103 protein-coding genes, 14 tRNA genes, 3 rRNA genes, 3 pseudogenes, 1 riboswitch and 1 other annotated feature (2 of these 125 running past the window's edge) are annotated in these 114,233 nt (G+C 51.0%); of the genes and pseudogenes, 23 read left to right on the top strand and 100 right to left on the bottom strand.

All coding sequences use genetic code 11. The features are described 5' to 3' along the window. Positions 1–318, top strand: partial view of an alpha/beta hydrolase family protein gene (locus ACZ5N7_RS16425; RefSeq protein WP_464655683.1) — the 3' portion only. The gene continues 579 nt to the left of window position 1, outside the view; the window shows 318 of its 897 coding nt (coding positions 580–897); its start codon lies off the left edge, out of view; the stop codon is at positions 316–318. Positions 319–373: 55 nt separating this feature from the next. Here the strand turns inward: ACZ5N7_RS16425 and ACZ5N7_RS16420 are convergent, their stop codons facing one another. The 14 genes and pseudogenes from ACZ5N7_RS16420 to ACZ5N7_RS16355 all read right to left on the bottom strand — a co-directional run bounded on the left by ACZ5N7_RS16420 (position 374) and on the right by ACZ5N7_RS16355 (position 14,254). Then, the gene (locus ACZ5N7_RS16420; protein WP_464655681.1) at positions 374–841 is read right to left on the bottom strand and encodes an HAD family hydrolase; all 468 of its coding nucleotides are present in this window, start codon (positions 839–841) and stop codon (positions 374–376) included. A gap of 11 nt (positions 842–852) precedes the next feature. Next, on the bottom strand, positions 853–1,518 hold the full coding sequence (locus tag ACZ5N7_RS16415; RefSeq protein ID WP_464655679.1) for a bifunctional 2-keto-4-hydroxyglutarate aldolase/2-keto-3-deoxy-6-phosphogluconate aldolase: 666 nt from the start codon (positions 1,516–1,518) through the stop codon (positions 853–855). A 20-nt stretch (positions 1,519–1,538) separates the two neighbouring features. After that, a complete protein-coding gene (locus ACZ5N7_RS16410) occupies positions 1,539–2,510 on the bottom strand; it encodes a sugar kinase (RefSeq protein WP_464655677.1) in 972 nt (323 codons plus the stop codon). Positions 2,511–2,650: 140 nt separating this feature from the next. Continuing rightward, a pseudogene (locus tag ACZ5N7_RS16405) lies at positions 2,651–2,824 on the bottom strand (biotin synthase BioB); the annotation flags it as partial. Positions 2,825–3,105: 281 nt separating this feature from the next. Next, on the bottom strand, positions 3,106–3,696 hold the full coding sequence (locus tag ACZ5N7_RS16400) for a Na-translocating system protein MpsC family protein (protein ID WP_464655675.1): 591 nt from the start codon (positions 3,694–3,696) through the stop codon (positions 3,106–3,108). Positions 3,697–4,042: 346 nt separating this feature from the next. Beyond that, on the bottom strand, positions 4,043–4,237 hold the full coding sequence (locus ACZ5N7_RS16395; RefSeq protein WP_464659380.1) for a hypothetical protein: 195 nt from the start codon (positions 4,235–4,237) through the stop codon (positions 4,043–4,045). A gap of 131 nt (positions 4,238–4,368) precedes the next feature. Beyond that, positions 4,369–5,331, bottom strand: a complete 963-nt coding sequence (locus ACZ5N7_RS16390; protein WP_464655673.1) for an ABC transporter permease — start codon at positions 5,329–5,331, stop codon at positions 4,369–4,371. Continuing rightward, on the bottom strand, positions 5,332–6,408 hold the full coding sequence (locus tag ACZ5N7_RS16385) for an ABC transporter permease (RefSeq protein WP_464655671.1): 1,077 nt from the start codon (positions 6,406–6,408) through the stop codon (positions 5,332–5,334). 5 nt (positions 6,409–6,413) lie between these two features. After that, positions 6,414–7,949: an ABC transporter ATP-binding protein gene (locus ACZ5N7_RS16380; protein ID WP_464655670.1), complete on the bottom strand. Its 1,536-nt coding sequence runs from the start codon at positions 7,947–7,949 to the stop codon at positions 6,414–6,416. A 119-nt stretch (positions 7,950–8,068) separates the two neighbouring features. Then, entirely contained in the window at positions 8,069–9,109 is a 1,041-nt protein-coding gene (locus ACZ5N7_RS16375; protein ID WP_464655668.1) for a BMP family lipoprotein, read from the bottom strand. Between the two features lie 1,076 nt (positions 9,110–10,185). Beyond that, positions 10,186–11,049, bottom strand: coding sequence for an inositol monophosphatase family protein (locus ACZ5N7_RS16370; RefSeq protein ID WP_464655666.1), 864 nt, complete (start codon positions 11,047–11,049; stop codon positions 10,186–10,188). A gap of 186 nt (positions 11,050–11,235) precedes the next feature. Continuing rightward, positions 11,236–12,003 carry an enoyl-ACP reductase FabI gene (fabI, locus tag ACZ5N7_RS16365; protein WP_464655664.1) on the bottom strand — a complete coding sequence of 256 codons (768 nt, stop codon included), beginning with the start codon at positions 12,001–12,003 and terminating at the stop codon, positions 11,236–11,238. Between the two features lie 162 nt (positions 12,004–12,165). Further along, positions 12,166–13,146 (bottom strand): UV DNA damage repair endonuclease UvsE, encoded by a 981-nt coding sequence (gene uvsE, locus ACZ5N7_RS16360; protein WP_464655662.1) that lies wholly within the window; start codon positions 13,144–13,146, stop codon positions 12,166–12,168. A gap of 85 nt (positions 13,147–13,231) precedes the next feature. Further along, positions 13,232–14,254 (bottom strand): amidase domain-containing protein, encoded by a 1,023-nt coding sequence (locus ACZ5N7_RS16355; RefSeq protein WP_464655661.1) that lies wholly within the window; start codon positions 14,252–14,254, stop codon positions 13,232–13,234. A gap of 242 nt (positions 14,255–14,496) precedes the next feature. Here ACZ5N7_RS16355 and acnA point away from each other — a divergent pair, with 242 nt between their 5' ends. Continuing rightward, positions 14,497–17,208 (top strand): aconitate hydratase AcnA, encoded by a 2,712-nt coding sequence (gene acnA / locus ACZ5N7_RS16350; protein WP_464655659.1) that lies wholly within the window; start codon positions 14,497–14,499, stop codon positions 17,206–17,208. A 116-nt stretch (positions 17,209–17,324) separates the two neighbouring features. Here acnA and ACZ5N7_RS16345 read toward each other — a convergent pair whose 3' ends face one another. From ACZ5N7_RS16345 to ACZ5N7_RS16335, 3 genes are read right to left on the bottom strand one after another with little or no spacing between them, the layout of a single operon-like run. Continuing rightward, positions 17,325–18,422 (bottom strand): citrate/2-methylcitrate synthase, encoded by a 1,098-nt coding sequence (locus tag ACZ5N7_RS16345; protein ID WP_464655657.1) that lies wholly within the window; start codon positions 18,420–18,422, stop codon positions 17,325–17,327. Positions 18,423–18,444: 22 nt separating this feature from the next. Beyond that, positions 18,445–18,672 (bottom strand): hypothetical protein, encoded by a 228-nt coding sequence (locus tag ACZ5N7_RS16340; RefSeq protein ID WP_464655655.1) that lies wholly within the window; start codon positions 18,670–18,672, stop codon positions 18,445–18,447. 37 nt (positions 18,673–18,709) lie between these two features. Then, on the bottom strand, positions 18,710–19,453 hold the full coding sequence (locus ACZ5N7_RS16335) for an IclR family transcriptional regulator (RefSeq protein WP_464655654.1): 744 nt from the start codon (positions 19,451–19,453) through the stop codon (positions 18,710–18,712). A 390-nt stretch (positions 19,454–19,843) separates the two neighbouring features. On the opposite strand from ACZ5N7_RS16335, the gene ACZ5N7_RS16330 reads away from it, so the two are divergent. Together ACZ5N7_RS16330 and ACZ5N7_RS16325 are read left to right on the top strand one after the other, a co-directional pair. Further along, positions 19,844–20,833, top strand: a complete 990-nt coding sequence (locus ACZ5N7_RS16330; RefSeq protein ID WP_464655652.1) for an alpha/beta hydrolase — start codon at positions 19,844–19,846, stop codon at positions 20,831–20,833. Between the two features lie 121 nt (positions 20,834–20,954). Continuing rightward, complete coding sequence (locus ACZ5N7_RS16325) at positions 20,955–22,274, top strand: Fe-Mn family superoxide dismutase (protein WP_464655651.1); 1,320 nt, start codon at positions 20,955–20,957, stop codon at positions 22,272–22,274. A gap of 75 nt (positions 22,275–22,349) precedes the next feature. Here ACZ5N7_RS16325 and folE read toward each other — a convergent pair whose 3' ends face one another. From folE to xylA, 8 genes are all read right to left on the bottom strand, one after another. Next, positions 22,350–22,940: a GTP cyclohydrolase I FolE gene (folE, locus tag ACZ5N7_RS16320; protein WP_464655650.1), complete on the bottom strand. Its 591-nt coding sequence runs from the start codon at positions 22,938–22,940 to the stop codon at positions 22,350–22,352. A 124-nt stretch (positions 22,941–23,064) separates the two neighbouring features. Continuing rightward, positions 23,065–23,274, bottom strand: a complete 210-nt coding sequence (locus tag ACZ5N7_RS16315) for a YneF family protein (RefSeq protein WP_464655648.1) — start codon at positions 23,272–23,274, stop codon at positions 23,065–23,067. Between the two features lie 87 nt (positions 23,275–23,361). Further along, positions 23,362–24,390 carry an HD-GYP domain-containing protein gene (locus tag ACZ5N7_RS16310; RefSeq protein WP_464655647.1) on the bottom strand — a complete coding sequence of 343 codons (1,029 nt, stop codon included), beginning with the start codon at positions 24,388–24,390 and terminating at the stop codon, positions 23,362–23,364. Positions 24,391–24,413: 23 nt separating this feature from the next. Continuing rightward, on the bottom strand, positions 24,414–24,971 hold the full coding sequence (locus ACZ5N7_RS16305) for a methylated-DNA--[protein]-cysteine S-methyltransferase (RefSeq protein ID WP_464655645.1): 558 nt from the start codon (positions 24,969–24,971) through the stop codon (positions 24,414–24,416). Positions 24,972–25,026: 55 nt separating this feature from the next. Then, positions 25,027–26,205: a tRNA epoxyqueuosine(34) reductase QueG gene (gene queG / locus ACZ5N7_RS16300; protein ID WP_464655643.1), complete on the bottom strand. Its 1,179-nt coding sequence runs from the start codon at positions 26,203–26,205 to the stop codon at positions 25,027–25,029. 66 nt (positions 26,206–26,271) lie between these two features. Beyond that, complete coding sequence (locus ACZ5N7_RS16295; protein ID WP_464655641.1) at positions 26,272–26,820, bottom strand: DUF402 domain-containing protein; 549 nt, start codon at positions 26,818–26,820, stop codon at positions 26,272–26,274. A 281-nt stretch (positions 26,821–27,101) separates the two neighbouring features. Continuing rightward, the gene (locus tag ACZ5N7_RS16290; RefSeq protein ID WP_464655639.1) at positions 27,102–27,524 is read right to left on the bottom strand and encodes a GNAT family N-acetyltransferase; all 423 of its coding nucleotides are present in this window, start codon (positions 27,522–27,524) and stop codon (positions 27,102–27,104) included. A 548-nt stretch (positions 27,525–28,072) separates the two neighbouring features. Beyond that, a complete protein-coding gene (xylA, locus tag ACZ5N7_RS16285) occupies positions 28,073–29,239 on the bottom strand; it encodes a xylose isomerase (RefSeq protein WP_464655638.1) in 1,167 nt (388 codons plus the stop codon). A 162-nt stretch (positions 29,240–29,401) separates the two neighbouring features. On the opposite strand from xylA, the gene ACZ5N7_RS16280 reads away from it, so the two are divergent. Further along, positions 29,402–29,593 carry a hypothetical protein gene (locus ACZ5N7_RS16280; RefSeq protein ID WP_464655636.1) on the top strand — a complete coding sequence of 64 codons (192 nt, stop codon included), beginning with the start codon at positions 29,402–29,404 and terminating at the stop codon, positions 29,591–29,593. Between the two features lie 71 nt (positions 29,594–29,664). Then, on the top strand, positions 29,665–30,279 hold the full coding sequence (locus ACZ5N7_RS16275; protein WP_464655635.1) for a superoxide dismutase: 615 nt from the start codon (positions 29,665–29,667) through the stop codon (positions 30,277–30,279). A gap of 107 nt (positions 30,280–30,386) precedes the next feature. Here ACZ5N7_RS16275 and mutY read toward each other — a convergent pair whose 3' ends face one another. Beyond that, positions 30,387–31,580, bottom strand: a complete 1,194-nt coding sequence (mutY, locus tag ACZ5N7_RS16270) for an A/G-specific adenine glycosylase (RefSeq protein ID WP_464655633.1) — start codon at positions 31,578–31,580, stop codon at positions 30,387–30,389. Between the two features lie 154 nt (positions 31,581–31,734). Between mutY and ACZ5N7_RS16265 the strand changes: the two genes are divergently transcribed. Both ACZ5N7_RS16265 and ACZ5N7_RS16260 read left to right on the top strand, forming a co-directional pair. Then, on the top strand, positions 31,735–32,295 hold the full coding sequence (locus ACZ5N7_RS16265; RefSeq protein ID WP_464655631.1) for a hypothetical protein: 561 nt from the start codon (positions 31,735–31,737) through the stop codon (positions 32,293–32,295). Positions 32,296–32,298: 3 nt separating this feature from the next. Continuing rightward, the gene (locus ACZ5N7_RS16260; RefSeq protein WP_464655630.1) at positions 32,299–32,661 is read left to right on the top strand and encodes a c-type cytochrome; all 363 of its coding nucleotides are present in this window, start codon (positions 32,299–32,301) and stop codon (positions 32,659–32,661) included. A gap of 78 nt (positions 32,662–32,739) precedes the next feature. Here ACZ5N7_RS16260 and acpS read toward each other — a convergent pair whose 3' ends face one another. The 4 genes from acpS to ACZ5N7_RS16240 all read right to left on the bottom strand — a co-directional run bounded on the left by acpS (position 32,740) and on the right by ACZ5N7_RS16240 (position 35,020). Next, complete coding sequence (acpS, locus tag ACZ5N7_RS16255) at positions 32,740–33,132, bottom strand: holo-ACP synthase (RefSeq protein WP_464655628.1); 393 nt, start codon at positions 33,130–33,132, stop codon at positions 32,740–32,742. Positions 33,133–33,157: 25 nt separating this feature from the next. Then, a complete protein-coding gene (nadE, locus tag ACZ5N7_RS16250; protein WP_464655626.1) occupies positions 33,158–33,967 on the bottom strand; it encodes an ammonia-dependent NAD(+) synthetase in 810 nt (269 codons plus the stop codon). Between the two features lie 163 nt (positions 33,968–34,130). Continuing rightward, entirely contained in the window at positions 34,131–34,562 is a 432-nt protein-coding gene (locus tag ACZ5N7_RS16245; protein ID WP_464655624.1) for a BrxA/BrxB family bacilliredoxin, read from the bottom strand. A gap of 80 nt (positions 34,563–34,642) precedes the next feature. Further along, positions 34,643–35,020, bottom strand: coding sequence for a DUF3905 domain-containing protein (locus tag ACZ5N7_RS16240; protein ID WP_464655622.1), 378 nt, complete (start codon positions 35,018–35,020; stop codon positions 34,643–34,645). A gap of 389 nt (positions 35,021–35,409) precedes the next feature. Here ACZ5N7_RS16240 and ACZ5N7_RS16235 point away from each other — a divergent pair, with 389 nt between their 5' ends. Further along, entirely contained in the window at positions 35,410–36,315 is a 906-nt protein-coding gene (locus tag ACZ5N7_RS16235; protein ID WP_464655620.1) for a hypothetical protein, read from the top strand. Positions 36,316–36,354: 39 nt separating this feature from the next. Then, entirely contained in the window at positions 36,355–37,626 is a 1,272-nt protein-coding gene (locus ACZ5N7_RS16230; protein WP_464655619.1) for a BaiN/RdsA family NAD(P)/FAD-dependent oxidoreductase, read from the top strand. 715 nt (positions 37,627–38,341) lie between these two features. On the opposite strand, the gene ACZ5N7_RS16225 is transcribed toward ACZ5N7_RS16230, so the two are convergent. Further along, positions 38,342–38,758, bottom strand: a complete 417-nt coding sequence (locus tag ACZ5N7_RS16225; RefSeq protein WP_464655617.1) for a cytochrome-c oxidase — start codon at positions 38,756–38,758, stop codon at positions 38,342–38,344. A gap of 181 nt (positions 38,759–38,939) precedes the next feature. Next, a complete protein-coding gene (locus ACZ5N7_RS16220) occupies positions 38,940–39,353 on the bottom strand; it encodes a hypothetical protein (protein WP_464655616.1) in 414 nt (137 codons plus the stop codon). 148 nt (positions 39,354–39,501) lie between these two features. Here ACZ5N7_RS16220 and ACZ5N7_RS16215 point away from each other — a divergent pair, with 148 nt between their 5' ends. Then, positions 39,502–40,461 (top strand): aldolase catalytic domain-containing protein, encoded by a 960-nt coding sequence (locus tag ACZ5N7_RS16215; protein ID WP_464655615.1) that lies wholly within the window; start codon positions 39,502–39,504, stop codon positions 40,459–40,461. A 59-nt stretch (positions 40,462–40,520) separates the two neighbouring features. Here the strand turns inward: ACZ5N7_RS16215 and melA are convergent, their stop codons facing one another. Continuing rightward, on the bottom strand, positions 40,521–41,903 hold the full coding sequence (gene melA, locus ACZ5N7_RS16210; RefSeq protein ID WP_464655613.1) for an alpha-galactosidase: 1,383 nt from the start codon (positions 41,901–41,903) through the stop codon (positions 40,521–40,523). Positions 41,904–42,037: 134 nt separating this feature from the next. Here melA and ACZ5N7_RS16205 point away from each other — a divergent pair, with 134 nt between their 5' ends. Then, complete coding sequence (locus tag ACZ5N7_RS16205) at positions 42,038–42,913, top strand: AraC family transcriptional regulator (RefSeq protein WP_464655612.1); 876 nt, start codon at positions 42,038–42,040, stop codon at positions 42,911–42,913. 79 nt (positions 42,914–42,992) lie between these two features. Here the strand turns inward: ACZ5N7_RS16205 and ACZ5N7_RS16200 are convergent, their stop codons facing one another. After that, entirely contained in the window at positions 42,993–43,427 is a 435-nt protein-coding gene (locus ACZ5N7_RS16200; protein ID WP_464655611.1) for a universal stress protein, read from the bottom strand. Positions 43,428–43,656: 229 nt separating this feature from the next. Here ACZ5N7_RS16200 and ACZ5N7_RS16195 point away from each other — a divergent pair, with 229 nt between their 5' ends. Continuing rightward, on the top strand, positions 43,657–45,006 hold the full coding sequence (locus ACZ5N7_RS16195) for a stalk domain-containing protein (protein WP_464655609.1): 1,350 nt from the start codon (positions 43,657–43,659) through the stop codon (positions 45,004–45,006). A 151-nt stretch (positions 45,007–45,157) separates the two neighbouring features. Here the strand turns inward: ACZ5N7_RS16195 and ACZ5N7_RS16190 are convergent, their stop codons facing one another. The 5 genes from ACZ5N7_RS16190 to fni all read right to left on the bottom strand — a co-directional run bounded on the left by ACZ5N7_RS16190 (position 45,158) and on the right by fni (position 51,372). Next, a complete protein-coding gene (locus tag ACZ5N7_RS16190; protein ID WP_464655608.1) occupies positions 45,158–45,364 on the bottom strand; it encodes a DUF1540 domain-containing protein in 207 nt (68 codons plus the stop codon). A 359-nt stretch (positions 45,365–45,723) separates the two neighbouring features. After that, the gene (locus ACZ5N7_RS16185) at positions 45,724–47,541 is read right to left on the bottom strand and encodes a carbon starvation CstA family protein (protein ID WP_464655606.1); all 1,818 of its coding nucleotides are present in this window, start codon (positions 47,539–47,541) and stop codon (positions 45,724–45,726) included. Positions 47,542–47,694: 153 nt separating this feature from the next. Beyond that, positions 47,695–48,450, bottom strand: a complete 756-nt coding sequence (locus ACZ5N7_RS16180) for a LytR/AlgR family response regulator transcription factor (protein WP_464655604.1) — start codon at positions 48,448–48,450, stop codon at positions 47,695–47,697. A gap of 3 nt (positions 48,451–48,453) precedes the next feature. After that, the gene (locus ACZ5N7_RS16175; protein ID WP_464655602.1) at positions 48,454–50,202 is read right to left on the bottom strand and encodes a LytS/YhcK type 5TM receptor domain-containing protein; all 1,749 of its coding nucleotides are present in this window, start codon (positions 50,200–50,202) and stop codon (positions 48,454–48,456) included. A 126-nt stretch (positions 50,203–50,328) separates the two neighbouring features. After that, positions 50,329–51,372 carry a type 2 isopentenyl-diphosphate Delta-isomerase gene (fni, locus tag ACZ5N7_RS16170; RefSeq protein ID WP_464655601.1) on the bottom strand — a complete coding sequence of 348 codons (1,044 nt, stop codon included), beginning with the start codon at positions 51,370–51,372 and terminating at the stop codon, positions 50,329–50,331. 127 nt (positions 51,373–51,499) lie between these two features. Here fni and ACZ5N7_RS16165 point away from each other — a divergent pair, with 127 nt between their 5' ends. Further along, entirely contained in the window at positions 51,500–51,790 is a 291-nt protein-coding gene (locus ACZ5N7_RS16165; protein WP_464655600.1) for an antibiotic biosynthesis monooxygenase family protein, read from the top strand. A gap of 228 nt (positions 51,791–52,018) precedes the next feature. On the opposite strand, the gene ACZ5N7_RS16160 is transcribed toward ACZ5N7_RS16165, so the two are convergent. The 9 genes from ACZ5N7_RS16160 to ACZ5N7_RS16120 form a co-directional block, all read right to left on the bottom strand. Next, positions 52,019–52,960 carry an EamA family transporter gene (locus tag ACZ5N7_RS16160; protein WP_464655598.1) on the bottom strand — a complete coding sequence of 314 codons (942 nt, stop codon included), beginning with the start codon at positions 52,958–52,960 and terminating at the stop codon, positions 52,019–52,021. Between the two features lie 151 nt (positions 52,961–53,111). Next, a riboswitch (purine riboswitch) is annotated at positions 53,112–53,209 on the bottom strand. Positions 53,210–53,972: 763 nt separating this feature from the next. Then, positions 53,973–54,638, bottom strand: a complete 666-nt coding sequence (locus tag ACZ5N7_RS16155; protein WP_464655596.1) for a DUF84 family protein — start codon at positions 54,636–54,638, stop codon at positions 53,973–53,975. 7 nt (positions 54,639–54,645) lie between these two features. Continuing rightward, positions 54,646–55,101, bottom strand: a complete 456-nt coding sequence (locus ACZ5N7_RS16150) for a DUF420 domain-containing protein (RefSeq protein WP_464655595.1) — start codon at positions 55,099–55,101, stop codon at positions 54,646–54,648. A gap of 65 nt (positions 55,102–55,166) precedes the next feature. Further along, complete coding sequence (locus tag ACZ5N7_RS16145; protein ID WP_464655594.1) at positions 55,167–56,054, bottom strand: cytochrome c oxidase assembly protein; 888 nt, start codon at positions 56,052–56,054, stop codon at positions 55,167–55,169. A gap of 67 nt (positions 56,055–56,121) precedes the next feature. After that, positions 56,122–56,433: a cytochrome C oxidase subunit IV family protein gene (locus ACZ5N7_RS16140; protein WP_464655593.1), complete on the bottom strand. Its 312-nt coding sequence runs from the start codon at positions 56,431–56,433 to the stop codon at positions 56,122–56,124. Position 56,434: 1 nt separating this feature from the next. Beyond that, positions 56,435–57,058, bottom strand: coding sequence for a cytochrome c oxidase subunit 3 (locus ACZ5N7_RS16135; protein WP_464655591.1), 624 nt, complete (start codon positions 57,056–57,058; stop codon positions 56,435–56,437). Beyond that, the gene (gene ctaD, locus ACZ5N7_RS16130; RefSeq protein WP_464655590.1) at positions 57,055–58,893 is read right to left on the bottom strand and encodes a cytochrome c oxidase subunit I; all 1,839 of its coding nucleotides are present in this window, start codon (positions 58,891–58,893) and stop codon (positions 57,055–57,057) included. Before ctaD ends, ACZ5N7_RS16135 begins: the two co-directional genes overlap by 4 nt. A gap of 121 nt (positions 58,894–59,014) precedes the next feature. Beyond that, entirely contained in the window at positions 59,015–60,034 is a 1,020-nt protein-coding gene (gene coxB, locus ACZ5N7_RS16125) for a cytochrome c oxidase subunit II (protein WP_464655589.1), read from the bottom strand. Positions 60,035–60,940: 906 nt separating this feature from the next. Further along, positions 60,941–61,690, bottom strand: a complete 750-nt coding sequence (locus tag ACZ5N7_RS16120) for a glycosyltransferase family 2 protein (RefSeq protein WP_464655588.1) — start codon at positions 61,688–61,690, stop codon at positions 60,941–60,943. Between the two features lie 153 nt (positions 61,691–61,843). On the opposite strand from ACZ5N7_RS16120, the gene ACZ5N7_RS16115 reads away from it, so the two are divergent. Beyond that, on the top strand, positions 61,844–63,244 hold the full coding sequence (locus ACZ5N7_RS16115; RefSeq protein WP_464655587.1) for a DEAD/DEAH box helicase: 1,401 nt from the start codon (positions 61,844–61,846) through the stop codon (positions 63,242–63,244). A 282-nt stretch (positions 63,245–63,526) separates the two neighbouring features. Next, complete coding sequence (locus ACZ5N7_RS16110; RefSeq protein ID WP_464655585.1) at positions 63,527–64,666, top strand: virulence factor; 1,140 nt, start codon at positions 63,527–63,529, stop codon at positions 64,664–64,666. A gap of 222 nt (positions 64,667–64,888) precedes the next feature. Here ACZ5N7_RS16110 and ACZ5N7_RS16105 read toward each other — a convergent pair whose 3' ends face one another. After that, positions 64,889–65,074, bottom strand: coding sequence for a hypothetical protein (locus ACZ5N7_RS16105; protein WP_464655584.1), 186 nt, complete (start codon positions 65,072–65,074; stop codon positions 64,889–64,891). A gap of 160 nt (positions 65,075–65,234) precedes the next feature. Next, the gene (locus ACZ5N7_RS16100; RefSeq protein WP_464655582.1) at positions 65,235–66,893 is read right to left on the bottom strand and encodes a glycerol-3-phosphate dehydrogenase/oxidase; all 1,659 of its coding nucleotides are present in this window, start codon (positions 66,891–66,893) and stop codon (positions 65,235–65,237) included. 153 nt (positions 66,894–67,046) lie between these two features. Between ACZ5N7_RS16100 and corA the strand changes: the two genes are divergently transcribed. Further along, positions 67,047–67,997, top strand: coding sequence for a magnesium/cobalt transporter CorA (gene corA, locus ACZ5N7_RS16095; RefSeq protein ID WP_464655581.1), 951 nt, complete (start codon positions 67,047–67,049; stop codon positions 67,995–67,997). Positions 67,998–68,039: 42 nt separating this feature from the next. Continuing rightward, positions 68,040–68,675: a DsbA family oxidoreductase gene (locus ACZ5N7_RS16090; protein ID WP_464655579.1), complete on the top strand. Its 636-nt coding sequence runs from the start codon at positions 68,040–68,042 to the stop codon at positions 68,673–68,675. A gap of 257 nt (positions 68,676–68,932) precedes the next feature. Here ACZ5N7_RS16090 and rnhA read toward each other — a convergent pair whose 3' ends face one another. Further along, positions 68,933–69,589, bottom strand: a complete 657-nt coding sequence (gene rnhA, locus ACZ5N7_RS16085) for a ribonuclease H (protein ID WP_464655577.1) — start codon at positions 69,587–69,589, stop codon at positions 68,933–68,935. A 145-nt stretch (positions 69,590–69,734) separates the two neighbouring features. Between rnhA and ACZ5N7_RS16080 the strand changes: the two genes are divergently transcribed. Then, complete coding sequence (locus ACZ5N7_RS16080) at positions 69,735–70,541, top strand: inositol monophosphatase family protein (RefSeq protein ID WP_464655575.1); 807 nt, start codon at positions 69,735–69,737, stop codon at positions 70,539–70,541. A gap of 12 nt (positions 70,542–70,553) precedes the next feature. Here the strand turns inward: ACZ5N7_RS16080 and ACZ5N7_RS16075 are convergent, their stop codons facing one another. Together ACZ5N7_RS16075 and ACZ5N7_RS16070 are read right to left on the bottom strand one after the other, a co-directional pair. Further along, complete coding sequence (locus tag ACZ5N7_RS16075) at positions 70,554–71,084, bottom strand: YfiT family bacillithiol transferase (RefSeq protein ID WP_464655574.1); 531 nt, start codon at positions 71,082–71,084, stop codon at positions 70,554–70,556. Between the two features lie 56 nt (positions 71,085–71,140). Then, positions 71,141–71,800, bottom strand: coding sequence for a YdeI/OmpD-associated family protein (locus tag ACZ5N7_RS16070; RefSeq protein ID WP_464655572.1), 660 nt, complete (start codon positions 71,798–71,800; stop codon positions 71,141–71,143). A gap of 280 nt (positions 71,801–72,080) precedes the next feature. Here ACZ5N7_RS16070 and ACZ5N7_RS16065 point away from each other — a divergent pair, with 280 nt between their 5' ends. Continuing rightward, positions 72,081–73,061 carry a hypothetical protein gene (locus ACZ5N7_RS16065; protein WP_464655571.1) on the top strand — a complete coding sequence of 327 codons (981 nt, stop codon included), beginning with the start codon at positions 72,081–72,083 and terminating at the stop codon, positions 73,059–73,061. A 102-nt stretch (positions 73,062–73,163) separates the two neighbouring features. Here the strand turns inward: ACZ5N7_RS16065 and ACZ5N7_RS16060 are convergent, their stop codons facing one another. Together ACZ5N7_RS16060 and cls are read right to left on the bottom strand one after the other, a co-directional pair. Next, entirely contained in the window at positions 73,164–73,664 is a 501-nt protein-coding gene (locus ACZ5N7_RS16060; RefSeq protein ID WP_464655569.1) for a CBO0543 family protein, read from the bottom strand. A gap of 93 nt (positions 73,665–73,757) precedes the next feature. After that, positions 73,758–75,215, bottom strand: a complete 1,458-nt coding sequence (cls, locus tag ACZ5N7_RS16055; RefSeq protein ID WP_464655567.1) for a cardiolipin synthase — start codon at positions 75,213–75,215, stop codon at positions 73,758–73,760. 167 nt (positions 75,216–75,382) lie between these two features. On the opposite strand from cls, the gene ACZ5N7_RS16050 reads away from it, so the two are divergent. Then, the gene (locus ACZ5N7_RS16050; protein WP_464655566.1) at positions 75,383–76,162 is read left to right on the top strand and encodes an endonuclease/exonuclease/phosphatase family protein; all 780 of its coding nucleotides are present in this window, start codon (positions 75,383–75,385) and stop codon (positions 76,160–76,162) included. A gap of 110 nt (positions 76,163–76,272) precedes the next feature. Here the strand turns inward: ACZ5N7_RS16050 and ACZ5N7_RS16045 are convergent, their stop codons facing one another. The 10 genes from ACZ5N7_RS16045 to ACZ5N7_RS16000 form a co-directional block, all read right to left on the bottom strand. Next, on the bottom strand, positions 76,273–77,130 hold the full coding sequence (locus ACZ5N7_RS16045) for a pirin family protein (RefSeq protein ID WP_464655564.1): 858 nt from the start codon (positions 77,128–77,130) through the stop codon (positions 76,273–76,275). A gap of 71 nt (positions 77,131–77,201) precedes the next feature. Further along, entirely contained in the window at positions 77,202–78,146 is a 945-nt protein-coding gene (locus ACZ5N7_RS16040) for an MTP-1 family protein (RefSeq protein ID WP_464655563.1), read from the bottom strand. A gap of 89 nt (positions 78,147–78,235) precedes the next feature. Continuing rightward, entirely contained in the window at positions 78,236–81,328 is a 3,093-nt protein-coding gene (gene ileS / locus ACZ5N7_RS16035) for an isoleucine--tRNA ligase (protein WP_464655561.1), read from the bottom strand. Positions 81,329–81,375: 47 nt separating this feature from the next. Continuing rightward, positions 81,376–81,631, bottom strand: a binding site (T-box leader). A gap of 104 nt (positions 81,632–81,735) precedes the next feature. Next, positions 81,736–82,953 carry a YeeE/YedE family protein gene (locus tag ACZ5N7_RS16030; protein ID WP_464655559.1) on the bottom strand — a complete coding sequence of 406 codons (1,218 nt, stop codon included), beginning with the start codon at positions 82,951–82,953 and terminating at the stop codon, positions 81,736–81,738. A gap of 473 nt (positions 82,954–83,426) precedes the next feature. Next, a complete protein-coding gene (locus ACZ5N7_RS16025; RefSeq protein ID WP_464655557.1) occupies positions 83,427–84,590 on the bottom strand; it encodes an MFS transporter in 1,164 nt (387 codons plus the stop codon). Between the two features lie 235 nt (positions 84,591–84,825). Beyond that, the gene (locus ACZ5N7_RS16020; RefSeq protein WP_464655555.1) at positions 84,826–85,539 is read right to left on the bottom strand and encodes a PspA/IM30 family protein; all 714 of its coding nucleotides are present in this window, start codon (positions 85,537–85,539) and stop codon (positions 84,826–84,828) included. A gap of 1 nt (position 85,540) precedes the next feature. Continuing rightward, entirely contained in the window at positions 85,541–85,978 is a 438-nt protein-coding gene (locus tag ACZ5N7_RS16015; protein ID WP_464655554.1) for a PspC domain-containing protein, read from the bottom strand. After that, positions 85,975–86,649: a PspA/IM30 family protein gene (locus ACZ5N7_RS16010; RefSeq protein WP_464655552.1), complete on the bottom strand. Its 675-nt coding sequence runs from the start codon at positions 86,647–86,649 to the stop codon at positions 85,975–85,977. Before ACZ5N7_RS16010 ends, ACZ5N7_RS16015 begins: the two co-directional genes overlap by 4 nt. Further along, positions 86,646–86,981, bottom strand: a complete 336-nt coding sequence (locus tag ACZ5N7_RS16005) for a LiaF transmembrane domain-containing protein (RefSeq protein WP_464655550.1) — start codon at positions 86,979–86,981, stop codon at positions 86,646–86,648. The genes ACZ5N7_RS16010 and ACZ5N7_RS16005 overlap by 4 nt, the downstream gene beginning before the upstream one ends. Before the next feature lie 342 nt (positions 86,982–87,323). After that, entirely contained in the window at positions 87,324–87,527 is a 204-nt protein-coding gene (locus ACZ5N7_RS16000) for a hypothetical protein (protein WP_464655548.1), read from the bottom strand. 469 nt (positions 87,528–87,996) lie between these two features. Between ACZ5N7_RS16000 and ACZ5N7_RS15995 the strand changes: the two genes are divergently transcribed. Continuing rightward, the gene (locus tag ACZ5N7_RS15995) at positions 87,997–88,338 is read left to right on the top strand and encodes a DUF2512 family protein (protein WP_464655546.1); all 342 of its coding nucleotides are present in this window, start codon (positions 87,997–87,999) and stop codon (positions 88,336–88,338) included. A gap of 154 nt (positions 88,339–88,492) precedes the next feature. On the opposite strand, the gene ACZ5N7_RS15990 is transcribed toward ACZ5N7_RS15995, so the two are convergent. The 6 genes from ACZ5N7_RS15990 to ACZ5N7_RS15965 all read right to left on the bottom strand — a co-directional run bounded on the left by ACZ5N7_RS15990 (position 88,493) and on the right by ACZ5N7_RS15965 (position 92,768). Next, on the bottom strand, positions 88,493–89,104 hold the full coding sequence (locus ACZ5N7_RS15990) for an alpha/beta hydrolase (RefSeq protein ID WP_464655544.1): 612 nt from the start codon (positions 89,102–89,104) through the stop codon (positions 88,493–88,495). After that, entirely contained in the window at positions 89,101–90,051 is a 951-nt protein-coding gene (locus ACZ5N7_RS15985; protein WP_464655542.1) for a ring-cleaving dioxygenase, read from the bottom strand. The genes ACZ5N7_RS15990 and ACZ5N7_RS15985 overlap by 4 nt, the downstream gene beginning before the upstream one ends. Positions 90,052–90,344: 293 nt before the next feature. Further along, positions 90,345–90,797, bottom strand: coding sequence for a MarR family winged helix-turn-helix transcriptional regulator (locus ACZ5N7_RS15980; RefSeq protein WP_464655541.1), 453 nt, complete (start codon positions 90,795–90,797; stop codon positions 90,345–90,347). Between the two features lie 669 nt (positions 90,798–91,466). Beyond that, positions 91,467–91,931, bottom strand: a complete 465-nt coding sequence (locus ACZ5N7_RS15975) for a phage tail protein (RefSeq protein WP_464655540.1) — start codon at positions 91,929–91,931, stop codon at positions 91,467–91,469. Between the two features lie 109 nt (positions 91,932–92,040). Beyond that, complete coding sequence (locus tag ACZ5N7_RS15970; RefSeq protein WP_464655538.1) at positions 92,041–92,442, bottom strand: SRPBCC family protein; 402 nt, start codon at positions 92,440–92,442, stop codon at positions 92,041–92,043. Continuing rightward, a complete protein-coding gene (locus ACZ5N7_RS15965) occupies positions 92,442–92,768 on the bottom strand; it encodes an ArsR/SmtB family transcription factor (RefSeq protein WP_464659311.1) in 327 nt (108 codons plus the stop codon). The genes ACZ5N7_RS15970 and ACZ5N7_RS15965 overlap by 1 nt, the downstream gene beginning before the upstream one ends. A gap of 295 nt (positions 92,769–93,063) precedes the next feature. On the opposite strand from ACZ5N7_RS15965, the pseudogene ACZ5N7_RS15960 reads away from it, so the two are divergent. Next, positions 93,064–93,507 (top strand): annotated as a pseudogene (locus ACZ5N7_RS15960) (IS110 family transposase); the annotation flags it as partial. A 153-nt stretch (positions 93,508–93,660) separates the two neighbouring features. Here the strand turns inward: ACZ5N7_RS15960 and ACZ5N7_RS15955 are convergent. The 29 genes and pseudogenes from ACZ5N7_RS15955 to rrf (ACZ5N7_RS15815) all read right to left on the bottom strand — a co-directional run. Continuing rightward, complete coding sequence (locus ACZ5N7_RS15955; RefSeq protein ID WP_464655536.1) at positions 93,661–93,945, bottom strand: hypothetical protein; 285 nt, start codon at positions 93,943–93,945, stop codon at positions 93,661–93,663. Between the two features lie 145 nt (positions 93,946–94,090). Further along, entirely contained in the window at positions 94,091–94,714 is a 624-nt protein-coding gene (locus ACZ5N7_RS15950) for a nucleotidyltransferase domain-containing protein (protein ID WP_464655535.1), read from the bottom strand. A gap of 182 nt (positions 94,715–94,896) precedes the next feature. Beyond that, positions 94,897–95,979: an ATP-binding protein gene (locus ACZ5N7_RS15945; protein ID WP_464655534.1), complete on the bottom strand. Its 1,083-nt coding sequence runs from the start codon at positions 95,977–95,979 to the stop codon at positions 94,897–94,899. Between the two features lie 316 nt (positions 95,980–96,295). Continuing rightward, complete coding sequence (locus tag ACZ5N7_RS15940; RefSeq protein WP_464655533.1) at positions 96,296–97,153, bottom strand: alpha/beta fold hydrolase; 858 nt, start codon at positions 97,151–97,153, stop codon at positions 96,296–96,298. Positions 97,154–97,811: 658 nt separating this feature from the next. Beyond that, a pseudogene (locus tag ACZ5N7_RS15935) lies at positions 97,812–98,105 on the bottom strand (IS1595 family transposase); the annotation flags it as partial. 616 nt (positions 98,106–98,721) lie between these two features. Next, positions 98,722–100,551: a glutamine--fructose-6-phosphate transaminase (isomerizing) gene (gene glmS / locus ACZ5N7_RS15930; RefSeq protein WP_464655532.1), complete on the bottom strand. Its 1,830-nt coding sequence runs from the start codon at positions 100,549–100,551 to the stop codon at positions 98,722–98,724. Positions 100,552–101,142: 591 nt separating this feature from the next. After that, on the bottom strand, positions 101,143–102,483 hold the full coding sequence (gene glmM, locus ACZ5N7_RS15925; RefSeq protein ID WP_464655530.1) for a phosphoglucosamine mutase: 1,341 nt from the start codon (positions 102,481–102,483) through the stop codon (positions 101,143–101,145). A 19-nt stretch (positions 102,484–102,502) separates the two neighbouring features. After that, positions 102,503–103,753, bottom strand: coding sequence for a CdaR family protein (locus tag ACZ5N7_RS15920; RefSeq protein WP_464655529.1), 1,251 nt, complete (start codon positions 103,751–103,753; stop codon positions 102,503–102,505). Beyond that, positions 103,746–104,561, bottom strand: a complete 816-nt coding sequence (gene cdaA, locus ACZ5N7_RS15915; protein ID WP_464655527.1) for a diadenylate cyclase CdaA — start codon at positions 104,559–104,561, stop codon at positions 103,746–103,748. The genes ACZ5N7_RS15920 and cdaA overlap by 8 nt, the downstream gene beginning before the upstream one ends. A 156-nt stretch (positions 104,562–104,717) precedes the next feature. After that, positions 104,718–105,320 carry a zf-HC2 domain-containing protein gene (locus ACZ5N7_RS15910; RefSeq protein WP_464655525.1) on the bottom strand — a complete coding sequence of 201 codons (603 nt, stop codon included), beginning with the start codon at positions 105,318–105,320 and terminating at the stop codon, positions 104,718–104,720. Positions 105,321–105,397: 77 nt separating this feature from the next. Further along, positions 105,398–105,982 carry an RNA polymerase sigma factor SigW gene (gene sigW, locus ACZ5N7_RS15905; RefSeq protein ID WP_464655523.1) on the bottom strand — a complete coding sequence of 195 codons (585 nt, stop codon included), beginning with the start codon at positions 105,980–105,982 and terminating at the stop codon, positions 105,398–105,400. A gap of 220 nt (positions 105,983–106,202) precedes the next feature. Continuing rightward, positions 106,203–108,992: a phosphoenolpyruvate carboxylase gene (gene ppc, locus ACZ5N7_RS15900; RefSeq protein WP_464655521.1), complete on the bottom strand. Its 2,790-nt coding sequence runs from the start codon at positions 108,990–108,992 to the stop codon at positions 106,203–106,205. Positions 108,993–109,214: 222 nt separating this feature from the next. Beyond that, positions 109,215–109,288: transfer RNA gene (locus tag ACZ5N7_RS15895), tRNA-Gly, on the bottom strand. A gap of 7 nt (positions 109,289–109,295) precedes the next feature. Next, positions 109,296–109,372 (bottom strand) — tRNA-Pro (locus tag ACZ5N7_RS15890). Positions 109,373–109,390: 18 nt separating this feature from the next. Beyond that, positions 109,391–109,467: transfer RNA gene (locus tag ACZ5N7_RS15885), tRNA-Arg, on the bottom strand. A 6-nt stretch (positions 109,468–109,473) separates the two neighbouring features. Further along, a tRNA-Gly gene (locus tag ACZ5N7_RS15880) sits at positions 109,474–109,548 on the bottom strand. A gap of 78 nt (positions 109,549–109,626) precedes the next feature. Further along, positions 109,627–109,709 (bottom strand) — tRNA-Leu (locus ACZ5N7_RS15875). A 24-nt stretch (positions 109,710–109,733) separates the two neighbouring features. Next, positions 109,734–109,806 (bottom strand) — tRNA-Lys (locus ACZ5N7_RS15870). A gap of 46 nt (positions 109,807–109,852) precedes the next feature. Continuing rightward, positions 109,853–109,924 (bottom strand) — tRNA-Gln (locus tag ACZ5N7_RS15865). A 7-nt stretch (positions 109,925–109,931) separates the two neighbouring features. Continuing rightward, positions 109,932–110,004, bottom strand: a tRNA-Thr gene (locus ACZ5N7_RS15860). 37 nt (positions 110,005–110,041) lie between these two features. Then, a tRNA-Val gene (locus ACZ5N7_RS15855) sits at positions 110,042–110,117 on the bottom strand. Positions 110,118–110,176: 59 nt separating this feature from the next. Further along, positions 110,177–110,248, bottom strand: a tRNA-Glu gene (locus ACZ5N7_RS15850). 9 nt (positions 110,249–110,257) lie between these two features. After that, a tRNA-Thr gene (locus ACZ5N7_RS15845) sits at positions 110,258–110,330 on the bottom strand. A 1-nt stretch (position 110,331) separates the two neighbouring features. Then, positions 110,332–110,407, bottom strand: a tRNA-Asn gene (locus tag ACZ5N7_RS15840). A 5-nt stretch (positions 110,408–110,412) separates the two neighbouring features. Further along, positions 110,413–110,529 (bottom strand): 5S ribosomal RNA (gene rrf, locus ACZ5N7_RS15835). A 134-nt stretch (positions 110,530–110,663) separates the two neighbouring features. Then, positions 110,664–113,589, bottom strand: a 23S ribosomal RNA gene (locus ACZ5N7_RS15830). Positions 113,590–113,848: 259 nt separating this feature from the next. Then, positions 113,849–113,924: transfer RNA gene (locus ACZ5N7_RS15825), tRNA-Ala, on the bottom strand. Between the two features lie 136 nt (positions 113,925–114,060). Then, a tRNA-Ile gene (locus tag ACZ5N7_RS15820) sits at positions 114,061–114,137 on the bottom strand. 45 nt (positions 114,138–114,182) lie between these two features. After that, positions 114,183–114,233: ribosomal RNA gene (rrf, locus tag ACZ5N7_RS15815) — 5S ribosomal RNA — on the bottom strand (it continues 66 nt past the right edge of the window).

Raw genomic sequence — 114,233 nt, 5'->3', positions numbered from 1 at the left:
GCACAGACTTATGCGGAACGGATCGACCTGCGCAGGATGCTCAAACGCGTCATTGGAGGCTCCCTGAGCAAAAAGCCTGATGCCTATGAATCGCGCTCCCCTGCTTCAATGGCCGCAAGGATACATTGTCCCACCCTGATTATGCATGGCACGCAGGATATTCAGGTCGATTTCAGCCATGGAGTGAACATGTATAACAAACTGCGGGAAGCAGGCGCAGAGGTTGAATTTCACAAATACGAGGGGTATGGGCATCACTTTCCGCCTGATGTTCATAGATTGGCGATCGAGCGGATGTTTCACTGGATAAACAATTAAACCCGTTTAACTAATACAGCCGCACATCTCGCGAAGTGCGGCTGTATTTGCGTATTTATTTTCTTAACGTCGGAATCAGCCTGTTGGTCTTTATGAGCAAATCCAACGCATCGTTGATATGTTTGGTAACAATGTCGCTGTTTTGAAGCGTTTTGGTATAGCATCCTTCATCTCCAATGACGGCGATAGCGAGTGCGGCTTTCGAGAACATCTCTTCATCGTTTCTTCCGTTGCCGACCGCCGCCGCGGCTCCGGGCAGATTCTCAATAAATTGAGCCTTTTCCTCCGCTTGCTGATGCTGTCCGATAATATGTACGGTTACCGGTAAATCTGAACATTCTTTTTGGACCGTTCCATTGGTGTCCGCAGTGATTACAAACAGCTGCAGGTTTTCACAAATTCGCATCAGGCGATCTTTAACGCCGTTGATCAGCTTGCCGTCTGTCGCAATCGTACCGTTAAAATCGAGCACCAGGGATTGAATCTCGAGCATTCCGGCTCCCGGGATATTGATTTGCAGCATTTTCTCCTCCATTAGCTCCGCTTCGCCGCTTTATAAACCTCGATATACTGAGCCGCCTTCTTGGCCACCAAGGAGTGGTCTCCCGTCTTCACAGCTTCGGCGGTCAAGTCCGAACCGATTCCTACGGCAACCGCCCCCGCTGCAATCCACTCTCCCAAGTTCCCCAGCGATACTCCGCCTGTCGGCATGATATTCGCTTGGGGAAACGGCCCCTTGATCGCTTTGATCACCGACGGCGAGTAGCTGCTGCCCGGGAACAGCTTCATTACATCCACACCCAGCTCCAGCGCGTGCTGAATCTCTTGCATGGTCATCACCCCGGTCATGACCGGAACGCGGTAACGGTTGCACAAAGCGACCGTAGCGGGATTCAACGCCGGACTTACCGCAAATTCAGCCCCGCTTAACATCGCCGCTCTGGCGGTTTCCGGATCCAGCACGGTACCTGCGCCGATGATGGCGAACCTGGAGTTGTCATCCGTGCCGCTGCTGAATTTCATGGCGAGCTTCTCTATCGCTTTTAAAGCAAAAGGCACCGTCATCGTAACCTCGATCACTTTAATGCCGCCTTCGATAGCCTGCTCCGCCATTTCCGCCACTTCCTCGGGAGTCTCGCCGCGAAGAACCGCCACAACGCCCTGTTCCACAATCTGTTGAACCAGCCTCAGCTTTTTCATGGCCAAATGTCACCTTTCGTCTAACGCTCCACATGAGCGGTTTCATTCAAAATATTTTCGACCTGCTCCCACACAGGAATCCCTTCCCAGTCGCCTTCCGTCTGGATGACCATCGATCCGACCAGGTTGCCGATCCGCACCGCCTCTGCGTAAGGCAGATCTTTCAAAACACCCGCGATAAAACCCGCGCAGAACCCGTCCCCGGCTCCTACGGTGTCTACAACCTGGTCTACTTTAAAATAGGGAATCGACCTAACTTTACCCTTCTCCACCAAATAAGTGGCCTCGTCCCCGCCTTTAACGACGCAAACCGCCGACAGCCGGCCCAAATGCCCCATGATCGTGTCAAAATCGTCCGTCCGGTACAGCAGCTTCAACTCTTCCAGGCCGGGCAGGAAGTAATCAGCTTCTTTGGATATCTCCAAAAGCACTTCCCGCGCCTCTTCGATCGTCCACAGCTTCAGCCGCAGGTTAGGGTCGAAGCATACTTTGACTCCATGCTTGTGCGCAAGGCGTATCGCCTCCATGACCGTCTCTCTGCAGGAAGCGCTTAAAGCGGGGGTAACGCCGGTCACGTGCAAAATTCTCGCTCTGCTAATATACTCCTCATCAAGGTGCTCAGGTTTCATCAGGCTTGCCGCCGAATTCTTGCGGTAGTAGTAGACCGAGGTCTTGCCCGCCACAACCTCCCTCATCATCAGGCCGGTAGAAGCTTCGGAAGTCCGCTCCGCGCGTGATACGTCCACGCCCTCTCCGCGGATTTTTTTCAGGATCATGCTGCCGAACGGGTCTTTGCCAAGGCGGCCGAACCAGCCCGAAGTATGACCCAACCTGGCCACCCCGATCGCCACGTTGCTTTCGGCTCCGCCAAACAGGTTCTGCAGCCTGGAGGAATATTCGATTGCCCGGTTCCCTTCAGGCCGCAGCAGGCCCATAGTTTCCCCAAAGGTAATAAATTCAGGTTGAAATTGCATCGGTTGAAATTGAGCCATCGTCTCGCCATCCATTCCGCCGTCCACGCACGTTTTTTATTGGGATCGCTTTCTTTTTTCCCGCTGCTTCTATTATAGTCAAAGTTCAGTTATGGCGCCATAACAGCTTTATCATCTATCGGCGTGCAGGCTGCGGCTTTTCACAAAGCGCACAGCTCAATCTCAAACCCGAGATCCTCAATCATCCGGTGGTCGGCGGACGCTTCCTGGCCTTCGGTAGTCAAGTAATCTCCGACATATATCGAATTCGCCGCGTACAGCGCAAAAGGCTGCAAAGAACGGAGATTCACTTCCCTGCCTCCCGCTTTTTCCACCGTGCTTACCCGGTCATCGTATGTATGTGTTGTTGGCCGCCAGCATATCCCAATTCACTCCGGTTTCAATCATTCCACTTACCTCCTCAAAAAATTGTCAACCCAATTATAACATAAATGGTTTACAATTCAGGTTAAACTATTGCTGCTGGATTTAGCCGGCTAGGCTGTCTCCTGTGGATGAAAAACGTACGTCAGCACACTCTTGTTCAAAATGAAATTCCAATCCAGATATATGCCTTTCATCTCACGCTTTAGCACATCGTCGACCGACCCTTCTTTCAGGAAAAGGGGTTTTTCAAGTGCTCGTTTTGCTTTGCGAATGTACCCTCGAACCCGAGCTTTACCAGTTCCTCTTCGAGTTTGATCAGCAGTCCTTCACGAACAACCACTAAATTATCCTCACCGATCCAAAATGAATAAATCGAGTCGGGCATCTTTTGCACATCGTAAGTGATTTTTCCGACCCGGTGGTGTACCTCATCTTTTTTATAGTAGTAGTCTTCGTTGTCGCGATAACGGCTGTTACTTGTCAAACCTGTGATGAGTCCCGAAAGGTTGCTGTCATCCCAATCATAATACAAACTGTCGATAACGATATCGGTGTTTTCTTGGATGAAGTGAATCAAATCCGGGCAAATGTATTCAACAATAAGTTCACGGGTCGTTCTCATTGCATCATTGTCATTTTGTTCGACTAAAGCTTTTATATCCGGACCGGTATGGCCTTGCAGGTGAATCATTACGCATCTTTCATCTAAATTTACCGTGACGTTATGCGGAGATTGTCTGAAATTTTCCAGAAAAAGCCGCTGCGTCTCGGCAATGATTTGTTCTTTAAGAGAGGGCTTCAGCATTTGACCACCTTCCATAAGAAAGACTTTTTAGTTATTAACCACTTTTTACAGTTTGAACCATATCCTGCCCGGTCGTGAAAAAAGCGCCCCCATCCGATTTGGACGAGAAGCGCTTGCCCGCGGTGCCACCCAATTTGAAAAACGCCAATGCAGGACGTTTATTCAACTTGGTTCCGCGAGAACGGAAGGTACCGGTTAACTTGGAGATGATCTTATTTCAATCATTCTTAGCGATTAAGAACCTGGTTGGATGCCCGTCATCCGCATGATCATGGTTTTATATTGTGGTAAATTATATCCTGAAAATGGTAACTGGTCAATTTAAAATTGTGCAGTGCGGCACCTTCAAAGATATCTTTTTCTATCCTCTGCCTCTGGTCAAAATGCACGGCACGCCTTTGCCTACCGCGCCCGGAACGGACATTTTCTCCAGGTAGCGCAGCCCTCGCGCACATTTTCGGCATTTCTCGCATACATCGGAAGTTACCGTTTTCATATTCATATTGGCCTGGCTTGCCGGGGTCGGCTGTTTCTTTTTGACTTTCTTGGGGGGCACGGGACTCACTCCTTCGAATCTGTTGTACTATCCTATGTGAAGAAGCCCCGGCCGGTATCCGCTCGCGCCTACAGGCAAAAGAAAAAAGAGGCTGCATCAACAGCCCCTCTGTCTTCCTTTTCTCAGCCCAATCACCGTTTGCCCGGATCGTAAGGCTCGCCCAAAGCCGATGGAGGATACGCCCGCCCTACTGCGCCGGCCAAGACAAGAATGGTCAGGACGTAAGGCAGCATGTAGATAAATTCCAGCGGTATATTCTTCGTAATTTCAAACTGCTGCACGATGTTCTTCAGCGCTTGAGAGAATCCGAAGAAGACAGCCGCACCGAGCGCTCCCACCGGATTCCATTTGCCGAAAATCATCGCCGCCAGCGCAATAAACCCCTGACCCGAAATCGTGTTGTGAGAGAAGTTGCTTGTCGTCGTCAATGTAATCGTGGCGCCGCCCAGGCCTGCAAGAGCGCCGCTGATCATCACGGCGATATAACGAATCCGGTTTACTTTAATTCCGACGGTGTCCGCTGCACCTGGATGCTCTCCTACGGAGCGGATCCGGAGACCGAAAGGCATTTTATACAGTACAAACCATGTGACAGCCACCAGAATAAACGCGATATAGGTTGTCGGATAGGCTGTGAAAATCCCGTACCCAAGACCAGGAATTTGGGACAACCCCGGGATGGCCACCTTGCCGAACACGGAATTCAGCGTCTCGGTCTGGCCGGAGCCGCTGAACATCAGCTTCACCATATACAGCGTCAAGCCTGCGGCAAGAAAGTTAATAACGACTCCGCTGATGACTTGGTCGGCTTTAAACGTAATGGTAGCCACCGCATGAATAAGAGCAAACACCAGCCCGGACGCTGCAGCGATAAGAAGCGCGATCCAGGGCGATAAGCCGTTTAACCCCGCCTGTTCCATATAGTAGCCTCCGACAGCGGAAGAAAACGCCCCGACGACCATAAGGCCTTCAAGCCCGATGTTGACGATCCCCGAACGCTCGGAATAAATGCCGCCGAGAGCGGTGAAGATCAAAGCGGTCGAGAAGACGAGTGTAATATTCAGCATCTGTCCCAGAATGGTAACAAGGTCCATCTACACCGCCTCCTCTTTTTTCCGTTTTCCCGTAAATGGCTTCAGAACCCAGCGGACGATCCCCGAAGCGGCGACAAAGAAAATGACCGAAGCGATCACCACGCGAATGACCTCGGGAGGAACATCGGCGCCAAAGCTCATCCCCGCCGAGCCGTAGGTTAGCCCTCCGAACAATATGGCGCCCAGCACGACTCCGAACGGTGTGTTGCCGCCCAACAGAGATACCGCTACCCCGTCAAATCCGTACCCCGGAGAAGCTGCCATGACCGTCTGGTAATGAAACACTCCCAGAACTTCGAATACTCCGGCAAGCCCGGAAAACACTCCCGCTATGAACATCGATTTAATGACGTTGCGGCCCACATTCATCCCCGCGTACTCCGCCGCGTCGGGATTGTGTCCTACCGCGCGCAGCTCGAAGCCCTGCCTGGTCTTCCATAGAAGCACGTACATGAACACCGCAGCCAGTACGGCGAGCAAGGTTCCCCAATGGACCCTGGCGTTGCCCAGCGCTTGCGATAGCCCGTTCAGCGTAATGGAGGCGGTCTCCTGGATCGGATACGACCGCTGCTGTCCCGGCTGGATCAGGAAATGGTTCACTATGTAGTTGCTGAAATATAAAGCGGTCCAATTCAGCATGATCGTCGTAATGACCTCGTTGACGCCGCGTTTCGCTTTTAAATAACCGGCAACAGCGCCGCACAGCCCGCCGAGCACCGCCCCGACAATAATCGCCAGCGGAGCGTGGATAAACCATGGCAGATGCAGCTTGACTCCGACTAGCGTAGCCCCGGTCATGCCAAGAAGAAACTGCCCTTCCGCACCGATATTGAACAGACCCGTCCGGAAGGCGAAAGCGACCGACAAGCCGGTTAAAATGAGCGGCGTGATTTCCCGTATCGTCTCCGCAAAATCATAAGGATTCCCGAATACTTTGCCCAGCAAAGAGGTATAAGCGACGATAGGGTTATAACCGCCGATCAGCATAACGACGGCCCCGAAAAGCAATCCGAGAATAATGGCCGCCACCGGAACCAGAACAGAATCCTTGTTGACCGTACTTATGATTTTATTCATCCGCCCTATTCCTCCTTCCTGTCCATCCGCTTGCTTCCCGCCATCATGAGCCCAAGCTCGTCATCATTTGTCGACTGGGGATCGACCACGCCTGCAATTTTGCCTTCATAAATCACCGCAATGCGATCGGACACGTTCAGGATTTCGTCGAGTTCAAAAGACATGAGCAGAATCGCCTTGCCCTTATCCCTCTGCTCGATCAGCCGCCGGTGGATGTATTCGATCGCTCCTACGTCGAGGCCTCTCGTAGGCTGGGCAGCGATCAGCAGGTCGGGGTCTTTGTCGATTTCACGCGCAATGATCGCCTTCTGCTGGTTGCCTCCGGACAAGGATCTCGCCTTCGTCCCTGTATCGGGCGTCCTGACGTCGAACTCCTTGATCAGCTTGTCCGCGTGGCGGTCGATCGCTTTGTAATCCAGGAACCCGCTTTTGCTGTATTCCTTATGGAAATACGTTTCCAGCACCATATTCTCTCTCATGCTGAAATCCAGTACCAAGCCGTGCTTCTGGCGGTCCTCCGGGATATGGGACAGACCCGCTTCCGAAATATAACGCGGCGTACGGTTCGTAATCTCTTTGCCGTTCAGCACAATCCGGCCGGTCTGCACCCGTCTCAGCCCGGTCAGCGATTCAATCAATTCGGTCTGACCGTTGCCGTCCACTCCGGCTATGCCGAGAATCTCCCCTGCACGGACATCGAAGGAGATGCCGTCCAAAGCCTTCAAACCGTTAGGATTCGAGACGACAACATCGTTCACCTCAAGGATCGTCTCTCCCGGCACGGCCTTCTTTTTCTCCGTCTTGAAGGAAACCTGGCGCCCTACCATCTTTTCGGCCAATTCCCGTTCGGTTGTGCCCGCCACGGTCAGCGTATCGATTACTTTACCCCGGCGAATCACCGTCACCGTGTCCGCAATGGACATAATTTCCTTCAGCTTATGGGTGATCAAAATAATGGATTTGCCCTCTTTCACAAGATTGCGCATGATTTGAATCAGTTCCTGGATTTCCTGGGGGGTAAGAACCGCCGTAGGCTCGTCAAAAATAAGAATGTCGGCCCCGCGGTACAGCGTTTTCAATATCTCCACCCGCTGCTGCATGCCAACGGAAATATGTTCGATTTTAGCGTTAGGGTCGACCTTCAATCCGTACTGCTCCGACAAAGCCTTGACCTCTTGAGAAGCTTTGCGGTAATTCAGCTGCAGGCCCATCTTCGGTTCCAGGCCAAGGATAATATTTTCCGTCACCGTAAACGGCTGAACCAGCTTGAAATGCTGATGCACCATCCCGATGCCCATTGATATCGCCATATTGGGCCCTTCCAGCCGCACAGGCTTGCCGTCGATCAGAATCTCGCCTTCGTCCGGCTGGTACAAACCGAACAAAATATTCATAAGCGTGGATTTCCCCGCCCCGTTTTCCCCCAGCAGTGCATGAATCTCGCCTTTTTTCAACTGCAGGCTTATGGAGTCATTCGCCACGATCCCCGGAAAACGTTTCGTAATATTCCGCAGCTCCACCACTGTTTTTGCTGAGTTCATTGAATCCTCCTGCAATGTAAGAATGGTTAATCCCATGAATATTTAGCTGTAGTCAAACAACAAGGCCAGTTTCATCGAACCAGCCTTGTTGTCGGAAGCTTGCTTTTCTTGTATTGACTTTACTGCACTGTAGGAACTTTAATGTCGCCTTTGATGATTTTGTCCTTATATTCGTCGACTTTCTTCAAAACGTCTGCAGGCACGTTCTTCTTGGAAGTGTCCGGAAGGCCGACGCCATTTTCTTTCAAACCAAGCACCGTGTTCTTGCCGCCCTGGAATTTGCCGTCGACCGCCTCTTTGGAAACCTTCACTACCGCTTCGTCAACGCGCTTCAGCATCGAGGTCAGAGTGACATCGTCGCCAAACTCAAGCGATTGGTCTTTATCTACGCCGATAACCCATACTTTTTTGCCCGACTTGACGCGGTCCTTAGCCTCGTTAAATACGCCGTTGCCGGTCGCTCCAGCCGCATGGAAGATGATGTCAGCTCCGCTGTTGTAGATCGTTGCCGCCGCCGCTTTACCCGCATCCGGCTTGTCGAATGCGCCTGTATAGTTGATGGTCACTTTGGCATTCGGATTCACCGCTTTTACGCCGGCCACAAACCCAAGCTCAAAACGCTTGATGACCGGGATATCCACACCGCCGACAAAACCGATCTGGTTGGTCTTCGTCGTCAATCCGGCCACTACCCCTACCAGGTATGACCCTTCGTTCTCGGCAAAAGTAACCGACTGCACGTTGGGAGCTTCCACTACGGCGTCGATAATAGCCAACTGGGCTTTCGGATTCTGCACAGCTACCGCTTTCATGGCGTCTCCCAGCAGGAAGCCGATCCCCCATGTCAGGGTGTAGTTATCTTTTATAAAAGTATTGAGGTTCGTCTGGTATTCGGAATCCTGCTTGCTCTGCAGGTACTTGATTTCGACCCCGTTCTCTTTTTTAAGCTTATTCAGGCCTTCCCAAGCGCTTTGGTTAAAAGATTTGTCCGTAACGCCGCCGGTGTCGGTTACCATTCCAATCTTTATCCCTGAAGCCTTCGGTGCGTTAGCGCCGTCTGAGCCCGCCGGTTGTTTATCCGCCGCTTTGCTTCCGCAGCCGGACAACACCAGAGAAAGTGCGATAATCGACGTTGCTGCCAAAGAGAACCATTTTTTCATTGGACTTTTCCCCTTATATAATTAATATTAGTAGACCGATCCCATTCTATACACAAACTGGAGAGCGTAACGGGTAAAACCAGCTCCACCGCCCAAATAATGGGTGTCTGTCAATGTTAAATTATATAACACTTTTTACAAATTGGAAATATTATGCCGGTCAAAAAAAAGGACCGTCCTGCGATATCTGTGGCTGCTGTCCGTATCGCGGGTCACCGTTGCTCCATTCGATTAGGTGGCTTAGTTGTATGCGACATAGCGGATTTTTGAGTCGTTGATATTCCTCCCTGTATCTATACAAGCTCACCTGATAACGCCCTTTCTGGGCTCTATTTCAGTGCAGTCCCCTTCCCTAGTGGCTCAAAAGCCTAAATAAAGCCCTCAATGTCCTCTATCGATCGCAATCTTCTCCTCACAATATGCGCTGGCCCTCGGCATGCAACTCCGGTAGTGTTGTCCTGCGGCATGCTGGATTACTTTGATTAACGGGATAATATGCTGATATTTGCTCTGTTTAATTGCTTTCCGGACCATATAACTGTAAAATTTCCCGTTAATTCAATCCATACCTGACAATTTTTAAAAAAACCGCTGAATTTGATGGATGTTTTCCAATTAGTTGCATCTCTCACGATATCAAAGTCAAATTAGGTGCAGGATAACCTGTTATTTTTCCCTGCGCGCGGTTCTGCCGATGCGTATTGCGGAGTTGCGCGGGGGTGGCCGCAAAGTTAAAGCAGCGCAATTATCCGCTGAAGCTCCAACGATCCTACACGATAAAACGCTTGGAGCCGCTTGGAGGCAGACAAGGTGATCTACCCGGATTGGAAAAGTAAGATTCGGAGTCCCACCCCCGCCGTGCAACGCAGCAGCGATCGCTGGGAGAGGCACACGTTGTCACGCAAAACAACCTCTCCCAGCGTATGAATGTATTTAAACCCACACTTATCCACAGCGGCCGAAACTCAATACTATACAAAAACAAAGAGCCCCTGACGAGGAGCCCTGCAGCTGTTCGAATTTTCAAATCTTTTCACCGGATGGAGATGCCCAGAGTTACAGGGTGCCGCGCCAACTCAAAAGCCGGTGCCCTGCGCCGCTCTCAAGGAAGCCTCGAGCTCTTCGTGAATGTAACCGTTAGTCGCCATTACATTTCTCACATCCAAAGTATAGGAACGTCCTGTCGTGTCCGTCACTCTTCCCCCGGACTCCTGGATCAGCAGCGAGCCTGCCGCTATGTCCCATACATTCAAGCCGATTTCCCAGAAGCCCGACAGCCTGCCCGCCGCCACATAGGCCATATGTAACGCAGCAGAGCCGGCTATTCTCAGGTTTCGGACCTGCGGGATCAGCTCCTGGACGCCTTTCATGTTGGCGGGCAGAGCTTTCTGTTGATCGGACGGGAACCCCGTAGCAACCAGGCTTTCAGACAATTCAGCTTCCTTGGAAACCTGCATCCTGATCCCTTTTACATAAGCGCCCTTTCCTTTCTCTGCGACAAAAAGCTCATCCCTGGAAGGGTCATACACTACGCCGACAATCACTTCGCCTTTATACGCCAGCGCAATCGAAACGCAGTAAAAAGGGAACCCATGCACATAGTTCGTCGTCCCGTCAATCGGGTCAACAATCCACAAATACTCCGCGTGCGACACGTCCTGAAGCGCCTTGCTCGATGCCGCCGGCCCCGGCTCCACGCCTTCCTCCCCCAAGAAGGAATGCCGGGGAAAATGCGTCAGGATCAATCCGCGGATCATCTTCTCCGAACCTTTGTCAATTTCCGTAACCAGATCGCTCGGCGAATATTTCAACAAAAGTTGGTTGTATGTACCCAGCTTGCTTTTTACCCATTCCCCAGCCTTTGCCGCGGCACTGATGGCTACCGCCGTAAAGCTTTTGCTGCCTATCACGATTGCTCTCTTCTCTTCTTGTTCAGCCATCTATATCCACTCTCTTCATCATACATTTAAGGAACCACCCTCAGTATAGTAAAAGATACGGTAGAAAAGCTAGGGGCGATTCACCCAAAAAAGTTAGGTTGAAGTGACAAATTTTCGGGCATGCGGCTTGCATTCGGCTGACAAGAATGATTCCGGAGCACAGCGATTTACCACCAATAAAGCGTTCTACCCGCCAATAATATGATAGCCGTTGTCCACATAGATCACTTCGCCGGTGATTCCCCTTGACCAAGAGGACATGAGGAACAACGCCGTATCCCCTACCTCGGACGCTTCCGTGGTCCTTCGCAGGGGAGCCTTCTCTTCCACAGTCCGCAGGATCGTGTTGAAATCCTTGATCCCTTTGGCCGCCAGTGTGCGGATCGGGCCCGCGGAAATGCCGTTCACTCTGATGTTGTACTGCCCGAGGTCTGCGGCCAAGTAGCGTATACTGGCTTCCAGGGCCGCTTTGGCCACTCCCATCACATTGTAATTTTTAAGCACGCGCTCGGCGCCGAGATAAGTCATCGTCATTATGCTTCCGCCTTCAGTCATCAGTGGATAGATGCGCTGTGCCACAGCCACCAGAGAATAGGCGCTAATCTCCTGGGCTAACGCGTAACCTGCCCGTGAGGTGCGCACATACAGCCCTTCCAGTTCCTCGCTTTTGGCGAAAGCGATGCTGTGCACTAACCCGTGCAGAACGCCGAACCTCTCTTTTAATGCAACCGCCAAAGTTTCGATTTCCTCATCCACAGTGACATTGCACGGCAAAAGAATGGAGTTCGGCAGCGTGTCCGCCAGCTTGCGGACCCTTTCCTCCACCCTCTCGCTCTCGTATGTAAAAGCGATCGTCGCCCCTTGGGAAGCGAGTGACTGGGCAATCGCCCAAGCGATGCTGCGGTCGTTGGCCACTCCCATAACCAATATGTTCTTGCCCTCCAGTAAATCCATCAGATACCAGTCTCCTCTCATAAAAGGGACTTTACGCGATCGGACTTTGTCCCGTTTGACTCAAAAGTACCTGATTTTTCTGATAATTACAAGTGGTTGAAGTCGTCCAGCAGCTTATTCGTCGTTCGAGCAGATATGTTTCATCTAATCCGCCATCCGCCATCAGGTAATCTCAACCGAAGCCTGAGTCAGCGGAACGACGCCCGGTTCATGCTCCCAATCGTTCATAAGGCGGAACAAAGCGCCGTCCTTCATTTTGGCCTCAATCATAATGTCCAGCCGCTCGGTCACCGGGGCAATCTCTCTCAGAAACGCCGTCAGCGCGCCTGTATTCACATAATCCGCATGGCTTCTGGGCTCGGACTCGCTTTTGGGGGAGGACGCGTGGATTTTCGGCGGCAGCGGACTGCCGTCTTCGCTCGTCTCGCCCTCCCAGGTGTCGAGAATGCGCGGCCACAGCTGAGCTGCACTTTCTCCCTCGTTATTGACCGCATGATGATGGATATCCAAAACCATCGGCACGCCTACAGCCTGGCTCACCGCCAGAGTTTCCGCCGCGGTGAAGGTTTTGTCGTCATTTTCCAGAGTAATGCGCCTCCGTATGGACTCGTCCAGCCCAGCAAAATTAGTTGCGAACCGGGCCGCCGCCGCTTCCTTGTTTCCATAGGAGCCCCCTATATGAATGTTGCACTTCGCTGCCCTGCCAAGGCCCATACTTTCCAGCATCCGGACATGGCGGTTGAGATCCTCGGCCGATTTTTGGCGGACGTCTTTGCGGTGAGTGCTGAGCACGGTAAAATGCTCCGGATGAAAGCCGGTACGCATGCCGTTTTCTTTTACAAAGCTGCCGATCTCCTCGAAAGAAGACTGCAAATTCGCAATGGGATCCCAGTCCCCGAGCATTTCATGGCCTATAAGTGGAATCAGCCTGGAAGAAAACCGGTACACCATAATATCCTGATATTTGTTATGCTTCAGCAGCCGCAGAGTGTTATGCAGGTTTTCCTCCGCGATCCTTTCCAGCTTACGCACAGCCGCTTCGCGGTCGGTCAGCTTGGAGAATTGGGCGACGGTCATCGTTTTGGAGGGGGATGCGTTCTTGACTTCCGTTGACATCGCGACATATCCTAGCCTAACAATCATCCTTAAGTTTCACTCCATCAAATTGGTAGTTTTTTTTACTATCCCCCATTTTCGGAAAAACTCCCCGGCCTGCTGGACAAGCCGATCAAAACTCATCCAATATATGAAAAAAGCGGTATACCGTTCTTTCCGTCCATGCCGGGGAGTCCCGATAATCCCAATAGCGGTAACGGCTGTTGGTCGTATGCGCATTCACAAGGGGCATGCCGTACGCGTCAAAACCGATCACGATCGTATTGTGCTGAAAACGCGAATCTCCGTCCCAATCGTAGCAGATCACGTCCCCGACCATCAGCTGCTCCGGCCTTTCCACAACGCACGCCTGCAGCGCCGTCCTCGAACGGCTCAAATGCACCTGCAGGCTGTGCGCCACCGCCCAGCTGTAGCTCCATAATTCCCTGCCGCCCGACTTTCCCTGGTACCACCAGCCAGACTCTCTCCTCCCGGTATAATGCATGGGCGCTCCTCCCGCAAAAAGGCACTGCGATACGAAATTCGTGCAGTCCACCTCAAACGCCAAATACTGGGGATTGTAGCTGTTCCACCATTTTTGCGCATATCGGCGTGCGGCTTCCCTGTCGTATCTTTTTCTTGCCGCATAGGTTTCTCCGGTGTTCAGGATTTGTCTATTAATGAAAGGAGCCGCTAACCCCTGGCTCTGGATCAGGTTCCTCTCCCCGACCGTGCCGTAATTCAGCGGCCAAAGACTCGGCTCCTCACCCGCGTGAGACTTCTCCTGGCCGACGCCTTCGATCCTTGCGATCTTCCACTGTCCTTCTTCTTCCACCAGGTCGATGCGCTCCTTCTCCACCCGTTCTTCGACAAAAGATTGCTCCAATTGCGTGTACTCCAGTTTCCGCTTGATCTCGATTTCCGCAGTGACAGAAAAGCCGGATTCGCTGATCGCGTTGAATTGAAGGCGAGTTTCCTGCTTTACAGGCGTAAGTTTGCGGGACTTGTACCCCGAAACGCTTCGCATCATTCTGTTTTTCAGCAGGGCCAGTGCTTGCTTATCCATAAAAGGATACAAATTCTGCCGCGCCGAAAAATTGGCCTCGTTATCGTTCTTGACGCTGACATAGCCGTAAACCGCTTTTTTCCAAGGCATAGACTAGAACTCCTTTCAACGCCTTATAATAATGACTGACCGACTATGGACATTCCCGCATTGTTCTCAAATATATGAAGCCGCAGGCCAAAAAATGTACGAAAAACATTCTTTACTGGACAGCCGGTAAGCGCTATACTATAAGTAGAGCAATTTTTGAAATCATGTTTCATATAGTGAAACCGAGTGTAAAAAATTACACGTTCACTAGCTGAAGACAGAATAAAAGGGAGGGTTTACTTTTGGCTGCACAAGACCAATATTCATGCCGCACAGAGCTTAAAGTGTGGGACAAATCTTACCAGTACTATGACCTTCACAAGCTGGAGGAGCACGGATTAGGCACTATCTCGAAACTGCCTTTTTCCATTAAGGTGCTTCTGGAAGCCGCTGTCCGCCAATTCGACGGCAGGGCGATTACAGAGGACCACGTGAAGCAGTTGACCGGTTGGGCGGACAGCCGCGACAACAATAAAGAAATTCCGTTCATTCCCGCGAGGATCGTCCTTCAGGACTTCACCGGCGTACCGGTCGTAGTCGACTTGGCGGCGATGAGGGCCACCACGCACAAGACGGGCGGAAATCCGGAGCGCATCAATCCTTTGGTGCCTGTAGACCTGGTTATTGACCACTCGGTTATGGTCGACGCATTCGGTACGAGAGATGCGCTCGAGAAAAATATGGATGTCGAATTCCAGCGCAACGAAGAGCGCTACCGTTTCCTTCGCTGGGCGCAAAACGCGTTCGACAACTTCCGTGCGGTTCCTCCCGCAACCGGGATCGTCCACCAGGTCAACCTGGAATACCTTGCTTCCGTAGCGGCTACCAGAACGGTAGACGGCGACCTCCAGGTATTCCCTGACTCGCTCGTAGGCACGGACTCCCATACCACAATGATCAACGGCCTCGGTATAGTAGGCTGGGGCGTCGGCGGTATCGAGGCGGAAGCCGGAATGCTTGGCCAGCCGCTTTACTTCGTAACTCCGGACGTCATCGGATTCAAATTGACGGGAAGCCTCCCAGAAGGCGCAACGGCAACGGACCTGGCGCTTACCGTCACGCAAATCCTGCGTAAAAAGGGCGTTGTAGGCAAGTTCGTTGAATTCTACGGCCCTGGACTAAGCAACATCTCATTGTCCGACCGTGCAACGGTAGCTAACATGGCCCCTGAGTATGGAGCTACGATGGGCTTCTTCCCAGTCGACAACGAAACTTTGCTGTACATGAAGAACACAGGCCGCTCCGACGAGCAGGTGGCGCTGGTTGAAGCTTACTACAAGGCCAACGGCATGTTCCGTACGGACGAAACCGAAGATCCTGTATTCACCGACAAAATCGAGCTTGACCTTTCCTCCGTCGTGCCAAGCTTGGCGGGACCTAAACGTCCTCAAGACCGCGTGGAATTGACAGCCATGAAAGATTCCTTTAACAGCATCCTCCGCACTCCGGTCGAGAACGGCGGATACGGCCTGAGCGAAGAAAAGATCAACGAAAAGGTGCAAGTGGATTTCCCGAACGGCCAAATCGAGAAAATGGGAACCGGAGCCGTCGTTATCGCAGCGATCACTTCCTGCACCAACACTTCGAACCCAAGCGTAATGCTGGGAGCGGGCCTGCTCGCCAAGAAGGCCGTGCAGCGCGGTCTGAGAAAGCCCGCTTATGTCAAGAGCTCTTTGACTCCGGGTTCTCAAGTGGTAACCGAGTATCTATATAAAGCCGGTTTGATGGACTCTCTGGAAGCTCTCGGATTCCACGTGGCCGGATACGGCTGCGCAACCTGTATCGGCAACAGCGGACCGCTGTCCGACGAAGTAAGCAAAGCCATTGCGGATAACGACATGACCGTTGCGGCCGTGCTGAGCGGCAATCGTAACTTCGAAGGCCGCGTGCATGCTCAGGTGAAGGCGAACTACCTGGCTTCCCCTCCGCTCGTTGTCGCTTACGCGCTGGCAGGCACCGTGAACATCGACTTGACTAAAGATCCAATCGGCTACGATCCTAACAACCAGCCGGTATATTTGAAGGATATCTGGCCTAGCAACCAGGAAATCCGCGACGCCGTCGCCTTCGCCATGAGCGCGGAAACCTACCGCGATAAATACTCGAACGTTTTCCGCGCCAACGAGCGTTGGAACGAAATCGACATTCCGGAAGGCGACCTGTACGAGTTCGACGAGAAATCGACTTACATTCAAGAGCCTCCGTTCTTTAATCATCTGGGGGCTGAAATCGACGACATCAAAGACATTAAGGGCGCAAAAGCGCTTGCACTGCTGGGCGATTCCGTAACTACGGACCATATCTCCCCTGCCGGCAACATCTCGCCGAAGAGCCCTGCAGGCATGTACCTCACCGAGCATGGCGTGAAGAGGGAAGACTTCAACTCCTACGGTTCCCGCCGCGGTAACCATGAAGTGATGATGCGCGGTACGTTCGCGAACATCCGGATCCGTAACCAGCTGGCACCGGGCACAGAAGGCGGAGTGACCACTTACCTCGGCACGGATGAAGTGATGTCGATTTACGACGCATCCATGAAATATCAAGCGAAGAAAACGCCTCTGGTCGTTATTGCCGGCAAGGAATACGGTACAGGAAGCTCCCGCGACTGGGCGGCGAAAGGAACCTTCCTCCTGGGTGTCAAAGCGGTTATTGCGGAAAGCTTCGAGCGTATTCACCGTTCCAACCTGGTGGGCATGGGTGTCCTTCCTCTTCAGTTCGCAGAAGGCACAGGCTGGTCAACACTGGGTCTGAACGGAAGAGAAACCTTCGATATCACCGGACTGAGCAACGATGTGCAGCCTGGACAGTCGGTTAAAGTAACGGCTACCCGTGAAGACGGGACCAGCTTTACTTTCGACACGACGCTTCGGCTGGACAGCACAGTCGATGTGGACTACTACCGCAACGGCGGTATCCTGCAGACTGTACTCCGCCAAATTATGGCTGAATAAGAATGCATACGTATTGCTGAATAAGAATACGAAAGAAGGCTGCACCCTTGAGGTGCAGCCTTCTTTCGTATGCCGGTTTTAGCCACTTGCGACCCTCCTTTTGGCCGTGGTGCCGGTCAAGCTGGTGAATTGGGCATTTTGCCGATATATTCGGAGTCCGGATAGATCAGCCGGCCCTTGGACGCTTCCATAATGTGGGCACACCATCCTGCTGTACGGGTCACTGCGAAACTCGGAGTAAACAGCTCTTCATGAAAATCGATAGCATTCATTACCGCCGCCGCATAAAATTCCACGTTCGTATACAGCTTTTGTCCGGGCTTATACTGCGCGAGCAGGCGAATGACCACTTCCTCCACATGGACCGCAAGCTCCAGCCAAGGATCGTTTGCCGACAGTTCAGCGGCCAGATCCCTTAAAGCGACCGCCCGGGGATCCTTCGTCTTATATACACGGTGTCCGAAGCCCATGATCCTGCCCCCGGACTCCAGCTGCTGCTTGACCCAAGACTCGGCCCTGTCTTTGGTACCGATCTCTCTCAGCATTTTCATCACCAGAGAAGGAGCGCCTCCGTGCAGCGGGCCTTTCAAGGCACCGATTGCCCCCGTGACGGAAGAGGCCATGTCGGACCGGGTAGAGGCGATGACTCGGGCTGCAAAAGTGGAGCTGTTCATGCCATGGTCCATCATCAGATTCAGGTAAACCTCTAAAGCTTTGACCTGCGCTTCCGGAGCTTCCGACCCTTTTAACATGTAAAGATAGTTTGCCGTATGCATCAGATCGGATCTTGGGCTGACGGGCGCTGTACCTTTCAGCTTATGATAGCGGTAAGCGATAATCGTCGGAAGCTTCATGGTGATAAAAGCCGCCTGGTCCAGCGTGGGAGGATACGACATCTCTCCTGATTCCAACGCGGACACGGCAGTCCTAAGTACCCCCATCATTCCCACAGAAGGAGGGATTGCGTCGATTACCCGCTTTATTTCACCGGTGACTTCCCTCAGCTCGGCCCACTGCGTAAAGCATGCTTCCCGCTCGTGCCCGTCCGGCAGTTCTCCGTGCCACAGCAAATACGCTAATTCTTCAAAATGACGCACCCGGGCCAAATCCTTCGCGAAATGGCCTCTGTAAATGAGGTGGCCGTTCTCTCCGTCGACAAAGCTGACTTCCGTCTGCGCTGCGATCACTTTTTCCAACCCAGGCGCGATAACCATATCATTTACTCCCTTTCTTCGTTCACCTTTTAAGCGGACTATGTGTATATCGGTATTGTACCAGTGCTAATGAAGGAGAAGCCGGTTCTGCAGGCCGTCCGGGGAGCATATCGTCAATGGCCTCCGCGCTTCCCGCCACGCGTACGCTGCTCCAGCCGGGACGCCCGGCCCCCCGATCGCGAACGGCGGGCAACCCGGCGTGACGCCGGTCCGGCTGAACGCCGTGGACGCTCGCCGGCATATAGCCCACCGACCAGCGCCCCCTCCCCGCGGTCTGACCGCCGCTGTCACTTCAACATGCCGCCCATATGTTTGGCGCTTTCAATAAGCGCGTCGGCATGCCGCAGCATTTCCTGCGAGGTCAGCCGGTTGGACGGCCCCGAAACCGCCAGAGCTGCGACCAGCTGATGAGAGCGGTTAAACACCGGGGCCGCAATGGCTGCCGCGCCCGGTTCCCTCTCCTCGATGGAAATCGCATAACCGAGCTTCCGGGTTTCCTCCAACTGGCTTATAAACTGCGGCCTGTCCAAACCCGCGGGCCAACCCGGATCGCTCATGATCAGCTGCCGGACCGAATCCTCCGCGAAAGCGACGAGCACCTTGCTCGACGCTCCAACATACAGGGGCAGCCTGACGCCGACCGGGGCCACCCTGCGGATCGGCTGGGTGCTCTGTACCGCCTGGATGCGGACCCGCTCTTTCCCGTCACGTACATACAGGGAGATGGTCTCGCCCAACTGGTCCCTAAGGCGTTCCATCTCCGGAAGGAGCAGGAGGGTCATATCATCGCTCTGGGACAGGTTCGCCGACAGCTCCCATATCCGCAGACCCAGCCGGTATCTCTCCGAAGAAGCATCCCGCGTAACAAAGCCTTTGCCTTCCAAGGAGGCAAGCAGCCTGTGCACCGTGCTTTTGTGCAGTGACACCTTGGTCGAAATTTCCGTCAAGCTGAGGTCCGACGCATCCGTAAAACAAAGCAGGATATCCAGCGCCCGTTCCACTGAGCGAACGGTTAATTTGGATTCTTCCATTGGCCCACCCCCGTTTATCTATTTTAAAGTCGCTTCTTCTCGTTCTCCAAAAGTTTCGCTGAATGAAACTGAGTTACATATAGTATAACTGAAAAACTATTTTTTCGTAAACAAACGCCCTCATATTACAAAACAATTACATTACCTTAACAATTCGGTACAGTTATTGACCGTGCAGGAAGTCCATCATACGATAGAACTATAAGGAACTAGAATCGCACCCGTAAACTATATGAAAGTAAGCGAGCAGATTGATAGCTTTACACGATAAGGCTTGCGGAACCCTTCCCTCCTTTTTAAGGTTCGGCCCACTCAAGCTGCAATAACATCTTTCATAGTCTCCCTGCTTCGCCATATTTTCACATGACTTCACTATCTGGAGGGATTCTTATGGATACTACTACTCTACAGACCGTCAATCTAACCGCCAGTGTGCCGGCTCCCTCAGCCATCCCCGCCGTCAAGAGGAAACGTTGGATTTGGCCTGCGCTGCTGTCCGTCGCACTTTTATTCTCCACCGTCATCCTGGCTTTTCACGCTTATATCGCATGGAACCTGGCAAGGCCCCATATCGATCCGCTTACATCCAATCCAATGAAGGCCGCCAATCTCCCGTATGAGAATGTGAGTTTTCCCAGCATCACCGGAGGAGAGCCGCTGCAAGGCTGGTATATACCGGGCAGCTCCAAGCAGACTGTCGTCTTCTCCCATGGATACGGCGGAAACCGCGAGGAGATTTGGGTGCCGATCTATGAGCTCGCCCATGAGCTCCACCGCCAGAATTACAACGTGCTGATGTTTGACTACGGCTATGTCCAGCCCGCTTCCAAACGGATCATGTCGGGAGGATTGCAGGAATCGAACGAGCTGCTCGGAGCCGTTGAATATATTAAGCAAAAAGGCGCCGACAAAATTTTCATCTGGGGATTCTCCATGGGCGCCGGCACTTCCCTGCAGGCTGCCTTGCGTTCCGACAAAATAGACGGCATGATCCTGGACAGCACATTCCTGCTTGAGCCGGACACTTTGTACCATAATATGAAACAGGTCGTCGACCTGCCTAAATACCCTTCACTGCCGCTTGTCCGCGTGTTCTTTCCGTTCCTCAACGGGGTCAGCCTGCAGCAGGTGCCGTACTTGAAAGTAAAAGAGAACAATTATTCGATGCCGATCTTCTTTATCCATGGCGAAAAGGATCTTCGTGCCCCTTATGCGATCATTAAGGACATCTCCGCCAACCAGAAGCAGAATCCCGATAATTTATGGCTTTTGCCTAACGACGGCCACGAAGAGATTTATAAAGCCCATAGAAAAGAATATTTGCAAAAAACAATGAATTTCCTAAACCAAATCACGTTCAAAAAAGGGCTGCAAATGTAGGGTACGGTTTTCCGCAGAATTCTATAAACATAGGCTGACTTCCGGATGAATAGATTTAAGTAAATCTTAATTCGTGCCTTTCCGCCCCAGGCGGCGCGTACGAACTCCGGGAGGAAAGCCTATGTTTTTTTACCGTGACGCCAGGTGGCTGCAACTATTGGAGGAAATCAGGTTCTGGAAGGAGCAGGAGAGAGAGCATTCGGTGTTGCTCAGAGAGTATATTCCTACTTTGGAATCGCAGTATGTACGTTTGTTAAAAGAATGGGAGCATGTCTTCGCCAAAACGGAAGCGGAAGCTAAAGCGCTCCTGTCCGCAGTGAAAAGGACGCCCGGACAAATCTCCCCGGCACAGCAGACGGCGGTTTACCGGTTATACCAGCGCTCCCAGGAGGAATCCCGCCTTTTTGTGCAGCAGTTGAATATCCTTTTGTCCCAAAGCAAAGCAGCCGGAAAGAATGCGGCGGCCAGAATTTTGACATTGCATATCATCAAGGAATCGGAATATTTTTTGCGGATTCTGGATCAATACCAGTCCCTCTTCCCTGCATCCGGCGGGGTCCATCCTCAGGCTTACTCTCACGGCGCCTCCGCTCAGGTCCCTGACACGCAATCCTATGCGGAAAGCCAAGAAGTCTTTCAAACGTTCCACCAGGAATCGCCTGATTCCTATGGAGAGCAAGCCCATATTTCCGCTTACGCTCCCTATCAAGACGAGTCGCAAGCCGCAGACCAAGAGGAAACACGTCAGGAGCCTGCCCAAGGATTGACCGCGACGAATGAGGGTACATGGTCGGACAGATTTCCGGACCATCGGGTCGTACCGGTCGGGGGCCACACACTGCCGCCCCTGCCCTATGCATATGATGCTCTGGAGCCCCATATAGACGCGGAAACGATGAGAGTGCACCACGATGTTCTGCACAAAAATTATGTCGATAATCTCAACAAAGCTGAAGTCAGCCTGGCCAAGGCCCGATCCTCCAACCAATTCGACCTCGTCAAACATTGGGAGGGTGAGCTTGCCTTCAATGGAGCGGGCCATTACCTGCACACGATTTTCTGGAATGTGATGAGCCCCTCCGGCGGAGGCAAAGCCACTGGCCCGATCGCCGCTGAGATCAACAGCTACTTCGGCAGCTTCGACGCCTTCAAGAAGCACTTCTCGGCTGCGGCGGAAAAAGTCCAGGGACCCGGGTGGGCCATGCTGGTGTGGAGCCCGCGCAGCCGGCATCTGGAAATTCTTCAAGTGGAGAAGCATCAGAACCTGTCACAGCAGGATATCATTCCGCTGCTTGTTCTGGATGTGTGGGAGCACTCCTATTACCTCAAATACCACAGCGACCGGAAAAAATATATCGCGGCCTGGTGGAATGTGGTCAACTGGACGCATGTCAACGAACGCTTCAGCACCGCCAAAAATGTCGAATGGGCTCCCTATTAAACTGCGGCAATTCGAAACTGCAAAAAAACCGGCGACTGGAGAAGAGGTTCTTCTCCAGTCGCCGGCTTACGCCTGCTATCCCTTAATCAGGGCAAGAAACTCCGCTCTCAGTGCGGCGTCCTTGCGGAAAAGCCCTCTCACCGCCGAGGTGACGGTTGCGCTGCCCGGCTTCTTCACACCTCGCGCGCACATGCATAAGTGCTCGCCTTCAACAACAACCATTACTCCCTGAGGCTTCAAAATCTCGTCCATAATATCGGCGATTTGGGAAGTGATTCTCTCCTGTACCTGCAGCTTGCGTGTCACCGCGTCTACAAGTCTGGCGAATTTACTTAATCCCGCGATTTTACCGCTGGGGATATAGCCTACATGCACTTTACCGAAGAAAGGCGCCATATGGTGTTCGCATTGGCTGTAATATACGATATCTTTGATAATGACCAGCTCTTCATGCTGTTCATCGAATGTAACGCCGAGGATTTCGCGGGGATCCACACTGTAACCTGCAAAAATCTCTTCATACATCCGGGTTACCCTGGCCGGGGTATCAAGCAGCCCTTCACGGTCCACATCTTCTCCGATGAGACGCAAAATTTCCCGGATGTGCCCTTCGATGAGCTCCCGGTTATCGGCTGCCATTTCGTTTTTATATTCTTTTGCAGGCATAACGACATTCCTCCCGTGAGATCCGCCTCCTTGATTCCCCTTAGCGGATCTTCTGTGATGTGAAAAAACTGACTTTACATGCCTTACCTTAACCGGCAGGCCGTGAAATCAGTTCTTCTTGTCCTTATTTGAATTTCTTGTTCTTCATCATCTGCTGGACTTTATTCATTTGCTGTTTATTCAAATTATATCCCATCTGTTTGGCCATCTTCTGCAGCATTTCCGGATTGCTCTGCATCTTCTCCATCTGCTTGCGCAAATAATAGACCCCGGCCGCAAATCCGCCCGCAAGACCGATCAGGAGAGTAACAATCGGAATAATATAATTCCACATGGAATGAACGCACCTCTTTATTTTTGATACTTTGAATAGATTCTATAATAGCATGTCCAGGCCGGTATATACAAACAGGAATATTCATTAATTCAAGACCGAATCGATAAAAACCGTCGTGTGTTTCGCAAGGTCCACTTCTTTAACTTCCAAACCGTTGTCATCCTGCTGGACCACTCGCACAACCGGCCTGCCGGGAAGGCCTCTATGCTGACCCACCACAACTCCACTTTCTTTAGTCGTCAGCTTCACGCTGGAGCCGGTTGGATAGATGGAAATGGTCCGCAAAAAGTGGATCACCACGTTATGGTCCAGCTTGGTTCCAGCCAAGGCCATGATTTTTTCGCACGCCTCATGCGGCTTCATCCGGTTCCCGTCCACCGTCTCGGAAAGCAGATTATCGTATACGTTGGCTGCGGCCGTAATTTTGGCGTACAGGTGAATAGCATCGCCGGACATCCCCCGGGGCAGGCCTTGACCGTCTACCGTCTCATGATGCTGAAAAGCGACATGGGCGATCAGCAGGCTGTATTCCCGCTTGTTCTTGATGATGTCAAAGCCCCTCCACGTGTGATGCAGCTTTATGTCCCCCGAATCGTCGTCAGCGCTCAGTTCCACCTTGCCGACATCGTGCAGCAGCGCGCCGATGGCCAGTTCTTTCAGCTGCGAAGGGGAAAGCCCCATGTTTATGCCGATCAGCACACTCATCATGCACACATTCAGGGAATGGACATACATCTCATTGTCTTTGGTCCTGATGTCGCTGAGCTGAAGCAGCACATCTTTATTTTTCATGATCTCATCGAGAAGCTGTTCGATCGTGATGGATATCGATTTGGTGTTGAATTCTTTGCCTGAGCGTATAGAATCGAAGGTCTCGCTCATCTTCTTCATGACATTCCGCTTTGTCTCTTCAGACACGACTTCCTCGATGACAACGTCTTCGAACATGGAATCTTTGATGTAGACCATCGTGACCCCGATCCTTTTGAGCGTTGTAATCATATAGACGGTCAGCTGTACGCCTTCCGAGAGAAGAACCGCGCCGCTGCTGGTAAAAATCGTCTTACCGAGATATTGGCCGGGCTCTACCGCTTCAATATTCGTATATTTCATGCCGAACACTCCATATCAAGTTATTAAAGCCGAGCCTGCCGCTCGGGCGTTGTGGCGGAAACGCCCCAGCCCTCCAATTCAAGAAGAAACTGCTTGATCGGCAGTCCCCCTCCGTATCCGGTCATGCTGCCGTCTGCTCCAATCACTCTATGGCAGGGAATGAGAATCGGTATCGGGTTGCGGTTATTCGCCCCTCCCACGGCCCTCACTGCCTTCGGTGCTTCGATCGCCGTTCCTACCTCCTTATAGCTGCGGACCGCTCCATAAGGAATTTCGCTCAAAGCCTGCCATACCTTTTTCTGAAATGGTGTCCCTTCAGGATGAAGCGGGAGATCGAACCGCCGCCTCGACCTTGCAAAATACTCGTCCAACTGCCGCACCGCCCGGTTAAGACAAAGGTTATCCTCCGTACGGATCCACAATCCCGTGCCAAACCGCTTGCGGGACCAATTCTCCAGTTGACCGCGATGCTCCTGAAACCTGCCGAAATCCAGGCTGCAAATGCCTTTCGAAACTGCCGACAAAGTCAAGGCCCCGATCGGTGACTCCAATTCGGTGTACTCCAAATGATCGATTGCCATAAAATTCCCAACTCCATTCCAGAGCTTCACCGGACTACTTCCATTATGACTGCTTTTAGGGCAATTTTCCAGGCTGAACAGCGCTTGCTCTCGCCTTGTTTATCTCTTCTAGAACGGCTTCTTCCTTCTCTGAGGCAGCAGCTCTGTCAATCGCCTGCAGCGCGTCCTCCCCACCGATTTTGCCCAGCGCCCAAGCGGCGGTGCCGCGAATTTCAGGCCTCGGATCGCTGCACAGCAGTTCTGCAAGAACGGGCACAGCGCTTCGATCCTTGAAATTGCCCAGAGCGATGATTGCGTTGCGCTGAATCGGCTTCTTGCCTCTCCACAGGGCGGCGCTGTCACCGTAGCGCTCCTTGAACTCTTTGTTGCCCATCGTCAGCAGCGGTGCGAGCAGCGGCTTCACCTTCTCCGGGTCCGGCTGCAGCTCCGGCTGGTGGGTCCAGTTCCTGCCTTTATTTTTGGGGCAGACGACCTGGCAAGTATCGCATCCGTACAATCGGTTGCCGATCTTGGCCTTCATCTCGTCGTCGATGAACCCCTTGGTCTGCGTTACGAAAGAAACGCATCTGCCGGCATTGAGCTGGCCCGACCCTACGAGGGCCCCGGTGGGACAAGCGTCGATGCACAGAGTGCAGTCGCCGCAGTCCTCCAGCACCGGCTCATCCGGCGGGAGAGGAATATTGGTGATAGTCTCGCCGAGAAACACCCACGATCCCCATTCCGGTGTAATCACGGCGCAATTTTTGCCTACCCAGCCGATTCCCGAACGCTCCGCCACAGCCCTGTCCACGAGCGCCCCGGTATCCACCATGCTCTCCATCCTTGCGTCCGGCACCCTCTCGCGCAGGAATGCCTCCAGCCTCGAAAGCCGCTCCCTCAGCACATGGTGATAGTCCTTGCCCCACGCCGAACGGGAGATGATGCCCCGATAGGCTCCGGTCTCCGAGCGGGGCGGATTCGCTATTTTGGAAGGATAGGCAATGGCGATGGAAATAATGGAGCTGGGCTTATCAAAGCTCAGCTCGGGATCGACCCTTTTGTCCAGGTCCGGCTCCTCAAAGCCCGATTCGTATCCACGCTCCCTATGCTGTATCAAAATATTTTTCAGTTCGAGAAAAGGGTCCGCGGTGGTAATGCCGATTTTGTCTATACCGAGTCCCGGCGCGGCCTTCTTCAGTTCCTCTTTCAGCTTGAGCCAATCCGCTTTCGATCCTGATGCGACACTGAGGGACATTAGATCACCTCCCGTCCTTTCCAAGCTCGCTTCCGTCTCCAGTAATATTCACCTAAGTGGTTCGCATCATAAGCCGCAGCTGTTTTTCCACAGCCCGTAATAATTCATCACCGTCTCGTCATGGAATGGGGGCTGGCCCGAACGGATCATGGCGAGCAGCGATTGAAGCCCTTCATTGACTTTGGCAATGACCATCGGTGAATAATGGTAATTGATCTTGTGCATCTCAAACTCCTCTTGATCCACCACATGCGCTTCCCCCGACGGAAGCACGATGACATCCAGGTCGTAATCTATATAAGTAAGGACATTTCCGCTTTCGTAGGGCGGAGACGCTATATTGCAGTAATATCGGATACCCGATTCTTCAATCAGGGCGACCACGTTAAACCAATGCTTGGGAATGAAAAAAGAGACCCCCGGAACCCGGCTGATCCATTCCTTGCCGTCGGATTCGCGGATGCGGGTCTGGCAGTTGACGAACACTTTGATCCCCCGCTCCTGATGCGCAGGGTGCAGAGCCGCCTCAGGAACTCTCCAGTTTTCCATCCAAATACGGTGGATATGCCCGTCATGCTTGAAGCTTTTTATTAACCAAGATTGAACGGATTGCATGAACTCAAGCCTTTCTTACACTGTTTAAGGTCCCGCATAGTGCGTCGCATTCGGATTTGAACCTTTACGTCACTCTGTGGGCGATTTTGTTGTTTAGGGGCCCCCACATAGTACGCGGAATCAGCTCCGACGCTTTATGTCACTTTGTGGGACGATCCGTTTATCCCTTCATTATAGGGAACGCCGAAACAAAAGAAAAGCATATCTTCCCTCCCGCCAAGGAAGGCAAATATGCCCAACTAACCCGCCTGCAGACGGTGAGATTGCCAGCCTGCAACCAACTAACCGTTCACTATGCTCAGCCGGTGGGTGGTTCTGGAAAAATGGACCGGCGAATAGCCAGCCGATTCGTACACCGGCAGGACCAATTCGTTATGCGCATCCACTGAAACCTGGATCCGCTTGACTCCCCGCTGGAGAAAGCGCTGCTTCAACGCAGTAATAAGAGCTTTGCCGATTCCTTTGCGCTGGTATTCCGATGCGACGGCAATCCGGTAGTAGTAGCCGGTATTGTGATCGATGGTACCGATGATGATCCCTACGACCCGGTCATTCTCAATGGCGATCAACACCATTTCACTGTCCCATGAAAGCTGTCTTGCGAAAGCCTCCATCGTTATTTCGTAGCAAACCTCAGTCAACACTTCTTCCAAGATGCTAGTGACAGAAACGTAGTCAGACAACTGAAAGGAACGAACATACATGGCGACTTCTCCCTATTGTAGCAGATTGATAGAATCACAGGCGAGACACTTCCACGAAGGCTGCGCTCAGGCGCAAAGCGTACTGCCGCTGTAGCCGATGGAAAACGTATCATTCCGCCCGGAGGCTGGATGACACGCCGTTATCTTTGAACGTGGCGTATGCAAATTATCTTTTTTACAATTTTACAACAAAAAAGGACGAAATCCTACTCTATTTTTAAGGAAAAGCAAGATTTTTCAGGCAAAATGGTAGAAAACAAGTGAAAGCGCTTAAAATTAAGCGTTTTCAAATGAATTAAATAGTTAGGTCAGATCACCTGACGTATAGAGCCGCAACACCGTGCCGGGAGTTGGTGGTGGGCTGGTGTGACGCTTGGAAAAGCGTTCTGCTATTGCCGCCACCCGTTGACCCACCTCGTTCCACTGCTCCCAAGCCGCCCGCCAGATAACGCAATAGCTGTCTGTACCTTGGCAATCCACCGGTAAAGCAAAAAAGGCCTTTCTCACGGCTGTACAGCCGCGGGAAAGCCCTTATTCGCCAAACAAGATTAACTTACGCCCATAATGATTTCCATTGTTAATTGATCGAGTTTCTCATAACCGATTCCTTCGGCGCCTACAGCCGCACGGTTGATTTGGTATCCGCGCAGCGCTTTAAGACTCTCCTCCGAGAACTTGAAATCGAAACCTGAGAGTTCCAGCTTTTTGGAGTTAATCTCGTTCACAAGTGCCTGGATTTCTTTATCTTCGTTAAATTTTTTCACTTTTTCCTTCAAGATCAGGTACGTCCTCATGCAACCCGCAGCAAACTCCCGCACTCCATCGCGGTCTTCCGTACGAAGCGTATGGGCGTCAAAATGCAGCATCCCTTTATAGTTGTAATCTTCAAGCAGCTTGACAAGGAAGAACGCTTCTTTAATTCCGTCGGAACCAAAACGCAAATCCTGGTCAAAGCGGCCCATTTTCTGGTCGTTCAAGTCAATATGGAACAGCTTGCCCGCTTCCAAAGCCTGGGCTACCGCATGGTAAAAGTTCAAGCCGGCCATTCTTTCATGTGCCACTTCAGGGTTTACGCCCACCATCTCAGGATGGTCCAGCGTAGCGATCATGCCAAGCATGGCGCCTGTCGTCGGAAGGTAAATGTCGGCTCTCGGCTCGTTGGGCTTTGCTTCCAGGGCGATTTTGTAGCCGTATTTTTGTGAAATGCTGTACTCGCACAGGTAATTGATCGCTTCGCGGTATCTTTTGTGCGCTTCCACCGCGTCTTTGCCCGCATCCACTTCCGAGCCCTCACGGCCGCCCCACAATACGAAGGTTTCCGCACCGAGCTCCGCGCCCAGATCCATTGCCTCGATCGTCTTTTGAATCGCATAGGCTCTTACTCTTGGGTCATTGGAGGTAAAGCCTCCATCCTTGAATACCGGGTCCGTGAAAAGGCTTACAGTTACCATCGGAACTTTCAAGCCGGTTTCTTCCAACGCACGGCGGAAATCGGAGACGATTCTGTCTCTCTCAGCGGCATCAGCGTCGATCGGCACCAAATCGTTGTCGTGGAAGTTAACTCCGTAAGCGCCAAGCTCCGCTAGCAGATGTACCGCCTCTACAGGGGAAAAGCCTTCCCTGACTGGAGTTCCGAACGGGTCGCGGCCCGGGTTTCCTACTGTCCATAATCCGAATGTGAAGCGGTCTTCCTTCTTGGGAATATAATTATTCAAAATAAGTGCACCTCCGCTTGAACTTTGTTTATTCGATGAACTATGTAGCTAACGCCAGTGTACCACCCTTTTGGCCAAAATAAAAGAGCCTGTGAATAAAAACCCGTGTAATTTCAAAATATGATTAGCGGGATGAAAATTAAGCTCTCAGGAGGAAGGAAAATGGATGGAAACAGCCGTAAGCTGGAAGAGCTGAGCATTATCAAAACAGAGCAATGGAGCGCAGAAGAGCTGGCATTTTATCACAGGGTAATGAGCGATTTGTCCCCATGGCTGAACTCGCAGGGAAACCACATCCACAACCAGATCATCACAGAAATCGAACACCGCGGCGGCCTTACTTACCATACATAAATGTTGATTTATTATATTAAATCAGTCATAATGATATAGGTAAACTACATATATATGGGAGGTATTTAGTCATGGCATATGAATTACCAGCTCTACCTTATCCAAATAACGCACTTGAGCCTCACATCGATGAGACCACAATGATGATTCACCACGATCGTCACCACAACACATACGTAACCAACTTGAACGCGGCACTGGAAGGCCAGGCCGACCTTCAAAACAAAAGCATCGAAGAGTTGATCAGCAACATGGAGAGCGTGCCTGAAAACATCCGTACTGCAGTTCGCAACAACGGCGGCGGACATGCCAACCACTCCCTGTTCTGGGAAATTATCGGACCTAACGGAGGCGGACAGCCTACCGGCGCTTTGGCCGATGCCATCTCTACCGAGCTTGGCGGATTCGACAAATTTAAAGAAGATTTTGCAAAAGCGGCAACTACCCGTTTCGGAAGCGGCTGGGCATGGCTGAGCGTGAACAACAACGGCAGCCTGGAGATCTCCTCCACTCCTAACCAGGACAACCCTCTGATGGAAGGCAAAACTCCTATCCTCGGCCTTGACGTGTGGGAGCATGCTTATTACCTGAAGTATCAGAACAAGCGTCCTGATTACATCGCAGCTTTCTGGAACGTTGTAAACTGGGATGCAGTGAACTCCCGTTACGAAGCAGCAAAGAAATAATTTTTCCGCATAGCGGGAAGGCAGCCGGTTGGCTGCCTTCTTTTTTTGCTGTATAGGAATTTATGCGGAGCAATCTGTGGATAAAGGGGGCTCCCCAAAAGCGGCAATCAAGACTGCATAAAAGAGCGAAGAATTCGGATGAACACGTTCGGGAACGTATAAGACTCCATTTCTTCAGGCCGGATCCAGCGGTAATGGTACGGGATAAATCCCGATCCGCTGCCCGATCCCCGTTCTTCGGCGAGCTCGCAGCGGTACACCCTGAGGTTCCAATGGATATGGCTGAACGTATGCTCCGCATCCATAATCCAGCCTTTGGGTGACACCTTCACCCCGTCCCGCTCCAGGAGCAGCCGCTTCAGCCCGGCTTCCGCACCATCTGCGGCCGCCGCCTCGCCCTGCATCTCCACCTTCGCATGCCGAGGCTCGCCGATGTCCTCCACACGGTCCGCCGATGACAGCAGGCCCTCCGCCTTCACTTCCACATGCGGAAGCTCCCACATCCTGGCCAGCAAACCTTCCTGCGGACGTTGGCGAATCAGCAGCTTCCCTGCGTGCTCGCCCGTCCCTTCGATCAAAGCCACTGCACGATGTTCGGGACGCGGAGGCTTCGCCTTTTTCTTGACGGGCAGGGCCAACTCCGTCCCTTCCAATCGCGCGGAGCAGTGCTCCATAACCGGACAAGTGAGGCAGTGCGGTGCGCGGGGAGTGCATACGAGCGCGCCCAGCTCCATAAGCGCCTGGTTAAAATCCGACGCCGAGCCCTCAGGAATCAATTCCCTCGCCAGCTTTTCCATGGCGATTCTGGTGCTGCCTTTCGTAATATCATCCTTGATCAGGAAATACCTGGACAGCACCCTCATGACATTCCCGTCTACGGCGGGCTCTGGCAAGTTATACGCGATGCTCAGAACGGCCCCCGCCGTGTACGGGCCGACTCCCTTGAGCGAGGAGATCTCCTCCTTCTGCTGCGGAACGATCCCTCCGTACCTCTCGTGCACTTCCCTCACCGCGGACTGGAGATTTCGCGCGCGGGAGTAATAGCCCAGCCCTTCCCAGGCTTTCAGCACCTCTTCCTCCGGAGCGGAGGACAACGCTTCGACGGTGGGGAATTTTTCTATGAATCTGTGAAAATAAGGGATAACTGTTTCCACACGGGTCTGCTGAAGCATCACTTCGGAAATCCAAATATAGTAAGGGTTGCTGGACCTTCGCCACGGCAGATCCCTTTTGCTCACCAAATACCATTCCAGTAAACCGGTTGTAAAATAACTCTTCTTCTCTTCCAAAGATACGGACATGTCAATTCCTTTCGGGCTATTTTTTTAGTAAATACCGTACGCTAACTTCCTTCTATTATAATAGATGGCGGCGGACCGGCAAACCCCGATCACACATTTGACTAATGTCCCAAAAAGTCGTAATCTACGGGTATCTGTCGAGGTGAATCATACAATGAGTAAAATGACTGTAGAAAATACATACAAATCCTCACCTTCCTTCTCCCCTCGGGAAGCGGCGGCGATGGTCCCTTTTGCGGTAATATGGGGGGTCCAGTGGATTGTCTCCTCTTTGATTGAATATTTGGGCCAATGGTTTAATATCCTATGGTTGGAGCCTTACACGGTATACACCGGATTGATCGTAACGGTGCTGTGGGCGATCCGTGCAGGAGTGAAAGGCTTGCCGGCAGGTTTCCTGTCCGCCACAGTCCTTCCCGTGATGCTGCTCGCGGCGGCTGTCTGGGTGCTGGAATATGTACAAGCGGTGGATCCGTTCTTTGTGCCTGTGTTTCGATCGTTTATCCTGTCTTTGCTGCTGGTTGTCGCCGGAGTTCAAGGAATCAGGGTGATGGCGGAGATGGGGCTGCTTTTATTCGTACTAACCGCTATTATTGCCTTATGGTTTCTCGGGTTTTCCCATTTGGTTCTAGGCGGGTTCGGGGGCTTATGCCTGCTCGGAGGCGGTTGGATGGTAAAGAAATACGACAGCAAAAATGACACGTCGAGGAGATAAGCCATGCATAAAAGATTTTACTCGCTTGGGGCCGTAATAGGGTTAAGTCTGCTTCTGTCGGCCTGCGGCGCGAAATCCGGAGCCCCTTCCAATCAACCCGCGCCGTCTGACGGGAAAGACCATTTGGCCGATGCGCCCGCGGAAGTGCAAAGCCTTTATAAAGGCAACTGCTTAAGCTGCCATGGTCCGGATCTTTCAGGCCGGGTCGGCCCCAATTCGAACCTTCAGCATGTGGGGGCCAGGATGGCCCAAGATGGAATTTCCAAACAGATTACAAATGGCGGAAAAGGTATGATGGCCTTCGGATCGAAGCTGAAGCCGGAGGAGATTAAAGCGTTGTCCGAATGGTTGGCTGCAAAAAAGTAGTGCTGGTGCACAAACTCCCACAAGCTGAGCGTATAATATTGAAGGCTGTCCGGCATATGACTGGACAGCCTTCAATCGTTACTCGCGATTTTCCGCTACGGCAAAAGCTACCGCAGTCGTCTCGCTGTGGGATAAGCTGAGATGGATAAGCATTTGGCACTCCTCATATCCCAGCCTGTCCCAGGCCGCCGGAGAGATTCGGCAGACCGGTTTGCCAGCGGCATCCGGGATGATCTCCATGTCCTGAAGCCCCAGCTGCCGGCCGATTCCGCAGCCCAATGCTTTGCTGACCGCTTCCTTAGCCGCAAACCGGCCCGCCACAAACTCGTGCAGCCGTGCTTTTCTCACAGCCGCCAGCTTCCTCTCCTCCGGCGTCAATACACGCTCGATAAACCGTTCTCCCGCCTGGGCCTCCAGCAGCCGGCCGATCCGCGAGATTTCCACGATATCCGTACCTGTCCCGATGATCACTTTCGTTCCTACTTTCGAAGATACTTTAAACTCCCGGAATATCATTGCGCTTATGAGCTGTGCGCTCGTAGCGCTCCACAAGCTTGGCGGCCGCTTCAGGATTGATGCTTTTTCCTTCAAGAAAATCGCTGTTGTCCTCGTAAGTAATGCCGAGCTCGCCCTCGTCCGTCTGTCCTTCCCACAGCCCCGCGGTCGGAGCCTTATCCAGCACCGATTGCGGCACGCCCAGCTTCGCGGCAAGAGCACGGACCTGACGTTTGTTCAATGTGCTGAGCGGAGTGATGTCCACTGCGCCGTCGCCCCACTTGGTGAAGAATCCTGTGATCGCTTCGGAAGCGTGATCCGTGCCCACGACAAGCAGATTCAGGTCAAAAGCAAGAGCGTACTGGACCACCATGCGGGTTCTGGCTTTAATGTTCCCTTTGCCTCCGCGGCTCAGATGCTGATTCACTCCGATCGATTTCAAAGCATGCTCGGTTTCCAGCGCGATTTCATTGACCGCCTCTTCAATGTTGGTCTCGACGGTGTGTTTCAGGTCGAACGCTTTGGCAACCGCATAGCTGTCTGAAATATCGACCTGCTCGCCATAAGGCTGGAAAACGCCCAACGTCTTGTATTCCTTGCCTTGCTCCTTCGTGAGCTCATCCGTCGCCTGTTTGCACAATCCCGCCGCCACAGCGCTGTCAATCCCGCCGCTTATAGCGATAAGCAGGCCGTCGGCCTTTGCGTCAAGCACATACTTCTTCAGAAAGTCGACTCTTCTGCGGACTTCCTGATCCACGTCAATGTGCGGCTTTACGCCCAACGCCTTGATAATTTCCTGCTGCTTGTCCATAGCAGTCACTCCTCATCCCTTATTTTACGGCAGCCGCGTCACCATGATCGTAAAGTGAGGTAAAGACTCTGTAGGATGCCTTTTGTACTAGTATAATTGACCGCATGGGAGAATACAAAATCATCCTGCCGGCGTGAAGCCGACAGGATGATGGAAGAAAGGCTTATTTGCAGTATTCGTTGAAAGCTGCCTTCAAATCAGCGGCAATCATGTCCGCGGAACGGTCTTCGATCTGATGGCGCTGAATAAAATGGACCAGCTCGCCGTCCTTGAACAAAGCGATCGAAGGGGATGACGGAGGATACGCCGCCAAATATTCGCGGGCTTTCGCCGTAGCTTCCTTATCCTGGCCTGCGAATACGGTGAACAAATGATCCGGCTTCACTTCGTTCTGCAACGCTCTTGCGACACCAGGTCTGCATTGGCCTGCCGCACAGCCGCAGACGGAATTGATAACAAGAAGCGCCGTACCTTCCGAGTAAGGCAGGTTCTCGACGACCTCGTCGGGAGTCCTGAGTTCCTTGATTCCCAGCGTTGTCAGTTCATCGCGCATCGGTTGGATCATATCTTTCATGTATCTTTCAAATGACATCATATTCAATCACTCCTTTGACCTCTTTGTTTTATTATACATCGGGCCGAAAGGATTGCAAAGCGGGATACCGCCCCACCGGCTCAATTTCCCGCACCGGACTTGCCGGGATTCTCCTCCGCCTGGGACCCGTACACTCTTGCAGAATCCTGGACAGGATGATTGAGAAATCCTGGCCCCGCCTCTTCCCCATCTTCAAAAATGGCCCGGTTCCCCGCCGAATGAAACCCGATGTCCTTAAAAGGATGCACCCACTCATCGCCCGACATGATGGCAGGATCGGTTTCCGTGCTCCACTGCTCCAATGGAGAATTCGCCGAAGCGTATTCATGGTCCCCGATTAACACGCCGTGCGAGTTGATGAAAGGCTGCCTCGGGCCCCTGCCTTCGAGAAACTCCGGAAGAAAATTGATCTCGTACGGATCCAGGTCCTCCCGCTCTTCATTCTGCCGCTCATTCATATAATGCCCCCTTAAAAGAAAGGTTGGTTGGCGCTGTGAAACCGCTGTGGTCTGCCATCCGAATCCTGCCCTTTCCTTATTCAATGGCTTGCCGCTCTTAGTATGCGTAGCCGCTGCCGCGTCTCATACCAAAGTTCCCGTTTGTCATCTATAATGGTTATGCAAGTAACTTTTGTGTAAAATCACCGCTTTGTCGGAACAATAAGAAAACCTCTATCGAGGCCATTCAAGGATGAGCGACCGCGATTTAACGGTAGGGTTTTGTTGGTAAAGGAAAGTCACATCCCGCTTTAATGCTTTACGACTTTAACTTTCTTTAACGCTAAATTGCCTGGCGGCCGGTTCTCTGAGCTGGCTCTTTCAATACGGTAAAGCGTGCGGAGGTCCCATTGAAAAAGAAATTTTACATTCCTCTTCTCTGTTTGGCGGCTGTTGCGATTATTGCGGGTATTGTGTTATGGCGCACCAAAGAGTCTCTTCCTTCCGTGGTCGGCACCTGGGTATGGGATAACGGAACGGCTGCGGCGGAGCCGAACCCAATGCTCGATTTTGCCCAGGCCCACCATGTGAATTTAATCTTTTTAAAAGTGAACTATGACCAGGATCCGCAAATCTATAGAAATTTTAACCGCAACGCCTCCGAGAGAGGGATTCGGGTTCATCTGCTGGATGGCGACCCGTCCTGGGTCGAGCCTCAATCGGCAGCGGAAATTACGCGTATGACCGGTTGGCTGCTTGAATATAACCGTGCTTCCCGGCCTGCGGAACGTTTTTCCGGCCTGCATGTGGACATTGAGCCTTACAATACGCCAAACTGGAATTCCGCCGACCAGCGGGGTATTATTACTAAATGGGAAAACACGGTCGACTTTCTTATAAAAGAGGCCCGTAAAACGGAAAACGTGGAGATTGGGGCGGATCTTCCTTTTTGGCTGAATGAAATCGGCGCGGACGGAAGCCGCGGGAACACCCCTGATAAAAAGACGCTTGGCGACTGGATGATCGAGAGGTTCGACTCCGTTACGCTGATGGCCTACCGGGACCGCGCGCTTGGAAGCGGAGGCATTGTCGACATTGTGAAGGAGGAAGCGGCGTCCGCCGATTTGATCGGCAAAAAGATTATTGTCGGTGTGGAGACCAATCCCCGCAGCGAGAAGCACACGACCATGTATGAAGAAGGGCAGAGCGGCATGAGCAGGGAACTGAAGACGTTAAACAGGAAGATGCGGATGCATCCGTCTTATGCCGGTTATGCCGTGCATGATTACGCGGCTTGGACGAAACTGAAGCCATAAAGGTGGAAGTGAATCGATAAAAGGTTAGGGAGAGCTGTTATGGTTTACGATGTGATTGTCATCGGCGGAGGACCGTCGGGCCTGATGGCAAGTAGAGCCGCAGGCGAACGGGGCGCCAGGGTGCTTTTGGTGGATAAGGGAGATAAATTGGGGCGCAAGCTGGGAATTTCCGGAGGAGGCCGCTGCAATGTGACCAATGCCAAAGAACCGGACGAGCTGATCCGCAACATACCCGGCAACGGACGGTTCCTATACAGTGCTCTTGCGGAGTTCGGAAACCGGGATATCATGGCATTTTTCGAGGAGATGGGTATCCGGCTGAAGGAAGAAGACAACGGTAGGATGTTTCCCGTCTCGGATAAAGCTAAGACCGTGGTGGATGCCCTCGTGAACTGCGTTCGTTCGATAGGCGTGCATATCAAAGTAAACAGTCCCGTCGCAGAAGTTCTTTACCGAGAAGGAAGGGTAAGAGGCGTCCGGCTGCGGTCCGGGGAGGTGCTGCACAGCAGATCGGTGATCGTCGCCGCAGGCGGCAAATCAGTCCCTCACACGGGCTCCGAGGGCGACGGATACGCTTGGGCGGAGAAAGCGGGGCACACTGTGACTGAGCTTTACCCCACAGAGGTTCCGCTGACATCGGCTGAACCTTTTATCCGGAATAAAGAGTTTCAAGGCCTGTCTTTGCGGTCCATCCGCCTCACCGTATGGAATCCCAAAGGCAAAAAAATCATTGATCACCAAGGCGATATGATTTTCACGCATTTTGGACTTTCCGGGCCGGCGGCCTTACGCTGCAGCCAATTCGTGGTGAAAGCTTTGAAGAAGTTTGAAGTCGGGACGGTTCCCGTGACTTTGGATTTGTTTCCGGACAAAACCGCGGAGGAAATTTACGCAGAAACCGTGGAGATGGCAAAGAACGAATCCAAAAAAGCGGTGAAAAATGTGCTGAAGGGGTATCTGCCGGAACGAATGCTCAAGCAAATTTTCCTTAAGGCGGGCCTTCCGGAGGAAATCACATACGACAACATTCCCAAGCAGCAGTGGATGGAGATGTGCAGGACGGTTAAAGCTTTTCCCATAGCCGTGAACGGCACGCTGTCCATTGAGGAGGCGTTCGTGACCGGCGGAGGAGTGAACCTGAAAGAAATCGATCCGAAAACGATGCAGTCCAAGCTTATGGAAGGGTTATTCTTCTGCGGCGAAATTCTGGATGTGCACGGATACACGGGCGGCTATAACATTACCGCGGCTTTTACCACCGGCCACGCCGCCGGAACGGCCGCAGCCTTGCATGCGGGCAGTAATGCATGACGGTCTCGTGCGGAGTATTCCCTGTTCATGGCCCAAAGAGCTGAGAAATGCGTATGCGTGCAAGAGCATAAGCGCCGGCCCTTCTCCCTTGCCAACCCACGGGGACGGACGCATGTACAGGAATAGAATCACCCTTAGGGTGGAGGGGCATCGGCGCGGTCAACACACTGCACAACTTTGATTAACGGGAAAATATGCTGCTATTTGCGCTGTTCGATTGCTTTCCGATCCATATAACTGTAAAATATCCCGTTAATTCAAGCCATTCCGCCCAATTATTAGAATAACCGCTGAATTTAATGGATATTTTCCATTTAGAAGCATCTCTCACCATATCGAAGTCCAATTAAATACAGGATTTCCATTTAATTAAAGCAGGGTGAGCTTCCGCTGAACTTGAAGGAAAATATCCGGTGAAAACTCAATGGGATCCTACACGATATAACGCCGTAGGCTCAAAGGTAACTCTGGTTTGGAAACGAAGTTTTTTGCACAAAATCAACATCTCCCAGCGGATGAATGTATCTAAACCCACACACACTTATCCACAAGTTTATCGAACTTATCAATTTATCAATTTATCAACATTTTACGCACAGCCACCGAAAATCATAGTTTCCTGTACAATTAAAAAGGGCACACTCCACCGGATGCGGAGCATGCCTTTTTCTATGGCGATACATCGGCGCGGCGGCCTAAGCCGAGAGTCTATGTATTAGAACGCAGATTGGTTCTTCACAGCTTGCGATGCAGCGGCCGCCGAGGAAGAGGCCCTGACATTAGCCCATACGTTAAGGGCAAAGCACAAGACGCCGATCACTGTAACAGAGCCTCCTGCGATAATGAACGGCTCCGCCCCCGGGACCTGAGCAATGGACAGGAACAAACCGATAACAAACACAGGCAATCCAATGTTATGAAGCCAGAAATGTGCCTTTGCCAATCCGGTTTGGGCCGCCTTGGGGAAGGCATTGTACACCAGTCCCGATAACGCCAGCGAAACCCAGCCTAACAGATTGACGTGAGCGTGGAAAGTGGCGAACTGAAACTGCTGCGTGCTTCCGAGAACCATCCCGGCAATAACTCCGAAAAGAAAATAAAATACGGCGATTTGTATAAAACGAGCTCCCATCCTCTCACCCTTTCAAAATAATATTTTCGTTACAAACATATCACAGCCTATGTCCCCTGAATAAATAAAATTACCAATTCTATAATTTTTTTAAAAACCTCAAAAGCCGGGACTGCGGCTGCAATCCCGGCGGTTTCTCTACTGCGGGAACCGGGTTCTGCCCAGAAGCCGAGCTGCTCAATTACAGACGAATGCCTGCGGAAAAGTGGTCATATTCGTCCCTGGACGGGTCAAACTCATGGTCTTCGCCGTCGTCATCACGGTTACGCAGCGGCTCTGCCGCATCACTGTCCACCCAATCCTCATTCACGATATGCGCAGGAATCGGGAACATATCCTCGCTGTCGTAAGCCATGCAGTAAGCCTCTTCCTCCGTCACGGAGCTGTGCAGATGAACGAGACGCCCACCGTGCGATTGCGTGACTTCCAGAGCGGCGGTCAAATCGGCCTGCTCCACGGTGAGCGCTAATCCTGGAGACGTGCTTCCCCAGGTCACGGACGCCTGATATCCAAGCTCATTCAGCGTATCCGCCGCTCCCCGGGCCTCATTTTCCGAGCTGAATTCAAAATATAAAGGCGTATCCTGCATTCTCATTCATCCTTCCTAACAATCATTTGTCAAATTTAGCATGTCCCCGCCGGCCGTGCTTATTCCTTCAAAAAGCCCTTCGTCAATGCGAAAAAAGTGTGGTATGATGTTTTAAAAGTTCGACAAAAGCTGCATGATTGAAAGGGAGATAGCAATGACTAGAGACAATCACCACAAAATTCTTGACTGTACCATCCGGGACGGAGGATTGGTGAACAATTGGGATTTCAGCATCGATTTTGTGAAACACATGTATAAGGGACTGAGCGCCGCCGGGGTGGATTACATGGAAATCGGCTACAAGAACTCCCCCAAGCTGCTCAAAGGCGCTGAAGCGGGACCCTGGCGCTTTCTGGACGAAGGCTTCCTCAGAGACGTGATCACCGAGAAAACCGGTACGAAGCTGTCCGCGCTGGTCGATATCGGAAGAGTGGACGAGGCGGATATCCTTCCCGGAAAAGAAAGCCTGCTGGATCTAATCCGTGTCGCCTGCTACATCAAGGACGTAGATAAAGGGCTTGAGCTTGCAGAGAAGTTCCACACCATGGGCTATGAAACTTCCTTAAACATAATGGCTCTGACTCATGTGATGGAGAACGAGCTGACCGAAGCTTTTGAAGAAATCAACAAGAGCTCCGTAGATATCGTTTATGTTGTGGACTCTTACGGAAGCATGGATTACAAGGATATCGACTACATGGTGTCCAAGTTCCAGAGGCTGCTGCCGAATAAAGAGCTTGGAATGCATATGCATAACAACATGCAGCTTGCTTTCGCCAATACGATCCAGGGAGCCGGCAAGGGCGTCACTTACCTCGACTCCTCCGTCTACGGAATGGGCCGCGCCGCGGGCAACTGCCCTACGGAGCTTCTCGTCTCCTATTTGAAGAACCCTCGCTATGATCTGAAGCCGGTGCTGGATCTGATCGAGCGGCTGATGATCCCTCTCCGCGACAAAGTGGAATGGGGCTACATCGTGCCTTATATGATCTCCGGCGTGCTGAACGAGCATCCGCGTACCGCCATGGCGCTTCGCAGCAGCGAGGACAAAGACAAGTTTGTCGATTTCTACGACAGGCTGACTTCCGCCGAGATTGTTACCAAGGAGCAATAATAAAGCCCGCCAATTTCAGTTCACCACTGAGTTGGCGGGCCTATTTGTGTGACTGGCACTTATACGATAAAGCTCAGCTTCCCGCCGTTAGGCTGGGGAATGTCCGCCCATGTGCGGCCTTTGCCGTTGAACTGGGGCATCCATGGAGCAAGCGCTTCGAACATTTCGTCGCACAGGTCCCACACTTCCTGCGTAGTGCATACCGCAGCGGTCAATGGATCGTGCAATACCGCCTGCTTTACCAGCTCTCTGTTGCCGGTCAAAGCGGCTTCCACTGCCATTTCCTGTACCGAAACGCTCACACGGGTGGTGGCGGCGCAGGCCAACGGCAAGTCTCCGATGTAGGTAGGCTGGATGCCGTTGAGATCGACGTAGCACGGAATCTCGATCGTACAGCCGTCCGGCAGGTTCGTGATCAAGCCTGTATTCTCGATGTTAAAATGGCCCCTGTACTTCCGTCCCGTTTCCAGGCTCTCAATGATGTACGATCCGTGCTCTTCCGACCGGTTGCCAAGCTGAATCGTTTCGAGCTCGCCGCTGAGCCACTTGGGATATTTTTCCTTGTAATCGTGGCTCCCTTCCGTACATACCCGCAGATAGCCTCCGGTTTCGCCGCCGATCCAGCTGCCTCTGTAAATCCACTTTTCGATCTCGTCCTTGCGCTTGCGGTACCATGGCAGGTATTCGCTCAAATGGCCGTTCGACTCGGTGGAAAAATACCCGAACCTCCGCAAAACATCGATCCTGCACGGCTCCTGCTCGGCAAGCTCCGCGTTGTTCTCGAAGCCTTGAAGAATATGAGGCAGCATATTGTTGCCCTGGTGGCTTACCTGGACAAACCATGTCTGGTGGTTAATCCCGGCCGCGGTGAAATCCAGTTCCTTCTGAGGAAGCCCCAGCGCTTTGGAAATCAGGCTGTGGCTGTGCTGGACGCCGTGGCACAACCCTACCACCCGGATCCCGCCCGCCCTGCGCAAAGCCCAAGTGTTCATCGCCATCGGATTCGAGTAATTCAGCAGCAGCGCGCCCGGCGCCAGCTCTCTCATATCTTTGGCCAGGTCCAGCAGTACGGGTATCGTCCTCATCGCAAAAAAGATTCCCCCCGGCCCCAGCGTATCGCCGACGCATTGGTCTACTCCGTATTTTAGCGGAATTTCAATATCGTGCTTAAACGCTTCCAATCCGCCGACTCTCGCCGTACAGATAACGTAGTCCGCATCCTTGACCGCCTCTCTTTGGTCCGTAGTGGGAACGATCGTTGCCGGTACACCGCTCGTTTGGATCATTTTACGGCAAAGGTTGGTGATCATTTCCAGGTTCCGGGAATCGATATCCATAAAACGAAATTCGGTGTCCCTAAGCTCCTCCACAGCGAGAATATCCATCATAAGCCTTCGCGTAAAGCCGATGCTGCCCGCTCCGATCATGGCGATCCTGACCATTCAAATCCCCTCCAATGATAGTTTATTGCTTGACATCCGCCCTGCATGGTTACATAATATCGGTAAAAATGAACCTGTACAATGAGAAGTTATTTGCGAAAGGATGATACTTTATTGCTTCGTTACCGACGAGTGTGCAGCATTCCACTTACGCACTGCAGTACTTGAGCGCACCCTCCCTGCCCATGCAGCTGACCGGAATAGGCTGGTATGAGGTTGACTCCGACGACTATTATTGGGACGGCTTGCGGCGGGAGGGGCATTTTGCCCTTTTTCAATTTACGGTGTCCGGTGAGGGCCGGTTCTGCAGGGGAGGCAAGACCTACCCTTTAACCGAAGGGACGGGCTTTCTTTGCACCGTACCCAGCGAGCATCATTATTACTACCCGCAGCACGCCAAGCCTTGGGAGGTGCTGTACATTATCATCCGCGGCGAGGATGCGATCAACCACTTCCACCATTTGATCGAAAAGCTGGGCCCGGTCGTTTCTTTCAAGGAAGCGTATGAGCCTGTGCGGATTTTGCAGGAGCTTTACAAAGAGTTTGCCTCCAATCCGCAGATGGACAAATTCGCCATATCCGCGGAGCTGTACCGGTTCGTGACGGAGCTGCATCGGATGGCGGAAGGCAAGCAGGCGGACGGGGTGCACGGAGAACTGCCGGAATCGATTCTTAGAGCGATATCCTTTATGGAGAACCGATATGCGGGGGACATTTCAGTGGATGAGATCGCGGCCCGGGCGGGCCTGAGCAAGTTCCACTTTTGCCGGCAGTTTCAGAAGAAAACCGGGATGAAACCGATGCAGTATTTGCGCAAGATCCGTATCGAGAAGGCTGCGTGGCTGCTGAAGCATACGAACAAGACAGTGGAGACGGTCTCAAAAGAGGTCGGGTTTGAATACAGCAATTATTTTATAAAGGTATTCCGCGATTGGGTCGGCTGCACGCCTGGAGATTACCGGCAAGGTAAAAAGGTGCAGCCTTCGGCGTTTTTGCGCCTCGAGGTGTAAAACGTACCCTGCAAGGTGAAGATGAGCCCCGGATAAAAACTAAAGCAGCTGTTCCGGGGCCCGGCATCTGCTTTGCATATTATTTTACAACCAATACAGGAATCTTCGCGTGCTGCACCACATTATGGCTCACACTGCCAAGCACCCACTCGCGGATACCGCCCAGTCCGCGGCTGCCGATAACTATCAGGTCGCAGCCCTGCTCCTCGGCGCAGTCGAGAATGGCCTTGGCCGCGGGGCCTTCGAGCTGCATATATTCCGACGGATTGGAGAGCGGAGCCAGAGCAAGCTTGGCCTCCTCCAGTAATTGAGCGGAGTGCTCGTAGATCTGCTTCTGCATTTCATCGGACACGGTCACAAAGGCTTCCCCCGCTACAATGGCAGTACCCTGAATTACATGGACAACTGTGATTTTGGAAGACGGGCTATCCTTGGCCAGGGAAACGGTTTTATCCAATGCCTTGCGGGAAGCCTTCGAGCCATCAAAAGCTAGTAAGATGTTGGAAAATGACATGGCCGATCACCTCATTGGAAGGATGTTATGCTTTTCCTCTCCATTATACACCTGCTGCAGGGCAATAAGAAATTAAACTGGAACAACGTGATCGCATATAGCGAGCAGCGAACCGTATCCCCCCCACTTGGATAAGGTTAACAAAATATTAATATGATCGCATATCTCTCTTGACACAAGCTTCTTATCCTATTAATTGACATGCCAATATAAAACTAGGAGCGATTGTATGAAAAAGTCATTACAAGCATGGATCGGGGTCAGCTTAACATGCACAATGCTGCTCGGCGGCACAGCATCCGCTGCGGCTTCAGACACTTCCGACGCAGCGCTTCGCACGACGGTCGAGGGTATCAACGGTACGCTCGGGTGGGCAGCGGAAACTCAGCAAATTACTGTAGACGTTGGCGGCAGCAAGGCAATGCTAAAGCTCGGCTCCATAGACGCTGTCATTAAAGGACAAGCCGTCAAGCTTGACAAGGCGCCTTATTTGGTAAAAGGAGCGACGCAAGTGTCGGCAGCTACCGCGAAGCAACTGCAGGACGAGCTGAAGGCCAGCGACAAGCTGCTGTTTACGTTCTCCTCGGTCGGCGACTGCCGGATCGACAGCACGGTCACCGACGCTTCGGCTCAAGATCTGAAGTGGCTTGTCAACACCAAAGTATTGACGCGAATGATGGATGAGATGCAAGCGCAGAAGTCTAACATGCTTTTCTACAACGGCGACATGATTATGGGATATACGCCGAACTCCGATGTCAACATTCTGAACCGCGAGTATGCGTTCTGGCGCGGCGTCGTCGGAACCGCCTTCGAGCATGGCATGTACGTGTTCCCTGTACCGGGAAATCATGAAACTCAGGACAACTATAAGGACGCGGGCGGCAAGACAGTGAAAAAGTCGACACAAGCCAATGAAGACACCTGGCGGGATAACATGGGCGATATCATCGTCGACCAGAAGCGGTTTGCTCAAATTCTGGGTGACAATATCGCCGGATGGGATCCGGACAACTTTCCGCAAATCGGCATGGACCATATCACGACACAGCAAAAGCAGCTCGATTACTCGTTCGATTACCGCGGCTCGCACTTTGTTGTCATCAACACGGATCCGACCGGCAACGATTCCCATGCGCCGACAGAGTGGCTGGCGAAGGACCTCGCCGATGCCAAGGCACGCGGCATGAAGCACTCGTTTGTATTCGGCCATAAGCTTGCGTACACATATTTTTACGATACTTCGGCCACGGTCAGCGGACTCGATGTCGATATGGATGCGGCCAACGCGTTCTGGAAAGTCATTCAAGACAATAAAGCAACCTACTTGAGCGGCCATGAGCACATCTTCAACGTCAGCCGTCCGAACAACGGCTCTGCATACCAAATCATCGTCGGCTCAGGCGGGTCACCATTCGAAGCGAAGAAGCCGACAAACAACCCGATCGACCGGAATTATGCTTATATCACGGCGAAGGTATACGAAAGCGGTAAGGTACATTTCGATGCCTACGGCTTCGATGCAAACTACGGCCCGACGCAAAATTTCTTAAGCTGGGATCTCAACCAAGGATTCTAAGAAGCGGATTCGGCGTGTAAGCAGAAAGCTACCAACAATGCAGCACTGAGATTCAACAGAGCATTTATTTTAAACATCTGATTTTTGTAAAAAAAGGGACAGACGATCCTGGCTGCAGGAAGGTCTGTCCCTTTTTACTATGTCGAATGCATCAATGCGTGCGCTCCTTAAACGTGTGACAGCAAGTATCGGTGACACCGGAAGCCGAATCCTGATGCTTCGTGTCATACTTCTCATGGCCTGTGCCTTGCGGTTCTTTCTTCTCCGCGTGCGAGTTGATCTCGATCATGATCGTCTCCGCCACGCAGTTGTTTCCTTCAGCCCAATACTCACAATTTTCAACACTGCATTTTACCATTGGATTCTCCATTTTCCATCACCTCTCTATGCATATTTATCTATAAATACCACACACGAGTAAAAACTAAACAACGGAGAGTCACAGCTTGTCACAGTAAAAACGAATGGCTTCCCGCATGAATGCGGCCAAACCTTGTTTACGCTTATCCTATATTTACCGTATCCTAACTGCGCTAAAAACTGCACATTTACCGAGTCCTATTGTAGAAAATGCAATCGCTTAAGCGATAATGGCTTCCATATGGACATTTGATTGTACAAAATACAATGCGCGTCTGTTGCTTGTCACTGTTTATAGACAAGGGCCGTCCCGGCGCATTACACGTTGCGGAACAGCCCTTTTTCCCATCAAATGGATTAAATTTCTACAGGCTTCGTTTTAGCAGGCCTCAGCGGCGGGGTTCCTGTCAGCCTTGGCTGGTTCCAAAGCTCCGCCCATTTGCGCAATGCCGAAATCAGAATGACCACGCCAAGCACGAGCATAATGATCGACAGGGAAGCATTGAGTACACTGTGCCCTTTGCCCGGAGCCAAATATACATTCTTGACCATCCAGTATCCGGCATACATAACGGTGACGTACAGATAAGCCAAAGGCACCAAGGCGGTCAGGGCGTACCAGCGTTTATCCGCAATTTTGAGAATGACCGTCGTACCGATGATCAGTCCGATCGATGCCATCAGCTGGTTAGACACCCCGAATAGAGCCCAGATGGAGCCGATGTCTCCTGAGTACAGAAGGTAGCCCCATAAGAAACAGGCTAATGCGCTGGCAAAAATAGAACCGGGCATCCAATCCACTTTCTTGAGCGGCTTGTAGAAGTCGCCGAGGAAATCCTGGATCAGGTATCGGGATACGCGGGTACCCGCATCAATCGCCGTAAGAATGAACACCGCTTCAAACATGATTACGAATTGGAAGAAGTAGGAGGACAAATTTTGGAACCATGGGATATTGGTAAAAATGTAGGTCATCCCGACGGCCAAGGAAACCGCGCCTCCTGTTCTGCCTTCCAGATTCAAGCCTACTTCCTTGGCCAGCTGCGGCAGATGCTCGACATGCATTCCGAGAGTTTTGAACACTTCGGGGGTAGAGTTAATGGCAAAATAGTCCCCTGGCTGCAGAGCAGTGGCTGCAATCAGCGCCATTACGGCGACAAGGCATTCCACCAGCATCGCGCCAAAGCCTACGACCTTGATATCGGTCCATTTGTTAAGCATTTTCGGTGTCGTACCCGAGCCAACCAACGCATGGAAGCCCGAAACGGCCCCGCATGCGATCGTAATGGAAATGAACGGCCACACCGGACCGGCAATGACAGGCCCTCCCCCGTTAATGAACTTCGTGAAGGCCGGAAACGGAATCGCGGGATTCACTGCGAATACACCTAGAATCAGTGCCGCAAACACGCCCAGCTTCATAAAAGAGCTGAGGTAATCCCTTGGAGCGAGAAGCAGCCACACGGGAAGCGCCGCCGCAAAGAAAGCGTAGATAGGCAAAATGAGCGCCAAAGTGCTTTTGTTGAAAGTAAGCAGCTGTCCGATGACAGTGTCTTTAATCCACGGCCCGAACAAAACCGCAGCCATAACGAGAATAATGCCTACGATTGAAGCTCCCTTTAAATTCCCGGTTTTCTTGTAATACAGGCCAACGCCCATAGCGATCGGGATCGTCATCCCTACGGCGAAAGTACCCCAAGGGTTTTTCTCCAAAGCGTTAAGCACAACCATTGACAAACCGGCCATCGTAATGGTAATGATGAACAACATCGCAAGACCGGTGCAAAAGCCGGCCACAGGCCCCATTTCCTTCTTGGCCACCTCGGACAGGGACTGTCCGTCCCTCTTCATCGAGGCGAACAGCACAACGGTATCGTGCACTGCTCCGCCGACGACGGCGCCGACCAGGAGCCAGATCAACCCGGGAAGATAGCCGAATTGAGCTGCCAGAATCGGTCCCACCAACGGACCCGCTGCGGCTATTGCGGCAAAATGATGTCCGAACGCAACCCATTTGTTCGTCGGCACATAATCTTTGCCATCCTCGCGGGTATGCGCCGGGGTAGGGGTGGAGTCGTTCAGCTTGAGCACTTTTGCCGTCATAAACGTCCCGTAAAGCCGATAGGCGATCATTAAAATACACATTACCGCGACAACTATTGTAATCGCATTCATATTAGTCCCTCCTGCCATGGTACGTAGAAATATATTACTGCTAGTACTGGTATATACCTATCATAACCTATGAAAAAGAGGTGATAACGTTTTCATGGCAACTTGCGGAGAATCCCGCCTGAGCTCCCTTTCAGGAGACTTGGAATGCATCTTCTAAAGCCCGAACATTTGCTTCAATTCTCGTACAAAGGTTCGGCTGACGGGAATCCTGGATCCGTCCTTCATATATACATTATAAGTTCCGTTGAACCATGGCTCGATTTCGTCAATCCCGTTGCCATTCACAATGTAGCTTCTGTGCACTCTGACGAACAGCTCCGAAGGCAGTTTTTTCTCAAGCTCCACTAGAGTGCCTTCGAATTCATAGCGCTGCTGGGCTGTTTTGACCACGCATTTGCCTTCTTCGGACCCGGCATACACGATCTCTCCGGTTTCAAGCAGGATGAGCCGTTCCCCTTGGGGGATTGCAATCTTGGAATGAAGTTCAGGCCGAGTATCCGTTCGGGTATGCGAAGCGGTATGCCGCGGGCCGCTCACCGGCGACTGGATACGGTATTTCTTGATTTTGTCAAGCGTCTGGCGGATTCGTTCCTCCTCAAAAGGCTTAAGGATGTAATCCAGCGCGTTCAGTTCAAAAGCCTGCAGCGCAAACTGGTCGTCTGCGGTAGCAAACACGACGGCCGGGGTGTAATCCGCCCTGGCCAGCTTCTCGGCGATGGAAAGCCCGCTCTCCTGCCCCAGCTGCAGATCCAGGAACACAATATCCGGCCGAAGCAGATTGATCTCCTGCAACGCCTGCTCCACATGGCCTGCTTCCCCGATCAGCTCCACCTGGCCGGTCCTGTTCAACAAATATTTCAGCTCGTCCCTTGCAAACGGCTCGTCTTCGACAATATAAACGGTCAGCATAAATCAAGCTTCCTCCCTTCTGATGGGCACCGTCAGCTGTACCGAGGTTCCCTTTCCCACTACGCTCTGGACGTGAAATTCAGCCTCTTCCCCGTACAAGCTCAGCAGCCGCTCCCGTATGTTCCACAAAGCCGTTCCCGTTCCCTGCTCCGAGCTCATATGCCGGTACCCGAGCTGCCGGACTTTGTCCTCCGGGATGCCTGAGCCGTTGTCACTCACGTTGATCTGCAGGCTGCCTTCCTGGGCATGCGCAGTTACCGTCACCGCACCTTCGTACCGGGCACTCGGAAAAGCGTGCTTTAACGCATTTTCCACCAGCGGCTGAAGTGTAAAAGGAGGCACAAGCACCTGCATCATGTCCGGATCGATATCCCGGCGCAGTGTAAATTTTCCGGGGAAACGGGCTTGTTCCAAGGACAGATAAGCATCGACATGCTCCAGCTCTTTGGCCAAGGTGACCAAGGTATGACCCGCGGCCTGCAGATTGCTTCTGAAAAAAGCCGCCAATTGGATCAGCAGTTTCCTGGCCAGCATCGCATCAGTGCGGCAGACGGAAATAATCGTATTGATGGCGTTGAAAAAAAAGTGCGGGTGGATCTGCGACTGAAGCGCTTTAATCTCCGCGTCCCGAAGCAGGCTTGTCTGATGCTCGGCCGCGCCAAGCTCCAGCTGGGTGGAGAACAGGTTGGCCAAACCCTCGGCAAGCTCCTTTTGTACTGTATTTAAACCCGTTGGGTGCCGGAAATAAAGCTTCAGGGTGCCGACAGGCTCGCCTTTTACTTTGAGCGGCAGGACCAATGCGGCCTTGATCGGGCAGCCTGCGTAATAGCAGTGGATATCCTCCGGCGAACCGGCGGTGCGGATGCGGCCTTCCCTGAGCACCTCACGGGTAAGCTCCGTCGCCAGTTCACCGTCGGCCTTATGATGGCCGGAGCCGATTCCGACATGCGCAAGCACTCTTTCCCTGTCGGTTATGGACACTGCATCGGCCCCCGTGTACTGCCGGATAATAAGCGATGCTTCTTTGCAGGACCGGGAACTGAGCCCCTGCCGGAAGAAGGGAAGCGTCTTATCGGCAAGCAGCAGAGCCTTCTGTGTCTGGATAGCCTGCGCTCTTTCCTCTTCCCTGCGGACAGACTGCAGTATGGCCATAAAAATCCACACCCCAAATCCGTTTACGGCAATCATGGGCAGGCCGATCAATTCCACCAGGCCGATAGCCGAAGAAGACGGTTTCACAACCACAAGGATAATCGCCATTTCCAATGCTTCTACTGCCGTCCCGACTGCAGCCGCCTGCAATGCCGTGAAAGTGCCGCGGCGGCGGTAAAGAATACCAAGGAAGCCGGACACCAAACCGGCGATGATGGCTGAAACGCCGCAAGCGAGGCCGGTCAATCCGCCCAGCTGAAACCGGTGGATACCGGCCACCAGACCTATGCCCAATCCGACGATCGGGCCTCCTAGCAGCCCGCCGATCGTAATTCCGATGTTCCTGGTATTGGCTATGGCCTGAGTAGATTCGATTCCGGTCGTCCAATCCTTATGGACAATCCGGTCCGGTTCTACTGTGATTCCGGTGTAAGTGCTGATGATGCCGAACAAGCCGAAAATCAGGACAAGGAGCAACTTCTCACGTAGAGCCGGCCCGTGCCAAACCGTCCTGCGGAACGGCTTAAACCGGGTCAGCAGAAAAGCAAGCGTGACGATAATCGCCATCCGTTCGAACATAAACGGCAGTAAATTCCACATTTTCGCGTCCTCTCCGCTATAACAGATCTACAAACGTGCATCTTTACGATTGTATTCACACTCGAACCAATCCAGTTATTCGCTCCGTTATAACAAATATTGACTTGCATCTCATGCGGCAACGCCCTAACCGATCAACCGAAGCTGCTGCGTGCCCCTAAGCTGGTGTATGGTTGCCGCGCCGATCCCGAACATCGCTGCCTTCAATTCGAGCTCGACCCGGTCGAACTCCACCTCCAGCCGTTCAGACGATTGGACGGCAGCAGACAGCAGCGAACGGCCCAGCCCGGCCAAGTTGGCACCCAAAGCAATCGCTTTGGCTGCTTCCAGGCCGTTTGTGATGCCTCCGCTCCCGACCAGCTCGAGCCCAGGCTCGGCCTCGGCAATCTCGCGGATGCACTCGGCGGTCGGAATGCCCCATTCCGCGAAGGTTTCGGCGGCCTTCCGCCTCACCTCATCTTTCGCGCGGTGCTTTTCCACCTGGCTCCATGATGTCCCTCCCGCACCCGCAGCGTCGATAAACCGGATGCCGGCATCCCTCAATCGGGAGGCGAGCTTGCCGTTCACGCCCCATCCCACCTCTTTTACTCCGACAGGCACTTCAAGGGCACGGCACACTTTTTCAATTTGAATCAGCAGATGTTTAAAATTCGTGTTCCCCTCGGGCTGGAATAGCTCCTGGAGAGCATTGAGATGAAGCACAAGCCCGTCAGCCTCTACAATGTCAACCGCCTCGCGGCACTGGTCGGCCCCATATCCGTAATTCAGCTGCACCGCGCCCAAATTGGCCAATATCGGAATCGAGGGAGCGTACTGCCGGACGGCAAAAGTGGATGCGAGCTCCTTCCGCTCAATAGCCGCACGCACCGAGCCAACGCCGAGCGCCCAGCCCTTGCTTTGCGCCATCTCCGCCAGCCTCCGGTTAATCCGCGCAGCCTCCGTCGTCCCTCCCGTCATAGAGCTCACCAGCAGGGGAACCTTCAGCTTCTTATTTAGAAATGAGGCCTCAGGTGTCACATCCGCAAAATCGATTTCGGGCAGCGCGTTATGGTGAAAACGGTAGCGTTCCAGTCCGCTCGTCACCTTCCGTCCTCTCACCTCTTCTTTCAGACATATATCGATATGCTCCAGCTTGCGGGATTCCGTCAGCCCCTTATTATCGCGTTCCATTATTATTCCCTCCGACAAACTTGCCCGATTTTAATGCAAATTCCATCAACCTGTGTCAAACTAAGGATACCTGCAAATTTTTATTTTGCCAAATATTCAACTATATTAAACATGGAGGGAAACTGCTATGATTCTGGAAGCTGCAATGCTGCTGGTGAGGCCCGGCATGGCCGAGGAATTCGAGCTGAGGTTCAGGGAAGCTTCCCGCCTGATCTCCTCGATGAAGGGGTATCAATCCCATGAGCTGCATCAATGCCTGGAAGTGGAAAATAAATACCTGCTGTTAGTCCGTTGGGACACGCTCCAGGACCATACCATCGGGTTCAGGCAGTCGGCCGAATACGAGGAATGGAAAGGGCTGCTTCATCAGTTTTATGAGCCTTTCCCGATCGTAGAGCATTTTACCCGCGTTGTTTAAAGACAAGACGTCAATACTCGCAAAAAGATCACCTGCGGAATGCCAAAATGAAGCTGTCGTATATTAACCTCCAAAAGAGCTGTCTCCATGTGCATAGAGCACTTATGAGACAGCTTTTAATCACAACAAAACTTGATGCTGCCATATATGAGTGCTGCCAAAGCTTCCTGCTGTAAACGTTACGCAGCTCACCGAATTTCTTAACACGTTGGCCGGCCTTCCACGATTTTAAGCAGATGGCACTCTCAATCGTTTCCCCTGTTTCACCCACTCCGGCAGTGCCACGCCGATCAGCACCACAACTACTCCTATCCACTGCAGGACAGAGACATGTTCATGCAGAACGAACGAAGACAATATAACGGCAACCGGCAGCTCGGCGGCCCCCAGTATGCCTGTCAATCCCTCCCCTATATTCGGTACGCCAATCGAGAAAAACAGCGGCGGGATGACGGCCCCAAACAGCGCGAGAGGCACCGCATAGAGCAGCAGACCGCTCCATAGAACCCCGTTAAACAGAAAAGAGGGCGGAAACAAAATGAACACGAGGATGACCGCACCGGTCAGCATCCAAGCGCTCCTCTGCGCGGGCTGTACTTCCGGTACGGTTTTTCCTGCGAACTGTATAAACAGTGTATAGCTTATAGCCGAGAGCAGTCCCAGCACAATTCCCCACAGAGTAAACTGCAGTCCATGCTCAAGCACTCCCGCAGCCAGCAGCGTTCCCGACAGCAGTACGGCCAACGAAGCAAGCATCATCGGGCCTGGCATCCGGCGTTTTCCCACCGCCTCGATCAACACAGACATCCATGTAAACTGGAATAAGAGAACAATCGCCAAAGAAGCCGGGATACTCTGCAGCGCCCCGTAGTACAGAAGCCCTGTCGCGCCTGTCGGTGCGCCGGCGGCCATCAGAGCGATTGCTTTGGTTAAGGTTATCTTCGCATACCCCGTATCAGCGCGGCCGTTCCTTGCTTCGCGGGCAGTTTTCCTACTCCATCCCTGCCCAATGACGACAACCAGCCACATGATCACCGTCCCTGTCAGCATCTGGCTGCCCACCACTTCCCCTAAACTGTACCCGGCGCCATACGCAAATTTAACAATAGTTGAAAGGACACCATAGCTGCACGCCCCCAAGAATACAAGTAAAATCGATTTCCATCTCATTACGTTTTCCTCCTTCGACTCCCTTCTGCCTCTATTGCAGCCTTATCAAAAATGAGCAACCCGCGAAGTCCATTTCTCTTTAGCGATATTAAACTTTAATATACAAAAAATCCGAACATACAAAAAATCCCGGCTGACGTATAGGGTGGTATAAATGCAACCCTATATTCGTAGCCAGGAATTTACGGTCCCTTGTAGAAACCCTCAACCTAATTATGAGGATATACGAATTTTATAAAAATAATTCACTGCTCTAACCTTTATAAAGTAAATCAATTCCAAACCATTGTCAATGGAAAAACATTTCCGCCGTGACAAAAACCGGGATCCTTAAAGTGCATTGACTAGCTGCTTGTCGAAAAATTTATTGTATGCTGTGACCATGTACAGAGGCCATACTGCTATTTGATGTCGGATTTCCCGGGAAATGTCGAAGTCCAAAAGCTGGCGTCGCAGCGAAAACAATCACCATTCGACTCTGGAAATGCTTATACTTTTTGTTCGCTAGAAAAGGTCCCATACCAGTACGCAGCCTAGTGTATGTATTATGCAACTAGGAAGTCCAGAAAGTTGGGTTTGTAATCGATTAGATAAGGAAATCCGACAGCCGGTTTTTTCATCGAATATTTCACAAAAATAAGCAGCTGATCTCGGCAGCTTTCAGTTCGTAAAACACAGACTAGTGAAGGCCCTATCTCGTTCGTTGGAACAAAAGGTCGGCGAAATTTAACGAATAAGAACTCGAAACGGCGCTATCGGGCAAAAAGGACCAGAAAATTAAGAATAGCGCCCTGAAATCGTGTTCGCTTTTATTTCGGAGGCTGTACTAGGTGAATTCTAATGTCAATGCTAGCATCACGTTCTCTTCCCATTCACAACTACCGCTACAGAAGACTTGACAACATCCTCCAATAGACTCAGACAGGAGGTTTTCTTAACGACTGCGAAACGCATAAAAACCATGCCAAAAAGTAAAGTCAGATGGGGTTGTACGAGAAAACAACCGTATCCATCAGGACCCGGTTCGATTTCTCGCCCGAACCCGGTATACGTACTGGCCAAGGAGCATCCTCACGATATGCGTAAACATCTCCTGCCGGCTAACCATCCCGCTTGTAAAAATACCGATCGCTCCCGGTCCGCTGCGAATGTTATGCTGCTTTGTGTAGCTGTCCATCACTTCAGCCAGCTCTTGGCCGGCTTTCAAGGGAGCCAGGAACTCATCCGGCAGCCGAATCCTCGCTCCTCCCGCAATGACGGGATCGCCGGATCCATCGGTTAGCGCGCCCCAATTGCACAAAAACAAGCCGTGCCCTGTTTCCACCACTCCGCCTTCGAGGCCGATTCCTATATCGGCTTTCACCAAACGCAGCGCATTTCGGGCTCTGTTCACAGCTCCCAGCACCGTTTCCTCATCCGAGAAAGGCTGCTCCGCCACGCCGGAGGACGCGGAAACCGGGATAACTAGAGTTTCATTGTCGGCTCTTAGCCTATTGTTACCGATGCGCAGACGCCATCCGACCCAAGAGTCTGGCCGTTCCTCCCCTTCGGGAGCTGTGCCGCCTTCCAAACCGGCTATTACACTGCCTAATTCCCAGCCCTGGAACCGGACATCGTCGAGAGCCCTTTCCACCGCTTTAACTTTTGTCTGGTTGGTAGATCCTACAGCGATTTGCATAAGTGCATCACAGTCCAAAAATCGCGTTAATCATCGGCTCCGTCTGTCCTCCAGGGTAAAGCACATACAGCAAAATGTATACCAGAACCCCTGTCGGTGCGGTAACCAACCACATAACGGCTGTCCATCTGCCGATTTTCTTGTGCCTTTTAAAATTTTTCTTATACGCCAACGTCAAAGTGACTAATCCGAACACACCGGCAAGTGTGGCCAACGTAATATGAAAAAAGAGAAACAGGTGATAAGCCAAGCTCAGTGATTCAGGCCCTCCGTATGAGGTGTTGCCGACGAATAAAGTTCTCCCGATATATAGAATGAAGAACAGCAAAGCTAAAATCGAAGAGACTATCATTAATCTTTGGTGAGTCTGTTGGTTCCCTTTGCGAATATGGTACCAGCCGAAGGCCAGCACTGTAGCGCTGGCGACAATCAATAAGGTGCATATCAACGGCAGCAGTTGCATGTAAATCCCGTCCATTCTGCTCGCAGCTTGTGAGGATCGGCTGAATAATCGCCGTTCCGGCTGCTTTAAATAGTTTTTGCCTGATTCAAGCCCGCAGGCCGGTTTTGATCTTCCGTATCGTTTGCATTTAAATAGCCGTCAGGGTACGGATCCTCCGTACGCCTTTCTTTACGATACCATTTAAAGAAAATGTACGCCAGACAAGTTCCGTATACGATCTCCTGAATGATTTTCATGATGACCCCGCCCAGCTGCTGATCGTCGATCATAGGGAAGAATTCAAACGGAGGAGCGGCATTCATGTAATTCGTATACAGCAGTTGATTGGCAAAAATAATTAGAGCACAAGCCGGAGTAAGCAGTATTCCGTTTCCGAAGACATATGCCATTTTCTGCAGCTCCGATAAGGAGTCCGCTTCTTCAATTGGCGCAAATACAGGAAACCACATTTGAAAAGCGCTCAAGAACAGCACCAAATGATAAAGCAAATGCAGCCAGCCGATCTCCATTAGTGTGTTCAGAACTATCGGAAAATGATACACGGAGAACAGAATATTAAAGGTAAAAACGGCGATCAACGGTTTAACTGCAAACCGGGTGACCTTGGAAAAAACGCCCTGGCTCATTATCGGCTTCACCATCCATTCCGGCGTCCCCAAATAAATGAGCGGCGGGACGACGAGATAGAGCAGCGACTGCTGAAGCATATGCATGCTGAAAAAGAAGTGATGGCCGTAATAATCCAACGGGCTTCCTTGACCGATATAGAAAACTACCAATCCGGTTATAAAATAAAGCTTCTTCCCAACCGGCACGGGAGCCGCATCGGCAAACCGCTCCTTCAGCGGCCCTAGACACATAAAATAAAAAAGTGCGATCAAGCCGATCAATACGATGATACCGGGATTCCATAAATCCGCAAAGCTCGCGGTCCCGTGATGCAAAGGATTCACGGAAAAACCTCCCTTCATTTTGAAAAAAGGAGGAGGCTGTATTAACGCTCCGCCTCCCCCGTACATACTACCAAACCCAATATACAGCCGTAACTACTGCTGTCAATGCCACAAAAAATCCGAATGCGAGTCCGATAATCGCATGTAAATGGCCTCTGTCCTTCATGTGCATCCAGAAAATGAGCTGGAAAACAGCCTGCACAAGAGCCAACGTCACAATGAAAATCATGATGAAAGCCGGATCCAATCCACCGTACAATACTACTGCGAAAGCCAGCATTGTCAGCAGAATCGATACGATGTAGGACAGGTAATGATTCCTTGGTCCTTCATGCCGGATTCTATGGCTTGGAGATGTCGGTTGATGATTGTCTGTCATCTTAATGCGCCACCTTCCCCATCAGGTAAACAACCGTGAAGATAAATACCCAAACAACGTCGATAAAGTGCCAGTACAGCGCGGCGACATAATACTTAGGTGCGGTGACCACTGTGAGCCCTTTTCTCAAACCTTGTAAAATCAGAGCTGTAATCCAACATACTCCGAACGCTACGTGGGCTCCGTGGAAGCCGACGAGCGTGTAGAACGAAGTGGCGAATGCAGTGTTTGAGAAGACATGCCCCTCTTTTACATACTGCGAGAATTCAGAAATTTCCAAACCCAGGAAAACCAAGCCCAGTACGATAGTGACGAGTAACCACATTAATAATTGATTGAGCTTATGTTTGTGCATAGCCATTACGGCAAATACACTGGTTAAAGAACTCGTAAGCAAGATGAAAGTCGAGAGTGCAACAGTTCCGGTTTGAAACAAATGGTCGGGCGTCGGCCCGTCTCCGACCGATCTGCGAAGGGCAATATAGGAAGCGAACAAGGTACCGAACAATACGGTCTCGCCACCCAGAAACAGCCAAAAACCGAGAATCTTATTTCTTGCTTCAAGCGTTGCTTTTTCCGGTTCCGGAGGCAGCGTTCCTACTCCGTGATGGGTAACGGTACTCATGCTTTAACCCCCTTTTCTTCCAGCTCATCCTTCTCTATGTGCCAACCGTGGTCGTCATATAGAGAGCGAAGCAGCATACAAACGAGTGTAATTCCGATTCCGACGATAGCTACGATGAAAGTCTTGTACATGAACCCGTAACCGGAAATGAACAATCCGATGGACATTACCAAAGGCAGAATGGACGGAGAAGGCATATGAATCGGTCCGACCGGTTCTGCAGGAGTCATTTCCTTGTTGCCGGCCATCTTCTCGTACCAGAATGCGTCCAGGCTCTTGACAAGCGGAGTCTGCTTGAAGTTGTACTCCGGAGCCGGGGAAGGAATGGACCATTCCAAAGTTCGTCCGTCCCAAGGATCATTGACCGCGTCCTTCGGTTTTCTGGCCGTCGCAAGAATGTTAATAATAAAGATTACAGTACCGATTCCCATAAGGAAAGCGCCGACCGAAGAAACAAAATTGCCTTCGTCCAGCCCTTGGTTAGGCAGGAACGTGTAAACCCTCCGCGGCATGCCGAGCAATCCAAGGAAGTGCTGAGGGAAGAAGGTCAAATGGAAACCGATGAAAAAGAACCAGAAATGGAATTTGCCTAAAGATTCGTTTAACATACGGCCGAACATTTTGGGCCACCAATAGTACAGGCCGGAGAATACCGATAGAATCAGGCCGCCGACGATGACATAGTGGAAGTGCGCGACTACGAAATAAGTATCATGGTACTGGTAATCCGCAGGAGGTACGGAAAGCATAACCCCGGTGGTTCCGCCCATTACGAAGGTGGGAATGAAGGCGACAGCCCACAGGTTGGCGGTAGTGAAACGGATATGTCCGCCCCACAGAGTGAAAAGCCAGTTGAAAATCTTTACCCCCGTAGGTACGGCAATCGCCATCGTCGCCACTGAGAAAATCGCATTGGCTACAGGCCCCAGCCCGTCGGTAAACATATGGTGAACCCATACCATGAAGCCCAGGAATCCGATCAAGACGGTAGCGAAAACCATTGAGCTGTAACCGAACAATCTTTTGCTGGAGAAGGTACTTACCACTTCAGAGATAATTCCGAAAGCGGGCAGAATCAGAATGTAAACTTCAGGGTGCCCAAAGATCCAGAACACGTGCTGCCACAGCACCGGATTACCGCCGCGGTTCGGGTCGAAGAAGGCGCCGTCAAAAATACGGTCGAACATAAGCTGAACCAGACCTACTGTAATGACAGGGAAAGCGAACAGGATAAGCGCCGACGTAACGAACGCAGTCCAAGTGAACAGCGGCATGCGCATGAAAGTCATGCCTGGAGCGCGCATGTTGATGATGGTGACGAGGAAATTAATGCCCCCGATTAGTGTTCCAATACCGGCAATCTGTAAACCTAGAACATAAAAATTGGTTCCGACGTGATCTTTTAACGTGGAAAGCGGAGCATAACCGGTCCATCCGGCATCCGGTACTGCGCCTAGGAACCAGCTTGTGTTCAAGAGCAGTCCGCCGAAAAAGAACAGCCAGAAGCCGAGAGCGTTAACGAACGGATAAGCAACGTCCCTTGCCCCGATCTGCAAAGGCACAATCGCATTCATAAAGGCGAACAGGAGCGGCATCGCGGCCAGGAAGATCATTGTCGTTCCGTGCATCGTCGTCAATTCGTTAAATGTATTGCCGATAAAAATGTGCTGGTTTGGATATAACAGCTGAATCCGAATGAGAATCGCTTCCAGTCCACCGATCAGGAAGAAGATTCCTCCGCCCAGAAGATACAGGATACCGACCTTCTTGTGGTCAACCGTTGTAAGCCAATCCATTAAGCCGCTGTATCGTTTGACTTCGTGTGAGTGAGCCAACTTTTTTACCTCCCAAGAGCTTCCGCAGGAAGCTAGCATCGTAAGCATTAACTGAGCTTCCACAGGAAGCCAGCATCGTAAAATCAACTGAGTTTCCAGCAAGAAACCGGCATCGTAAGCGTTATTTTAAAGTGTTTAAGTATTTGACAAGATCGTTGATCTGGCTGTCGTTCAGTCCAAGCTGAGGCATCGAGTTGCCCGGCTTGACCGCTTGAGGATCTTTGATCCAGGTCTTAATGCTTTCATCGTTGTTGCCGTTCTTGCGGTCAAGCACACCTGCGACCATCTCTCTGTGAGCGAAACCGTTCAGGTTAGGACCGAGGCCTGCTCCATCGGGTGTTACAGCGTGGCACTGCAGGCATTTGTTCTTGAACAGCTCTTCGCCTGCTTTGGCGTCGGCGGCCACCGTTTTAGGCGCTTTCATATCGGAGGTCCACTTCTGGAAATCCGCATCGGACAGAGTTTTCACTTTAAAGTCCATCAAGGCGTGTGACGCTCCGCAAAGCTCGGCGCATTTGCCTCTGAACACTTTATCGATCTGGTCAGGGTCTGCGCTTAAGTATAATTTATTAATTCTTCCCGGGGTAGTATCGACCTTTCCCGCTAAGGAAGGAACCCAGAAGGAATGTACGATGTCAGCGGAGGTCAATTCGAAGGCAATCTTCTTCCCTGCCGGAATGACCAAATCCTGAGCGGTCTTGATTCCGTAATCCGGATAATCGAATTCCCACCAGAACTGATGAGCCGTAACCTTGACTTTAACCGCATCCTTTTCGCTCTTGTAATCTTTGGCGAGATGGAACGTTGTAGTTACGGTCGGCACAGCAAGCACCAAGAGAAGAAGGATTGGGATGACAGTCCAGATAAGTTCCAGAACGTGGCTGCCTTCCACCTGTTTGGGTATGCCCTGCTGACCCTTCCGCTTGCGGAAACGAACCAGGACGTAGAGGTAGATGGAGATAACTACAATAAATACCACGATCATGATGCCCAAACTGAGCATCATCAAATTGAACTGCTCTCTTGCCACATCGCCTCTAGGCTGCAAAGCGGACAGGGTATCGATTCCACACCCTGTTAACAGGAACGTCATCACCGCGAACAGCGGGATTAGACGCCATAAAGATTGCCAACGACTCATTGCTTATCAACCCCACTTTTTTTCGAGAGTTAAGAGAAAAAATAAGTTTCAAAAGAAACTTATGGCTTCCGCTCACAAGAAAAGCTCCCAAAGAATTCAACAAATCGACACAACCTTCGACGTTGAATCACGGTAAGCATCCCAATGAAAACTTTATTAATAGCATGGATCGCACTGCCTTGTTAACCGAACCTCAATTACGTTATTAACTATAAATTGGGTATTCTTTTTTGTCAATAAATCTGGCAGAGTTCACAAATTGTTCTAAAAGCTGTTAATATATTGCCTTTTTTAGGCTTAATCTGGCCATGCGGCGTGTAATTCTATGTAGAAAGCTGCCGTAAAATTGTTCCTCCGGAATTTATTCTTAACCAAATTGTATAAACATAAATATCCAGCATAAGACGCGATGCTCTCCAGCGCATGCTTCTTCAGGTGACACAGGATGACCAGATCATCTGCATAGCGCACCAGTGTCCCTAAATCGCGTCTTTCCATCTCCCTTTGGGATATCTTTTCTGCGAACCGGTTTTGGAGGGCACTTTCCGGCTTTCAGTGTATCGATGGTTTCATTAATCAGGCGATCTTCCCCGTATGTTTGCGTAATCCAGTCTATTGTGATCTGGTCGATGCCGGCACTGCCGCCATTGGTCTTGACTTGCTGCCAGGCCTTCGATTCTCCGGGCGACGATGCGACACTGCACGGTAAGTGCTCAGACCGTTAAAGCAGGGGAATATCCGCTGAAGTTGAATTGATCCAACACAACTATAACGCTAAGGTGATCTTCTGGATTGGAATAGTGGGGATTTACGAAGACAACATCTCCCAGCGGATGAATGTATCTACCCACACTTATCCACAGCCACCGAAAATCATAATTTCCTATACAATAAAAAAAACCCCGGCTATTTGCCGCGGAGATTGGCTGGCGCGTAGGGCGCACTGACGGTTAACGCTTTAAAGTTTTCGGTGCGCTTTACGATTTTGCCGGTTTTGATCAGATAGGTGTCCCCGATTTTCCAGGTATGGCTTTGCGGGTCCTTCCTGCGGATATAAACATAGTCATATTTATCGGAAGAATAAATTTTAAATCCTCGCGTCCGGCAGTCCCTGAGGAACCTCACATCTTCGCCCAGCGAAATATTGGAAAACCGCACCCGCCGAAACAGCTTCTTTTTGAATAGAATGGTTCCGCCCGCCACGTGCCCGACGAACCTGTTCTGATTTCCCGGGAAGCGCAGCACGAGAAGCTTTTTGGATTGAAGATAAGTAAAAATTGTCCGTTTGCCGACCACATCCGCATTCTTGCGCTTCATCGCCCGAATGGCCCGGTTTAGATAGTTGGGGGCGTAGTAATCATCATGGTCGAATTTGGCTACAAGGGAGTAATTTGCTTTTGACACTCCGAAGTTGAGACATTTGCCAAGCGAGACACGGCCCGGTATCCGATACACTTTTACATTTTGCAGCCGTTGCGCTTTTTTGAGGTAGGGTGCCATCGGGATGCTGTCCTTGTTAATGACGACAATGAGCTCTTTGCGGACTCCCTTTTGGCGGGTATAGTTCGTGAACAGGTTGCCGATAAAGGCAAGGTCGTTGGTGCAAGCAATAATGGAGACGCCTCTGCCGTTTTTACGGTCTTTCGTTGTATCCACTCCGGTCCTCCTTCCGCTGCTTGTGTTATCTTTCCTTTATATGTTTAACTTCGCAAGAGAGGCACGGCTGTGACACGTTGCGAGTATAAATTGGCTTTTTTTGCCGCAGAATGGTTTAATACATTCATACCGCACGAGCAGAGGAGTACAATTATGGAGCAATCCTTTATCAATCTTGGTGTCAGAAAAGAAATCGCGGACGCGCTCAGGGAATCCGGGATACACGAGCCGACGCCGGTCCAGCTGCAGGCCATCCCCGTGGTCATCGCTAACAGGGACGTTATAGCGCAGGCGCAGACCGGAACGGGCAAGACTCTGGCCTTCGGCCTTCCGATACTGGAAATTGTCAATCCGCAAAAGGATGAAGTGCAGGCGCTCATTCTCACTCCCACGAGGGAGCTGGCGATCCAGATTACAGCCGAGCTGAAAAAATGGGCGCAGGTCGCGGGAGCGAACATTCTCGCGGCGTACGGCGGACAGGATGTCGAGAGGCAGCTAAAAAAGCTTCAGGGCAGCATCCATATCGTGGTGGCCACTCCGGGCAGGCTGCTGGACCATCTTCGCAGAGGCGCCGTCAATTTCGGAAAGCTGGCCGTGCTTGTGCTGGACGAGGCGGACCAAATGCTGCAAATGGGCTTCCTGAATGAAGTGGAAGAGATTATAGCGCAGACGCCGGGCAGGCGGCAGACGCTTTTGTTCTCGGCCACGATGCCTTCGGGGATCAAAAATCTGGCTAAACGCTATATGCGCGAGCCGGTGACGATTCAAATCCATACCAAACAGGTGACGGTGGACAAAATCGAGCAGTGGCTTGTGGAGGCGTCCGACCGGAACAAACAGGACGCGCTCGTAAGTATGATCGAGGAGCAAAACCCCTTCCTCGCGATGGTGTTCTGCCGGACGAAGCGGAGAGCGACGACGCTGAACGAAGCGCTGCTCGAGAGGGGCATCGCCTCCGACGAGCTGCACGGGGACCTGTCGCAGGCCAAGCGCGAGCAGGTCATGAAGCGGTTCCGCGAAGCGAAGATCCAGGTGCTTGTAGCAACCGATATCGCCGCGAGAGGGTTGGATGTGGAAGGCGTCTCCCATGTCTACAATTATGACATCCCCCACGACGCCGAGAGCTACATCCACCGGATTGGCCGCACGGGACGGGCCGGCCAGACGGGCGTTGCGGTCACGTTCGCCTCGCCGCGCGACCGGGAATTTGTGCAGCTCATCGAACGCGGCATTTCGATGAAGCTGCGCAAGCGCAGCTTCGGCCGCCGCGGCGGCGATGAGCCCGTCGACGCCTTCGCCGCGCAAGGCGAGCGCGCGGAGCGCGGAGCCCGGCACGGCGAAGGCCGCGGCGCGAGCCAGCGCAGCGCGGCCGGGCGCCGCAGCGCCGGCGCAAGCGGCGGTCCGCGGGGCGCAGCCGGCGAGCGCGCAGCCGCCGGCCGCCGCGGCCAGCGCGGCGAGCGCAGCGGGCGCGGGCCCGGCACGGCCGGCGGCCCGGCGCGGGGCGGCGGCGCAGGCGCACGCGGCGGAGGCCGCAGCACGGGCCGCGGCAGGTGAGCCAGTCCCGACTCTGTACCTGGGAGTCGGGATTTTCTGCTTCATGGGCCAATATGATATGATGGTTTAAGTAAAACACTTAACGGCGTCCTTTAGATCTTTGCGGCAGAAATAAAGGATTTATACTTTCTTGACTTATAAAAAAACCTCTGTCGAGGCTATAAACGATGAGAGACGGCGACTTAAAGGTAGGTTTTCTTGGTAAACAAAGTCTCATTCGCTTTAACAAACTTGACTTTCTTTATCGTCGCCAAAATTAACCATCCACAAAGGAGGCCGACCATGAAGCTTATTTCCATCGAACCTACTCCCAGTCCGAACACAATGAAATTAAACATGGACGAAGCTCTTCCATCCCATATCCGCTCCACCTGGACCCAGGCCAACAAAAATCAGGCCCCCGGCTACATCCGGGCTTTGCTGGATATCGAGGGGGTGTCCGGCGTTTATCAGGCCGCGGATTTCATCGCCCTTGACCGTGTGTCCAAAGGGGATTGGCAAAGCATCCTGGCGGCGGCCGGCGAAGTGTTCGGTTCAGCAGCCGCTTTGCAGCAGGACACAAGCCAGCCCGAAGAGGCCGCCCCGGCCGCCTGGGGCGAGGTCAAAGTGCTGCTGCAGATGTTCCGCGGCATTCCGATGCAGGTCAGGGTGAGTTCCGGCACCGAGGATACGCGGGGGGCCATGCCGGACAGGTTCACACAGGCCGTGATGAAAGCGACCGCTCACGCCCCTTCCCTCATTAAAGAAAGAAAGCTGGAGGAGCTCGGCGTCCGCTACGGAGAGCTCAAAGAAGTTCTTGACACGGTCATAACGGAGTTGGATGCCGAATATGACGAACAAAAGCTGGAAGATCTTGTGAAGCATGCCATAGAGTCGTCGGAAGGAGTGGTGGAGGCAAGTCCGGAGACGCAGTTGTCGGACGCGGAAATTCAGCAGCGGCTGCAAAACCCGGACTGGAAGATCCGCTACGCAGCCATGCAGAAAATCCAGCCTTCGCTCGAGACGCTTCCTGTACTGGAACGTCTCCTGGAAGACGACAAATCCTCCATTCGCCGTTTGGCTGCAGTCTATCTCGGAGATATCAAAGAACCCGAGGCGCTGCCCGCCCTTTTCCGCGCCCTGCAGGATCCTTCCGTCGCTGTGCGCCGGACTGCCGGCGATACCCTGTCCGACCTGGGCGATCCCGCTGCGATACCCGCAATGATAGAGGCGCTGAAGGACCAGAACAAGCTGGTCCGGTGGCGCGCCGCCCGCTTTCTCTATGAGGCCGGAGACGATTCCGCCATTCCTGCCCTGAAAGCGGCGGAGCACGATCCCGAATTCGAGGTCCGCATGCAGATCAGGATGGCGCTTGAGAGGATCGAAGGCGGCCATGCCGCCGAGGGCTCCGTATGGCAGCAGATGACGCGCCGCAACGGATAGCTCCAACAATAGCTTTCCCGGATCTTGCAGCAACGGATTTATTTTCCGCTAAAACGATATTTCCCCCGATATTGCTAAGAACAACGGAACGGTCAGGACGGGGGGCGCCGAGCCATCTTTAGAGGAGCACCGGGGTCGCCGCCAAAATCATAGTTTCCTAAACAACAAAAACGAGGCCATCTCTTGCGCAGACCAAACCTGCTTTTGAGACAGCCTCTTTTTTTACTGAATGGAGTCGTTAGCCGCGGTAGACTTGATTTTCGTCCGTATATGCACCATGCCCGCGATAGCGAAAAGAAAAATAATGCTGTGGTCAAGCATTGAAAATTCACCGTCATTTATCCACAACAGAACCGTCATCAGCGCGATCCAAATATTGACGTAGACGTACTCCAAGAGGATGATCATCGCTTCAGCCCTTCCCCCATGCACATTGCTGGCTCCCCTGATTATATGTTTGCTTCCTGGTACAATATGCTGCGATTCGACAAAAGGGTCCGCACAGACAGCCAATTTCCATTATGGGTTCGCCCTCATTCAGCCTTAATCTCTTCCTTCACACACGCTTTTATTGATAAAATTTCACTTTATATACTTCCTTCTGCACCATTTCCATTTGGCGCTGCTCTTCCTCCGGAGTCCAGCCCAGGACTATGCCCATGAACTCGACCACTTCCCCCTTGACTCTCTCCGTCCGTTCGACATCGAACAGCATGAGAGCGCTTCGCCTCACCAAAAAATCCACCGCGTTGACGGTCATCTCGTGGTCTATATTGTAAAGAAGCTCGGCGTACAGCAGACGCTCTTCATCCGTTTTGCCCCCTTGAGGCAGCTCGCGGTACATCGAATAAATAAATACCGCATTGGCTCCATAGATTGCCTGCAAATATTGTACCGATTTCCGCGAGAAGCCGAACCCAAGCCCCTGCTGAATCAACTGCTCTTTAAGCTCCTCATATGTCGGATAACCTGTATGGTCTCCACCACTGATTGTGATCCGGTCCGTGGCGCAACCGGGAAACTTGCGGCCGGTTTCGTCCGAAAGCTGCCCGGCCACCAGGTCGACCACCTTTTCGGCCATTTTGCGGAACCCGGTGAGCTTGCCCCCCGCAATTGTGATCATACCTGACTGGGATACGAATATTTCATCCTTGCGCGAAACTTCCGAAGGGCCTTTGCCCTCCTCGTAAATCAGCGGACGAAGCCCCGCCCAATTGGATTCCACGTCCTCAGCCGTCAAGTTGACGGAAGGAAGCACGCTATTTACGGCGTTAAGCAAATAATCCCGGTCCTGGCTTGTCGTGCGGGGCTCGGCGATATCGCCTTCATACACCGTGTCCGTCGTCCCGACATACGTCTTGTCCCCACGCGGAATAATGAAAATCATGCGTCCGTCCGGTGTGTCGCAATAGATCGATTGGTTCACCGGCAGCTTCTTGCGGTTAAACACCAGATGGACTCCTTTGGTGAGCAGCAGCTTTTTCCCTTTAAGCGATTTATCGGCTTTCCGCAGCTCGTCCACCCAAGGCCCGGCCGCATTGACGATTTTGTGCGCATATATCTCGTACTGTTCCCCGCTCACCCTGTCCAACACTATGACGCCCGTCATGACCCCCGCTTCATAGATAAAATCCACTACTTTAGCGTAATTCACAAGCCTCGCGCCTTGGGCGTGGGCGGTTTTCAACACGTCCAGCGTCAAGCGCGCGTCATCCGTCATATATTCATAGTAGTAACCGGAACCGACCAGGTTGTCTTTGCGCAGCAGCGGCTCCATCTGTTCGGTCTTTTCCTTGCGGAACATGACGCGGCGCTCTTTGGGCATCACACCGGCCAATCTGTCGTAGATGGTCAAGCCGATCGAGGCCGTAAAATAGCCCATGCTGCCCTTCTTGTAAATCGGCAGCAGCATCGGCGCGGGAGTGACCAGGTGAGGCGCGTTGCGGTGCAACAACGCTCTCTCCCTGCCCACTTCCTTGACCAGCTTCACTTCCGCCTGTTTCAGATAGCGAAGCCCTCCGTGCACCAGCTTGGTGGAGCGGCTACTTGTCCCCGAGGCGAAGTCGTTCATCTCCACCAGCCCTATATTCAACCCCCGTGCGCTTGCGTCGAGGGCGATTCCCGCTCCGGTGATTCCTCCGCCGATCACAAGAACATCTAGAGGATTAGACGCCATTTGCTGCAAAAAGTCTTTTCTGTTGCTGACCGAAAATAAAAGATTGCTCATACGTTCCTCCCAAGGGCCGCCCGCCGCTTAATGGACCAGTCCTTCTATTTATGAAATTACACACAATATGTTACCATGGAATTCATGAGTACTGTTTAGAAATAAATAACAACTTCACCCTAGCAGCAAAATAGAACGAGGTGCATATTCCGAATGATTCGTACGATGGCCGTTACTGCCGATGGCGAACTGATAAAAGATCCTCCTATGGAAACACTGCTTGATACGGGCATCGAATGGTACTGGGTCGATTTTGTCGATCCGCACCCGGAGGAATCGGCCTTGCTGGATAGTTTTTTCCATTTTCACCCGATGGCGATTGAAGATTGCCTGCACCAGCTGCAGAGGCCCAAGATGGACCACTATAACGATGTTCATTTTATCGTGCTTCATGCTTTAAATCAAACCTCTTTGGAGGTGGATGAAGTCAATATGTTTATCGGGTCTAACTTTCTGGTTACTTATCACCACGAATCCCACCCGGAAATCGACGATGCTTGGCTGAAGGTTTCTTCCGACGTGAAGTTTTGGGCAAAAGGCCGCCTGCACGCCGCTTATCTTGCGATAGATAAACTCGTAGATCCCTATTTTCCCGCTGTCGGCCGGGTAGAAGAAGCTGTGATCGAGATCGAAAACCGGAATGCCACGAAAAATGTGGAGCGCTTGATGCAAAAAGTATACGGAATCCGTGCCAAACTACTGCGCCTGCGGCGGACGATCGCCCCGATGAGGGATCTGCTTTACCGCATTATCAATTCGCAGAGAATCGAAGGCATAGAGCGGGAGCTCGTCTATTTCACCGACATTTACCACCATTTGCTGAAGCTTATGGAGATGGTTGAATCCGCACGGGAAATGACCTCGGATATACGCGACAGCTACCTGTCCTTAAATTCCTACCGGATGAACGGCATCATGAAGACTCTCACGGTCATTACCACCATCTTTATGCCGTTAACCTTTATCGCCGGCGTGTATGGCATGAATTTCAAAAATATACCGGAGCTGAATTGGCATTACGGTTATTTTGCCGCGCTGGGCTTGATGTTTGCGGTTGGGGGAGGACTTTATTTATGGTTCAGAAAAAAAGGCTGGTTCGACTAGCACCGTCGGTCGGCCAATTGCAATTCGAGAGGAGCTAACGAAATGTTTATTGAATTTTACCAGGATACCGTGTGTCCATGGTGCCGCATCGGCAAAGCCAACCTGGACCAGGCACTGGCCCGATGGGACGGGGAGCGGGTGTCCGTCCGGTTTAAAGCGTTCCTGCTCGACCCTTCCCTGCCGCCTGAAGGTACGGATTTTCGGCCTTTAATGGCCGGTAAAATGGCCGGCCCGGCCCGGGTCGATCAGATATTCGGCCGCGTAACGGAGGCGGGATTGGTTGCCGGAGTCCATTTTGACTTCAGCAATGTGACCTTGATGCCCAACAGCTTTCTGTCGCACCAGCTGATCATGCTGGCGCCTCCTCAGCTCGCTTCGAAAACCTTTGACGCCATCACTAAGGCTTATTTTGAGGAAAATGTAAACATTGGCGATGTGGACGAACTGGTGAAAATTGCGGAGCGGACAGGAATCACGGATATTGACGTGAGACAGCTGTTAACGGAAGGCGCAGCCGCCGGCCGCGTGCTGGAAGACCTGGAGTCGGCCAGGGAGCTGGGGATCCAAGGGGTGCCGTTCATCCTCATCAACGGAAGGCACGCTTTATACGGAGCGCAGCCCGTGGAGGCATTGCTGCGGGCTTTGACGGAAGCCGCAGCCAACATCGAAGAGGAATAAGAAAAGTCGCGGGCGCAAGGGCGGCGTCGTCTAAGCACCGGGCACCTGCGTCTAAGCAGGTGAGTACGCTGCCATCCGCATAAATCTTCTGGTTACAATACATACTAACAAAAACGATAGCGGGATATCTTTACCAGGAGGCCGCCAGGTTAGAATGCAGCCTGCTGGACGAACCAGCAGATTGTGGAGGGGTTTTGGCGGGGGTGTCAACAGCCCCACAACCGCCCGGGGACTTTCCCTGCTCTGCAAATTCACGTCTACTTCCGGCCGTAATCCGCCTTGATCTCCCCCCACCTGGGGGTATCCCACTTGAGGATGCGGTTCGGGTAGCTGTTGCTCTGCAGCCACAGCATCGCCCTGTCCACTAGGGCCCAGATTTCCTTGGTGCTCTCGTCCCGCACCAGGCTGCTGGCCACTTGCTTCTTGCGCACCCAAGAGATGGCGGTCCTCGAGTCGCTGTAAATCGTTTTGCTGCTGCCCAGCTTTTTCAAATAGGCCAGACCGTGCACAATCGCCAGAAACTCCCCCAGGTTGTTCGTCCCTTTCGGAATCGGATCCTTCGAGAACAAAACATCCCCCGTCCGCGTATCCACGCCTTTATATTCAACGATTCCTGGGTTGCCGCTGCAGCCCACATCAACTGAAATGCTGTCGTAATCGATCTCATCCGAGCCGGCACCTTGACCTGCAGCCGCTCTTTCGACCAAACTGGACTTCGCGCTCCCCGCGGCTTCCTTGAAAACGAGCGATTTTTTCCATCCCGCTTCATAGGCTTTGCTCGCCTCCGCTGCGGATTCGTAGGATTTGAACTTTGCCTGCGGGAACCCGTTGGTCTGCTCCTGGCATTCCGCCCATGTGGTATAGATCCCCGGGGCTTTCCCTACCCACACAACATAAAATTTGGACTTCGCCATAACGCCCACTTCTTTCTTAGAAAATTCATCTTGTTCTATACTAAACGTTTGCTGTGTAATTTTCCAACTCGAAAAACGGCGATGTCCTCTTTCTGCCAAAATTGTGAGATAATAAAACGCATCATTATTAAGGGGGGCAGCGAAAATGGAGCAAATTCTGCAGGAGGCAAAAAAAGTGGCGGTCGAAGCGGCGGAGGCGGCAGGCAGAACGGCCAGGGCCTTTTTTGACCAGGAAAAACAGGTGTTCGATAAAGGGGCCGACGGCGATCTGGTCACTCATGTCGACCATCTGATGGAAGACGATATTCTGCGCAGAATCGCGGCCTCCTTCCCGGACCATCAGATCCGCAGTGAGGAGACCGGTTGGTCCGGTGTCGAGGGAGACTGGCTGTGGCTGGTCGATCCGCTGGACGGAACTAACAATTATGCGGTGGGACTGCCTGTATACGGGGTGGCGATTACGCTGCTTTACCGCAAAAATCCGGTGCTTGGCGTAATCCATGATTCGCATTTGGAGCAGACTTATGTCGCTGTACAAGGCGAAGGAGCCGTGTGCGGCGGACAGCCTATTGCCGTCAAACCGGCGCGCAATCCACACCGGCTGACGATCGGCTGGATCCAGGGGCACCACGTTCAAAAGCGCGACAGCGCGATGCGGCTTAAGCAGTCCCTGGATCTTCACTGCAAAAGAGTGCTGCGCCTCTGGGCCCCTTCTCTGCTTTGGTGCATGGCAGCCCGCGGAGACCTCGACGGTATCGTCCTGTACGATTCGGAAGGCGACGACCTCTACTCGGGCATTCTTATGGTGAAGGAGGCCGGCGGCATCGTCGTCGATTACGAAGGGCAGGATTTCGAAGGGATGCACCCGGAGCCTTATCTCGTCGCCTGCCATCCGCAGCATAAAGAGGAGCTTCTGAGAATGGTCAGGGGCGGATTGAGCGGAGAGCTGTGAAGATCGTAACGCCTACTCCCAACCCATTCTCTTGCGCAGAGAGGTGATATGGGCGAGATGGTGATGCCCGTGCCATGAATACATACCGACATTGTAGCCGAGCACGGGATAGGCATTGTTTTGCGGATGGTAAAAGGTACGGTTATAATCGTCGGCGGTGAGGGATCTCAGCAGGACGACCCAGCGCCGGTGAAGCGAATCCAGAAGGGCAAGCGAGGGGACGATGTCGTAGTCCGCGGAATCGGCCAGCTCTGCCCAGCGGTCTTCGTAGTATGGCTTGATCGCAGGCGTATCTTCGGTCAGCGCCAGTTTAAAGCGGATGAACGCATTCATATGGCTGTCTGCCAGATGGTGAACAACTTGGCGGACAGTCCAGCCTTCGGGGCGGTACGGGGTATCGAGCTGCTCCTTGGACAATCCCTCCACTGCATGGCGCAGCTTCTCCGGCATCGCCTCGATATCTTCAATCCACATGTGAATCTGGCCCATCGTAATTTCTCCTTCATAGCTGAACCTTCCGATTGGATATTGATAGCTTTCCATTGCCTTCGCCTCCCTTTTGAGTCTATTGTAATGAACTTTCCAAAGGATGTATATGTTTATTCCTTCAAATGAGGGCCCTTAATGCCGCTGCCCAGCTTGTCGAGCGCCCTTTCAATGCGGCTCTTCCTCGTTTCTTCCCGCTTCGCGCCGGTGATCCAGCTTACATACTCTTTACGGTGCGAATACGCCAAGCCGTCGAAGAAAGCTTTCACCTCCGGACGGCCGTCCAAAGCCGTTTGAAAATCGGCCGGAACCTCCACTGCGCGGGTGGGATCCACTTTCACCTTCTGGTTCGTTCTGAGCCGCTCCTGCCTGGTCCCGGCTGTCTTTACCAGATCCTTCTCCCGGAATCTCATCGCGGACCAGGTGTCGTCTATCGATACGAGCGATATTCCCTCGAACCCCTTGTCCGAAATAACCTGCCATCCTGAGTCGCGGTTAAGGTCGGTTTTGATTTTAGAGCTTTTCTTCGGGTAGGAAATCCATAGAAGCGAATTATACTTGACCGCGTCGACCGCATTGGGCCCCAGCCTTTCCAGCTCGGCGACGCCCGTCACAAACAGGTGGACGAAATCGTATTTGCCGTCAGGCTCATGGTCCAGCTCCGTACCATCGGGCAGAGGGCTGATTTGTTCCATATATCCTTCAGGCGGGTTCATAATCAGTATGCGCTGACCGCTCTGCATTCTCATCTTTTTCATCAGTTCTGCGCTCATTGTCCCGCTTCTCCTTTTATAAAAAAATCATCGAAGACAGTATACCATACCAGCTAAATGGAGTGGCAAACAGTATGAACTCCGTTCTATCGCAAACCATTTCGTTCGTTATAGTGAACATTTAGACCTATGAATTGTCAAATATTGTGCTGTTTCTCATCAAATTTTAATAAATTTAATGACGTTGGAACCATTCTCAGCCTACACATGTAACTTTATAATGAGCATGTATCCGTCGGCCGGCACAACAAAATAAATAAAAGAGAAAAGGAGAAACCAATTGAAAAAAATCAAAAAATTGCTGCCTTCTTTATCTGTAAAAATAGCCGTCATGAGCATCATAACAGCGCAAGCTGCAGGATTCCTGCCCTCTGCCGCACCGGTGTCCAAAGCGTTTGCCGCCGAACCGGCAAAAACTGCGCCGCCTAAGGCTGCATCCGCCCAAGCCGCAAAATCAGGCACTTCGCTGTCCAAAGCGACCTGGATTTGGTATACGGCTCCCGCCTTTGACAACATAGACCAATCTTTGAGCCGCTTGAAGTCGAACGGAGTGACCTTGGTTTTTCTGCAAATGGATGTGGATATTCCCAACGCCCGGTATGCGTCATTTATCAGGAAAGCCGGCTCTTTAGGCATCGAAGTGCACGCGCTGGCCGGTGAACCGAACTGGATTCTGCCGGAGAAGCAGATCAAGATGTACAAGTTCATCAACTGGGTAAAAAACTATAATCTTAGTGTCAAGCCGGAGGAACGTTTCAAGGGAATCCATCTGGACGTTGAGCCTTTTACAACTAAGGAATGGACGCAGGATGAGGATAAAATGCTTGGCTACTGGAGAGATACGATCACCGGCTTCGTACAGGAAACCAAGATGGAGACGGGCCTGCCGACCGGAGCTGACATCCCTTTTTGGCTGAATAAATTCAATGTTCCGGATGGTCATGGAGGACGAACGACTCTATCCCAATTTATAATAAGCCATATGGACACGACTACCCTAATGGCCTACCGCACTAATACGCAGGAGATTACCGATGTGGCCCTGGCCGAAATGAACGAAGCGGAAAGGTTAGGCAAACCGCTCCTTCTTTCGGTAGAAACTTTGCAGAATCCCGACAGCTTCATCACCTTTCACGGTAAAGGCAAAAAAAACATGAACAAAGTCATGGAGGAAGTCGATAATAAGCTCAGGAACCGCAACACGTACAAAGGCTATGCCGTGCATGATTTCAGCGGGTGGGGCGAAATGGAAGACGATTAATCTTACACGAAATTGCAGGGTCAATGAGGCTTTCCCCGAAGTGCTGTGTCCGCTCGGGGAAAGCCCCTTGTTCTTATTGTTAATCCTGTGAATTGTCAAATATCACTCAAACGGAATGTGAAAATGCAGCATCAAAAAAACGATAATTGCAATGGAAAGACAATATGCCCTTAAAGGCTTTAAATAATGGAGCCGAAGCATGGGAAACATCATCATGTCAAAGAGCACAGAGTACCAAAATTTCCATCCATGGCCATATGAAATCCTCGCGAAATATTGTAACAGCCATTCGACGACAGCATAAATACTGACCCAAATGAGGTAATACAGCGCTTTTTTAACCCAGCCTCCGCTTGGATACCGCGACAAAAAGATGAGGACGGTGAGCGGCATAACCACAACTGCGTAGACGATAACCGTAAGCTGCTGTTTATAAAAAATATCAGGCGTAAATATCCACAGCATATGGTCCTTTGTCAAATATTCGTAGAGCAGGCCGCCGGCGGTGATATATAACATCGTAGCATGATATTGTGACCAGTTTCTCCAATCTGACCAACGCCAAGCAGCATAGATCGTAAATAATGCGATAGCAGCATGCATGTCTCTACCTGCCTTAATGGAAATGTTCAATTATTATTCCCAAATTTACGAAAAGTAACCTGCACAGTCTGTCCCCCTATGAACACCTGTCCGTTATAGAATTGGAGAAACCAGCCGCGCCATCGACTCCACACCCCTCAGCAGCACCGGCCGCTTGTTATAATCCACGTAGGTGTAAAGGCTGGAAGAACGCACGTCCTTCACAAACGCCGCCTCAAGCTGCGACGCCACACCTGCATCATAAACAAACGCGTTGATTTCAAAATTTAGCCTGAAGCTGCGGGGATCCATATTCGCCGTGCCGACGGAGGCGGCTTGCCCGTCCACCACAATCGTTTTGGCGTGAAGGAAGCCGTCGTTGTACAAGTAGCACTTCACCCCTGCGCGAAGCAGCTCGCCCAAATATGCATAAGATGCCCACTGCACTATGAAATGGTTTCCTTTTCGCGGGATCATCACTTTCACCTCCACACCGGACAGGGCAGCGATTTTCAATGCGTTGATCAGGCTATCGTCGGGCAGAAAATAAGGAGATTGCAGAAGGATGCTTTCCCTGGCCTCGAAGAAGATTTTGATGAAGCTGTCCTTGATATGCTGCTCTTCGACATCCGGTCCGCTGGAGACGATCTGCACCGCCGCGCGGCCCTCCGCCTCCACCTTCGGATAAAACGCCGGATCGGAGGAAATATTCTGCCGCGAGCAAACCTTCCAATCCTGCAGAAATTGAGCCTGGAGGCTGTACACCGCATTGCCGCTGATCATCAGGTGAGTGTCGCGCCAATTGCCGATCTTCGGGCTCAGTCCGACATACTCTTCGCCCACGTTAAATCCGCCGATAAACCCGATTTTGCCGTCGATCACCGCTATTTTCCGATGGTTGCGGAAGTTGACCTTCAGGTTGAGAAAATGGATTCTGGACGGAAAGTACGGGCTTACTTCTCCCCCGGCCTGTCTAAGCTCGTTAAACAGCCTGTTGCTGCTGCGCGGCGTACCGACATCGTCATATATCAGCCGGACGCTGACGCCCTGCTCCGCTTTTGCTATGAGCGCCCGGATGATCTCCTGGCCCAAGGCGTCACTGCCCATTTTATAGTACAGCAGGTGGACATGCTCCTTGGCTTCGCGGATGCACTCAACGAGGGCGTCGAATTTCAGCCTTCCTTTGGTGAACACGGTGATTACGTTGTTTCTGGTGAGCGGCGCAGAACTGTATAGCGTGTTCATCTGGACGAGAGCCTGGAATTTACGCACGGACGGGTTTTCTTCGGCCATTGCTGCGGATAGACTGGCTGCCTGTGCCGGCAGCTTCTTGGGCGGCGGCTGCTTGACGATGGAGGTGAAGATGGTTTTGCGCCGCTTGGCCCAATTTTGTCCCATAAAAATGTAAAGAATAAATCCGACGATCGGCAAAAACAGCAGCAGCATCAGCCAGGCCCAGGTAACGCCAACGTCGCGCCTTTCCAGGAATACGATGGCCAGCGCGAACAATAGATTAATAAAGAGAATCCATGTATAAAGGTAATTCCACACTTCCGCAGTGGAGACATGCATGGAACGCCGACCCCCTTCCTTACTCCCCTAATTTTACCTGCTTTATATGCTAAAATACATATGTGAGCGCGCCCGCCTCTCTTCCTTTATTTAACCAACCGATGAAGCCAGGGAACAAAAAAAGCACAGGGCGTCCTGTGCATCATCCAACTATAAAAGTACGGTTAATGGTTAATGATATCAATATCCTTAAGGAACGGAGCATGATGATGAAGCTGACGGTAATGAACTATAACATCCACCACGGCCAAGGGACCGACAGGGTCGTCAGCCTGGAGAGGATCTCCGAAGCCATCGAGTCCGCGGGCGCCGATCTGATCGGCTTAAATGAAGTGGACCGGCACTTCTCCAGAAGGAGCGGATTTAGGGATCAGATTGCCATCCTTGCGGAGAGCCTGGGAATGCACTATGTTTTCAGTCCTGCGATTTCGTTCATGCCGCGCCGCTCCGGGGCGCCGATGTGCCAGTACGGCAACGCGCTGCTTTCCCGGTTCCCGCTCGGCGAAAAACGCAGCAGTCTGCTGCCTAGATACTGGAAAATGGACGAAGCCAGGTCCTTATTGACTGCGGTGCTGCCCCTGGAACCTGGCCCGCTGCATATTTATGTAACGCATTTAAGCATTAACCCTCTTAATCAGCTTAAACAGATGGAGTATTTACGTGATACCCTGCAGAAGGAGGAGTGCCCGGCTCTTCTCGTGGGGGACTTTAACATGCTGCCCGGCACACGTCCATGGAGGATAATGGCCGGAGTTATGCAGGATGTCTGCCACACCGGGACGGAGGGCGCGCCGCAGGGCTGCAAGACTTATCCGGCAGCACGGCCGGGACGGCAGCTGGATTACATCTTTGCCAGCTCCCATTTTCGCGTGCTCTCCTCCCAATCCGTACAGGGGACATTGGCTTCCGACCACCTGCCAATCAAGGCCGTACTGGAGCTGCAGTAAACGGCGGTCTCTTTAATGCTCCCGCCTGTTTATCCGTGATGTTCTCTGTCAAGGCCGCCTGGAGCTGATTGAACGGCGGTAGAGTTGCCGGCTTGAAGTCCATAACAGACCTATTTCACCGCCGGTCCGAATTTCCCCGAGCGGTAATCCTCAAACGCCTGCTTGATTTCCTCTTCCGTGTTCATGACGAACGGGCCGTACGCGACTACCGGTTCACGCAGAGGCTGCCCTGCCACAAGCAAAGCCCGCAGCGGCTGCTCCGCCCGTATCGTGATCTCGCTCTCCGCAGCTCCGCCCGCAGAGCCCAGCCACAGCACCTGCCCCTGCTCTCCGCGCGTTTCCTCCGCCCCGAAAAAACCGCTCCCTTCAAGAACATAAATAAAGCCGTTATAGCTGCCGGGCAGATCCTGCGTTAAGGTGACGCCGGCTTCCATGACGATCTCCGCATAGGTGACCGGCACGTGGTTCAGCGTCTTGGCGGCAGTGCCGGCCGAAGCGCCGGAGAAGACCCGGACCAGAGCGCCCTGCCCGCGGCGTACCGGAGCGTGCGCTGCCCGAATATCCTGGTAGCGCGGCTCCGCCATTTTGTCGGCACGCGGCAGGTTGACCCACAACTGCAGGCTGTGAACGGTTTCTCCCGGAAGCGGATCCTCCGAATGGATAATCCCGCGGCCTGCCGTCATCCACTGCACATCTCCCGGTTCAAGTACCCCGTGCCCTCCATGATTGTCTTCATGCTTCAATCTGCCGTCCAGTATAAAGGTCACCGTCTCAATCCCGCGGTGAGGATGGAAATCGAACGTTCCCTGCTGAAACCAATCCTCCGCCATGAACAGGAACGGATCATGATCCTCCCAAAGACCCGGTTCCAACACTTGCCCGACCCGGATATGAGGCCCTCTGCCGGGCGCGTGCGCCACATTGCGGACACGGCTTATCCCTCGTTTTGCCGTAAAGTCTTCATTCATTGGGTTGCCTCCTTGTTTGTGCTATGTGATCTAACACTTACTTTTAATTATCTACTAATAATTATATATTGTCAACTAAGTTCGAATTTCAGAAAGGGATCCCTAATTGTCAGCCGCTGGGCTTCCGCATCGCTAATGCCGGCATACAGGTCAGCCGTACCGTCCTTGTTCCGCACAAGGCCTCCGCTAAACACCACATCGACCAAATCCGGCCGTTTGGCTTCACCAGGAAGAAATTCCGAGCGCTCGGCGATCAGCTCCATATCGGTGTATTGTCCCGTCTCAGGGTTAAGCGCAAACACCATCGGATAGTAGTGCCGGTCTCGCAGCTCGTCGAAGCAGGCAACATGGCCTAACACGCCGATCCAGCCGTTCGCCAGCCGGTGAAGCTCATTTGCTCCGCCCCAATCCTCTTCGATGAACTGGTCCTCCAGCAGCGGGGCTTCCTCAATCAAGTCCACCGTCAAGTCGGCAAGAGCAGCAGCCCGGGTATAGCCGATTTTCCCTCTTCCGCCTTTGTCGCCCTGCGGCCGGGTAAACACGCCGATGCCTCCACAAGGAAGCTCGACCAGACGCAAGTCTTTCATCCCCTCAGGTCCGCTAAAAAACTGCTGCAGTTCCGAAATCCTGCCGCCTTTATAGAAAACGGTGCGCCAAGCCAATGCGTCTGCCCTCGCAGGATGCGGGTAAATCTGAACGCCTCCCACGATCAATTCGCCTTGAATCCTCGTAAAGAACGGGTCCTGCAGCTGCAGCACAGGCGCGTCTTCCCTTACTGCCCATTGCCCGCCGCGCTGTACGAAAAACATGATTTGCGAATGCTCGCTGTCCCGCGATTCCACCCGTCCGGCGATCACAAGCTCACCTTGGTCTTCGAAAGGCGCTGTTATGTTGTAAACATCTTTTTCACCCATGCCTTGAAAAACAATCTTTTCTTTATAGCTTACAGTGCTTGGTTTAGAGCGGTATTCTTTAAGCAGCGTTTGACAGGTTTTATTATCCGATTGATGTGCCAATGAAAAGCTCCTCCCGGCGACTCAAGCTGCATTGCATACTTGCGGCTGCAGCAAAGGCTTTTATGGGTATTATTGTAACCGGACTCCACTCATTGTTCAACCAGCATCCCGATCGATTGGCCGCCGATCTTGACGTGTTCCATTCCTTGCAGAGAGCTGTATTTTAGGCTCTTCAGCAACACATTTTCAAACAGCACCTGTTCAAAACGGTCCAGCGCTTCCCTTACTTCCCCCTCCGCTTGGAGAATTAACCCGATCCGTTTGTCCAGAGGAAGCTCCAGCCGTTTCCGGTAATCTTGCACCGCCCGCACCACTTCCCGTACCAGCCCCTCCTGCTCCAGTTGTTTGGTCAGCCGGGTGTTTAAAGCCACTGTCATTTGGTAGCCCGAGGCGCACGCATAACCGGGTTTAGCCCGCTTTTCTATAAGCAGATCCTCCGCGGAAACTGTGATCTTCTGTCCGGACTCCATGACAAGACTGCAGTTTCCCTGTTGTGCGATGCTGCCCGCTTCCTCCGGACTGAGGGCACGCAGGGCAGTTTGGATGGCGCCTGCACGTTTGCCGTACTTGGGGCCTGCGATGTTTAGGTTCAGCTTGAGCGAAACGTCAACAAACCGGCTTTCCTTCGTCCCGAAGCGGACCGCCTTGACATTGATCTCCTCTTTTATGATGTCCTCGTACTCCAAAAGATCCGCATCCCGTTCCGGCATGACAAAAAGCTCACTCAGCGGCTGTCTTGTTTTTATTCCTGATTCGTTCCGGACATTGCGTGCAAGCTCGACGATATGGCGCACGGTGTCCATGTCCTGCTCCAGCTTCGGGTCCAACAGCGGCTTTTCCACCTGAGGGTAATTAGTGAGATGCACGCTTTCTCCGCCGCCGACGTTTCCATAGATGTCCTCCGCCACAAACGGCATGAACGGAGCGATCATCTTAGCCAGCGTCAACAGCACGGTTCGCAAAGTTTGGTAGGCACAAAGCTTATCTCCGGTCAACCCGGCCGCCCAGAACCTGTCCCGGGAACGCCGAATATACCAGTTGCTCATTTCATCGATAAAGGATTCGATTTGCTTGGCCGCTTTTAAAAAATCGTTCTCTTCCAGTCCCTCGGTTACGTTCTGCAGCAAAGTGTTCATCCTTGACAATATCCACCGGTCCAGCTTGTTGCGCGAAGGCCTCAAGGGATGGAGCTCCGGCTGATATCCGTCAATGGACGCGTACAAGGTGTAAAAGGAATGGGCGTTCACCAGCGTATCCACGACTTTGGATTTCGCTTCGGCGACAATTTGCCTTGAGAACCGCTTGCTGCTCCATGGGGCGCTGTCCGACAGCAAAGCCCAGCGTACGGCATCGCTTCCATAAGCTTCGATGATTTCCCGGGGATCGATGACGTTTCCTTTGCTTTTTGACATTTTCTGTCCGTTTTCGTCCAGAATATGACCTGTAGAAATAACAGCCTTATAAGGAGCCTTGCCTCTAAACAAGGTGGAGACCGCCAGTAGGCTGAAAAACCAGCCACGGGTCTGGTCGATGGCCTCGCAGATCATATCCGCCGGAAACTGCCGTTCGAAGCGCTCCCCATTCTCGAAAGGATAATGATGCTGGGCAAAGGGCATGGACCCGCTGTCAAACCAGACGTCAATCACCTCAGGTGTCCGGTCCATCGCTCCCGGCTCACAATGAGGACATTTCACTTTTATCTCATCCACATAAGGCTTATGCAGCTCAAGCGGCTCAGGCACCTGCCCGAGGCTGTGACTGCGAAGATCCTGCAGGCTCTCGGGAGCATACTCACCGCAGCATTCCCGGCACACCCATACGTTGAGCGGCGTTCCCCAATACCGGCTTCGGCTGATATTCCAATCCACGATCTCCTCCAGAAAATTACCGAACCGGCCATCGCGTAAATGAGAGGGATACCATTTGATCTGCCGGTTGCCCTCGATCAGCTGCTCTTTGACCGCTGTTGTTTTGATGAACCAGCTCTCTGTCGCATAATAAAGGAGCGGCGACTTGCAGCGCCAGCAGAACGGATAGCTGTGCTCAATCCTCTCTTTGGAATGGAGTAATCCCCGCTGTGCGAGCAGTTTCACGATATCGACATCGCAGTCTTTTACGAAACGGCCTGCGAAATCCGTTACATCATTGACGTAGCGGCCCGAGGCGTCCACCACACTCAGCATCACCACTCCGTGTTCCCGGGACGCTTTATAGTCATCCTCGCCATGCGCGGGGGCAATATGGACGATTCCGGTGCCGCTTGTATCGGTGACAAAATCCGCTTCAATCACCGCAAAATCGCGCCCTGCCCTCACATATCGGAAAGGAGGCTCGTAACGGGTGCCGACGAGCTCGGCTCCTTTTAAAGTCCCGACCACTTCGTAGTCGCCTTTCATCACGCCCGGTGCCATTTTTTCCGCGACAATATAAATTTCATTCTGATGCTTGACCTTTACATACCGGATGTCCTTATTTACGGCAAGCGCAGCGTTAGCGGGCAAAGTCCAAGGTGTGGTGGTCCATCCCAACAAGGTTTCCTCTCTGTCTTTCAGCTTAAACTTCACAGTTGCGCTGAGATCCTTCACCCGTTCATACCCCTGTGCCACCTCATGGGAACTGAGCGTCGTCTGGCAGCTTGGGCAATAGGGACTTACCCGATGGCCTTTGTACAGCAGCCCTTTCCTGTGAATGTTTGCCAGCAGATACCACACCGTCTCGATGTAGTCATTGTTCAAAGTAATGTACGGATCGTCCAGATCGGTCCAATACCCGATGGCTTCGGTCAGCTCGCGCCACTGCTGCTCATACTCGAATACGCTCTCTTTACAACGCTGGATAAATTCGGCCACGCCGTATTTTTCAATCTCTTTCTTGCCCGAGATGCCAAGCCGCTTTTCCACACCAAGCTCGACGGGCAGGCCGTGTGTATCCCAGCCCGCTTTGCGGATCACCTGATGTCCAGTCATCGTTTTATAGCGGCCGATAAAATCTTTAATGACACGTCCAAGCATATGCCCGATGTGCGGAACTCCGTTCGCGGTCGGCGGGCCTTCATACATTACGAAACTCGGGCTTCCCTGCCTCTGTTCAATGGATTTTCGGAAGGTTCCTTTGTCCCTCCACTCAGCAAGCACTCGAAGTTCTCGGTTCCTGGCGTTTTCCTTCACATCCACTCTCTGCATATCGCTCACCCTTTCCATTTTTTTGAAAACAAAAAAACCCGTCCCCCGAAAGGGACGAGTCTGATCTCGCGTTACCACCCTTGTTCTATAACGAGTCGTGAAAGAAACGTCATAGCACTCACTACGTACCATCATACGTGTTCCTTTTAACGGCGGAACCCCGGCTAAGCTTACTGGTTATCGAACGTTCGGCTTCGCATCTCCGAGATGATTTTCGGCTAAGGGCTGAACACCGGCTCGCACCTGCTGCCGGCTCTCTGGGGAACAGCGTCCTAACGTACTCTTTCTCGTCATCGATTTTAACTTGTGTTTGATTACATATTTACATTTAATATAAGCAGTTGTCAAGTATTGGAAACCTTTATTTATAAAATATTTGTTCGAACAGGGAGTGCTAGCGCTGACGGTTATTTTTGAGGCCAAGCGCACACAGGGCGAAGCTTCACTCCAATCACGCTTCCCAGCATAGCGCCTACCATCCACTCCCAACCATGAAGACTGAAGGAAGCGATGCCCGCAAAATAAGCGCCGATGTTGCAGCCAAACGCGATGCGCGCGCCGTACCCCATCATGACTCCGCCGACCAGCAACCCTATAATCATGCGCACAGGCATATTCCGAAGGAACCGGTTCGGCTTTCCGCTGAGCCCCAGCGCCAGCAGTGCGCCAAGCATGACTCCAATGTCCATCACCGAGGTAATGTCGGTCAACACGCTTTTGTTCAGCGCCGCGGCGTTTGCTTTCATCTGCCAGTAACCCCAATCCGTCACTTGGATGCCCAGTGCTTGGGATATTTTAGCTCCCCACAAAGCAAACGCGGAGGTCACGCCCCAAGGCTTGCCGGAAACAAGCAGAACGACCGCATTGCCCACCGCCAGAACCACGCTTCCTGCAATCCAGGACCAAGGCCCTTTGTAAATCGCCTTCCAGCCGCTCTTGCGGTCCGGACGGAGCGATTCGACCTTTCCGTGGCGGCGCTTCTCAATGTAATAGGTGACGGCAAAAACCAGTGCCAGCAGCACGAGATTAAACAGGAACCCGCCAAAAGCGCCGAACGTCTGAATGAACGACACCTTGCCGATATTTGGAGCAGCCATCCACCAAGTGTAATGTGCGCTGCCTATGACAGACCCCGCAATAAATCCGATCAAGGTCAGAATGCCCCGGGAGTCGCCTCCGCCGATATGGTAAAGTGTGCCGGATGCACACCCGTCCCCTAACTGCATCCCGATCCCGAAGATGAAGGCGCCGACCAGAACCGACAAGCCGACAGGCGATACAGATCCCGCAGCCTGTGTTCCGAAGGCTCCCGTCAGCACCGGCAGGAACAGAATGTTGGCCATTAAAAACAGAACCATTTGAGCGCGGATACCCACGCCGCGTCCGGATTCAAGGAAGCTGCGGAAAGAGCTCGTGAAACCGTAGTGTGCGTGATATAAGGTCAAACCCAGCACACCCGCAATCAAATATAAGGAAGCTTGCTTATAAGAAACGGCGCTGCCTAGAAAGAAGAATCCGAGTATGAATAACGCCAGTGTAATGAACGTGATTCGGCGATTCACGCTCGGTTTTTCTCTCAAAACAGACGAGCCGGGATTAAAAAGTTTTGCTTCTGTTGTGCTCATTTATTTTATCCTCCTTTGTTATCGTATCCAACATAATACCACTAATCCAATCGGATTTGAACCCTATAGTAAAATTTTACGAAAATGTCAAAATTAAATCCGGTTTCATTTCCCTTGGACTGAAAATACGACTTCAAAAGTGGCCGCTTCCGCCTTTGACACCCCCTACTCATTCCCTGGTTAGATCTACTGCGAGCTGTCTTCCCGATACCCAATAAGTGTACACCCCCGCTGCAACCTGGCGGATAAAACCAGCGCGCAGCAGCAATTGATGGCTGACCGCTTCCGCCTCCGACGGGGGTCCCGTAAAGTAGGTATCAACAATTTATCTTGACGCATATCGGCTGCCCCTCCGCTTTTTTTATAAGAAAAAAAAACGCACTCGTCAGGGACGAATGTGTTCGCGGTACCACCCTAAATTCAAGCATCGCTCATGATGCTCCTCTAACGGTTAACGGGTTAAACCCGGCGTGTCAGTTTCCTAAACCGACCATTTTTATTGTGTTCTCCGCGCGTCGATTCACCAGATACGTAATCAATGTTGCCGCTGCTGCGAGGAGGGCGAGTCCGCTGCCGATACCATACGAAACTTGAGCACCGAACTGTTGGAACGCGTACCCTCCTCCCGTACTTCCAAGCACTCCTCCAAGACCACCGAACGTGACGGCAAAGGCTGCTTGTCCACTGGCCCGTAATTCTCCCGGCACGATGATGGCCAGATGCTGAATTGCCGCAACAAGGAACAATGGGAACGTGACGCTATGAAGCGCCTGCGCCGCGATAAGAACCATCGGGTCGTCCGTCAAGCCGTAGATAGCCCACCGGATCGAGTAGGCCAGCGCGGCGATAACGAAAATTACCATCTCATTCCACCGTTTCATCACCCTTCCGACTAATAGCAAAGCGGGTACAGTGCTGAATGTTGCGACAACCCAAGCCATACCAAGCTTGGATTCAGGAGCTCCCAGCTTGGAGAGGTATAACGCGAGCAGGATGTCGTTCATTCTATGAGGGATGCTTACCATCATGACAAGCGTCAGAAACCATAAGAGCTTCGGCTGCATGAACAGCTTACCAAGTGCTTTGAAATTGACCGGCACCGGCGTTGCCAGAGAATCCTTAATTGTTAGAACTATTAGCAGCGATATGCCAAGCAAGATGAAGTAAATCCACCGTATATAACCCAAACCCAGACGCTCAATAAGAATGCCAAGCAGCAGTGCTGACAAGCCTACGCCTACCTCGCCCCACAGACGGATCCTGCCATACTCGAGATTGTTCTCATGAGCGTAAGAGATGACTAGCGTCTCTGTCAGCGCTCCAGTGGCGCTATTGAAAAACATAAAAAGTGTAAAGAAAATTACGATGGATATGAAAGTTTGCATTAAGAAAAATCCTGAGATGACAAAAAAGTTGCTACAAATAAGGAGAATCAACACATTCCTGACGGTCTTTCTTTTATCGCTGACAAAACCCCAGAATGGCTGCGCGATAATGGAGATCATCGCGCCGCACGCCATTACTATGCCAATTAACGTTGGCTCTAGGCCCTTGCTTTGTAAATACGCCGGCAGAAAAAAGCCGACTATGGGAAACGTGGAAAACATCATACAAATAAAAGCTGATACACGTATCATCCAGGTGCCTCCCGTAATTCGAGGTTTTTCTCTTTAGAACTTCTTCGGCCATTCAAATGGGGTGTAATAGCCTAATTATATGAGAGGAAGCTTAATAGGAACATGGAATTTAGCCACTTTTATATAGAGAAAAGTGGTTTTTTTCCAGGTTCCAGAATCAACAAAAGCTATAGATGCGGAAACTTCCGCTCTATAGCTTTTGTATTATATCAGTGTAATGGCGGGAGGGTCCTCACTATCTCACGCTGGCTTCTCCCGCCTGTGCGTTCTGGCCGCCCACTCTTTGCTTCAAGAGCTCAAGCTGCTCGTCAATCTTTTGCTGCTTCGCCGGATCCACAGGAGCGTAATTTACAGCTCCTGTCTGGCCGCCATACACATAAGGTCTGCGGGCGACCTCCGCTTCCGTTTCCATGCGGACGATTTTTTCTTCCATCCGGTGGAAGCCCCGGGCGGCATGGCCTGCTTCAATGACCGGAGAGCTTGTCACCTGGGCCATTTGTTTCTTTGTTCTGGCCAGCTGCGCCCGGGAGATCAGCTCATTGCGCTTGCTGCGAAGCTTATAGAATTCATCCTTCATTTCATGCAGCTGTCCGATCAGCTCCTGGGATTGCTGTACAGCCTGAGAGCGCAGTGCGGTATATTCGGAAGCTTTTTGGTCGTGATAAAGCTTATCCTCCAGTGCCTGTCTTGCAGCTCCTTCCTGGTTGCTCTGCAGAGCCTGGGTAGCGGCAGCCTCTTTCTGCGCGGAAATGCGGGCCGACTCCTCCGCACGCTGCTTCAGCATGCGTTCACTGGCCATATGCTGTGCTACGGCGACTTCCGCTTGAGCGATCTCCTCCTCCATATCGCGAAGGTACTGGTTCAGCATAAGGACCGGATCTTCCACTCTATCAAGCACTTCGTTGACCGATGCTTTAGTCATATCTTTGATTCTTGTAAATACTCCCATTTTATTCGTCTCCTTTTTTATTCTCGTATTGGGCCAGCTTGACGCGCAGCTCTTCGAGTTGTTTTTTCATTGCCTTCGTTTCCAGGTCTTTCATCATACTGTCCAGGTCCGTTTTGGCAGCTCCATTACCATTATCAGGTGCGGCTCCTCCTTGCCGGTTCCAGTCGTTCTTGCAATCCCCAAAGCCGCTGCCGGGGTACCCGAACTGAGGGCCGTAAGGCTCTCCAGCCGCTGGGCCATAGGAATAATTCAGGCTTGGCTCTTTAGGAATAATGATGGCGGCGATAAAATAAAGAGGGATCACGGTGCCGCCTGAGAAGAAAGCCGTTCCTGCAACAAACAGCCGCAGCAGGGTGGCATCCATATGCCATTTCTCGGCCAAGCCGCCGCATAAACCCATTATTTTCGCATCACTCGTCGATCTATACAGTTTGTTCATTTCGATTTATTATCTCCTTCCAGCTTTTTGCGCAGCTTCTCGAGCTCCGCTTCCAGCGTCTGGCTCAGCAGGCTGCCCGCCCCGTAAACCGCTTCGGCGGTCATACTGCGCACCTCACGCAGCGAACGGCCCTCCGCTTCCATATACGACACGCGCTCCTCCAGTCGGTCGAACGCACCGGACAAACCGCCTCGTCCCGCTCCGGCCTGCTCGCTCGCGCGCTTCTGCAGCCTCGCCGACTCCAGCCTCGCGGCGTAGTAACTGCGCTTGCCCGCCACCTCGCGGTAGTCGGCCTGCAGCTGCTCGAGCCGCTCCTGCACGTCGCTCAAGCTGGCGGCGCTGTCGTCGTAGAGCGCTTTATAGCGCTCCTCTCTCTCCTCCGCCTGCAGCTTCTCCTGCAGCGCGAGCTTCGCCAGCTCCTCCTCGCCCGCTTTCAGGGCGAGGACCGCTTGCTGCTCGCGCCTCAGCTTCAACTGCCCGGCTTCGCTGTATTCGCGAAGCATCGATTCCGCATGGCTTGCACACTGACGCCGCAAGCTCTCCGACTGGCGGATTTGCTCCGCCAGGTCGTATAAATATTGGTCGATCGCCTTGACCGGATCCTCACAGCGCTCGAGCCTGTCGTTCAGGCTCGCCAATGTAATGTCCCTTACTCTTTTCAACATGCTCATCTTAGATCCCACCTTAAGTCCATCGTATTCTTATTGTTTCTTCGGCCTCTTCTCAATAAAGTGATTCCGTACCAGATAATCGCAGCCCCTGCGATAAACATCAAAAGTCCGGAGAGCTTATGCAGCAGGATGATTGCGCCCGCCGCCGTGATGATCCATGCGAAGAAGCTGCCTCTTTTGATACCATACACTCCAAGAGCGATCAGTGCTGCCGGGAAGAAGAAACTCATCAAGGTACCGATGAAATGGCCCGGATGAAAACCAAGTTGGTGCAGCACAATCAAAACTCCCAGAAAAATTAACATGAGGGGCCAACCGATGCCTTTTTTCATTTGCTTGTTCACCGCCTTTCCAGTTTCGGCTTAAGCCGTTAACGTTTTCCTTATGGATTCATAATAGAATTTCCAACCGTTTTGCAAAACAGACCGAAGGTGGTTTTTCGACCTGGACCCGGGTCCAGTCGATTGTCCGACTTAAGGCGCCCGGCGGTGAGCAATAAAGAAGACATTCTGCTGTGTTGATAAGATTGCGAGGTCACAGTGTTACCAAGTAATGCTTTTTAACCAGAAAAAAGGACCGGCGATACGCCAGCCCCTCTGTCCTATTTTACTTGCCAGTATTCCTGAATAAACAACCGCCTCTGTTTACGAACCACCCGTCCAGTCCCACAACTGTTAACCTGCTACATAATGAAACTGGCCGTTGAAGATGTCCAACAAGCTTTCATTTTCACCGTTTTCCAGCTCAGGCACACTAATATTCGTATATTTCACGGTGGTCTCCGTCACTGCGGTCACTATAACCGAGCCCCCGAATTGATGCTCATATAATCCGCCTTTTTGCACTTTGACTCCTTTGGTACCGCACCTTTTGCACATATATCCAGCCTCCGTTCAACAAGTTCCTTCTCACTATATATATCTCATTATAATAGTTTATTCCGTTGAAACCAATAGTCGGACTTCGGCCTCCAGCCATATCCAACCGGCCGAAGTCCGGCATCTAATCCTCCGTTCGGATGACGCATTCTTACGAAGTTCATTCAAAACAGCCGTGCCGGTTTCACACTTAATGTTATCAATATATCAACAGAATAAGTAATTTCTTATGTTAATCTGCTTACACAACTTTAAACCCGCTTCCTTCTCCTGCAAAATATTAAGGCCGCCACTGTGCATGTGTTGATCTCCAGCCTAGACGGTCTTTTGCGCCTCTTTGTTACAGTGTAATAATTTAACAGGCCTGTCTTGCTTCTTTCTTCGAGTATAAGTCCCGGCTCCACTTTGCATACTACAAAAGAAACGATCGATAAGGAACCATTTGTGAAAAAAGGAAGGGAAAGCCGCCGTGACCAGAAAGTTTATTATCAAATTGATTCTGAACGGAATCGTTGTCGTGCCGCTACTCATGTTTTACACGGAGGCTTCATTTGGCGGAGCTTTGTTCACAGCCGTCGCTCTTTGCGCCATCGCTTTTCTGCTCGGCGACCAAATCATCCTTCGTGCGAGCAATAACACAGTAGCCACATTGGCTGACGCAGCGCTGTCGTTTATTTTTCTGTGGAGCGTAGCTAGCGCCGCCAACTGGTCCCTGTCGCTTGGAGAGCTAATGACGATCGTTGTTCTTCTCGGTATAGTAGAGGTGTTTTTCCACCGGATGCTGGCTGGTGATTTCAAGTACAGCCGGTAGGGTGGTTGTTTCTTTTGAAATTAACGACTTGAGAAAAAAAAGGCCCCCATTAACAGGATGAGGGTCTCTTTCAAATGAGCTTGTCAATTCTCCTGATCGACTAAAACTGGTTGGATCAATTGATGTTACCAGTTTTCTCCCGTCGAAATCGAGTTTATTCCACAAAATGCTTCCGAAACCAGTCTGCGGCCGAATCCGCTTCAGTCGCCGTCAATTGGTGACCGGAACGCTCCCAATGCACCGAAACAGAAGCACCCGCCCCGCTAAGAAGCTTCTCAAGTTCTTCAGTCTCCTCAGCGGAACAGATCGGATCGTTGGACCCGGCTCCGATGAAGACTGGCGTACCGCACAAATCGGGAATGGCAATGCCTCTCCTCGGAACCATAGGATGATGCAGAATGGCCCCTTTCAATACTTGCCCATAATGGAATAAAAGGCTTCCCGCGATATTCGCCCCATTGGAGTAACCTGCAGCTACCAGGTTGCTGCGGTCAAAGCCGTATTCACCGGCGGCCCGATCCAGAAAATCATGGACTTCTTTCGTACGCAGGATCAAATCTTCTTCATCGAAGATGCCTTCTGCCAATCGTTTGAAAAAACGCGGCATTCCATTTTCCAATACATTTCCCCTAAGGCTAAGCACAGAAGACTCCGGCGAAATGTGTTTTGCCAGCGGGATTAGGTCGCGCTCGGTCCCCCCGGTGCCGTGGAAGAGAACTAAGGTCGGTGCGTTAGGGCGGGTACCTTTTTCAAAAATATGTTTCATTTTTGCTTCCCCTCCAATTCCCTCACTTCAATTGGCAATAAGTTCGCCTCAATTTGGGAACGATGCTTCTCATACCACTCCGGAAGCATTAATTTCTCACCTAACTTTTCCGCAGGTTCATCGTTCGCAAAGCCTGGAGGATCGGTAGCAATCTCAAAGAGTATGCCGCCGCCTTCCCGGAAATAAATCGCATTGAAATACTGGCGGTCTATAATTTCGGTCGGTCTGTAGCCCTGATTCGTCACTATTTTTCGCCATTCCTCATGATCCTCAAAATCTTTCGCACGCCACGCAATATGATGAACCGTTCCTGCACCGCCGGTTCCCCAACTTACGGCGGATAAAGGTACGTCAATGATGTTCCCGAGGTCGCCTGAAGCTTGGAAACGTGCATACTCACCATCTTCTCCCACTTTGTTTAACCCCAATACATTTTGCAGCGCATCGATCGTGTTCTTCGGGTTCACGCTGAACAGCACGGCGCCCCCAAAGCCTTTAATCGCTTTATCCGCCGAAATTCCACCGAACGACCAATTGCTGGTTGGCCCTTCTTTACGTTCAACGAGTTCGAGACGCAAACCCTCATTGTCCGTGAATTGCAGATATTCCTCAGAAAATCGGCTCACTTTCACAACCGAAACACCGAGCTTTTCCAGACGGCTTTCCCAAAAACCAAGTGAACCTTCCGGTACTGCATAAGAAGTAATTCCAACCTGGCCGCCTCCAATTTGACCTCTGGGAGCTCCCGGCGATGGAAAGAACGTGATAATTGTTCCCGGGCTGCCTGCCTCGTTGCCAAAGTATAAGTGATAGACATCAGGAGCATCGAAATTGATTGTTTTCTTAACCAAACGCAGACCCAGGACCCCAGCGTAAAAATCGACGTTTGCCTGAGGATCCCCCGCAAAAGCTGTGATGTGATGAATGCCAGTCGTTTGTTTCGACATAATAATGCCTCCTTTTATTTTTAGTAACCCTTTTGGGCGTTCAGTAACCCTTGATAGTGTGCAGCATCGAGAATAGTCAGGGTAAGCAGAATAGCTGCTAGAGGAATAATCAGTCCCAGTGCAAGTAGGTTTCCACCAAACAGTTCCATCTAACCGGTAATACTGTCCTCATAAAACCGGTCCATCGCTATGGATTCCATCCACCAACCAGTTTCTTTTGGGCCGCCCCAATCAATTTTAAAATTGATATTCTTTAATTTAAGATATTTAGCAACAAAAAGCCAACTAAATGGCTAAGCTTCTTCTGCCGCCGATTTCCCTAATTTCTTGAGCATTTCAATCGCTGCCTGCTTTTCATCCATAGAGAGAGCCTTCATTAAAAAATCGATCGTCGTAACATGTTTCGGAAAAATTCGATCAAACAATTCAATTCCTTCCGCAGTAATCTCCGCGTAAATTACCCTACGGTCTTCTTCACAAGGTACGCGTTTGAGTAGCCCTTTGTTCTCCAGCTTGTCAATATTGTAAGTGATACTTCCACTAGTAACCAATATCTTCCCTCCAATTTGCTGCAAAGGAATTTTGCCTTTCGTATATAACACTTCCAGAATCATAAATTCCGAAGGTGACAAGCCATATTGTTTCATATCTTTCACAGCCCTGTCCATGACCGTTTTGTAGGCTTTAGAAAGCACCACAAAAAGCTTAAGGGAGGTCGATTGATCCTCACTTATTGGGGTTGTCATTGAAGTCACCTCCTATGCTCATCTTTAATTTGATTGTCTTTAATTAAAGATATATTATCTTTATGGTTATGTCAAGGAGATTCATGGGAGTTGTTTGACATCTCAATATTTTCCTTCTAAATTGAAAGTAACTACTGATGTTAGCAATTTGTAAAAATTGGTAGTGATGGATATGATTGTTGAACTTGAGGGCGACGTGGAGACGTGCACGATATGGAATAAATTAGGTAATGCACTGCTCACTTTTCTTCCTGCATGCCCTTTCCGTTGTTCCAAGCTACTCGATCCTCTGTTTCCTTCTTATCTGACACTTAATTAAAGGTGAAATCCTGCGAATTCATGAGTCTGAGTGAGAAAACTAAATCATACTGAGGGAGCTTTTATACAGAAACATAGGCAATTATAATTCATACCGGTTCCCGATTCATGTGCTATTTTCGCCTGAGTGTCAAATATCTTTCGTTCTATTTTTAACATATCTTCTATCCTTAATTAAGCCCGCCACAAAACTGACAGGAACCAGTATCAAGGGATATAAAGCAGTTACATATTCTTATGTTAAATTTTACCATACAGCTATTGAGCATTACTGCGAGTTATTGCAGCGCGGCGTTGCAAACAAAATAGCGATGGATCGGATCCACCGCTGTGCTTGCGCTTTTGCATACATTAATATTCTCTTTTAATTACAAAAAACGAGCCTCGAATTGTTCCAGCTAGTTTAGACTTCTGTCTAGCAAACTTAAACTTGTCTTCTAACTCCCTTGGTACCTCCATCCCCTCAGAAAGCTTAAAACCAACGGCCCTCTTTTTAGGGTCATCAACCGTATACATGACGTTGACCTCTAGACCATCCTCATAAAAGACGAAGGCCCATTTGATATTTTCAACTTGAAAACACGACGTTTCTAAAGGTTTGGCCGCAAACTCAATATCACGTTCTTCTTTCAAAATTCGGTTCACATAATCAATGGTCTCCTGGCTTTCGCTAGCTGGTGCAACTGTAAATTCATGCTTGTATTTGTTCATAAAGTAACGGGCTTCATTAGCACGTAAACCAGCAAGCGCATCTACTACAGGTGAAGACTCTAAACCAACCGTCGACACATTCTTAATATCAACGATATAGGACATTTCCATCCCTCTTTTATCTCTTTATTTGAAATACTCGTCAGCTTGTAATTATGTTGCAATCTTGCCCCATTGGTGTGAACAAAGCAGTGAATTTCTGAATCAAATTGTATTACAATTCGACCAATACTTTTTCAAGCTGTCCGCACATGCTCGTCCAGCCGTATTTTGCACCACCGAGCGCTTGATCTTTGCTGAAGCCGGTTTGCTCAAGATGCAGATGAACAGTACCGTCTTTATCTTCTTGCAATGTCCAGATGATCGTAGTGTTCTCTCCGCCGCTGACCCAGGTGTAGGACAAACGGTGCGGCTCGTCCACTTCCAGCACTTCGCAATGGATGATGCCGTCCCAATCACCATACGGTTGCTGTCGGAACTGAAAACGATGGCCGACGATCGGTTTGAAATCGTTGTCCATGACCCACTTGGCCAACCTATCGGAATCGGTGAGGGCGGCCCATACTTTTTCTATGGAACTGTTAAATTGATAATCCAGTGAAAGATTCTTGCTCATTATTGTTCCTCCCTTAATAAATAATCCAATTTTTGCAGATTGGTTGTCCAGAATTTTTCGTAGTACGATAGCCAGTCCTGTATTTCTCTTAACGGCGTGGGGTTTAGGCGGTTGCGCGTTTCCCGGCCGACTTTGCGATCGGTTACGAGGCCAGCTTCCTTCAAAATCGTCAAATGCTTGGCAACCGCGGTGCGACCCATTGAGAAATGTAATGTGAGTCGGTTGAGCGGCAGTTCATCCGCGTCCGCCAACAGGCGTATGAGCTTGCGACGGGTCGGATCAGCAATAGCATGGTAAACATCATGCGTTGGTGCGCTTGCGTTCATCATCAGCATCTCCTCTATATTATAAATGGACACCATATGGTTTCTTAATTATAGGACACTAAATGGTGTCGTGTCAAATGATCAGTTGACCAAGCAGAGCTGAGGCAAAGTTTAAAAATCCCTTCGTGGACTGAAAATTATTGTTTATAAAAAGAATTTGATTGAATGCTGCCCGTTAGAATTCCTGTAGAGCGTTATTTCGCAGCTTTGAAAAAAAAGGAGCGCCTCAGTATGATAGGGTTACACAACGGGTCAAAAGCCCTTAGAAGCCTATCATCTAGGAGGACGCTCTACTATGAAGTTTAAAGCCCAGAAGCGACAAAATCATCTCATTGAAAGAATTACCGCTTGAAAGAATTACCGCCCAGCATCTTATTGTGGGATCGACATCGCCCAAGAAAACCATGTGGCGCGAGCCGTGAATTTCCGCGGAATTGTGCTAAGTGAACCCCTCTTGTTTCCAAATGACGAGGACGGATTTCGCTCTCTTCTCCAATGGATCCGGAACCTGCATGCTACTTACCAACTAACCGAGGCTGTGATTGGCATGGAGCCGACGGGGCATTATTGGCAGAATGAGTCCAAGTGGTGGCTATCAGGTCATTCCTTTGAAGTGGTTTTGCTGAACCCTCACTTGGTAAAGAAGAATAAAGAGAATCGCGACAATACCACGTCAAAAAGTGATGTCAAGGACGCCCTTGTCATCACCGACATGGTCAAAAACGGGTATTACGCCTTTAGGGAGAAATCCTGCGAATAAGCGAGCATTTGCGAGCAAATTAAATCATACTGAGGGAGCGTAACGGGCTGCCGAATCGGATCATCATTGGCAGCCTCGTTGTGCATTTTTATTCAGCTTTCGTACCCTTTAGCTGAATATTCACCAAGTTATTTAACTATTCATCGCAGTAATTAAGAAACAAATTGCTGTGAGAAAAGATAAAGGTGTCATAACAAGCTTTTCCTTTTTACTTTTGGACAAAGCATTCATAATGGTATTTACTATTAAATAAAAAGCAAAAAAGTAACACACTCCTTTTGCAATAGTTTTTAAAGCACCTATCGAGATTACATTCCCCGCTTGTAGTATAAACAAGATTGCAACCAACTGAATTAATACTGAAATCGCACACGCAACTCTCATTTGTTTTGGCATTACTTTATACTTACCACCCATTGCAAAATCTCCGTAAGGTAAACCCATTGCTAACAATATGTACAAAATAGCAACCGCCAAAAGCGGTACACGGAAGGAGCAGTTTCCTTTGGAACGCCTACGCCTTGAGCTATGATAGCTGGTTCCAATTCCTCAGCTTGCTGAGCTAGCCAATACAATAACTTAAGCTTTTATCGAATGTCTCTCCATGAAGATGTGGGGGTTCAGTATCAAAGTATCTATACAAATCCTTCAAGCTCTGTATGCTACCTCTCATATTTGATTCCTTTTCCCATTCCCAAGGTGAGCGTGCCAAATACTTCGCCGCATGTGGGATTCCCCACCAAAACGAGTTTATTTTTAGATAAGCCTTTTCAAGTGGAGTTTGTTCTGGAATAGGTTGATAGTCCCACATAAATACATCATTCATCTTTGGAAGAGGATTACGGTTAAATAAAATCTTAGTTTGTTCTGGGATTTTTACTTCTGACTGATTCAACCAATACCAATCTACGGTCAACGGTCCCGTTGAACTGTCGTAACAAACTGATAAATATGCTCCTCCTAGAGGGGCATTCTGGGGTGCTTCCATGATGATGATAGGTGAAGAAATTCGTGATATAAAATTATGCTTTGAATCAATTATCTCATCCCAATGCGGGTCGGAGATCACCAAAAAAATGTCAATATCGCTTAAATAATCTTGTTCGCCTCGTCCTAACGAGCCAAGTAACCATACTGTTTCAACTCGGGAGTCTTGTTCTAATGTTTTAGTAATATTGCTTAGCAATGTTTCCTATTGTTCTTATGACATTCAAACAATGCATCAGTAACTTTATCCATTGTCCTTACTCCCTAAGTTAATGTGTTTACCAATTTTTAGTGCAAAATGGACAGTGCATCTAGAGAAAGAATTAAATAAATCTTTTCTAATTCCGCATTACTGCCCAATAGCTTAATGAGGCCGCCCGATTAACCTCGCTGCGGCCCCATAACAGGAAGTAAAATCTCAACGGTAGTCCCTTTCCCAACTTCACTTTCGATCCGCATGGTTCCTTTATGGTTTTGGATAATCCGCTGTGAAACCATTAAACCTAGTCCTGTTCCATTTTCTTTTGAAGTGAAGAACGGGTTACCGATTTTAGTTAATTCATCTTTTGGTATTCCACACCCTTGATCTATGATCCGAATGCAAACGTTATCGTCTATCCTCTTGGCTTTGATAAAAACTTCTCCGCCTTTGGGCATGGATTCAATAGCATTCTTTAAAACATTGATAAATACCTGTTTAAGATTACCCTGACTACGAATTAGAATTAATGATAAATTGGGATCGAACTCTTTTATTATTTGAGCATTGCAGAGGTGTGCCTGCCCTTCCAATAATGTTACAACGTGATTTAATTTATCTATCAGGCTCCTTGACCCATATTCATCAGTTGCAGGTTTAGCTAACTCCAACAACTGACTTACAATTCCATTGATTCGATCAATCTCCGATAACATTACTTCGTAACGTAGTTTCTTTTTATTCTCGATGTCTTCGCTCTGATCAAGCTGTACAAATCCTCGGATACTGGTTAGAGGGTTCCTTATTTCATGAGCAATCCCCGCAGCCAATTTTCCAACCAACGAAAGTTTTTCTGTTTCCCTGACTTTTTCTTCTCTTATTTTTTGATCTGTAATATTAACAACCTGTGATATGTATATGTCATTCACAGTGTTTCCCTGTTTATCTCGTTCTACTGTGACATTTAAAAGCCCCCATATAATGTCCCCAGATTTATGTATATACCTTTTCTCTATTTGATAACCATCTATTTCACCTTGTGCCAATTTATTCCATAACTCCAGATCAGCTTCTAAATCTTCAGGATGGGTGACAGATGGAACACTAAGATTTAATAATTCACTTTCGGTATATCCTAACATTTTGCATAGAGATGGATTAACCTTATAACTCCCATCAAAAGATAACAATGCCATTCCAATGGGGGATATTTCAAATACACGAACAAAAAGATGTTGATCATTCAAATGTGATAGGGTTAGCATCCGATCCTCCGCTTAAAGCAGTTACATTAAGCATCTTAATAAATTGATTAATCATTAAGACATTGTAACACCAATTTACAGTTTGTAGTATTGGAATACATTGATTTTTATGTGGTGCTATTGCACTAAACTGCCCGTTAGTTTAGCGCCGCCGCTCAGTCTACAACTTTATTTTCTCAGTCTATTGGTTTATTTCTTTTGACAAATCGTACCTTTTAAATTGATTAATAACGCTTGAGCGATTCTACCATATATTGCTAGAAAGAGATTGATTAGGTTACGAGGTCAAGTAACTTCAGGCTGAAAGGTCGAACCCTCAGCCTGAAGTTAAAAAATCATAAAGTTCAAGTTGCACGGCTAAAACCGATCCAGTATGATCATAGTCTTGCATTCGATGCAACTCTGCGTTCGGGATGAGAGACGCTAGATATTCCGCGTGGCGTATAGGTACAATGTGATCGGCTTTGCTATGCCAGAACGCAACAGGAACTTGAATTTTTTGCAGCGGGATGTCCCATGGTTGCCCAAAAATCACATAATCATCTACCATCCCTTCCACTTGCCGAGCAGCTTCAATCAAGAATTGTTTAAAAACGGGAACCAGATCATCTGAAATTAACTCTCGATCCAATTCTGGAAGGTTAGCGATATAATACAACGTGAAGCGGTCTGGGTCAGCATTGACCATATTTGCTAACTGACTTATGTATGCTCGGGTGGATTCAGGACCCTGAAGGCAAGTCTTTTCTTCATTAGAGAGACCTTCATTTCCAAGGATATCGATAGGACCAATTCCACAAATAACGGCAATTTTTCGAACACGAGTCGGCATCCTATACGCACAGGCTAGAGCAAAAGGACCACCTCCAGAAATACCTACAATAGAAAAACGTTCAACACCAAGTTCGTCAGCCAAAGCTTCTATATCCTGGCACCAATCTTCAAGTGTTCTTCCTTCTTTTGCATCCGACAACCCGTACCCAGGTCGTTCCGGTACGATGATTCGCAACGGAACTGGACCTTCCTTTGCAATAGACTCTAGTCGGGTGGCGTAGATTTGGAAACGAGCTCCCGGCGTTCCATGAAATACGAAGACCACTTCACCATCACTTTGACCATACTCTGCAAAGCCAAGTTTTCTACCGTCAGACAACATTACGGTACAATCACTCATGTACTCAACCTCCATTTCAATTTAATAATTTGTATTCTATAAAAGTAATTACAGAACCTTCATACTTCTTCAAAATAACTCCCGTTACTTCAATGAACCAAAAGAGGAGTTGCCTGAAGCAAGCTCCTCCATTATCCTGCCCGATAGTTCAACAGGCTGCCACGGATGCTAGCAGCCTGTTGCCATGCCGCTCTTGTTCTCCGTCGTATTATGAGGTCAGCCAGTTTTTACTGGTTGCGAAGTTTTTCCTGATTCTCTAAGAATTTCTGACATGCCTCCGTTACAGTGAAGTGATTTTCCTTCACGTATGATTTCCAAGCTTCGCTACGACTTTCAATAAATCTGGGCTCAACCGCTTCAGGGGTTATCTACCGAAGGAAAAACATCAGTATTTTCTGCGATAAAAAAATGCATAGTCAAAATAGCAAGGTTGAAAAAACGGTAATTGCAATAAGTGAACATTTTTCGCAAGTTTTGCACTCCTACCAGGGCGTCTTAAGATCAATGGACAAGAATGAGCATATTCAACTTTTAAATCGTCATGTTGATTATCTTGAACAACAATACAATTGGATTGATTCGCTTGGTCATACCAAACCAACGAACGGTGTATTTTATCTCTTAGAAAGGTTTCATCTTAATCATCGAGTGGCATTTATAAATTCTGCCCAATCGCCTCATCCAGTTTCGTTGTGCGAATGCGTCCACGTCCAAGAACGCCAGAGAAAGTCATTTTCTGACGGTCACGAGCAACCAAAACACATACTTGGTCGTTGCTGATGCCGCGATATTTGGCTTTGCCGCCGCGTTTATGTGGCTTGCGTTCAGAAATGTTCCTTTTCCCCTTTTCAGAGAATAAGAAGTAGGTCTCGTCCATTTCGACGATTCCCTGGAACGCTTTAGTTAGAATTTGTTTCAGAGCTGACAGAATCTTATGCCGCCAGTAAAAAAGGTTACATACGAGACCTCATCATGCAACAGCTTATGCTTTTTCTCATGGATTTCATCAATAGCACGAATAGGAGTCGCCAAACCTTTGGTTCGGGACTGCAAAAAGTATATAAGTTCTTACTTGCCACTATCGTCCAGTGCTTCAGCAAGCTTCTTCAATTCCTTTAAATCCATGGGAAAATCATCTCCGAGCCATGATATTCCCTTTATTATAGAACAAATGTTCTTATTTATCAAATATCAACAATGTGGTTTAACATAGCCGTAATAAAAAACTTCATCAGTGGCAGCGGGCTTAGTATCGCTAATTTTGTTTATTATCAGTGCACACTCCTGCTATAAATTCAACAGGCATTTTAAAAAAAATTACTGTTCCCAACTTTATTTTTCGCAAACACAAGGAATGAAACAATTACGGTTCAAAATATAAAAAATCCCGTACTGACAAGGGATTTGTCAATACGGGATGCTCTTTTTAGTGCCAACTTAAATTATAGCTCGGTGCCAAAATTAATTATATTGTATGCCATTTGCAATTATAACCCACAGTATGCAACTTTGTTAGTCAGTATGCAACTTTGTTGTTTTTCAACAGCATTCACACACACCCAACAACCTTACTCCACAGTCACGCTCTTCGCCAAGTTCCTTGGCTTATCGACATCGTTGCCGCGTGCCAGCGAAGCGTAGTAGCTCAGCAGCTGCAAAGGAATCACGGCCAAGGCCGGCGTCAGCAGAGCATCCGTCTTCGGAATGGTGATCAAATCATCCACCGATTTGTGAAGCTCCTGCTCTCCTTCGGAATGGACACCGATGACGTAAGCACCGCGGGCTTTGACTCCCTTGATGTTGCTCAGCGTCTTCTCGAACAGCTCCTCTTGTGTTGCCAGAGCGATCACCGGGATGCCTTCTTCGATCAGCGCGATTGTACCGTGCTTCAGTTCTCCGGCAGCATAAGCTTCGGAGTGAATGTAGGAGATCTCTTTCAGTTTCAGAGAGCCTTCCAATGCTACCGCATAATCCAAACCGCGGCCAATGAAGAACAGGTCTTCATGCTTCGAGATTTGCTCGGCGAACGCTTTGATGCTGTCCGCTTGTGCCAGCAGGGCTTGCACTTGCGAAGGAAGCTGCTGCAGCGCAGCAATCATCTCTTTGATATACACGGCGTCCTGCGTTCCCAAAGTTTGCGCCAAATGCAATCCAAACAGGTAGAAAGCCACCAGCATGGTCGTATATGCTTTTGTGGAAGCAACGGCTATTTCAGGACCTGCTACCGTAATGATGACATGGTCGGCTTCACGGGCTACGGAGCTGCCTACCACGTTAGTGATGGCCAGCACTTGGGCGCCGTTGCGCCTGGCTTCGCGAAGAGCCGCGAGCGTATCCGCAGTTTCACCGGATTGGCTGACTACGATCACCAGAGTGTCTTTCGTAATAATAGGCGAACGGTAACGATATTCGGAAGCCACGTCCGTTTCCACTGGGATCCGTGCCAGCTTCTCGATGATATTCTTGCCGACCAACCCTGCATGATACGCGGTACCGCAGGCAACGATATGGATGCGGCTGAAGCCGCGAATTTGTTCCGGTGTCAGATTAATCTCTGTCAGCTGGACACTGTCCCCGTTCTCGGAAATGCGGCCTGTCATCGTGTCGCGGTAAGCTTTCGGCTGCTCATGAATCTCTTTCAGCATAAAATGCTCATAGCCGCCCTTTTCCGCAGTGGTGATATCCCACTCAACGTGGAACAGATCGCGCGAGATCATATTTCCGTTGAAATCCATCAGCTCTACGCCTCCGGTAGTCAACACCGCAATCTCTCCGTCCTCAAGAATATACACATCGCGGGTGTGCTCCAGAATAGCGGGAATGTCAGATCCGATGAAGCTCTCTCCTTCGCCAACGCCGACAATCAACGGGCTCGCAAAACGTGCGGCAACCAGCTTGCCCGGTTCATGCTCAGTCAGAACCCCCAGCGCAAAAGCCCCATGCAGCTTCTTCACCGCTTTTTGCACAGTGCTTACAATATCTCCGTCGTACAGCTCAGCCAAAAGATGAGACACAACTTCAGTATCGGTCTCCGAGACGAAGTTATGGCCTTTGGCCGTAAGCTCTTCTTTCAAAGCAAGAAAGTTCTCGATAATTCCGTTATGCACAACAGTGAACTTGCTGGAATTGTCGGCGTGCGGATGGGAGTTCCTGTCGGAAGGCGCCCCGTGAGTCGCCCAGCGCGTATGCCCGATTCCAACGTTACCCACCAGAGGAGCACCCGACAGTATCGCTTCCAGGTTCGTTAAACGTCCTTCGGATTTTTTCAGCTCCAAACCATTTTCCGTCACTACGGCGATCCCTGCGGAATCATAACCGCGGTATTCGAGCTTTCTTAATCCTTCAATCAAAATATCCTGAGTCGGTCTGAAACCGATATATCCAACAATACCACACATAGTAGTAACCTCCATTTTTCTATAAGCCGCTTGGGCTGTTTGTCAAGGAATCTGTCCATTTTTCAAAAATGTAAAACACAAATAGGCCGGTAATCACCGATTTTTTAAAAATCAAACATGCTAATCGCATCATGCCGGAGTTTTGTTGATCCAGTCACCCGAATCCTTTGTTCTCCTAGCTTGTCGGTAGTTGATGTACTACCGGAAGGTCCCCGCCGAATGTTTCGAACACCTTCACCTCGTCAACTTGCTTCATTGGTCAGGCATCATAGCTTGTATGATCCGTTCCAATCCGCTCCGTCCCACAGCCATAAAGGCGATGTCAAGAGTTCGCGGCTCCCGATATGTAAGCAAGTTCTGGCGCTTGGTCTTGCTGTAACCTCAACCCACCTTTCCATCCTTGAATCAAAGCATATATACATAGTATTCATTTTTCGGCTCCGGCGCAACTTAAGATTACATTAAGAGGCTTTTCTGAGAAAATTTTCAGCTTACACCGTGAATACTTGAAATATCCTTTCTTATACAATACAACAAAAGGCTTCCCGATGAAACACCGGAAAGCCAGGTAATGTTTACCACCTTAATTAATTAGCACAACTCTTTCTGCACAACTCCCACGATCTGATCCACATAAGTCTGCACTTGATCCTTCTCCGGGCCTTCAGCCATGACGCGGACCAAAGACTCCGTACCCGAAGGACGAACCAGCACGCGTCCGTTATCTCCGAGTTCGGACTCCACTTTCCGGATTGCAGATTCAATCGCCTCATTGCCCTTCAGCTTGCTCTTGTCGGCCACTTTGACGTTGACCAGCACCTGAGGATATTTACGCATCAGCTGTTTAAGCTCGTTAAGCTTCTTGCCCGATTCCACCAATGTATTCATCAGCTGAAGAGCGGATAAAATCCCGTCACCGGTAGTATTATAATCAAGAAAAATCACATGCCCGGACTGTTCGCCGCCCAAGTTATAGCCGCCCCTGCGCATTTCCTCCATGACATAGCGGTCGCCCACGGCTGTCTGCTTCGCTTTCAGACCCGCTTTCTCGATCCCCTTGAAAAAACCGATGTTGCTCATTACCGTAGTCACAATCGTACCGTGGTTGAGCTTGCCTGCGCGGTTCATCGCTTCCCCGCAGATGCTGAGGATGAAGTCGCCGTCCACTTCCTCGCCCAGATGGTCAACCGCGATCAAACGGTCCGCATCCCCGTCAAAAGAAAGCCCCAGATCCGCTCCATGCTTGATCACTTCCCGCTGAAGCACCTCCGGATGGGTAGAGCCGCAGTGGTCGTTGATGTTCTTGCCGGTGGGCTCCGCGCCGATCGCAATCACTTCCGCTCCCAGCTCACGGAAAATACGCGGAGCAATTTCATATGCGGCTCCGTTAGCGCAGTCGAGCACTACCTTAAATCCGGTGAAAGAACCTTTTACCGTCGTTTTCAAATATTCGGCGAATTTCCACTTCGCTTCCTCGTCGTCTTCCACAGATCCCAAATCCCCGCCGATCGGCCGAGGCAATTCATCCGATTCAGCGTCCATCAAAGCTTCAATCTCCAACTCGGTGTCATCGGACAGCTTAAATCCGTCGGCCCCAAAAAATTTAATGCCGTTATCTTCTACCGGATTATGGGAAGCGGAGATCATCACCCCTGCGTCAGCCTTCATTGTTCTGGTCAAGTAAGCCACTCCCGGAGTGGAGATTATGCCAAGGCGAATTACATGGGCACCGATAGAAAGCAGGCCGGCGATCAGCGCAGCCTCCAGCATACTGCCCGAAATTCGAGTGTCGCGTCCGATCACAACCTGCGGCGTTTTCACCTGCTTGGTCAATACATAACCGCCGCAGCGTCCGATCTTGAACGCCAGCTCCGGTGTCAATTCTTTATTTGCAATTCCACGTACGCCATCTGTGCCAAAATATTTCCCCATATTGCTCAAGCTCCCTTTTTTATTGTGTATTTGCCGCAGCGGGCTTTGCTTTTATCTCTACTTTCGCTTTCAACTGTTCCGGTTCGGCGCTCTTTATAAGAGTAGGCAGGTTCAGCTCAATTGGCAAGTCATGATCTCCCGGAGGCAGATTGCTTACATTAACAAAAGCCTCTATATTATTCGGGGTCAGCTTGTCCAAATTGGTCGGTGCTCCTTCAACGTTCACAGGTATGGAAGAACTTGCCGGAGATACCAGCTTCACCGTAAATTCACTGTTCTGACCGACAAATTTGATCGGAACGTTCTCTATCCTCTTCGTGGCTGAGGCTGTGATTTCCACCTTCACATCCGCTTTGGCCGGCTCGACCTGTATTACCTTGTCCTTGAGCGGAATATCGAGTGAATATTGTTTGGTCTGCGTCTGGTTGGTTAGATTTATCGCAGGGCCATCATAGAACTCCATTTTGTCTATAATATCCTGCGGCCCATATACGGTCACCGTGTCCACGCTCTGTGTCACAGCGGCAACTGCGTAACCATTGGGAGGCTGCCCCCCGAGCCCGATTCTTAAAGGAATCGTTTTGAAAGGCTTAGTGATCGGAACCTCCACATCCACCACCGCAGGAGTAATGGCTACATTGAGCGGATTCCCCTGCTTGTCCACCGCAACCAGCTTCACCTGCCTGCTCACGGGGCTGTTCGCCTTATCGACATTCACTTCCCCTTTCACGCTAATGGAATCCTCCATCTGGTGGCTCGGCAGCGTGACATGGACCCGGTTCGGTTTGACTATGGGACTTCCTGCTTTGAGCCCAGCGGACGGGGTCCCTGTCACTTTAATGTCGACCGGCACTTCTTTCTTCTGGATCTCCTCCAATACCACCTTCACCGTTCTCGGCGACGTGTCTACGCTGACATCGGACGGAAAACCGACCGGCTTGAGCGGCAGGTAATATTCCCCTACCCCTAGCCCGTTCAGGTCGACCGTAACTTTATAATTATCGTTTGTTGTAATTTTCTTTAATGAGGATGGCTTTCCCTTCATATACACGATGACTTCGGACGGCGTGATTGCAACGATCGACAGCTGCGGCGTATTGTTAACCGGCGTCACTTTCACGCTGTGGATCGTTTCGTCCCGCAAGGTTGGCGAGATCGCACCGTTTCCGGGGAGCGCCTTGTCATTCATGTGTACGAGGGCCCACAGCAAAACCGCCAGCACTAAAGCGACAATTTTCACCGCGTTGCTGTTTCTGAGCCACTTATCCATTGCTGCGCTGCCCCCTTTTCCACAAGGAGCTCTTGGATTTCACGCCTACTTTGGGCTTAAGCTGCTCGAACAGCTTGGAAATTAAGGATTCCTCCTTAATATCCCTAACAATCTGTCCGTTCATCGCCAGCGAGACTTGTCCGGTCTCTTCTGATATGATAACGCAGACGGAATCCGACAGTTCACTGAGGCCGATAGCCGCGCGATGCCTGGTCCCCAGCTCCTTGGAAATAAATGGGTTCTCCGACAATGGAAGATAACAGCCTGCAGCCATCAGCAAATTTTGCCGGATAATCACCGCCCCGTCATGCAACGGAGTGTTGGGGATAAATATATTGATCAGCAGCTCCGACGAAATCAAGGAGTTCATCTGCGTTCCCGATTCAATGTACTCACTCAGCCCCGTATTACGTTCAAAAACAATCAACGCGCCAATTTTTCTTTTGGCCAAATAATTGACCGTTTTCATAATTTCACCGATTCTCACATTCACTTCCTGATCCTCTTCCGAAGAGGCGCGGGTAAACAGCTTGCCCCTCCCCAGCTGTTCCAGCGCACGCCGAAGCTCAGGTTGAAAAATAATGATAATCGCCAACACTCCGAATGTAAACATCTGGTTCATCATCCACTGCAGTGTCCGCAGGTCGAACACATAGCTTAGAGACCACGCCACCAGGACAACAATAATCCCTTTAAGCAGTTGAATAGCCCGTGTTCCGCGCAGCAGCATGATAAGTTTGTAAATTACGTAGCTCACGATTAAGATGTCTACAATGTCTTTCAGCTTAAACTCCGTAAAGTAGTCCATCCCATCTCCCCCAGACCCCGCTTTACCCTAAAAAGGACATATGGTTTTTTTATGTAATCCTCTCTATTTCTATTCATAAATGATACCATATTCTCAACAAAAAACCCTCCTTTTTGAGGAGGGACGTGAAAAATTTCATTGGCGACACCGCCCCGGCTATTTGGAAATCTGCGTCCAGTACTCGTTAACCTTATACCATAACCACGAAGTGGCTTGATCGATTTTTACATAACTGCCCACCTTGGCGGTAGAAGCAAGATTGGCGCTTCCGCCGATGACGACGAGGTTCCCTTGAATATCGCCTTCTACATCAATGCTGCCGCCCTTAACCGTCAAATTGCCTTCCACCGTACGGCCCTTGGGCACATACACCGTATCTCCTTTAATGACCACTTGATCCAGATGATCTCCTTTGACCAAGAGCTCCTTATCCTGATTCCACAAAGAAAGATAGCTTCCCATCATCACAAAGAAAAACACCGCGGCCACAGATAACGCAGGATGCCTGCGAAGCCTTGTCAACCAGCTGTTCTTCAGCTTAACAGGAGGAAGACTGAGCATGATCCGGTTAGTTAAATAGTCGGGGGCGTTTACCTGCGGCATTGATTTTGCAAAAACCTCTGCTGTCTCCAGTTGACGGAACACCGCACGACAGCTTGGGCACTCCAACATATGGCGTTTTAATCGTGCGACCTCCTCTTGAGGCAAATCACCATCCAGGTAGTCATGCATCAAAGGGAGGGCCTCGTTGCAGTTCATGCCGCCAGCTCCTTCCTAATCCATCTTGATATCGTAACTTACCATACGGATGAAATCCGAAATTGTTTCAACCATTTTTACGTATCTGCAAAAAAAACGTTGTCATTTTCCAGTTTCTTGCGCAGAAACTCCCTGCCCCGATGCACTCTTGTTTTTACCGTGGTCACGGGCATGTTAAGGATATCGGAGATCTCCTGAAGCGAGCAGTCCTGCATATATTTGAGGACAACCACCGATTTATATTTCTCCGGCAGTTCTTCAATGGCCCGATGGATCCGCTGCTGCGTTTCCGATAAAATCAACTGTTCCTCAGGCGTCTCCTCCTGGCTTGGAATAAGCGAGTAATAATCGTTGCCGTCTCCGTCCGTCATCTCGGCATCCAGAGAGTAGGAAGGCTTTTTCTTGCGCAGCCTGTCAATGCACAGATTCGTACCTATACGGTATATCCATGTGGAAAATTTCTGGGTGTCGTCATACCGCTCCATGTTCGTGTACACTCTCATGAATGTCTCCTGCACGATGTCTTCCGCTTCCTGTGCGTTACCAAGCATCCTGTAGCCCAAATGATAAATTTTGTCTTTATATAAGTTCACCAGCTCACCGAACGCTCCGCGATCCCCTTGACTAGCCAATTTTGCGAGCCGCGCATCTACATAATTCACTGAAATACCTCCACTAACCGTGTCGGACATTCTTCTCTATTGAAATATTACTGCTTTTTATGGCATGCGGTTTCAAACCTCTATTCGCTCTGCCGGCGTCCCGGCAGCCCATGCCTGCTGCACATTTTCCCCGGTGAGCACCGCACACGTTACGACTATACTATGCTTCCACAAAAAAGTCGAGCGAACCCGTGGCCGCTCGACTTTTTTTCTTAATGCATCAACCGGTGTTCCTTAACCCCGCCGCAATTCCGTTGATAGTGAGCAGAACCTCGCGCAGCAGCTCAGGATCGTCCTGGTTTTGCTCGCGCATCGCTCTCAATTCCGTCAGCAGCTCGACCTGCAGATAGCTGAGCGGATCCACGTAAGGATTACGCAGGCGGATCGATTCTTGAATGACCGGAACGTTATCCAGAATCTCGCTTTGTCCGGTGATCAGTAATATCAATTCGGAAGTCAGGTTGTACTCCTCTTCAATTAAAGCGAAGATTCGCTCGCCGATGGAGGTGTCTTTTAGCATTTTGCTGTATTCCTTGGCGATCAACAGATCGGCTTTAGCCAGTGCCATCTGCAGGCTGTCTATCATCGACCTGAAGAAGGACCATTCGTTATACATCTCCTTCAGCACCTGAAGGTGTTCTTCTTTGCCTTGATAGTAGCTTTGGATCGCTGTACCCGCGGCGTACCAGGCAGGCAGAAGATAACGGCTTTGCGTCCAGGCGAATACCCAAGGGATAGCCCGCAAATCCTCGAACCTCTCGCTGTTGTTGCGTTTGGAAGGACGGGAACCGATATTGAGCTCGCCGACCTCAGGAAGCGGGGTGGACTGTTTGAAGAACACCATAAAATCCTTATCGCGGAAAATCAGGTCCTGGTATTTCGTTTGGGCCTTTTCCGAAATCTCCCGGATAATCTCTCCCCATTTCTGCTCCCTCTCGTCCGTAACCGGATTCCGCGCCTGCAACGCCGACTGGATGAGGGCCGTTGTCGCCTGTTCCAGGCTGCGGTAAGCAATGCCTTTAAGCGCGTAGCGTGAGGAAAGAACCTCTCCCTGCTCCGTTATCTTGATTCCCGCGCCAACGGTATCCGCCGGCTGTGACAGAATACTGCGGTTGAGAGGCATGCCTCCCCGCCCCAGTGATCCTCCGCGGCCATGGAAAAATTTGAGCTTCACGCCATATTTGCTCGCCGCCGCTGTAATTTCCTTGAGCGCCAAACGAAGTTCCCAGTTCGCTGTAATCACTCCGCCGTCCTTGTTGCTGTCCGAATAACCCAGCATAATTTCCTGCATCATGGTTTCCTTATTCAAGCTGTTCAAATATGCAGGAATTTCAAAAAGCCTGGTCATAATGGAGGAAGCCGCATGAAGGTCATCGATGGTCTCGAACAATGGCGCGGCTTGCAGTGTGCAGGTGGCTTTTCCGTCAGCCTCGATTCTGTACAATCCGGCCTCCTTGCCCAGAACAAGAACTTCCAGCAAGTCACTGCAGTCCCGTGTCATTGAGATCAGGTAGCTCGTGATGCACTTTTGCCCGAACTCCTCTTGTGCTTTTTTAATCGTGCGGTATACATTGATACATTCCTGAGTAGACTCGGAATAATCCAGGTAGTTGGAAGTGATCGGTCTTGGGTCATTGAGTATTTTAGTCAAAAGCTCAATTTTTTCGTCTTCCGAAAGCGCTGCGTAATCTTCAACAATACGCATTGAAGACAAGATCTCGGTCATTGCCTTCTCATGCGCTCCGCTGTGCTGTCTGACGTCCAATGCCGCCAAATAGAAGCCGAACAGCTCTACCTGCCGAATCAGCTTCAGCACGTGTGTGTCAGCCATGTAATCGGCATTATGGTTCCTCAGGCTGCGGTCCAGAATATGCAAATCGTGCAGCATCTCCTCAGGCCGGTTATATTTATGGTTCGGAGGAATCGATGGATTTCCGGTATTATTGATTTTTTCAAGCATATATGTGAGTTTAATCCGATACGGTTCTTTCTCATTGCGCCATATCTCATCCTGCTTCAAGGAAAGATCCTTGCGGTCTTCCTGGATGGACTCCAGAAGCTCGTTGCTGACCTTAACGATATTGGAGGAAAAACTCATATAATTCATGGTTTCCCTCAATGCAGCAGCGTACTTCTTAAGGGCCAATTCTCTGTGGAGCCCTAAAGTTTCCCAAGTGATTCTCGATGTCACCGAAGGATTGCCGTCCCTGTCGCCGCCGATCCATGAACCGAATTTGAGAAAGGTCGGCACATGCCATACCTGCTCAGGGTAGTATTTTGCCAAGCATCTCTCGAGCTCCGCATAGACATCAGGCAATACCTCAAACAAGGTTTCGTCAAAATAATATAGACCGTTGCGCACCTCATCTATTACGGTAGGCTTTCTGTCCCTTAGTTCATCTGTCTGCCAAAGCGCTTGAACCTCACTCCAAAGGTTTTTGCGCAGGCGCTCCCTTTCTTTTTCTGTTAACGTCGGGTCGTCCAGCTTCATTACGTCGGCTGCTATGCGCTGATGGATCTCCAGTACAACGCGGCGCGTGGCCTCTGTAGGATGGGCTGTCATGACAAGTTCAAGGGAAACTCCTTTGAGAATCTGCTGGACCTCGTCTGCCGGAATATCAGCGTGCTTGAGCTCTTGTATGATACTCTCGATGGAACCGGGCTGAATCTGGTCTCCCGAGGCCCTGTCGTAATCTTTCATACGGCGAATCCGGTGGTTTTGCTCAGCAATGTTCACCAGCTGAAAATATATGGCAAAAGCCCGGATCACCTGATGCCGGTTTTCGGAAGCCAATGATTTGATTGTCGTTTTGAATTCTTCAAAAAGCTCAGGCACAAAGTGGGCCCGCATATTTTTGCTCATCTCGCGGATCTTCTCGACCACACCTAGCAGTTCTGTTCCGCCATCCTTCACTAGAACTTCACCCAGTAAGCTGCCCAAAAATCGGACATCCCTGCGCAGCAGATTGTTCGGGGATGGTTTCGCTTCTACAGTAATGCTCTCTGTCATCTCTCTCATCCTTTCACCAGCACTATACCCTATAACATAATTACACATTTGCAGCACTATTGAATAGTTTAACACAGTAAAGCCACAGATTGTTAATCTTTTTGAAAATGAAGCATACCTTATTATGTTAATTGTCAGAAAAATGCATCAGCAAACCAATAAAGCGAGCAGTTAACAGCCAATCCTACAGCAAAAAAGAGACCTCTGAGGTCTCTTTTCCGATGGAGCGGGTGATGGGAATCGAACCCACGCTATTAGCTTGGAAGGCTAAAGTTCTACCATTGAACTACACCCGCAATATAATGGTCGGGACGACACGATTCGAACATGCGACCCCCTGGTCCCAAACCAGGTGCTCTACCAAGCTGAGCTACGTCCCGTTTCATCTTGAAGTATAATGGCGTGCCCTGAGAGATTCGAACTCCCGGCCTTTTGATTCGTAGTCAAACGCTCTATCCAGCTGAGCTAAGGGCACACATAATGGAGCGGAAGACGGGAATCGAACCCGCGACCCTCGCCTTGGCAAGGCGATGCTCTACCGCTGAGCCACTTCCGCAAAATGCTGCTTATTAAATAAGTAAATACTATGATACCATAAATCAAGAACTATTTCAATACTGCAACTTCTGTTTCTTGGTGCGCGTAGAGGGACTTGAACCCCCACGGTCGCCCGCTAGATCCTAAGTCTAGTGCGTCTGCCAATTCCGCCATACGCGCCTGCCTGCCGCAAAAGATAACAGGTGAGCCATGAAGGACTCGAACCTTCGACACCCTGATTAAAAGTCAGGTGCTCTACCGACTGAGCTAATGGCTCATACCTCTCTACATATATTAGTGCTTCTTTTATGAGAGAAGAATAACTGGGGATCTAGGATTCGAACCTAGGCATGACGGAGTCAAAGTCCGTTGCCTTACCGCTTGGCTAATCCCCATTAAATGTGCCGTCGAGAGGACTTGAACCCCCAACCTACTGATTACAAGTCAGTTGCTCTACCAATTGAGCTACAACGGCATATACAAAGTATGTCCACTTCTTAGATGATTTATAATGGTGGAGGCTGACGGGATCGAACCGCCGACCCTCTGCTTGTAAGGCAGATGCTCTCCCAGCTGAGCTAAGCCTCCGCATCATTATGTAAGCTCCCTCTGCTTTCAGGATCGGCGGGAACTTGTTTGTAATAAAATGACCCGTAGGGGATTCGAACCCCTGTTACCTCCGTGAAAGGGAGGTGTCTTAACCCCTTGACCAACGGGCCTTGCAAAAAAGCTTCCAACCGGAATCGAACCGGTGACCTCATCCTTACCATGGATGCACTCTACCTACTGAGCTATGGAAGCATGGCTCCCCGAACAGGACTCGAACCTGTGACAACTCGATTAACAGTCGAGTGCTCTACCAACTGAGCTATCAGGGAACAATGCTTGGCAATGTCCTACTCTCCCGGGACCCTGCGGTCCAAGTACCATCGGCGCTGAAGGGCTTAACGGCCGTGTTCGGTATGGGTACGCGTGGTTCCCCTTCGCCATGATCACCAAACGTTTTATTTCATTCAGGGTGTTTATTCCCTGAAAACTAGCAGCGAATTCAACGTAAGCTTGTTTGTTCTTTCGAGCCCCGAGAAAGTATTCGGATTCCGCTTTGTCAGCTTCCTCTTCACTTTCTTTGGTATTATGGTTAAGCCCTCGACCGATTAGTATTCGTCAGCTGCATGCATTGCTGCACTTCCACCCCGAACCTATCTACCTCGTCGTCTACAAGGGGTCTTACTGAATTGGGAAATCTCATCTTGAGGGGGGCTTCACGCTTAGATGCTTTCAGCGCTTATCCCTTCCGTACTTGGCTACCCAGCGGTGCTCCTGGCGGAACAACTGGTACACCAGCGGTACGTCCATCCCGGTCCTCTCGTACTAAGGACAGCTCCTCTCAAATTTCCTGCGCCCGCGACAGATAGGGACCGAACTGTCTCACGACGTTCTGAACCCAGCTCGCGTACCGCTTTAATGGGCGAACAGCCCAACCCTTGGGACCTACTTCAGCCCCAGGATGCGATGAGCCGACATCGAGGTGCCAAACCTCCCCGTCGATGTGGACTCTTGGGGGAGATAAGCCTGTTATCCCCAGGGTAGCTTTTATCCGTTGAGCGATGGCCCTTCCATTCGGTACCACCGGATCACTAAGCCCGACTTTCGTCCCTGCTCGACCTGTTTGTCTCGCAGTCAAGCTCCCTTCTGCCTTTGCACTCTTCGAATGATTTCCAACCATTCTGAGGGAACCTTTGGGCGCCTCCGTTACTCTTTAGGAGGCGACCGCCCCAGTCAAACTGCCCGCCTGACACTGTTCCCGATCCGGATCACGGACCCAGGTTAGAACCTAGATACGATCAGGGTGGTATCCCAACGTCGCCTCCGCACAAGCTGGCGCTCATGCTTCTTAGGCTCCCACCTATCCTGTACAGATCGTACCCAAATTCAATATCAAGCTGCAGTAAAGCTCCATGGGGTCTTTCCGTCTTGTCGCGGGTAACCTGCATCTTCACAGGTATTAAAATTTCACCGGATCTCTCGTTGAGACAGCGCCCAAGTCGTTACGCCATTCGTGCGGGTCAGAATTTACCTGACAAGGAATTTCGCTACCTTAGGACCGTTATAGTTACGGCCGCCGTTTACTGGGGCTTCGGTTCACAGCTTCGGTTTGCACCTAACCACTCCCCTTAACCTTCCAGCACCGGGCAGGCGTCAGCCCGTATACTTCGCCTTGCGGCTTCGCACAGACCTGTGTTTTTGCTAAACAGTCGCTTGGGCCTTTTCACTGCGGCCCCCTCAGGCTATTCACCTTACCGGGGCACCCCTTCTCCCGAAGTTACGGGGTCATTTTGCCGAGTTCCTTAACGAGAGTTCTTCCGCGCGCCTTAGAATTCTCTTCTCGCCTACCTGTGTCGGTTTGCGGTACGGGCACCTTCGCCTGGCTAGAGGCTTTTCTTGGCAGCATGAGATCATCGCCTTCGGTACTTACATTTCCCTCCCCATCACAGCCCAGCCTTACGATGCGCGGATTTGCCTGCACATCAGCCTCACTGCTTGGACGAGCATCCATCCGCTCGCACGACTACCCTTCTGCGTCACCCCATTACTCATAACGGCTTACGGTGGTACAGGAATTTCCACCTGTTGTCCTTCGACTACGCCTTTCGGCCTCGCCTTAGGTCCCGACTAACCCTGAGCGGACGAACCTTCCTCAGGAACCCTTAGGCTTTCGGCGGACAAGATTCTCACTTGTCTTTTCGTTACTCATACCGGCATTCTCACTTGTGTACAGTCCAGCAGTCCTTCCGGTCTACCTTCGCTCCGGTACACAACGCTCCCCTACCACTGACTTTCGTCAATCCATAGCTTCGGTGGTGTGTTTAGCCCCGTTACATTTTCGGCGCAGAGTCACTCGACCAGTGAGCTATTACGCACTCTTTCAATGGTGGCTGCTTCTAAGCCAACATCCTGGTTGTCTGTGCAACTCCACATCCTTTCCCACTTAACACCTACTTAGGGACCTTAGCTGATGGTCTGGGCTGTTTCCCTCTTGACAATGGATCTTAGCACTCACTGTCTGACTCCCAGGTACAAGTATGTGGCATTCAGAGTTTGACTGGACTTGGTAACCCTTGGCGGGCCCCGCACCCAATCAGTGCTTTACCTCCACTACTCTTTCTTCCTGAGGCTAGCCCTAAAGCTATTTCGGGGAGAACCAGCTATCTCCGAGTTCGATTGGAATTTCTCCGCTACCCCCACCTCATCCCCGAATTTTTCAACATTCGTGGGTTCGGGCCTCCAGTGAGTGTTACCTCACCTTCACCCTGGACAGGGGTAGATCACACGGTTTCGGGTCTACGTCCACGTACTCATTCGCCCTGTTCAGACTCGCTTTCGCTGCGGCTCCGGCTCTTCACCTTAACCTCGCACGGGAACGTAACTCGCCGGTTCATTCTACAAAAGGCACGCCATCACCCCTAGATCGGGCTCTGACTTCTTGTAAGCGCACGGTTTCAGGTTCTCTTTCACTCCCCTCCCGGGGTGCTTTTCACCTTTCCCTCACGGTACTGCTTCACTATCGGTCGCTAGGGAGTATTTAGCCTTGGCAGATGGTCCTGCCGGATTCCCGCGGGGTTTCACGTGTCCCGCGGTACTCAGGATGCGTCTAAAGAGAGAGCGGCATTTCAGCTACAGGGCTGTTACCTTCTTTGGCCGGCCTTTCCAGGCCGCTTCGCCTACGCTGCTCTTTTATCACTCCGTGTAAGACGTCCTACAACCCCAGAGAGCATGCCCTCTGGTTTGGGCTGTTCCGATTTCGCTCGCCGCTACTGACGGAATCACTCTTGTTTTCTTCTCCTGAGGGTACTTAGATGTTTCAGTTCCCCTCGTATGCCTCCGATGCAGCTATGAATTCACTGCATGGTACGTATCGATTACGATACGCGGGTTCCCCCATTCGGACATCCCCGGATCAAAGCCTGCTTACGGCTCCCCGAGGCATTTCGTCGTTCGCCACGTCCTTCTTCGGCTCCTAGCGCCTAGGCATCCTCCGTGCGCTCTTATTAGCTTAACCAATGCTCCGGTTGCTTCTGCCCGTGCTCCCGTTGTCCCTCGCTTTCTTGATGACACACCTTGCGGTGGAAACCGAGTGACAAAAGTACGCACAACCAGAACAACCTTCGCGCAAACTAAAAGAACAACATGATGCTTTACGTTGTTTCGCTATCTAGTTTTCAAGGAACAAGCATTTCTCTCTACACCGCCTCAAAAGCGGTGAAGGTTATCTTACCACATTCCCGGCCCTTTTATCAAGAGCACAGTTTTTGGCATTTTGGTGGAGCCAAGCGGGATCGAACCGCTGACCTCCTGCTTGCAAGGCAGGCGCTCTCCCAGCTGAGCTATGGCCCCAAACATTTTCTCCAAAGTGAGGTGGGCTCGTCGCTTATTCCGATGGCTTGAAGTTTATCAGAAACTTTCTTCGGAAGCGTGATCATGGGGCTGCCTCCCCAATTCGTCCGGCCATTCACAGGAGTATAAAATGAAATGGTGGGCCCTAGTGGACTCGAACCACCGACCTCACCCTTATCAGGGGTGCGCTCTAACCAGCTGAGCTAAGGGCCCGGACAATACATCTACCGCAAAATAAAAACCCACCACAGTGGGCTCGCTTGGCAATGTCCTACTCTCCCGGGACCCTGCGGTCCAAGTACCATCGGC

The organism is Paenibacillus sp. JCM 18996 (assembly GCF_055392555.1).
Note: the sequence above shows the minus strand (reverse complement) of the source record. Positions and strands in the feature narration are given on the sequence as shown.

Excerpts from the sequence above, each read along its gene's own strand:
- ACZ5N7_RS15990 (WP_464655544.1), bottom strand. The coding sequence starts at position 89,104 with ATGAAACATATTTTTGAAAAAGGTACCCGCCCTAACGCACCGACCTTA.
- cls (WP_464655567.1), bottom strand. The coding sequence starts at position 75,215 with ATGCATGTCTCCACTGCGGAAGTGTGGAATTACCTTTATACATGGATT.
- ACZ5N7_RS16415 (WP_464655679.1), bottom strand. The coding sequence starts at position 1,518 with ATGAAAAAGCTGAGGCTGGTTCAACAGATTGTGGAACAGGGCGTTGTG.
- ACZ5N7_RS16290 (WP_464655639.1), bottom strand. The coding sequence starts at position 27,524 with ATGTATGTTCGTTCCTTTCAGTTGTCTGACTACGTTTCTGTCACTAGC.
- ACZ5N7_RS16030 (WP_464655559.1), bottom strand. The coding sequence starts at position 82,953 with ATGAGCACAACAGAAGCAAAACTTTTTAATCCCGGCTCGTCTGTTTTG.
- ACZ5N7_RS16295 (WP_464655641.1), bottom strand. The coding sequence starts at position 26,820 with ATGCAATCCGTTCAATCTTGGTTAATAAAAAGCTTCAAGCATGACGGG.
- ACZ5N7_RS16280 (WP_464655636.1), top strand. The coding sequence starts at position 29,402 with ATGGATGGAAACAGCCGTAAGCTGGAAGAGCTGAGCATTATCAAAACA.
- ACZ5N7_RS16400 (WP_464655675.1), bottom strand. The coding sequence starts at position 3,696 with ATGGAAGGTGGTCAAATGCTGAAGCCCTCTCTTAAAGAACAAATCATT.
- ACZ5N7_RS15955 (WP_464655536.1), bottom strand. The coding sequence starts at position 93,945 with ATGGGTGGTAAGTATAAAGTAATGCCAAAACAAATGAGAGTTGCGTGT.
- melA (WP_464655613.1), bottom strand. The coding sequence starts at position 41,903 with ATGGTCAGGATCGCCATGATCGGAGCGGGCAGCATCGGCTTTACGCGA.
- ACZ5N7_RS16000 (WP_464655548.1), bottom strand. The coding sequence starts at position 87,527 with ATGTGCAAAAGGTGCGGTACCAAAGGAGTCAAAGTGCAAAAAGGCGGA.
- ACZ5N7_RS16115 (WP_464655587.1), top strand. The coding sequence starts at position 61,844 with ATGGAGCAATCCTTTATCAATCTTGGTGTCAGAAAAGAAATCGCGGAC.
- queG (WP_464655643.1), bottom strand. The coding sequence starts at position 26,205 with ATGTCCCTCAGTGTCGCATCAGGATCGAAAGCGGATTGGCTCAAGCTG.
- ACZ5N7_RS16265 (WP_464655631.1), top strand. The coding sequence starts at position 31,735 with ATGAGTAAAATGACTGTAGAAAATACATACAAATCCTCACCTTCCTTC.
- coxB (WP_464655589.1), bottom strand. The coding sequence starts at position 60,034 with ATGAGTCGTTGGCAATCTTTATGGCGTCTAATCCCGCTGTTCGCGGTG.
- folE (WP_464655650.1), bottom strand. The coding sequence starts at position 22,940 with ATGCCTGCAAAAGAATATAAAAACGAAATGGCAGCCGATAACCGGGAG.
- ACZ5N7_RS15940 (WP_464655533.1), bottom strand. The coding sequence starts at position 97,153 with ATGAGTGATTGTACCGTAATGTTGTCTGACGGTAGAAAACTTGGCTTT.
- ACZ5N7_RS16060 (WP_464655569.1), bottom strand. The coding sequence starts at position 73,664 with ATGCATGCTGCTATCGCATTATTTACGATCTATGCTGCTTGGCGTTGG.
- ACZ5N7_RS16220 (WP_464655616.1), bottom strand. The coding sequence starts at position 39,353 with ATGAGAATGCAGGATACGCCTTTATATTTTGAATTCAGCTCGGAAAAT.
- ACZ5N7_RS16110 (WP_464655585.1), top strand. The coding sequence starts at position 63,527 with ATGAAGCTTATTTCCATCGAACCTACTCCCAGTCCGAACACAATGAAA.
- ACZ5N7_RS16025 (WP_464655557.1), bottom strand. The coding sequence starts at position 84,590 with ATGATACGTGTATCAGCTTTTATTTGTATGATGTTTTCCACGTTTCCC.
- ACZ5N7_RS16335 (WP_464655654.1), bottom strand. The coding sequence starts at position 19,453 with ATGGAAGAATCCAAATTAACCGTTCGCTCAGTGGAACGGGCGCTGGAT.
- ACZ5N7_RS16195 (WP_464655609.1), top strand. The coding sequence starts at position 43,657 with ATGAAAAAGTCATTACAAGCATGGATCGGGGTCAGCTTAACATGCACA.
- ACZ5N7_RS16080 (WP_464655575.1), top strand. The coding sequence starts at position 69,735 with ATGGAGCAAATTCTGCAGGAGGCAAAAAAAGTGGCGGTCGAAGCGGCG.
- ACZ5N7_RS16185 (WP_464655606.1), bottom strand. The coding sequence starts at position 47,541 with ATGAATGCGATTACAATAGTTGTCGCGGTAATGTGTATTTTAATGATC.
- fabI (WP_464655664.1), bottom strand. The coding sequence starts at position 12,003 with ATGGATTTACTGGAGGGCAAGAACATATTGGTTATGGGAGTGGCCAAC.
- ACZ5N7_RS16190 (WP_464655608.1), bottom strand. The coding sequence starts at position 45,364 with ATGGTAAAATGCAGTGTTGAAAATTGTGAGTATTGGGCTGAAGGAAAC.
- ACZ5N7_RS15980 (WP_464655541.1), bottom strand. The coding sequence starts at position 90,797 with ATGACAACCCCAATAAGTGAGGATCAATCGACCTCCCTTAAGCTTTTT.
- ACZ5N7_RS16175 (WP_464655602.1), bottom strand. The coding sequence starts at position 50,202 with ATGTGGAATTTACTGCCGTTTATGTTCGAACGGATGGCGATTATCGTC.
- nadE (WP_464655626.1), bottom strand. The coding sequence starts at position 33,967 with ATGGACAAGCAGCAGGAAATTATCAAGGCGTTGGGCGTAAAGCCGCAC.
- ACZ5N7_RS16315 (WP_464655648.1), bottom strand. The coding sequence starts at position 23,274 with ATGTGGAATTATATTATTCCGATTGTTACTCTCCTGATCGGTCTTGCG.
- mutY (WP_464655633.1), bottom strand. The coding sequence starts at position 31,580 with ATGTCCGTATCTTTGGAAGAGAAGAAGAGTTATTTTACAACCGGTTTA.
- ACZ5N7_RS16075 (WP_464655574.1), bottom strand. The coding sequence starts at position 71,084 with ATGGAAAGCTATCAATATCCAATCGGAAGGTTCAGCTATGAAGGAGAA.
- ACZ5N7_RS16045 (WP_464655564.1), bottom strand. The coding sequence starts at position 77,130 with ATGAATGAAGACTTTACGGCAAAACGAGGGATAAGCCGTGTCCGCAAT.
- ACZ5N7_RS16155 (WP_464655596.1), bottom strand. The coding sequence starts at position 54,638 with ATGCAAATCGCTGTAGGATCTACCAACCAGACAAAAGTTAAAGCGGTG.
- ACZ5N7_RS16260 (WP_464655630.1), top strand. The coding sequence starts at position 32,299 with ATGCATAAAAGATTTTACTCGCTTGGGGCCGTAATAGGGTTAAGTCTG.
- ACZ5N7_RS16375 (WP_464655668.1), bottom strand. The coding sequence starts at position 9,109 with ATGAAAAAATGGTTCTCTTTGGCAGCAACGTCGATTATCGCACTTTCT.
- ACZ5N7_RS16020 (WP_464655555.1), bottom strand. The coding sequence starts at position 85,539 with ATGGGAGTATTTACAAGAATCAAAGATATGACTAAAGCATCGGTCAAC.
- ACZ5N7_RS16385 (WP_464655671.1), bottom strand. The coding sequence starts at position 6,408 with ATGAATAAAATCATAAGTACGGTCAACAAGGATTCTGTTCTGGTTCCG.
- ACZ5N7_RS15945 (WP_464655534.1), bottom strand. The coding sequence starts at position 95,979 with ATGCTAACCCTATCACATTTGAATGATCAACATCTTTTTGTTCGTGTA.
- cdaA (WP_464655527.1), bottom strand. The coding sequence starts at position 104,561 with ATGGACTACTTTACGGAGTTTAAGCTGAAAGACATTGTAGACATCTTA.
- ACZ5N7_RS16380 (WP_464655670.1), bottom strand. The coding sequence starts at position 7,949 with ATGAACTCAGCAAAAACAGTGGTGGAGCTGCGGAATATTACGAAACGT.
- ileS (WP_464655561.1), bottom strand. The coding sequence starts at position 81,328 with ATGCAGAGAGTGGATGTGAAGGAAAACGCCAGGAACCGAGAACTTCGA.
- uvsE (WP_464655662.1), bottom strand. The coding sequence starts at position 13,146 with ATGATTGTTAGGCTAGGATATGTCGCGATGTCAACGGAAGTCAAGAAC.
- ACZ5N7_RS16015 (WP_464655554.1), bottom strand. The coding sequence starts at position 85,978 with ATGAACAAACTGTATAGATCGACGAGTGATGCGAAAATAATGGGTTTA.
- ACZ5N7_RS16200 (WP_464655611.1), bottom strand. The coding sequence starts at position 43,427 with ATGTCATTTTCCAACATCTTACTAGCTTTTGATGGCTCGAAGGCTTCC.
- ACZ5N7_RS16150 (WP_464655595.1), bottom strand. The coding sequence starts at position 55,101 with ATGCAACTGCTGCCGTTGATATGCACCTTATTGATTGTCGCCAGCGCT.
- ACZ5N7_RS15975 (WP_464655540.1), bottom strand. The coding sequence starts at position 91,931 with ATGTCCTATATCGTTGATATTAAGAATGTGTCGACGGTTGGTTTAGAG.
- ACZ5N7_RS16420 (WP_464655681.1), bottom strand. The coding sequence starts at position 841 with ATGCTGCAAATCAATATCCCGGGAGCCGGAATGCTCGAGATTCAATCC.
- ACZ5N7_RS16010 (WP_464655552.1), bottom strand. The coding sequence starts at position 86,649 with ATGAGCATGTTGAAAAGAGTAAGGGACATTACATTGGCGAGCCTGAAC.
- ACZ5N7_RS16230 (WP_464655619.1), top strand. The coding sequence starts at position 36,355 with ATGGTTTACGATGTGATTGTCATCGGCGGAGGACCGTCGGGCCTGATG.
- ACZ5N7_RS15920 (WP_464655529.1), bottom strand. The coding sequence starts at position 103,753 with ATGGATAAGTGGCTCAGAAACAGCAACGCGGTGAAAATTGTCGCTTTA.
- ACZ5N7_RS16370 (WP_464655666.1), bottom strand. The coding sequence starts at position 11,049 with ATGGCTGAACAAGAAGAGAAGAGAGCAATCGTGATAGGCAGCAAAAGC.
- ACZ5N7_RS16140 (WP_464655593.1), bottom strand. The coding sequence starts at position 56,433 with ATGACAGACAATCATCAACCGACATCTCCAAGCCATAGAATCCGGCAT.
- ACZ5N7_RS16330 (WP_464655652.1), top strand. The coding sequence starts at position 19,844 with ATGGATACTACTACTCTACAGACCGTCAATCTAACCGCCAGTGTGCCG.
- ACZ5N7_RS15970 (WP_464655538.1), bottom strand. The coding sequence starts at position 92,442 with ATGAGCAAGAATCTTTCACTGGATTATCAATTTAACAGTTCCATAGAA.
- ACZ5N7_RS16135 (WP_464655591.1), bottom strand. The coding sequence starts at position 57,058 with ATGAGTACCGTTACCCATCACGGAGTAGGAACGCTGCCTCCGGAACCG.
- ACZ5N7_RS16310 (WP_464655647.1), bottom strand. The coding sequence starts at position 24,390 with ATGAAATATACGAATATTGAAGCGGTAGAGCCCGGCCAATATCTCGGT.
- ACZ5N7_RS16215 (WP_464655615.1), top strand. The coding sequence starts at position 39,502 with ATGACTAGAGACAATCACCACAAAATTCTTGACTGTACCATCCGGGAC.
- ACZ5N7_RS16305 (WP_464655645.1), bottom strand. The coding sequence starts at position 24,971 with ATGGCAATCGATCATTTGGAGTACACCGAATTGGAGTCACCGATCGGG.
- ACZ5N7_RS15965 (WP_464659311.1), bottom strand. The coding sequence starts at position 92,768 with ATGAACGCAAGCGCACCAACGCATGATGTTTACCATGCTATTGCTGAT.
- ACZ5N7_RS16355 (WP_464655661.1), bottom strand. The coding sequence starts at position 14,254 with ATGCCTTGGAAAAAAGCGGTTTACGGCTATGTCAGCGTCAAGAACGAT.
- ACZ5N7_RS16090 (WP_464655579.1), top strand. The coding sequence starts at position 68,040 with ATGTTTATTGAATTTTACCAGGATACCGTGTGTCCATGGTGCCGCATC.
- ACZ5N7_RS16165 (WP_464655600.1), top strand. The coding sequence starts at position 51,500 with ATGATTCTGGAAGCTGCAATGCTGCTGGTGAGGCCCGGCATGGCCGAG.
- ACZ5N7_RS16105 (WP_464655584.1), bottom strand. The coding sequence starts at position 65,074 with ATGATCATCCTCTTGGAGTACGTCTACGTCAATATTTGGATCGCGCTG.
- corA (WP_464655581.1), top strand. The coding sequence starts at position 67,047 with ATGATTCGTACGATGGCCGTTACTGCCGATGGCGAACTGATAAAAGAT.
- ACZ5N7_RS16275 (WP_464655635.1), top strand. The coding sequence starts at position 29,665 with ATGGCATATGAATTACCAGCTCTACCTTATCCAAATAACGCACTTGAG.
- ACZ5N7_RS16180 (WP_464655604.1), bottom strand. The coding sequence starts at position 48,450 with ATGCTGACCGTTTATATTGTCGAAGACGAGCCGTTTGCAAGGGACGAG.
- ACZ5N7_RS16050 (WP_464655566.1), top strand. The coding sequence starts at position 75,383 with ATGGTTAATGATATCAATATCCTTAAGGAACGGAGCATGATGATGAAG.
- ACZ5N7_RS16100 (WP_464655582.1), bottom strand. The coding sequence starts at position 66,893 with ATGAGCAATCTTTTATTTTCGGTCAGCAACAGAAAAGACTTTTTGCAG.
- ACZ5N7_RS16345 (WP_464655657.1), bottom strand. The coding sequence starts at position 18,422 with ATGGTTATCGCGCCTGGGTTGGAAAAAGTGATCGCAGCGCAGACGGAA.
- ACZ5N7_RS16325 (WP_464655651.1), top strand. The coding sequence starts at position 20,955 with ATGTTTTTTTACCGTGACGCCAGGTGGCTGCAACTATTGGAGGAAATC.
- glmM (WP_464655530.1), bottom strand. The coding sequence starts at position 102,483 with ATGGGGAAATATTTTGGCACAGATGGCGTACGTGGAATTGCAAATAAA.
- ACZ5N7_RS16160 (WP_464655598.1), bottom strand. The coding sequence starts at position 52,960 with ATGAGATGGAAATCGATTTTACTTGTATTCTTGGGGGCGTGCAGCTAT.
- ACZ5N7_RS15910 (WP_464655525.1), bottom strand. The coding sequence starts at position 105,320 with ATGAACTGCAACGAGGCCCTCCCTTTGATGCATGACTACCTGGATGGT.
- rnhA (WP_464655577.1), bottom strand. The coding sequence starts at position 69,589 with ATGGCGAAGTCCAAATTTTATGTTGTGTGGGTAGGGAAAGCCCCGGGG.
- ACZ5N7_RS16005 (WP_464655550.1), bottom strand. The coding sequence starts at position 86,981 with ATGAAAAAAGGCATCGGTTGGCCCCTCATGTTAATTTTTCTGGGAGTT.
- ACZ5N7_RS16390 (WP_464655673.1), bottom strand. The coding sequence starts at position 5,331 with ATGGACCTTGTTACCATTCTGGGACAGATGCTGAATATTACACTCGTC.
- ACZ5N7_RS16240 (WP_464655622.1), bottom strand. The coding sequence starts at position 35,020 with ATGAATGAGCGGCAGAATGAAGAGCGGGAGGACCTGGATCCGTACGAG.
- ACZ5N7_RS15985 (WP_464655542.1), bottom strand. The coding sequence starts at position 90,051 with ATGTCGAAACAAACGACTGGCATTCATCACATCACAGCTTTTGCGGGG.
- ppc (WP_464655521.1), bottom strand. The coding sequence starts at position 108,992 with ATGACAGAGAGCATTACTGTAGAAGCGAAACCATCCCCGAACAATCTG.
- glmS (WP_464655532.1), bottom strand. The coding sequence starts at position 100,551 with ATGTGTGGTATTGTTGGATATATCGGTTTCAGACCGACTCAGGATATT.
- fni (WP_464655601.1), bottom strand. The coding sequence starts at position 51,372 with ATGGAACGCGATAATAAGGGGCTGACGGAATCCCGCAAGCTGGAGCAT.
- ACZ5N7_RS16225 (WP_464655617.1), bottom strand. The coding sequence starts at position 38,758 with ATGGGAGCTCGTTTTATACAAATCGCCGTATTTTATTTTCTTTTCGGA.
- ACZ5N7_RS16245 (WP_464655624.1), bottom strand. The coding sequence starts at position 34,562 with ATGATGTCATTTGAAAGATACATGAAAGATATGATCCAACCGATGCGC.
- ACZ5N7_RS16070 (WP_464655572.1), bottom strand. The coding sequence starts at position 71,800 with ATGAGCGCAGAACTGATGAAAAAGATGAGAATGCAGAGCGGTCAGCGC.
- ACZ5N7_RS16410 (WP_464655677.1), bottom strand. The coding sequence starts at position 2,510 with ATGGCTCAATTTCAACCGATGCAATTTCAACCTGAATTTATTACCTTT.